The sequence below is a fragment of the Paenibacillus sp. GP183 genome (genome assembly GCF_900104695.1).
Taxonomy (GTDB): domain Bacteria; phylum Bacillota; class Bacilli; order Paenibacillales; family NBRC-103111; genus Paenibacillus_AI.
On the sequence record NZ_FNSW01000001.1, the window covers coordinates 5,207,713 to 5,323,055 of the forward strand.

The 115,343-nt window shown below is 46.5% G+C and carries 79 protein-coding genes, 4 pseudogenes and 2 riboswitches (1 of these 85 running past the window's edge); of the genes and pseudogenes, 76 read left to right on the top strand and 7 right to left on the bottom strand.

Going from position 1 to position 115,343, the window contains the following annotated elements:
* Positions 1-153 precede the first annotated feature (153 nt).
* On the bottom strand, positions 154-246 hold the full coding sequence (locus tag BLV33_RS30930) for a YjcZ family sporulation protein (protein ID WP_090798254.1): 93 nt from the start codon (positions 244-246) through the stop codon (positions 154-156).
* A 576-nt stretch (positions 247-822) separates the two neighbouring features.
* On the opposite strand from BLV33_RS30930, the gene hfq reads away from it, so the two are divergent.
* Positions 823-1,053 carry an RNA chaperone Hfq gene (hfq, locus tag BLV33_RS25750; RefSeq protein ID WP_090798256.1) on the top strand — a complete coding sequence of 77 codons (231 nt, stop codon included), beginning with the start codon at positions 823-825 and terminating at the stop codon, positions 1,051-1,053.
* A 95-nt stretch (positions 1,054-1,148) separates the two neighbouring features.
* On the opposite strand, the gene BLV33_RS25755 is transcribed toward hfq, so the two are convergent.
* Positions 1,149-1,373, bottom strand: coding sequence for a spore germination protein (locus BLV33_RS25755; RefSeq protein WP_090798258.1), 225 nt, complete (start codon positions 1,371-1,373; stop codon positions 1,149-1,151).
* Positions 1,374-2,870: 1,497 nt separating this feature from the next.
* On the opposite strand from BLV33_RS25755, the gene BLV33_RS25765 reads away from it, so the two are divergent.
* Together BLV33_RS25765 and BLV33_RS25770 are read left to right on the top strand one after the other, a co-directional pair.
* On the top strand, positions 2,871-3,938 hold the full coding sequence (locus tag BLV33_RS25765; protein ID WP_090798262.1) for a phosphotransferase: 1,068 nt from the start codon (positions 2,871-2,873) through the stop codon (positions 3,936-3,938).
* A gap of 199 nt (positions 3,939-4,137) precedes the next feature.
* Positions 4,138-4,608, top strand: coding sequence for a GNAT family N-acetyltransferase (locus tag BLV33_RS25770; RefSeq protein WP_090798264.1), 471 nt, complete (start codon positions 4,138-4,140; stop codon positions 4,606-4,608).
* Between the two features lie 34 nt (positions 4,609-4,642).
* Here BLV33_RS25770 and BLV33_RS25775 read toward each other — a convergent pair.
* Positions 4,643-5,348, bottom strand: a pseudogene (locus BLV33_RS25775) (IS6 family transposase).
* Between the two features lie 319 nt (positions 5,349-5,667).
* Here BLV33_RS25775 and BLV33_RS25780 point away from each other — a divergent pair.
* The 14 genes and pseudogenes from BLV33_RS25780 (at position 5,668) to BLV33_RS25845 (ending at position 24,586) form a co-directional block, all read left to right on the top strand.
* Positions 5,668-5,997 carry a hypothetical protein gene (locus BLV33_RS25780; RefSeq protein WP_090798267.1) on the top strand — a complete coding sequence of 110 codons (330 nt, stop codon included), beginning with the start codon at positions 5,668-5,670 and terminating at the stop codon, positions 5,995-5,997.
* A 239-nt stretch (positions 5,998-6,236) separates the two neighbouring features.
* Positions 6,237-6,477, top strand: a pseudogene (locus BLV33_RS25785) (IS6 family transposase); the annotation flags it as partial.
* Positions 6,478-7,062: 585 nt separating this feature from the next.
* Positions 7,063-8,808 carry a group II intron reverse transcriptase/maturase gene (ltrA, locus tag BLV33_RS25790; RefSeq protein WP_090798268.1) on the top strand — a complete coding sequence of 582 codons (1,746 nt, stop codon included), beginning with the start codon at positions 7,063-7,065 and terminating at the stop codon, positions 8,806-8,808.
* A 111-nt stretch (positions 8,809-8,919) separates the two neighbouring features.
* A pseudogene (locus BLV33_RS25795) lies at positions 8,920-9,390 on the top strand (IS6 family transposase); the annotation flags it as partial.
* Positions 9,391-9,569: 179 nt separating this feature from the next.
* Positions 9,570-11,489: an efflux RND transporter periplasmic adaptor subunit gene (locus BLV33_RS25800; protein WP_090798272.1), complete on the top strand. Its 1,920-nt coding sequence runs from the start codon at positions 9,570-9,572 to the stop codon at positions 11,487-11,489.
* Entirely contained in the window at positions 11,486-14,641 is a 3,156-nt protein-coding gene (locus BLV33_RS25805; RefSeq protein ID WP_090798274.1) for an efflux RND transporter permease subunit, read from the top strand. Before BLV33_RS25800 ends, BLV33_RS25805 begins: the two co-directional genes overlap by 4 nt.
* Before the next feature lie 17 nt (positions 14,642-14,658).
* Positions 14,659-17,538, top strand: a complete 2,880-nt coding sequence (locus BLV33_RS25810; protein ID WP_090798276.1) for an RCC1 domain-containing protein — start codon at positions 14,659-14,661, stop codon at positions 17,536-17,538.
* A 264-nt stretch (positions 17,539-17,802) separates the two neighbouring features.
* A complete protein-coding gene (gene sigK, locus BLV33_RS25815; protein WP_090798278.1) occupies positions 17,803-18,357 on the top strand; it encodes an RNA polymerase sporulation sigma factor SigK in 555 nt (184 codons plus the stop codon).
* Positions 18,358-18,418: 61 nt separating this feature from the next.
* Positions 18,419-19,096, top strand: a complete 678-nt coding sequence (locus BLV33_RS25820; RefSeq protein ID WP_090798280.1) for an ABC transporter ATP-binding protein — start codon at positions 18,419-18,421, stop codon at positions 19,094-19,096.
* Between the two features lie 751 nt (positions 19,097-19,847).
* Positions 19,848-20,231, top strand: coding sequence for a GNAT family N-acetyltransferase (locus BLV33_RS25825; protein WP_171909307.1), 384 nt, complete (start codon positions 19,848-19,850; stop codon positions 20,229-20,231).
* Positions 20,232-20,349: 118 nt separating this feature from the next.
* Positions 20,350-20,928 carry an IclR family transcriptional regulator gene (locus tag BLV33_RS25830; protein ID WP_090798284.1) on the top strand — a complete coding sequence of 193 codons (579 nt, stop codon included), beginning with the start codon at positions 20,350-20,352 and terminating at the stop codon, positions 20,926-20,928.
* A 122-nt stretch (positions 20,929-21,050) separates the two neighbouring features.
* Positions 21,051-21,950, top strand: a complete 900-nt coding sequence (locus BLV33_RS25835) for a fumarylacetoacetate hydrolase family protein (RefSeq protein ID WP_090798286.1) — start codon at positions 21,051-21,053, stop codon at positions 21,948-21,950.
* A gap of 109 nt (positions 21,951-22,059) precedes the next feature.
* A complete protein-coding gene (gene gucD, locus BLV33_RS25840) occupies positions 22,060-23,526 on the top strand; it encodes an alpha-ketoglutaric semialdehyde dehydrogenase GucD (protein ID WP_090798288.1) in 1,467 nt (488 codons plus the stop codon).
* A 46-nt stretch (positions 23,527-23,572) separates the two neighbouring features.
* Positions 23,573-24,586: an aldo/keto reductase gene (locus tag BLV33_RS25845; RefSeq protein ID WP_090798289.1), complete on the top strand. Its 1,014-nt coding sequence runs from the start codon at positions 23,573-23,575 to the stop codon at positions 24,584-24,586.
* A gap of 273 nt (positions 24,587-24,859) precedes the next feature.
* Here the strand turns inward: BLV33_RS25845 and BLV33_RS25850 are convergent, their stop codons facing one another.
* On the bottom strand, positions 24,860-26,089 hold the full coding sequence (locus BLV33_RS25850; protein WP_090798291.1) for an IS701 family transposase: 1,230 nt from the start codon (positions 26,087-26,089) through the stop codon (positions 24,860-24,862).
* Positions 26,090-26,749: 660 nt separating this feature from the next.
* Here BLV33_RS25850 and BLV33_RS25855 point away from each other — a divergent pair.
* The 27 genes and pseudogenes from BLV33_RS25855 to BLV33_RS25980 all read left to right on the top strand — a co-directional run bounded on the left by BLV33_RS25855 (position 26,750) and on the right by BLV33_RS25980 (position 61,807).
* Positions 26,750-29,455: a UxaA family hydrolase gene (locus BLV33_RS25855; protein WP_090798293.1), complete on the top strand. Its 2,706-nt coding sequence runs from the start codon at positions 26,750-26,752 to the stop codon at positions 29,453-29,455.
* Positions 29,456-29,781: 326 nt separating this feature from the next.
* Positions 29,782-30,741: an aldo/keto reductase gene (locus BLV33_RS25860; protein ID WP_090798295.1), complete on the top strand. Its 960-nt coding sequence runs from the start codon at positions 29,782-29,784 to the stop codon at positions 30,739-30,741.
* 788 nt (positions 30,742-31,529) lie between these two features.
* Positions 31,530-32,041 (top strand): annotated as a pseudogene (sigK, locus tag BLV33_RS25865) (RNA polymerase sporulation sigma factor SigK); the annotation flags it as partial.
* A gap of 245 nt (positions 32,042-32,286) precedes the next feature.
* Positions 32,287-32,871: a phospholipase D-like domain-containing protein gene (locus BLV33_RS25870; protein ID WP_090798297.1), complete on the top strand. Its 585-nt coding sequence runs from the start codon at positions 32,287-32,289 to the stop codon at positions 32,869-32,871.
* A gap of 354 nt (positions 32,872-33,225) precedes the next feature.
* On the top strand, positions 33,226-33,987 hold the full coding sequence (locus BLV33_RS25875; RefSeq protein ID WP_171909308.1) for a sugar phosphate isomerase/epimerase family protein: 762 nt from the start codon (positions 33,226-33,228) through the stop codon (positions 33,985-33,987).
* Between the two features lie 53 nt (positions 33,988-34,040).
* Positions 34,041-34,883: an MBL fold metallo-hydrolase gene (locus tag BLV33_RS25880; protein WP_090798301.1), complete on the top strand. Its 843-nt coding sequence runs from the start codon at positions 34,041-34,043 to the stop codon at positions 34,881-34,883.
* Between the two features lie 490 nt (positions 34,884-35,373).
* Positions 35,374-35,613 (top strand): hypothetical protein, encoded by a 240-nt coding sequence (locus BLV33_RS30935; protein ID WP_090798303.1) that lies wholly within the window; start codon positions 35,374-35,376, stop codon positions 35,611-35,613.
* Between the two features lie 62 nt (positions 35,614-35,675).
* Entirely contained in the window at positions 35,676-36,665 is a 990-nt protein-coding gene (locus BLV33_RS25890; RefSeq protein WP_090798305.1) for a Gfo/Idh/MocA family protein, read from the top strand.
* Positions 36,666-36,972: 307 nt separating this feature from the next.
* Positions 36,973-38,574, top strand: a complete 1,602-nt coding sequence (locus BLV33_RS25895; RefSeq protein WP_090798307.1) for a response regulator transcription factor — start codon at positions 36,973-36,975, stop codon at positions 38,572-38,574.
* 18 nt (positions 38,575-38,592) lie between these two features.
* Entirely contained in the window at positions 38,593-40,371 is a 1,779-nt protein-coding gene (locus tag BLV33_RS25900; RefSeq protein ID WP_171909309.1) for a cache domain-containing sensor histidine kinase, read from the top strand.
* 230 nt (positions 40,372-40,601) lie between these two features.
* Entirely contained in the window at positions 40,602-42,011 is a 1,410-nt protein-coding gene (locus BLV33_RS25905) for an ABC transporter substrate-binding protein (protein WP_090798311.1), read from the top strand.
* Positions 42,012-42,117: 106 nt separating this feature from the next.
* On the top strand, positions 42,118-43,065 hold the full coding sequence (locus tag BLV33_RS25910; protein WP_216234869.1) for a carbohydrate ABC transporter permease: 948 nt from the start codon (positions 42,118-42,120) through the stop codon (positions 43,063-43,065).
* A gap of 16 nt (positions 43,066-43,081) precedes the next feature.
* Entirely contained in the window at positions 43,082-43,918 is an 837-nt protein-coding gene (locus BLV33_RS25915) for a carbohydrate ABC transporter permease (RefSeq protein WP_090798313.1), read from the top strand.
* Positions 43,915-44,091 carry a hypothetical protein gene (locus tag BLV33_RS29035; RefSeq protein ID WP_253187182.1) on the top strand — a complete coding sequence of 59 codons (177 nt, stop codon included), beginning with the start codon at positions 43,915-43,917 and terminating at the stop codon, positions 44,089-44,091. Before BLV33_RS25915 ends, BLV33_RS29035 begins: the two co-directional genes overlap by 4 nt.
* 36 nt (positions 44,092-44,127) lie before the next feature.
* The gene (locus BLV33_RS25920; protein WP_090798315.1) at positions 44,128-44,997 is read left to right on the top strand and encodes a sugar phosphate isomerase/epimerase family protein; all 870 of its coding nucleotides are present in this window, start codon (positions 44,128-44,130) and stop codon (positions 44,995-44,997) included.
* A gap of 40 nt (positions 44,998-45,037) precedes the next feature.
* Entirely contained in the window at positions 45,038-47,992 is a 2,955-nt protein-coding gene (locus tag BLV33_RS25925; RefSeq protein ID WP_090798317.1) for an extracellular solute-binding protein, read from the top strand.
* A gap of 27 nt (positions 47,993-48,019) precedes the next feature.
* On the top strand, positions 48,020-48,976 hold the full coding sequence (locus BLV33_RS25930) for a carbohydrate ABC transporter permease (RefSeq protein ID WP_090798319.1): 957 nt from the start codon (positions 48,020-48,022) through the stop codon (positions 48,974-48,976).
* 14 nt (positions 48,977-48,990) lie between these two features.
* A complete protein-coding gene (locus BLV33_RS25935) occupies positions 48,991-49,854 on the top strand; it encodes a carbohydrate ABC transporter permease (protein ID WP_090798321.1) in 864 nt (287 codons plus the stop codon).
* An 11-nt stretch (positions 49,855-49,865) separates the two neighbouring features.
* The gene (locus BLV33_RS25940) at positions 49,866-51,293 is read left to right on the top strand and encodes a tetratricopeptide repeat protein (RefSeq protein ID WP_090798323.1); all 1,428 of its coding nucleotides are present in this window, start codon (positions 49,866-49,868) and stop codon (positions 51,291-51,293) included.
* Positions 51,290-51,937 carry a YIP1 family protein gene (locus BLV33_RS25945; RefSeq protein ID WP_171909310.1) on the top strand — a complete coding sequence of 216 codons (648 nt, stop codon included), beginning with the start codon at positions 51,290-51,292 and terminating at the stop codon, positions 51,935-51,937. Before BLV33_RS25940 ends, BLV33_RS25945 begins: the two co-directional genes overlap by 4 nt.
* A gap of 22 nt (positions 51,938-51,959) precedes the next feature.
* A complete protein-coding gene (locus BLV33_RS25950) occupies positions 51,960-54,185 on the top strand; it encodes a DUF5696 domain-containing protein (protein WP_090798327.1) in 2,226 nt (741 codons plus the stop codon).
* A gap of 2 nt (positions 54,186-54,187) precedes the next feature.
* A complete protein-coding gene (locus tag BLV33_RS25955) occupies positions 54,188-55,051 on the top strand; it encodes a carbohydrate ABC transporter permease (RefSeq protein WP_090798329.1) in 864 nt (287 codons plus the stop codon).
* Positions 55,052-55,069: 18 nt separating this feature from the next.
* On the top strand, positions 55,070-56,044 hold the full coding sequence (locus BLV33_RS25960) for a carbohydrate ABC transporter permease (RefSeq protein WP_090798331.1): 975 nt from the start codon (positions 55,070-55,072) through the stop codon (positions 56,042-56,044).
* Between the two features lie 156 nt (positions 56,045-56,200).
* On the top strand, positions 56,201-56,905 hold the full coding sequence (locus BLV33_RS25965) for an ABC transporter ATP-binding protein (protein ID WP_090798332.1): 705 nt from the start codon (positions 56,201-56,203) through the stop codon (positions 56,903-56,905).
* Positions 56,889-57,926 (top strand): efflux RND transporter periplasmic adaptor subunit, encoded by a 1,038-nt coding sequence (locus BLV33_RS25970; RefSeq protein WP_253187183.1) that lies wholly within the window; start codon positions 56,889-56,891, stop codon positions 57,924-57,926. The genes BLV33_RS25965 and BLV33_RS25970 overlap by 17 nt, the downstream gene beginning before the upstream one ends.
* A 94-nt stretch (positions 57,927-58,020) precedes the next feature.
* Entirely contained in the window at positions 58,021-60,924 is a 2,904-nt protein-coding gene (locus BLV33_RS25975; RefSeq protein WP_090798336.1) for an ABC transporter permease, read from the top strand.
* A 4-nt stretch (positions 60,925-60,928) separates the two neighbouring features.
* The gene (locus BLV33_RS25980) at positions 60,929-61,807 is read left to right on the top strand and encodes an ABC transporter ATP-binding protein (protein WP_090798338.1); all 879 of its coding nucleotides are present in this window, start codon (positions 60,929-60,931) and stop codon (positions 61,805-61,807) included.
* 23 nt (positions 61,808-61,830) lie between these two features.
* Here the strand turns inward: BLV33_RS25980 and BLV33_RS25985 are convergent, their stop codons facing one another.
* From BLV33_RS25985 to BLV33_RS25995, 3 genes are read right to left on the bottom strand one after another with little or no spacing between them, the layout of a single operon-like run.
* Positions 61,831-62,922 (bottom strand): GerAB/ArcD/ProY family transporter, encoded by a 1,092-nt coding sequence (locus BLV33_RS25985; RefSeq protein ID WP_090798340.1) that lies wholly within the window; start codon positions 62,920-62,922, stop codon positions 61,831-61,833.
* A gap of 12 nt (positions 62,923-62,934) precedes the next feature.
* Positions 62,935-64,131, bottom strand: a complete 1,197-nt coding sequence (locus tag BLV33_RS25990; RefSeq protein WP_090798342.1) for a Ger(x)C family spore germination protein — start codon at positions 64,129-64,131, stop codon at positions 62,935-62,937.
* Between the two features lies 1 nt (position 64,132).
* A complete protein-coding gene (locus BLV33_RS25995) occupies positions 64,133-65,656 on the bottom strand; it encodes a spore germination protein (RefSeq protein WP_171909311.1) in 1,524 nt (507 codons plus the stop codon).
* 351 nt (positions 65,657-66,007) lie between these two features.
* Here BLV33_RS25995 and BLV33_RS26000 point away from each other — a divergent pair, with 351 nt between their 5' ends.
* The 32 genes from BLV33_RS26000 to BLV33_RS26155 form a co-directional block, all read left to right on the top strand.
* Positions 66,008-66,661 (top strand): Bax inhibitor-1/YccA family protein, encoded by a 654-nt coding sequence (locus BLV33_RS26000; protein WP_090798346.1) that lies wholly within the window; start codon positions 66,008-66,010, stop codon positions 66,659-66,661.
* Positions 66,662-67,146: 485 nt separating this feature from the next.
* A complete protein-coding gene (locus tag BLV33_RS26005; RefSeq protein WP_090798348.1) occupies positions 67,147-68,202 on the top strand; it encodes a M42 family metallopeptidase in 1,056 nt (351 codons plus the stop codon).
* A 27-nt stretch (positions 68,203-68,229) separates the two neighbouring features.
* On the top strand, positions 68,230-68,877 hold the full coding sequence (gene pcp / locus BLV33_RS26010; RefSeq protein ID WP_090798350.1) for a pyroglutamyl-peptidase I: 648 nt from the start codon (positions 68,230-68,232) through the stop codon (positions 68,875-68,877).
* A 48-nt stretch (positions 68,878-68,925) separates the two neighbouring features.
* Entirely contained in the window at positions 68,926-70,467 is a 1,542-nt protein-coding gene (locus tag BLV33_RS26015; protein ID WP_090798352.1) for an ABC transporter substrate-binding protein, read from the top strand.
* Between the two features lie 65 nt (positions 70,468-70,532).
* Positions 70,533-71,468 (top strand): nickel ABC transporter permease, encoded by a 936-nt coding sequence (gene nikB / locus BLV33_RS26020; RefSeq protein WP_090798354.1) that lies wholly within the window; start codon positions 70,533-70,535, stop codon positions 71,466-71,468.
* Positions 71,465-72,385 (top strand): ABC transporter permease, encoded by a 921-nt coding sequence (locus BLV33_RS26025; protein ID WP_090798356.1) that lies wholly within the window; start codon positions 71,465-71,467, stop codon positions 72,383-72,385. Before nikB ends, BLV33_RS26025 begins: the two co-directional genes overlap by 4 nt.
* 2 nt (positions 72,386-72,387) lie before the next feature.
* Entirely contained in the window at positions 72,388-75,813 is a 3,426-nt protein-coding gene (locus tag BLV33_RS26030) for a M14 family metallopeptidase (RefSeq protein WP_090798358.1), read from the top strand.
* A gap of 18 nt (positions 75,814-75,831) precedes the next feature.
* Positions 75,832-76,815, top strand: a complete 984-nt coding sequence (locus BLV33_RS26035; RefSeq protein ID WP_253187184.1) for an ABC transporter ATP-binding protein — start codon at positions 75,832-75,834, stop codon at positions 76,813-76,815.
* Complete coding sequence (locus BLV33_RS26040) at positions 76,812-77,777, top strand: ABC transporter ATP-binding protein (RefSeq protein WP_090798362.1); 966 nt, start codon at positions 76,812-76,814, stop codon at positions 77,775-77,777. Before BLV33_RS26035 ends, BLV33_RS26040 begins: the two co-directional genes overlap by 4 nt.
* Before the next feature lie 315 nt (positions 77,778-78,092).
* The gene (locus BLV33_RS26045) at positions 78,093-84,131 is read left to right on the top strand and encodes an Ig-like domain-containing protein (protein ID WP_090798364.1); all 6,039 of its coding nucleotides are present in this window, start codon (positions 78,093-78,095) and stop codon (positions 84,129-84,131) included.
* Positions 84,132-84,328: 197 nt separating this feature from the next.
* Positions 84,329-85,825 carry an ethanolamine ammonia-lyase reactivating factor EutA gene (locus tag BLV33_RS26050; RefSeq protein ID WP_090798366.1) on the top strand — a complete coding sequence of 499 codons (1,497 nt, stop codon included), beginning with the start codon at positions 84,329-84,331 and terminating at the stop codon, positions 85,823-85,825.
* On the top strand, positions 85,822-87,189 hold the full coding sequence (locus BLV33_RS26055; RefSeq protein ID WP_090798370.1) for an ethanolamine ammonia-lyase subunit EutB: 1,368 nt from the start codon (positions 85,822-85,824) through the stop codon (positions 87,187-87,189). The genes BLV33_RS26050 and BLV33_RS26055 overlap by 4 nt, the downstream gene beginning before the upstream one ends.
* Positions 87,190-87,203: 14 nt before the next feature.
* A complete protein-coding gene (eutC, locus tag BLV33_RS26060) occupies positions 87,204-87,917 on the top strand; it encodes an ethanolamine ammonia-lyase subunit EutC (protein ID WP_090798372.1) in 714 nt (237 codons plus the stop codon).
* Between the two features lie 137 nt (positions 87,918-88,054).
* A complete protein-coding gene (gene pxpB, locus BLV33_RS26065; RefSeq protein WP_090798374.1) occupies positions 88,055-88,795 on the top strand; it encodes a 5-oxoprolinase subunit PxpB in 741 nt (246 codons plus the stop codon).
* The gene (locus tag BLV33_RS26070) at positions 88,777-89,739 is read left to right on the top strand and encodes a 5-oxoprolinase subunit C family protein (RefSeq protein ID WP_090798376.1); all 963 of its coding nucleotides are present in this window, start codon (positions 88,777-88,779) and stop codon (positions 89,737-89,739) included. Before pxpB ends, BLV33_RS26070 begins: the two co-directional genes overlap by 19 nt.
* Before the next feature lie 29 nt (positions 89,740-89,768).
* On the top strand, positions 89,769-90,542 hold the full coding sequence (locus BLV33_RS26075) for a LamB/YcsF family protein (RefSeq protein ID WP_090798378.1): 774 nt from the start codon (positions 89,769-89,771) through the stop codon (positions 90,540-90,542).
* Positions 90,543-90,654: 112 nt separating this feature from the next.
* Positions 90,655-90,753: riboswitch (guanidine-I (ykkC/yxkD leader) on the top strand.
* A gap of 70 nt (positions 90,754-90,823) precedes the next feature.
* Complete coding sequence (locus BLV33_RS26080; RefSeq protein ID WP_090798380.1) at positions 90,824-91,543, top strand: urea amidolyase associated protein UAAP1; 720 nt, start codon at positions 90,824-90,826, stop codon at positions 91,541-91,543.
* A gap of 27 nt (positions 91,544-91,570) precedes the next feature.
* Positions 91,571-92,221: an urea amidolyase associated protein UAAP2 gene (locus tag BLV33_RS26085; RefSeq protein ID WP_090798383.1), complete on the top strand. Its 651-nt coding sequence runs from the start codon at positions 91,571-91,573 to the stop codon at positions 92,219-92,221.
* A 97-nt stretch (positions 92,222-92,318) separates the two neighbouring features.
* The gene (gene uca, locus BLV33_RS26090) at positions 92,319-95,963 is read left to right on the top strand and encodes an urea carboxylase (protein ID WP_090798385.1); all 3,645 of its coding nucleotides are present in this window, start codon (positions 92,319-92,321) and stop codon (positions 95,961-95,963) included.
* A complete protein-coding gene (gene atzF / locus BLV33_RS26095) occupies positions 95,960-97,756 on the top strand; it encodes an allophanate hydrolase (protein ID WP_090798387.1) in 1,797 nt (598 codons plus the stop codon). Before uca ends, atzF begins: the two co-directional genes overlap by 4 nt.
* A 45-nt stretch (positions 97,757-97,801) precedes the next feature.
* Complete coding sequence (locus BLV33_RS26100) at positions 97,802-98,632, top strand: MBL fold metallo-hydrolase (RefSeq protein ID WP_090798389.1); 831 nt, start codon at positions 97,802-97,804, stop codon at positions 98,630-98,632.
* Between the two features lie 181 nt (positions 98,633-98,813).
* Positions 98,814-98,920, top strand: a riboswitch (guanidine-I (ykkC/yxkD leader).
* A gap of 113 nt (positions 98,921-99,033) precedes the next feature.
* Positions 99,034-99,618 carry a cysteine hydrolase family protein gene (locus BLV33_RS26105; RefSeq protein WP_090798391.1) on the top strand — a complete coding sequence of 195 codons (585 nt, stop codon included), beginning with the start codon at positions 99,034-99,036 and terminating at the stop codon, positions 99,616-99,618.
* Between the two features lie 65 nt (positions 99,619-99,683).
* Entirely contained in the window at positions 99,684-101,123 is a 1,440-nt protein-coding gene (locus BLV33_RS26110; RefSeq protein WP_090798393.1) for a purine-cytosine permease family protein, read from the top strand.
* Positions 101,124-101,185: 62 nt separating this feature from the next.
* Positions 101,186-101,590, top strand: coding sequence for a Rid family detoxifying hydrolase (locus BLV33_RS26115; protein WP_171909312.1), 405 nt, complete (start codon positions 101,186-101,188; stop codon positions 101,588-101,590).
* Positions 101,591-101,617: 27 nt separating this feature from the next.
* Positions 101,618-102,643: an acetamidase/formamidase family protein gene (locus BLV33_RS26120; RefSeq protein ID WP_090798395.1), complete on the top strand. Its 1,026-nt coding sequence runs from the start codon at positions 101,618-101,620 to the stop codon at positions 102,641-102,643.
* Between the two features lie 253 nt (positions 102,644-102,896).
* The gene (gene dgoD / locus BLV33_RS26125) at positions 102,897-104,045 is read left to right on the top strand and encodes a galactonate dehydratase (RefSeq protein ID WP_090798397.1); all 1,149 of its coding nucleotides are present in this window, start codon (positions 102,897-102,899) and stop codon (positions 104,043-104,045) included.
* Positions 104,046-104,081: 36 nt separating this feature from the next.
* Positions 104,082-107,096, top strand: coding sequence for a glycoside hydrolase family 2 TIM barrel-domain containing protein (locus BLV33_RS26130; protein ID WP_090798399.1), 3,015 nt, complete (start codon positions 104,082-104,084; stop codon positions 107,094-107,096).
* 174 nt (positions 107,097-107,270) lie between these two features.
* Positions 107,271-108,377 carry a glycoside hydrolase family 172 protein gene (locus BLV33_RS26135; protein WP_171909313.1) on the top strand — a complete coding sequence of 369 codons (1,107 nt, stop codon included), beginning with the start codon at positions 107,271-107,273 and terminating at the stop codon, positions 108,375-108,377.
* 91 nt (positions 108,378-108,468) lie between these two features.
* Positions 108,469-108,891 (top strand): SRPBCC family protein, encoded by a 423-nt coding sequence (locus BLV33_RS26140; RefSeq protein WP_090798401.1) that lies wholly within the window; start codon positions 108,469-108,471, stop codon positions 108,889-108,891.
* Between the two features lie 172 nt (positions 108,892-109,063).
* Complete coding sequence (locus tag BLV33_RS26145; RefSeq protein WP_090798403.1) at positions 109,064-111,367, top strand: glycoside hydrolase family 95 protein; 2,304 nt, start codon at positions 109,064-109,066, stop codon at positions 111,365-111,367.
* A 110-nt stretch (positions 111,368-111,477) separates the two neighbouring features.
* Positions 111,478-113,859: a glycosyl hydrolase family 95 catalytic domain-containing protein gene (locus BLV33_RS26150; protein WP_171909314.1), complete on the top strand. Its 2,382-nt coding sequence runs from the start codon at positions 111,478-111,480 to the stop codon at positions 113,857-113,859.
* Positions 113,860-113,915: 56 nt separating this feature from the next.
* Positions 113,916-115,343, top strand: partial view of a helix-turn-helix domain-containing protein gene (locus BLV33_RS26155; RefSeq protein WP_090798407.1) — the 5' portion only. The gene runs 876 nt beyond the window's last position; the window shows 1,428 of its 2,304 coding nt (coding positions 1-1,428); it begins with the start codon at positions 113,916-113,918; its stop codon lies beyond the right edge, outside the window.

Below are 115,343 nucleotides of genomic sequence, written 5' to 3' on the forward strand. Positions count from 1 at the left end.
TCTGTTTTATGTAGTCAATAATTTTACAAATGCAGGTTCCCTTCCGGAGAACAGAAAAAGAGCATGCATTAACGGGGGGGTCCGCCAATGCATGCCAATTCGAAGAACATTTTTATTAGTATGTGTATTGCTGCTATTTGTGCAGAGATCCTATTAAATTATGAAGGTGGAAAGAATTATGACTAACAAAATAAAGAGAACTAAGATAAAAGCGAAATGACGTCCAAATCCTCCAACAAAGCTCATTTGTATTCACTCCTTTCCACCAATATACAATACTATATTTTTTTATTTCGGAAATGCTTGGGGTAAATGCTATATCTAAAAGTCTAATTTAATGTCCAAACATAGAAAACTAGATTTCGGCCTTGGTTATACACCCTGTAAACAAAGGCGTTATAATTAAAGAAAGAAATATTTAAATAGAGGCACTTTATGAGCATAACCCAAATTGAAGCTGCTGCACTCATCGTCAAGCACCAAAAAGACGCATATGGATGGGATACCACAGTTAAGGAAATCTTCTCGAATCCGTGACATAAAGTAGTAGGCTATGGATGGATTGCAAAGACGTATTATAAGATGGATAACTTTTACGAGTCACTTGGAGAGGCTACGGAGCCATACTCAGGCATGAGCGTTAAGATACTGAAGACTGCGGAGAGCTATGATAACTACATCCGGAGTAATGGAAAATGGGTATTTAACAGCAAGGTCACGATAGATATGTATTGAATCCTAGAGATCCGCAGCAACTCGTAATCTGGACAAAAATAAAAGGCAGTGTTGCGGATCGGCGGCAGCTGCCCCAAAGGAGTGTATATGAATAAACAAATCGAAGTGCAAAATTTAATCCTTAACGGGGTACAGCAAAGCCAGACACCTGTAACTGTAATCCTGGTGAATGGCTTTCAGATCCGAGGCACGATTAAGCATCACGATAACTTCACTGTTGAGGTAGATTCCGAAGGCAAGCAACAGGTGATTTACAAGCATGCTATATCAACGATCATTCCGATCAACCCGGTGAACATTAGTGGGGCTGTTCATTAAGTGGAAATCCTTTTTCATCTGAGAATTGCTCTCTTCCAGGTCCCGTTTTTTTAATGTATTTCACAGTAAAATTTTTTGTATTTTGCATAGATTCATTAAGTCCCGGTTGCAACTTTATTAGTTCCTGTATCGACAAGATCTGAATCAACAACAGCAGTAATACTGAAAAAATTAGTGCTTATCTGAAAGTCGCCTACATTGGCACTGCCAGAGCCCTCATAAACTTTGGAGCTGGTGGTAGGTGATACTACCAAGTTATCTCCGTTAACAAAGCTTCCCACATTACTCACTATTTTAACAACTCCTGCAAAAGAGGGCACAGCTAAATCAACTCCTTATCCTAATTTGCTATAGTGTATGTCTAAAAGAGGGAAGGGTTTGGGTTTTGTAGGGATTCATTCCTCTTCTTGAGGTCTCTGGTGGTGTTTTGCATTAAGCAAAGTGTTCTTTTATATAGGCTTGTGGGTACTTTTTTTCTGTCTAACTTATCCCCAGCTAACAGCAGGTTTCTTCAAGTAGATTAGTAGGAAACCTATTGCGTTATCCCTATCCTGCGTCCTTTAAACGCGTCTAGTGACGTGTTCAATTTCAAGCCAGGTAAATCACAGACACAATCACTTGTTTTGAGACCTATCCGTAGACAGAAAGAGACCCACAGACCGGTTGGCGGTTGCTGTGGGTCTTAATGTTATATGAAAAAGGGGGTCGAGTTTTATTATAGGCTTGGTTCATTATCGCAGTGTAAAGGGCTTGCTTCATTTTGATTACATATTCATTTCCGGTTTGTGGGTAAGGTCTTCTCCATTATCTGCAATTGCCTCACACACTTAAGTTCCTTCTGATAGACCTATGAACAATATCCCCACTCTTCGTTATTGTTGCACTAAACAATGTAAACACCACGGTGTGGTCACCAGTAACGAAAGCGCCGGCGCCATTGATAGATTTCAAGTTTTGAGTTGGCGCGATGATATCCGAATTACCGTTGTTTATGGTCCCTATGTTAAGGACTACTTTTTGGGCGCCGCTTTTAGATGACATCTGCCTCAACCCCTTATCTTTGTGATATCCCCTATTATATGTGAGCTTGGCCTTATTGTGTGGGTTCGTCGTTCTTATGGACTTGTTAACCAAAGCTAGTGTTGTGTACTGATGTCCTTTGAGCTATCATTATCCGTCCCTCGGTTTTAAGGGTTTATCTCACGTATACTCACTCATTCGCAGGATTTCATTACCTTGGAAAACAGTAATCGTTCAGAAAGTAAGCTGATCAGAACCGGTGGTTTCTTTTCTAGGCATGCGGGAATAGAAGAAATGTCTGGAACATTTCTCCAAGTCCTATTCTACTGCACGCTTACTCCACAAATTCCTTGGAGGTTCACCCTCCCACGGCTCAACGGGTCTATGCCCTTACATTCCTTCGTTATACCTGTCCAAGGTGTGGAGACCGATAGCGTTTAGCGGATGGGTCTGTGCCCTTATGGATAACGAACTCGGTCCTCCATGCTTTCTTTGTGAAAATCCTGCGAATGAGTCAATTTACGTGATCGTTAATAAGTCTTAGGCAGCCTGAGCACAGCTTGGAGCAGCTTTTTCAGGAGAAAAGGATTCCCCGTTTTGAACAATGCCAACCAGGATTCGAGCCAATTTTCCAAGCAGTTTAAATACCGATTGTTGCTTGTTCATTTTCTTAACTTGAACATTGTTTTCATGCAACTGTCGAAAGACGGGATTCGTTTAAACATGTAATAGGAAGAAAACTTAGTGATATATTAAGAAAAGGTGAACTAAGCTATACAGCTTAAGGAGGGCATTACGTGAACATTCCCAAAAATGAAAGTGAATTAACTGTTCGATGGCTGCAGGAGATTTTTCGTAACTATGGGTCATTATCTGATTTTGCAGTTGAACCTGTTTCTGAGCACACTGGGATGACAGCTCCGCTTGTGCGACTGCGTCTGACTTTTGATTCGAATACCGAATCAGGAGCTCCGACGTCCGTGATTGTGAAATTCGCCTCGCAAAAGGTGCCTGATTTTATTCATCATTACTTTTATTCATCTGAGCATGGCTTTTATCAATCCCACCTTGCAGATCCAAGTCTAATTCCACTTGCAAAATGCTATTACAGTTACTGTAATCCGCAAGAGAAGTCCTTCATTCTCGTGTTGGAAGACCTAAAGGGCTACCACTCGGGAAGCATCAAACATGGATTCACCGAAAAACGCTTAATGAATACGGTAACTTTTCTGGCACGGCTTCACAGCAAGTGGTGGGAAAAGCCGATTTCCGATGCACATTGGCTGAAGGGACATGTGTTTCAATTGACTATCGCCACCAACGATTACTTCAAGCCCGCCATTCTGAAACTCTCTCAAACTTTGCAAGATGATTTCTTAGATTATATATCAGTAAATATCGACAAAATCATTGAAACGGCCAAGCGTCTGCAAAGGACCGCAACCGAACCACCTGTAACCTTTATCCATGGCGATTCCCAGTTTGGAAACTTGTTTTTTGATGATAACGATGCGTTGGCCGCTGTCATCGACTGGCAACTGCCAGCCAGGATCAAGGGTGTTTACGATTTGGCCTCTTTGATCGGTATATCAATTCCTTCTAAGGTCCGTCGGGAATACGAACATAACCTTTTAGATCAATATCTTAACCAATTGACAGATAGAGGCGTTTCTGGCTACGGCATGGACCAACTTCAACTTGATTATTCCATTGCACTCTTTTACTGCGGATTTAGGATGTTAGAGGCTTGCGGATTTACCATCAATGGATCGGAAGAACACATAATATGGGCCAAGGAATGCATAGACCGCGTACAATCCTTGTTTGAAGATTGGAAGATCTGGGAAACTGTCGGGATCGATTGAATTGTGGTGATATTTTATTTTATCGATAGATGGTTGTACGGAGTTGTTGTTTAACTAACGGAGAACGATAGCTCCATAACAAAGATCAAGCAGACTGCCGGTGATAAACTCGGTGGTCTGCTGTGTGAACAGGCAGAATATTACAATACAAAAAATATAATCTGTGTTAAAATATTGAAAATTGTAAGGAGGGGTTTGTTTGTTATCGATAAAAAGGGCTGGACAAAATGAAGCAGAAATACTCCAAAAGATTCAAAATGAAGCATTCCAAAAGGATTTAGATTCGTATCAAGACTTTGAAACTAACCCTGCATGTGAATCAATAGATCAAATGTTGTATAAGATCAATGCTTCCGATTATTACGCAATTTATTTCGAAGATCAAATAATAGGAGGAGTCGCTGTACAAAAGAAAGTTGACTTTGAGTACAGAATAAGCCCAATGTACCTTTCGCCTATTTATCAAAATAAAGGACTAGGAACTCAAATAATAAATTTAATATTTCCACTTTATTCTGACGCACGTTTATGGACACTTAGTACACCGAAGCAAAGCTTGCGAAATGGTCATTTTTATGAAAAGTTTGGGTTTTTCTCAGTTGGCGAGCATTATATAAATGAACGGTTAACACTTACACATTATCAAAAAGGGTTGTGGTGCAAGAATTAAAAAAGATAGCAATTACCTAATAGATTGTAATTAACTATGCCACAATACCAAATATTTTATTGAGCCATTCAACAGCAGAGAGGACAGACGAATTATTTTCGGCCTGCCCTTTCCTAATCATATGCATGGCTTCGATTCCCTTTAACGTCTGTTCTGCAGTTAGAAATGATTTGAAACCAAGCATCGGTTTTGTGATTTTTTATGAATCGATGATCTTGCTCTACAATGTTGTTTAGATACTTTGTCTGTCTAATCAAGGTTTCTTTTGGTAAGGCTTTTTCATGTATTAATTCTTGTATGGCTGGTGGATATGCCGGGTTTTTATCCAAAGTGATCACACGAGGTAATTGATGATGTGGAGAGGACAAAGCCTTTGTAAAGAAACGCTTAGCTGCCGGCATATCACGATATTCAGATAACATGAAATCAATTGTTTTCCCCATAGAATCAACTGCCCGATATAAATATTTCCATTGACCTTTGACTTTGATGTAGGTTTCGTCCGTTCGCCACGAATCGTTTGAGGGTTTCAAATAGCTGCGGATTCGTTTATCTATTTCGGGCCCAAACTCATGTACCCATCTCATGATCGTTGTATGGGATATCTTTAAACCCCGCTCGCTCATCATTTCTACGATGTCTCGATAGCTTAAACTATATTTTAAATACCATCTCACGGTTAATAAAATGATTGCTGATTCATATTGCTTCCATTTAAATAAATCCAATTGTGTTTCCAAAGTAAGTTGCTCCATCCTATGACTTTATTATCAATTACGTTATCATGAATTAGAACTTTGCACCACAACCTTAACGAAGTAGAATCCTGTGCGAAAAACAATTGTGCTGGCATCAACAGTACCGTGTAGCTGATTACATTTATAATCTTCAATAGCCAAGGTCAAGTGTTGATGCTTAAACGATCTGATAATAATTGTTGGGGCTTTCTTGGCATTCTGATTAATGGTTATAAGCGTATTAAGGTTATATGATCCAATTTAAAAATTAAGGGTGAATCATGAATATAGGACTATTTTATTTGGAAAGGATGAAAAGTAGTTGCAAAGAAAGAGAATATGGATATATATAGTTCTTACCGTTATTATAATGTTAATAGGAAGTTCTGTATTAGTTACGAACAAGTGGATACAAAAGATCTCTAACAATGGAACATTGGATGGTAATTTTGTAGTGATACTGCTTGATACAAATAACAAATCTACAAAATATTGGGTTCTTCAAAATGATACAATTGAACAGGATCATGGGACGATTTCGTTTGACGAAAAGGACGGACAAACGATTCATTTGCATGCCAATGTAATCATTAAAGAATTTGATGATGCCACACAGCTTGATGCGATTAAAAAGGAATATGAATTGAAGTAAAGGTTTAATAATTACTTTTATTTTATTAAATATTTTGGCAAGAATTTAATACTTTCCAACAGCTGTAGGGGAGGGCACAATGTCCTTCTTTCTTTATGTTGTGATATTCCGCAATTTTCCTTGAAAATTAGAATTTTTTCGCATTTTTAAATATTAAACAGATCAAACGGTTCTGATGCAAAAATGAAATCGTGTGGTAACATAGATAAAAACTATGTGGATGTAAAGGAAACATATAGATGAATTCAGTGTCAAATTTATTCAAATGGAAACATTTTAATGCGGAAATTATTATTACTAACGGTAAGATGGTATCTTCAATATCTTTTATCGGGATTTAGTAGAAATGATGTCAGAACGTGGCATTTCGATTTGTCATACAACGATCATGAGATGGGTACATCAATATGACCTGAAATAGCCAACAGAGTTCGACCCCTTCTCAAACATTTGAATGACTCATGGCGTTGTGACGAGAGTGCGCCACGAGGCGCTGTATGTTGAAGTTTCATCTTGAAATGTTTGGCTACCTCAAACCAAACAGGCTAGGATGGCATGCGTCAGATACGAGCATATCTGGGGTGTGAAGCCCATCTAACAATGTACCTGTGAGGGAAATCCATCTTCCCAAGACGCAGGGCTAGCCTCAATGACCTGCTATGGTTAGCGAAAGCAAAGTCACGTCCGAAGCGCGGTCACAGCGAACACCCGAAAACGAATGGATGATACGGGTGGGTCGGTATGAGCGATGGGCCCTTTTCGTTGGCTTGTTGACCCGATTCATTCTATGAATCGGTGGTTGCTAGGTACAGAGGTGAAACCTAGCAAATCATCCCCGCGTAGAGTGACAACCTAAGGCAGCGAGACAACATACAGTGAACGTGGGAACCCGACCATTCCACCCTTTTAAAGGGATGGACCGCTCGTTGATGTGAATGGTCGGGGGCGGAGGAGTCGTAGTAGTCTGAGATAGGGAAAGCCTATTACGTGGCGAAGGACTCCAGTCTAAAGTGAGTGCGTATTTGCAAAGTAGAGCCCCATTATGGATAGAAAGGGGCGATTGCGATGTCTACCTTCGCTCAATTCTCTTACGGAGAAAAGAGATTCGAAACCCAAACACGCCTAGCGCGGCGAGCAATTGAAAACCAAACATTTTCACGATTACATCAACTTCTTCGATGGAATGTACTGATTGATCTTTCCATCATCAAGGTATTACGCAATTCAGGCTCCAAAACTCCAGGGATGGATGGTAAAACAAGAAAAGATTATACAACCGATCGCCAGAAAATGGAGTTGAGAGAACAGGTTAAAGATATTCTCCGTCACTACACTTCATCGCCTGTTCGACGAATTTACATTCCTAAACCTCATAAAGTTCATGAAAAGAGACCTTTAGGAATACCCAATATCGCCGATCGAGCAGCCCAAGATGTAGTCCGAAGCATACTTGAACCGATTTACGAAAGTAAGCAACATCCACACAGCTATGGATTCCGTCCTTTCCGTTGCACGCATCATGCAATTGAAAGAATTAGATGGCTTATTGGACAGCAGAAATATGAATGGATTGTAGAAATGGATATTAAAGGTTTTTTTGATGCCGTGAATCATGATATCTTAATCAACATCTTATCCAAATATATCCGCGACAAAAAGCTATTGAAAGTCATCCGACATATGCTGGAAGCCGGACTCGTATACGATGGAGAATTTCACGAGACCGATTTGGGCGTCCCTCAAGGTGGTATTGTCAGTCCATTGCTTGGAAATATTTACTTGACTGAATTGGACAACTTTATCTCGGGTTTGTATGAGTGCCACACCAAATGGGGACGTAGCAAAGCCCAAATCCCCTGCTTTATTATCCGTTACGCAGATGATGCAGTTATCCTTTGCAAGTCTAAGGAAGATGCAGAGATACTCAAAGAAATGATTACACTTTTTCTGGGTGAATCGCTACAACTTGAGCTTTCTGTTGAAAAGACTTTGGTTACGCATGTGGATAAAGGATTCGACTTCTTAGGGTTCAACATCCGACGTTGGAAACGGCAGAACATGCGGAAGGTTCTTGTAAAACCAAGTCGTAAAGCCGTTCAGAAGTTCAAACAAACCGTGTCGCGCGACTCCAAAATGTTGCTATCCCTACCCGGTATAGAGGCGATCAAGGGCTTAAATGCCAAGATACGAGGATTCGCAGAATACTTCCGCAGAGGAAATTCGAAAGAAGTATTTCGAGATATCGATCATTATTTGTGGTGGCTGGTTCTTCATCGACTCACACAAAGAACGGGAAAATCCCGATCCTACGTGGCGAAAACACATTTATTCCGATACAACATGGACATCAATCACCCCCAGTATCGGAAATATATTTCGCGCAATTTCGGATTTAAAGATGAAGGCAACGGCGGGGTTCACATGCTGGACCAACTTCAATACTACAAGATTGAATATCCCAGTAAATGCTCTCAGAAACATCCGTATGTGAAAGAAGATCGGGAGCAGTTGGATAGCGACAGGAAGCTGAATGAACTTCTAAGGGTGCATCAAAAGCGATTCTTACATCGACTTTTTGGACGTGACAATTGGTTCTCATTCCGAACCGATGTTGTAAAACGACAAAAGGGCTACTGTGTAGGATGTAGGCGGAAACTAACAAAAGGTTATACACATGTTTACTTTCAAGATTCAAGTTCCCATCTCGAACATCCCGAAGACGAATGGAACGAATACCTGATTGCGCTATGTATCAGCTGCTATAAAAGGAAACAACGAAAAGAACGGCTTCAAAAGCAAATCGCGCTGTAATACCACTTTAGATGGAGAGCCGGATGCATCGAAAGGTGCAAGTCCGGTTCGGAGAAGGGCGTTACCGTCAAACTATTGATCGTTTGGTCAATGGGTCGGGTGACGCCTATTCAACCCTATATCAAAGTAAAAAGTCAATGGACTTATCTTTATCGTGCTGTGGATTCAAAGGGTAAAACCATTGATTTTATGTTAAGTGAGAAGCGGGATAGGAAAGCCGCACAACGGTTTTTTCGGAAAGCTCTTGCCTTGGATAATGTTCAAAATCCAAGAGTGATTACCGTAGATAAGAACCCAGCCTACCCGGTTGCAATCGAGAATCTGAAGAAGAATGATAAACTACCTCAGGAAACGCAGGTCAGACAGTTAAAATATCTCAATAACATCATAGAACAAGACCATCGATTCATTAAGAAACGAACAAACCGGATGCTTGGGTTTAAATCATTTCGAACTGCAGAGCAAACGATAACAGGAATTGAAACGATACATATGATCAAAAAGGGGCAAGTCGAATGTAATCATTCGTCGCCCCTTTTTGTCGTTCAACTCATCCATCAGTTGTTCGGTTTAATTGCATAAAATTTAGTTTGACCGAACAGATCGTCTGGACTTTTTTAATTCTTGCAACAGAACCGGATTTTCTGAGCCGAGGTTTTTACAGATTTTTCACATATGATTCACATTTCTATCATGAAAATAAATTAAAGTGGAAGAAACGATGTGCCTAATTGAAAAGAAGTAGACGGAGGTTTCAATCCATGAGGAAGTTTAGTTCACTCAAAAGCACTACAATCATCGCAGTCATCTCCGCGATAACCGTCGTCATTGCTGGATGCAACCCTGCAGCCAGCACAGCCAAACCAGGGGCAAGCGGTCGTTCGGGAACACGTCAAATGTCGGTAGTGACACAACCTGTCAAATTGTCCGACATTGGTGGTGGACAAGTATTTACAGGCTCGATTACAGCTGCATTCACTACAAATCTTTCTTCCAAAGTCAGCGGACGCATTGTGTCTATGGATGTGAATCTGGGCGATCATGTAAAAGTGGGGCAAGCTTTGGCCCATATCGACACTTACGCTCTGCAGCAATCTGTAGAGCAGTCGAAGAGCGATCTTGCCACTAGCCAAGCGCAATATAGCAAAACTGTTAATGATCAAGCCAATAGTGCAGCGATGGCTCAAAAGGCACTTGCCGTGCAGCAAGCGGCTTATGAGAAAACGATCAGTGACCAGAAAAATGCTGTGGCATTGGCACAAGCTCAGCTCAACAACGCCATATCAGCTCAGCAAAATTCCATTGAGAGCGCCAAACAAGGCATATCTAGCGCGCAAGCTAGTTTCAGTAAAGCGCAAGCAGATGCGGCTACCGCTGTGACAGTTGCCCAAACCAACCTGAACTCGCAACTCGATAGTTTACTAACTACGCAGAATAACAATATTGATACGTACCAGCTAAACGTGCAGCAAGCTGTTACTGCGTATAATAGTGCGGTAAGAAGTGGAGTAGGTGTGGATGCAGCTCTGGCTAAACTGCAAAGCACACAGCTTCAATTGCAGCAGTCACAGCAAGCTCAATATAAAGATACGCAGTCGGCACAACAATCGTTGACAAGCTTGCAAAATGCATTGTTAACGGCTCAGAGTTCGCAATCTGTACAGGTAGCCCAAGAGGCGTTGAATTCTGCATTGTTAACTCTCGCCAATACACAATCGATAGCCGCGGCACAGATCGATTTAGGGCGGACCCAGCTTGCGCAGGCACAGTCATCGCAGGATATTGCGAAGAACAGCGCACAAGCAGCGTTAGATCAATCGAAGCAATCGCTTCAGACTTCACAATCCACGGATGCCGTGCAGGTTAGTGCTGCTCAGGTGCAGCAAGCGCAAACGAAATTAAAGGTACTTAGCGAGCAGCTTCAAGATGGTGTGCTAACGAGTCCGGTAGACGGAGTTGTTTCTTCTATATTGACGCCAGTAGGACAGAACACAGGTCAATCCGCGATATTGGCCATCGCTGCATTGGATCCAGTTATCGCAACGGTGAACGTATCTGAAGCATCCATCGGCAAAATCAAAGTCGGTACACCGATGTCAGTTAGCGTGCCTACACTGAATAAGTCATTTGACGGAACTGTATATGTCGTTCATCCGACCATGGATGCTACTTCCAAATCGTATCTGGTTGACATTAAGCTCACTGACGATAAACATGAGTTATTGCCGGGGATGTTCGCAGAATCTTCTTTGAAAAGCGAAGGCAAACAATCCATTGTTGTTCCTGCCGATGCTGTTCTTAGCCAACCTAGCGGTAATGCTGTATTCATTGTTAAGGATGGAAAAGCCTCCAAGGTGTTAGTAAAAATTGGGGTGGTGACCAGCTCTTCTTTTGAAATTACAAGTGGGCTGAAGGTTGGTGACGTACTCGTGGTAAAAGGCCAAGAACTATTATCGGATAATGTTCCTGTTCAAGAAGCTCAACCAGGGCAAGACGCCGGAGGAAACGGGGCAACTAAAGGAAATGGTCAAGGCGGTCAAGGTCAAGGCGGTCAAGGCAAAACTGGCGGACAGGGAGGCCAAGGTAGGAACGGAAGTCAAGGCGGTCAGAGCCAAGGTAGTCCGAAGCCGAATGGCAACGGAGCTGACACAGGAGCTCCGAAGACAGGTGGTGGACAGTGAAAATAGCTAACTTTTCGGTCCATCGTCCCGTAACTATCTTTATGATTATGGTCGTACTGGTTCTCATTGGTGCAATTTCCCTGCCTTTGCTGCCAGTTGATCTATACCCGAACTTGGAAATTCCAACAGCTAACGTTTCCGTCACCTGGAGCGGTTCTTCCCCTGCTCAAGTGGAGGAGCAAATAACGAAGAAAGTCGAGTCGGCTATGGCTACCATATCGGGCGTAACCCAATTGGACTCGAATTCTCGGACAGGATCTAGTTCAGTCTCCGTAAATTTTAACTATGGTACTAACTTGGACCAAGCCATTTTATCCATGCGCGACAAGCTCGATCGCTTGAAGCGCTCGCTTCCGACAGATGCGGATGCGCCGATCGTATCTCGTGTGGACCCGAATAGTTCACCTATATTGACATTGGCTCTTTACGGAAATACAGATCTGATCACGCTTCGTGATCTCGCTGATAGTGTCGTGAGTCCGGATGTCCAGCAAGTCGATGGTGTTGCTTCAGTCGGGGTTACTGGCGGTCGGGTCCGTCAGGTGCAAATTCTGATTGATCCGTTAAAGCTTCAGCAATATAATGTTTCATTTAGTACAGTAACTGCAGCATTGGGCAATGATAATACGTCTACGGACGCTGGTCTTGTCAATAAAGGACAGCAGCTCGTGCCGCTGCATATTGACGCCCAATTTAAGTCTGTAGCCGATATTGGCAAAGTACAAGTACAGCTCGGCAAAGGGCAAACGCTCGCTCTCGGGGATCTCGGTCAAATTATCGATACGTATCAGGACGTATCGATGGAAGCTCGTAAGGATGGCCAACCGAGCGTCAGCCTTTCCATTCTTAAGCAAGCGGGCGGAAATACCGTTTCCGTTTCCGATAATATTCAAAAAACATTGAGTAAAATTCAAGCAAAGCTGCCTAACGGCGTTCATGTTTCCGCATTAAGCGATCAAGCAAAATTTATCCGTCAATCCATTAATACGGTTGTTGATCATACGTTGCTTGGCGGCGTGTTCTCCATCTTGATTTTGCTGTTCTTCTTGCGAAATGTTCGCGCAACTTTAATCATCGGGATTGTTATCCCCATATCGGTCATTTCCACATTCAGTATGATGTATTTCTCAGGGCAAACGATTAATACGATCACTCTTGGCGGACTAGCTTTAGGCTTAGGCTCGCTTGTTGACTTCGCAGTTGTCGTATTGGAAAGCATTTTCCGTAAGCGGCACGAAGGATTGGATCCGCAAGAGGCGGCCAAAGTGGGTACAAAAGAGGTCGGTACGGCTGTTATGGCTTCGGCGCTGGCGCAAATTGCCGTATTTGCTCCAACAGTTTTCATTAATGGCCTTTCACGCCAGTTTTTCTTGCCGATGGCTTTAACCGTCAGCTTCTCGCATATTGCAGCATGGTTTGCTGCAGTAACACTGGTTCCTATGCTTGCAGCGAAATTCTTAAAAGGAAAAGTGGACGAAGAAATTCCGAAAGGAAGGTCTTGGAATCCGCTTATATGGTTTGGCCGTGGCGTCAACCGCTTGACGAATGGTTATGCTCGATTATTAAAATGGTCGTTGCTGCATCGTTGGATCATTGTACTGACAACAGTCATACTATTTGCAACTAGTGTTTATTCAGCAAGATTTGTCGGTTCTGAACTTACTCCGAGAACAGACGCGGGTCAAGTCAATATTTCTATAAGCTTGGCGCAGGGAACGGCCTTTGATCTTACGAACCAATTGGCTGCGAAAATTGAAAGCAAAATCAAAGACGTTCCTGAGGTGGATACCGTATTCACATCTGTCGGTTCGCAAGGCGGGGGCTCGTTCCAAACGGCTTCAACCAACAACGCCAGCATACAAATTATGCTGAAGCCGCTAAGTCAGAGGAAACGAAGCACGGATCAAGTCGCCGAGCAGATTCGTACTTTGACGCAGGGAAATGTCGGAGCACAGATCGGAGTGAACGTACCGTCTGGTGTACGCTTGCCAGGATTAGGCGGCGGAGGCAATGGCGGCTCTGGCGGCTCTGATATTCAAGTGAGTCTTTCCGGTCCCGATTTGAATGTCTTGCAGAAGCTGGGCGATTTGGTTGTACAAGAGGTAAGTTCAGTGGATGGAACAAGGAACGTTCAAAATACGTTAGATCGAACGACACCGCAATTTAATTTGACGATTGACCGAGATGCTGCGGCCCATTACGGTGTTTCCGTCAAAGACGTCATGACGGCGCTTCGCACGGCTTACCAAGGAAATGTTGCGACTCAATTCAGCACTGCCAACTCGCAAATAGCTGTCTTGATTAAGTACCCGAACGATTTCTCGAACAAAATAGAGAATGTTAATAATATTTCAATCAATTCTTCTTCAGGCACGTTAGTGCCGCTCAATCAAATCGCGAAAGTCGAACCGGGCGAAGGGCCTGCGCAAATTCGCCGTTCGAATCAAAACCGTACGGCATCTGTTCAAGCTTCTATTTTCGGTGCTGCAGTCGGCGATATTCAAAATCAGGTCAAAGCGAAAATCGATGCGATTCAACCGCCTGACGGCTACCAAGTTACGATGGGTGGGCAAGCAACCCAACAAAATTCAGCGTTTAAAGATCTTTCTTACATGCTTATTTTGTCCGTCGTGCTTGTCTATATGGTTATGGCAAGCCAATTTGAATCGCTGTATGGACCGTTTATTATAATGTTTTCGCTGCCGCCGACTTTCGTCGGAGCTATTCTCGGCTTGCTAGTCACACACCGAACCATCAATATGAACTCCATCATCGGGATGATCATGCTGGTGGGGATCGTGGTGAATAACGCAATCGTTTTGATCGATTATACAAACCAATTGCGCAAAAAAGGAATGCCGCTATCGGAGGCATTGATCGAGGCAGGAAAAGTGAGGTTGCGTCCAATTCTCATGACAACGGCTACTACCGTGCTTGCGATGCTGCCGCTTGTCGTCGGATTTGGCGAAGGAGCGGAGACACAGGCATCGATGGCGACGGTCGTCGCCTTCGGATTAACTTTTTCAACCCTTGTAACCTTACTGTTGATTCCAGTTGTTTATACATTGTTCGACGGCTGGATGAACGGTATAAAAAAGAGATTCAAACGTATGCCGGCTGCTTCACTTGAGCCGGGTACGAAAGCTTTGTAGTGATAAGGAGAAGGGTTATGATAACAGTGAAACGTAACATTTCTTTCCTGCTGCTCTGCTTCTTGCTGTTAAGTGCCTTTACTACTTTCTCAGGCATTCCTGAGAAAGCATGGGCTGACGCGAGTGCGACACCAGCCGGAACGTCCGAGATAAAGCCTTCTTCCATCGTCCAGATCATGGGTGGGAAAGGGTTCACGGTCCTATTGAAGAAAGACGGTACGGTTTGGACATGGGGGGACAACCTCCGCGGTAAGCTGGGAGCGGGTTTGAACAACCGCAACCAGCCGACGCCGATTAGCGGATTATCAGGCATTACCGCGATTGCGGTAGGCCAATCTCATGCTTTAGCTTTGAAATCCGACGGAACCATATGGTCTTGGGGCGAAAACACCTTCGGCCAACTAGGTGACGGAACCACGGTTGATAGAGCATCACCAGTACAGGTTGCTGACTTGACCCATGTAACGGCGATCTCCGCAGGTAATTTCCACTCTGTAGCTATCAAAGACGACGGTACAGCTTGGAGTTGGGGCGACAATACGTATGGACAACTAGGTGACAGCACCAATAAAGCTCAAAACAAGCCGGTTCAAGTCAAGGGTAATATTGCCTCCGTGAAATCTATTGCTGCAGGCGCTTTTCATACACTTGCTATTGATCAAGACGGAGTAGTGTGGGCTTGGGGAGATAATTATTTTGGTGAACTAGGTTACGGCTACGACCAAAACCGTCTCAATACACCCATTATGGCTACAAGCTCGACTTGGCATATCACTCAGGTCGCAGCTGGCTTTGACTTCTCAATGGCGCTCAAAGATGATGGGACTGTATTGACCTGGGGGCTCATGACTCGGGATCAAAGCACGATATATAGTGCTGTCACATCAGGTTCACAAGAGCAGAAGTATCCTGTTCTTGTAACCGGGCTGGACAATGTTTCCCAAATCTCCACAGGCAATTCCCATGCCGTCGTATTAAAGAAAGACGGCAGCGTTTACGCTTGGGGGGACAATACCTCTGGGCAATTGGGAGTAGGGACAGCTTTCGATGGCAGGACATGGAACCAAACGTTTCCTAGCCAAGTCAATGGGCTTCCGAATATCGCTCGCATCGGGACGGGTACGAATTTTACATTTGCCGTTGGCAAAGATGACAGTTTGTGGGCTTGGGGAAACAACGGTTACAGCCAGCTTGGCGACATGACAGTCAATAACCAGCCTTCACCCGTTCAAACGCAAGTACCTGCTTGGCTCAACCCTCCATCCATCAAGCCTGGGGAAGGAGCGGTCATCATCAAGAGTCCAAAGGTATCACCGCTAACAGCCGGAGAGAGTGATTCGTTTTTTATCAAAAACAATCGACTGTTCGGTTGGGGAAGCAATACGTTTGGGCAACTAGGAAACGGAACGAATGCGTCAAAAATAGTGCCAGAGCAATTGGGTCTCGATCAAGCCGCAGCCGTTGATGCAGGAGACTTCCATACGGTGGCTGTCAAACAAGATGGAACCCTCTGGACATGGGGTCAAAATTTCTTTGGCCAATTGGGTGACGGAACAACAATAGCTCGGACAACACCTGCTGAGCTCCCTTCTTTAACTGGGGTTGTTTCAGCAGCCGCTGGAAGTAATCATACAGTTGTGCTACTCAATAACGGCTCCGTCTGGAGCTTTGGCGATAATACCTACGGTCAGCTGGGGCATGATCGAACTGCCCCGTCTAATCAAATTGTGCAGCTTTCCGATATCGTTGCTATAGCAGCAGGATCCAACTTCAATTTGGCGCTGCAAAATACAGGCAAGATCTGGGCCTGGGGAGATAACGCAAGCGGTCAACTGGGAGATGGCACTTATACCAGCAAGCAGCAGCCCGTTGAAATTGCCAGTGTAACCGGTGTTAAGGCGATTGCCGCAGGGAAAAATTACGCCCTCGCTCTTAAAGACGATGGAACTGTATGGGCTTGGGGGTATAATGCTTATGGGCAGTTAGGCAATGGAACAACGACGACACAGACCAAGCCGGTTCAAGTTGCAAACTTAACCAGTATTAATTCCATTCATGCAGGGACATATCACAGTATTGCGATTAAAAACGACGGCAGCGTATGGGTCTGGGGCCAAAACTTATTCGGTCAACTAGGTGATGGTTCGAAAACGAATCAGAACAAACCAGAGCTGGTAAAAGGTATAGGAGCTGCAGATTCTGCCGCCGCTGGCGGGTCACACACCATCGTGAAGCTGAAAGATGGCACAATCTGGACATGGGGCGGCAATTACACCGGTCAACTCGGTGATAATAGCTTAACGAATCGGTATGTGCCAACATTAATTTCCGTTTCCGGAATGAGTACTAATTTCAATGATATTGCTGGCCACTGGGGCAAAGATTCCATTCTTCAAGCGGCTGAAAAAGGTTACGTGGATGGCTGCAGCGACGGAAGCTTCCTTCCCGATCATGCTATCACTAAAGCTGAATTTCTAAAGATGGCTGTAACGGCTATGAATATTCCCGTTACTTCAGTGGGCGCAGGTCAATCATGGTATCAGCCTTATGTAGAGGCCTTGCAAAAAGCAGGGATCTTGCAAGCTGGCGATCTTCAAGAGGGCTGGGATCTTCCGATTACACGTCAGGAGATGGCGACCGTCGTCTTGCGTTCGGTGAGCGCTGAGCTGCAAAAGCCTAATACGGTTTTGGAGCCCAATTATGTCATGCTCGGAGCTGTAAACAAAGGTATTCTTCAAGGGTTAGAAGCAGGAAACCTTGCTCCAGCTGAGGCAACAACGAGGGTGCAATCGGTTATTGTCATTGAGCGAATGTTGAAAGTTCAGCAAGGCATCACCCTGCCAGTAGACCCATTAGCCTTGGAACAGGCTAATCTGAAGGTAACAGGTAGACAGTAGAGAATAAAACAGGGATTGATTTAGGAGACCAAAAGGAGCACGAGATTTGTGTATTCCTTTTGAGTTTCTTTGTTTATGTCCGTGCTGCCAAAGTGAATAGTTCGAGTAGTTTTAGCTCTTTTTATTACTCGATGATAATTTTTGAAATACTGTTGATTCTCAAAGATTTTTTCATTTTAGGAAGCATAAGTTTGCAGGTGCTAAATGGGAACCATAAGCATGTAAAAATGGCAAGCTTATGGTTAAGTTACACTTGCACATTGTATAAAGGTCGCTCATCACGGCAACATTACGTTGCTTTGTGTTCACATTGTCAAAAAATTCGACAACACAGGCGAAGATCTAGAGGATTTGATAAGCATTGGGACAATAGGACTGATAAAAGCGATCGAGTCGTTCTCGCCGAATAAAGGCACCAAATTGGCTACGTTTGCAGCGCGATGTATCGAGAATGAGATCCTAATGCACCTGAGATCATTGAAAAAAACTCGGAAGGATGTATCGCTTCACGATCCAATCGGGACGGACAAAGAAGGAAACGAGATCACCTTGATCGATATCCTTGGCACAGAGGCTGATGATGTTGTAGATAAGGTGCAGCTTAAGATCGAGAAGAGCAAAATATATAAAAATTTAGATATATTAGACGATCGGGAAAAAGAAGTTGTGATGGGGCGATTTGGGCTGGAGCTTGGCGGGGAAGAGCGGACGCAAAGGGAAATTGCGAAGGAGTTGGGAATTTCGCGCAGCTATGTGTCAAGGATAGAGAAAAGAGCGCTCATGAAGCTTTACCATGAGTTTTATAAGGCAAGGCGGTGAGGATAAGGGATAGCATATTTCATTTATTTGGGTTCATGTGCAAGTAATGGAGGCGAAGCTAATGACTTTAATCCATATCGAACATATTAGTAAATATTATTATTTGGGCGGGGAAACCATCAAAGCGTTAGATGACATTTCCTTAGATATTGAACATGGTGAATTCGTGGCCATTATGGGCCAGTCTGGTTCTGGGAAATCAACTCTCATGAACATTATCGGTTGTTTGGATGTTTCAGATAAAGGTGATTATAGCCTTGATTGTAAACCCATAAACTTACTTAAGGATTCTCAACTAGCTGAGATTCGCAACCAAAAAATTGGATTTGTCTTTCAAAGCTTCAACTTGCTTCCGCGACTAACGGCTTTCGAAAATGGAGAATTGCCGTTAATCTATCGGGGAATGACGAAAAAGGAAAGAGAGCCACTCGTTTTACAGGCACTGGAATCGGTGGACTTAATAGATCGTATGAAACACCTTCCTTCGGAATTATCCGGTGGGCAGCAGCAGCGTATCGCTATCGCCCGAGCTTTGGCAGGAGATCCGTCGATTATTCTTTCGGATGAACCTACAGGTGCGCTGGATTCGAAAACAGGTGTGGAGATTTTAGAGATATTGAAGAAATTAAATGCACAAGGTCGAACGATCATTTTGATTACGCATGACATTTTGATTGCGAAACAGGCAAAGCGCATTATTCGTTTTCGAGATGGGCGAATGCAGGAGGATGTATCGTAGTTATTGTAAGGTGAAGCGGTGATTTTCAAAAAAGGAACATAACGATCAGACATACTCGATCAGTGTAGTACTTGATTGAGTATGTTTTTTTATCTGATTTTTTGGGTCTGTCTAATCTTTTGTGTAAACTCTCTTAATGCTTCACCCCGAGGTTAGTGTCCAGACTTAGCCGCTGACGAATCTCCAATTGCATGAGGCGGTTTCAAAAGATAACACCGATTAAACTCGATGTACCTATGATAAGGGTAAACATACGTTTGTTGGAACACTTCACTTCTGGTATTTAGCATTATGTTGTCCACCGCTTACGTCCTCGGGATTTTGCTCCTGATTCACATGATGGGTTGGGCAGCCTGCGGGTTATATTATAACAGGGTGTTGTAACTATATCCGGATAACGAACGTTGATTGCTCTCCCCTTCACTCCGCTAACAGGCAGTATAACGCAACAGGAATTAGGAATTGACACTAATCATAAGGGAATATAGACGTGGTAAACAAGTTAAAAAGGTATAATATGGTCTCGATATGAATAGCTGGACTAATAAGGGTACCAAAACGCGGAATTCGTACGCTAAGTAATAAATAAATATTATACATTTGGTGTTTCGAAAGAAAAATTATTAGATTGTTGCCGTAACGGCGAATCCGGATGTTAGCCTACAAGGAGGTTTTTATCATTCTGCAAGTAAAAGAGGCAAGTTCCGAGCACATCCCAGCGATGTGCCAGTTATTAAAGGAGTTGTTCAGCTTGGAAAAGGATTTCATCGAAGTCAATCACAACGAAAGACAAAAGGCCGGCTTGGAACTGATATTAAACCACCCAGAAAGCGGCCAACTTCTTGTTCTATTGAATCATGAGTACGTCATTGGCATGGCGAACATGCTGTTCACCATTAGTACAGCCGAGGGCGGAAGAGCAATCATTCTTGAGGATTATATCTTGTCCGAATCAGAGAGGGGAAAAGGGAACGGTTCGTTCTTTATGCAGGAAATCATCAAGTTCGCCCGAAATAAAGGCATTTTACGAATATCGTTACTAGTCGATGCCGACAACGGAGCCGCGCAGAAATTTTATGAGGGTGCAGGTTATCAATTCTCCAATATGAAGTGTATGCGTTTAAATTTGTCTTAGTGGCTGACTGAATACGGGGTTTATACCCTAGTCGCGATAGTGAAGAAACTGAAATCACTGTATTCATTCATTTTAATGTGTGTCTCCTTGGGAAGAAGGGTCGATTAATAAGCTCGGTATGAAACTCTTTGAAAGAGGCAATTTTGTTATCCATGGTTTAGACATTCGGAAGGTTGCAAAAACCTATCTGATTGATCTATCGATGAAAACCGGCCAAACAACCAATCTAGTCATTCTAGATGGCAGAGAGGGCGTATATATTGATAAAGTGGAAGGTTCGCAAGCGACTATACTGTACTCCCGGATTGGTAGAAGAATTCCCGTTTACTGTAGTGCAGTGGGCAAAGTTCTTGTAGCCTTTAAGAACAGAGAAGAACTGGAAAAGTTGCTGCAGGGTCATATTTATAAAGCTCATACCCCGAAAACCATCACAAATGAGCGGGATTTCTTAGTTGAGCTTGAACAAGTTAGTACTCTTGGGTATGCCATAGATAATCAAGAGAATGAAGCTGGCGTTCGCTGTATAGCTGTACCCATATATGATCATACGGGGCAAGTCGTTGCAGCTGTAAGTATGTCTACCCTTGTTACTCGAATTAATGATGAAGAACTGGCAAGATTTACAGAGATGTTAAGGCAGGAAGCGATTGAAATGTCTCAGAAGATGGGCTATGGGATTCCTTTTCTGCAAAGATAATGTCATTGGAAAATGGATGCGTTAGGAGAGTCTCTTCTTCAAAAAGATTCTTCTGAAAACTCACTCTGATCATAGAACGTAGTTTTATAATGTAAAACAAAATAAAAAACGGAGGTTTCATTATGCGTATTATTCGATTTTTAAGCGAAGGTGCTGTTCCTACACTGGCAGCTTTAACAGATGGTTCCAAGATCTATGTTTTACCACAGCAGGATTTTATGGAGTTGGTTCATCATGCTGAGGAGCAAGGGACTACTACCTTGGCTTTAGTAGAAGGCATGATCGCAACATCCAATCCACTCGATAGAACAATAGGAGACCTGTCCTTACTTGTGCCGATTGTCGCACCTGAAGTTTGGGCAGCTGGTGTAACCTATGAAAAAAGCAGGGATGCTAGAAACTATGAAGCAACAGGTGGTAAGCTAGATGCCTCAACCTTCTATGATAAGGTTTACGATGCAGAGCGTCCAGAGATTTTCTTTAAATCGACAGCGGCAAGGACGGTTGGTCCGGATCAGGATGTATATTTGCGTACGGATTCCAACTGGCAGATTCCGGAGCCGGAGCTTGGCCTTGTCATTAGTAAAAGCGGAAAAATTGTTGGCTACACCATTGGGAACGATATGAGCTGCCGCGATATTGAAGGAGAGAATCCACTATATCTCCCTCAAGCCAAAATGTGGAAACATTCTTGTTCCATAGGTCCTGCTATTCGATTAGCGGATACAGTAGATGACCCTTACAAATTCCAAATTACTTGCCGTATTTATCGCAATGAAGAAAAGATAGTGGAAGGCACTGCGAGTACAGGACAATTAAAAAGGAAGTTGGATGAGCTCGTTTCTTATCTTACGCTGAATAATGAAATCTTCGATGGTACCGTTCTATTAACAGGAACTTGTATCGTTCCGTCCAATGAGTTTACTCTGCTGGACGGCGATCGAATTGAAATTGAGATTTCGGATATTGGAGTGTTGAATAATCCGGTTAAACTACATGCCAATAAAATAGCGGTTTCTTAAACACGTGGGCACTCCAACTGGCTCGCCAATTGCACCGGTAATTTTGGCGGATTGGTCCGACGTTTTAAGAAAATGATCATAAAAATAAAAGAATGGGTGGATGAAAAAGATGACTGTAATAACGGAACCAAAAACATATCTTAACTATATTAATGGAGAATGGTTACAAGCATCTACGGATCAGGTAGACGCCAGTATCAATCCCGGGAATAAATATGAAATTGTCGGATACGTACAGAAATCAGGTAAGGAAGATCTGGATCATGCGGTTGCAGCCGCAAAAAAGGCCCAGGTTCAATGGAAACAACTTTCTGGAGCGGCTAGAGGGGAGTATCTTTATAAAATCGCTAATGTGGTGGAAAAGCATATCGATGAAATTGCGGAAACCATGACCAAAGAAATGGGGAAAACCTTTCCTGAAGCGAAGGGTGAAACCGTCCGCGGCGTGGCCATTCTCCGATATTATGCAGGAGAAGGAATGCGTAAGATAGGAGATGTTATTCCTTCTTCCGACAGTGAAGCGCTTATGTTTACTACCCGTACTCCGCTAGGGGTGATTGGCGTGATTACTCCATGGAATTTCCCGGTTGCCATTCCCATTTGGAAATTGGCACCAGCCCTGATCTATGGGAATACCGTCGTATTGAAGCCTGCTCAAGAAACGGCTGTCACTGCTGCTAAAGTTGTGGAATGTATGCATGAAGCTGGACTTCCAGCAGGGGTTGTCAACCTGGTAACAGGGAATGGATCGGTGATCGGTCAAGGAATTATTGATCATCCGGGTATCAACGGAATTACATTCACAGGCTCCGATACGGTAGGTAAGTTAGTTGGCCAGGGGGCTCTTGCCCGTGGGGCTAAGTACCAACTTGAGATGGGAGGGAAGAATCCTGTCATTGTGGCAGCAGATGCTGATCTTGATTTAGCGGTTGATGCAACAATCAGCGGAGGCCTTCGTTCTACCGGTCAGAAATGTACGGCAACAAGCCGTGTGATTGTACAGAGTGCGGTATATGATGCATTTAAAGAAAAACTACTGGCTAAAGTGAAGGGATTAAAAGTTGGTTATGGAATGCATGAGGAAACATGGATGGGACCCTGTGCGAGTGAAAGTCAATTTAATACAGTTCTTTCTTATATCCAAAAGGGCCTTGAAGAAGGGGCAACCATTCTCTATGGCGGAAATAGACTTGAAAGCGAAGGTTTGGAACACGGGTTTTATATTGAACCTACCCTCTTTGATAATGTGAATACAAACATGACCATTGCTCAAGAAGAGATTTTTGGCCCTGTTCTTGCTTTGCTCAAAGTAGATACCTTTGAGGAGGCTTTGCATGTAGCAAACGATGTCCAATATGGATTGAGCGCTTCCATTTTCACAGGAAATATTGGGAATATGCTTACCTTTATTAACAATATGGATGCAGGACTTGTACGTGTTAATGCCGAATCGGCGGGAGTCGAATTACAAGCCCCATTTGGCGGGATGAAACAGTCCAGCTCTCATTCTCGCGAGCAAGGGCAAGCGGCAATTGAATTCTTTACATCCATCAAAACTGTATTTATAAAAGCATAAATGGATTATTTAGAAGGAATCCATAGTGAAATGGGAGGGATAACCGATGAATTACCGTTTAGTTGGCAGGACAGGACTAAAAGTCAGCGAACTGTGTCTCGGAACGATGACATTCGGTGCTGCGGCGGACCGCGAAGAAAGCTGCCGCATTATGGATCGCTTTACGGAAGTGGGTGGTAATTTTCTGGATACCGCCAACGTATATTCGACGGGTGTATCGGAAGAAATCGTCGGCCATTGGCTGAAACAAAAGAAGAGAGACGACTTCGTCATCGCCACCAAGGTTCGCTTTCCGATGGGAGATGGACCCAACGAAGCGGGCCTTAGCCGCAAACATATTTTCACATCGGTGGAAGACAGCTTGCGCCGACTCGGTACCGATTATATCGACTTGTACCAGGTGCATGCCTGGGACGCGTTGACTCCAATTGAAGAAACGCTTAGCGCGCTGAATGATCTGGTGCGCAAAGGGGTAGTCCGTTATATCGGGGCAAGCAATTTCAAGGCATGGCAGCTGCAAAAAGCGATTTATTTAGCCCGCCAACATGGTTGGGAATCTTTCGTTTGCCTGCAGCCGCAGTACAGCCTGCTGTGTCGCGCAACCGAGTACGAACTGCTGCCTTTATGCGAGCACGAGGGTGTCGGAGTTATTCCGTGGAGCCCGCTGCGCGGAGGTTTGTTAAGCGGCAAATTCAAAAGTGGAGAAAAACCCGAGGAGAATACGCGGGTGGGCGCGAACAAGGAAGTATGGGAACGGAACAACAATGAATTTACCTGGAATATTATACATGTATTGAACGAAATCGCCAAAGAAACGGATAAATCGGCCGCACAAGTCGCTCTGAACTGGGTGCTGAGCCGCCGCGTGATTACGGCTCCGATCATAGGGGCGCGGAATGTGGCGCAATTGAACGATAATTTAGGCGCCAGCGGATGGTCGTTGACAGAAGAACAGGTCCGTCGTTTGAACGAGGTAAGTGAGTTGCCGGTTAGCTATCCTTACGACCTCGCCGCGGAGACCCAACAACGTAGGGGCAGAGATCCCAAAGAGCTGAAATAACGGCAGGGGAAAAGGATCGAAAGTTATGTATAAAACAAAAAAAGGATTTTCCTGCTCTTCGGAAAATCCTTTTTTATAACGATTATCATGTTTTTTGTTACTGCTCACACTGAACATTGCTCGTCTCTTTTTAAAATAATCAGCATATTTTAAACCTACTTTTTATAAGGAAGTTTGAAATTATGATTATTAACTTAATCACTTTAATGTTGCGAATTCGCTCTCAAAGAACGAAAATGAGCAGACCTATAGCAGGAGTCAGGTAACAGCAGTTCAGGCAGGTATCTTGAGATGCTTAAGGATGTCGAATAACGGTTTCTTCTCCAGGGCTTGCTGATACACATAAACGATGATCTGCCCGAAAAACTCTTGCCGAATTCGATACACCACATCTCCAAGCGTGAGATGAATGTCGTTCTTCATCCAGTCCTGTCGCTGTGATTCTAAAAAGTTCTGCGTCAGAAACTGGATCGCCCAAAATCGCTGAATGCCTTCAAATGAGAGCAACTGATATTGGTCAAAACCTAGCAGTTCTTTGAAATAGCGATAGCCGGTTTCGATATTCCAGCGCACGTGATAATAGCGTTGGATCGTAACGAGATCCAAGCTTAAATCCGTGCACAGAAGACAAACCTGAGGTTTGCTCGAATCGGCGTATTCATCTTTCCAAGACAGCAATGCTTTGACATTTTCCATTTCGCTTAACGGACCTTCATATTCATAAATCCAGTACGTTCCCTGACTTTCCACCGTAACGGAGCGTAGGTCAGACTTGCGAAGGTACTGGGCAGCGAAATCAGCCATAGAAATTGTTACACCGCTGACGCAGATAAGCCGGTTCGTCTTTACAGCGGCGATGACATGAAATCCCTTGCGATTGCAGGCATTAATAACCTTTTCACTGGTATACCAGCTGTCCATGAGAACGTAAGCCTGCTCATCCTGTGTAGCTGGGAATGCTTCGATCATTTCAAGGGCAAGATCGTTCTTACTTTTGAATGACAGGCGATGTTCATCGCAATACTCTTCACGGTAATAAGGGCGGAAATCCCAGGCATAGGAATTGCCCTCGCTTACCACGTGAGAAGTGACAACGCAATGACACCAGACTGACTTTCCAGATTCGTGTGAGTATTGAAAGCTGAGAGCCTCCATTTTCTTCGTCGAGGTTTCCTTCTTACAGCAAGTGTCATCCACGATGAAGAATACAAGACGCCTTGCATCACCATTCTTCAAGCGCTTTGCCCGGATTTTCTCTATGACGAATTGCATACGCCTGCGCTGCATGCGATTGACGCACCAAGGTGCATGATTCAGAAAGTGGGTGACGCTGCTCAGGTGACAATCTTGTCTTGCAGCGTTTCGGATCTGCGTAATGTTCTTGCGTCCGGCACAAAGAATGATGCCATGAACGAGCGTAAACAAGTGATTCCGTTGGGGTTTAGAAAACTCCAATTTGAGAGCTAAAATGAACTTGACGATAGGCAAGTAGAGGGATACCATGGTAGTGGGACATCTCCTTTTTCTGGAAATTGTGGCGTCGTAACCAACAATTTCTTCTTTAAGGTCAGATGTCCTCCTTCCATTTAATCATTCGACGAAGCTTCTAAAATCCTGCCTTTAAATGGGATTTGTCGACAACAAGATTTTTGCAACACTCAAGTTAATCATTCCTGTAAGGCTTAAGAAATGGCCTTCGTCAAAAAATGAGCGCCTAGGTATGATGAATTTATCCACGGGTTCGAAACCCAAAACCATCAAGGAGGCGCTCTTATTATGAAGTTTAAGACAAAATCAACGTATTGAACGAATTTCCACCTCTCATCTTGTAGTTGGTATCGACATGGCGAAGGAAATTCAATTCATATAGCACAGGCCACTAACTTTATCTTTATTTTTGTGCTTATCTATAGGATAATTTTGAATTTGCAGTTGACCCCTAACACTGACACAAAGAACCTTCCCATGTGCTGCAAATATCAATCCAATTACCTCAATTTATGATACAATATGTGCATGAACTCGTGCTGAAGCCAGACTTCGTTTTCGACTTTCTGTAATCTGTCAGACCTCGATAGGTGATCAGCAAGCACTTCAAGGATCATCGCGGCTACGGATTTATATTTAACTCAAGCGAAATCTTAAATAAGGAGTTTGAAATCTATGAACGCATCTTATCACTTTGACGAAGTCGGAAGACTTCCTTTACCTGGAGATAATGTTGCCATTGCGACGTGCCAACTGGACGCTGGCACCATCATTACCTATCAAGGCCAAACCCTGACCTTGGATTACACTGTCATGGAAGGCCATCGCTTTGCAGTGAAAGCGATTGCTTCAGGAGAAGCCTTACTTTCGTGGGAATTACCCTTTGGTGTGGCTCTGCAATCCATTCAGCCCGGCGATTATGTGATTAACAAGGCTGTGCTGGAGGAGCTTAGTGTGCGTTCGTTGAAATTTGCGCTGCCGGCGACGCCAAATTTTGCTGATCAAGTTCTTCCTTATGTTCTCGACGAGGCGAAATTCCAACCGGCTCCAAATATGCCCGCTTACACGGAAACGCGCACCTTTCTTGGTTATCGGCGCAGCCAAGCTCGCGGCGTTGGCACCCGCAACACGATTGTTCTGTTGGGCACAACCTCACGCACGGGGAGCTATGTCAAGCAGCTTGCAGCTAGTCTGCAAGGCGAACTGAAGAACTATCACCATGTCGAGGCCATTGTTCCAGTGGCGCATACTGAGGGGGGCACGGAACAGCCTAATAACCTAGAGCTATTGTTGCGCACGTTGGCCGGATTTATCGTTAATCCCAACGTGGGTGCGGTCTTAATAGTAGACTATGGGATTGAATCCGTGACCAACCAGATGGTAGAAGCGTATTTACGCGAACACAATTATCCATTAGATGAAGTGGTGCATCGGTTCTTATCAATTAAAGGCGGCTTTCAAGATAATCTGACCATAGGGGAAGCTATTGTGCGTGATTGGTTACCAACGGTCAATGCCATGGAACGGACCCCGGAATCTATTAGCAATCTAAAGATTGGATTACAGTGTGGAGGCTCAGACGCCTTTTCCGGTATTTCCGCTAATCCGCTGCTGGGTTGGATTGCGCAGGAATTGATACGCTACGGCGGCGCTGCCAGTCTGGCTGAAACCGATGAATTAATTGGCGCTGAGCCTTATGTCTTGCAGAAGGTGCGCGACGTGGAAACCGCCCGCAAATTCTTAACGTTTGTAGAAGAATTCAGGGAGCGTACGGCTTGGCATGGCGCTAACGCTGAAGGAAATCCATCGGGTGGTAATAAATATCGCGGCCTTTATAACATTTACCTCAAATCCATTGGCGCTGCCCGCAAGAAAGACCCGGCAACCCGGCTTGACTATGCCATTGAATACGGTGGGCTCATGAAAGAACCCGGATATTATTTTATGGATAGCCCCGGTAATGACCTCGAGAGCATTGCAGGCCAGGTGGCTTCAGGCTGCAACCTGATATTCTTTACGACAGGTAATGGTTCGGTCACCAACTTTCCTTTTGTGCCGACGGTCAAGATGGTGACAACGACACGTCGCTTCCAATTGCTGGCCAATGATATGGATATCAACGCCGGTCAGTACCTGGAGGGCATATCCATGGATGAGTTGGGTAAGCACGCCTTCGAACATTCGATACAAATAGCCTCCGGTCAGCGCAGTGTCGGTGAAAAGGCTGGCCATTCACAGGTGCAGATCTGGCGCAACTGGCGGCAAACCGATGCGAGCCAACTGGATACCTTGCTCAATGTGTCCCTACCGACAGGGGGACCTATTGCGATTCGAGCGGATACAGACGCGGTCGCCGACCCAATCCGATTTACATTCACACGTCACCAAGACCGTCGGGCCAGTGATCACATCGGCTTAATCCTGCCCACGAGTCTATGTGCCGGTCAGGTGGCGAATATGATTGCACTGCGGTTAAACAAACAGGGACTGGGTCAACCCGGACAACTCTCGCGTTTTGTGGCTTTGGCTCACACGGAAGGATGCGGGACTTCTGGCGGTCAACCAGAGCAGTTGTATTCCCGCACAATGATTGGTTATGTCACCCATCCGCTAGTCAAGCATTGTCTGATGCTGGAACATGGCTGTGAGAAAACCCACAATGACTTTATGCGTCACGAGATGGAGGAGATGGGGGTTGATCCGAGTCGTCTTGGTTTTGCCAGTATTCAACTTGACGGCGGGATTAATAAGGTAACTCAGAAGGTGGAAGCGTGGTTTAATGATCAATTGTCTGCAACTGGTCCAATTACGAAAGAGACTGCCGGACTAGAAGCATTGCGTGTTGGGATCTTAAGTGATGGTTCCGTTACTGACGCTGCTGGTGAACAACTGGCGATGTTGACAAAAATGATTGTGAGCGCAGGCGGTATGGTGGTTGTTCCCGAGAACAGCGGGCTGCTTTCAACGCCGGTTTACAGTGAGAAATTATTGACTACATCCAATGTCAAGCCGTCATTGGCCTATGGGGAACATGCCCGCCACATGGGTTTCCACATCATGGAAACACCAACCGAGCATTGGGTAGAGACAGTCACGGGCTTAGCAGCCACGGGAGTAGAGTTAATTATAGCGCTGGTCCATCGTCGCCCAATGCAGACGCATCCGTTCGTACCTATGATGCAAATGGCATCGGACCCATTTATGCAGCAAACCTATACGAATGATTTGGATCTGTTGCTCAAAGGAAATCCCGCTGATTGGACCGATAAGATTCTAGAGAGATGTAAGCAAATCATTGAACATAGCTATACTCCACGTCTCTATCAACAGGGTAATGTTGATTTTCAATTAACACGCGGATTTCTGGGCGTTTCGTTGTGAACGGGATCGGAGGGATTATTTCTGCTCAATTCTTTTTTCTGTTTTGATCGATTGTAACAAGCCATGAAGCAGTAAACGTCGGAATCCCCGGTTGTTTTTCGACCCTTAATATAGTTCGATTGGATTACAGAATCCTTTTACTAAACTAACGGAAACGAGAGATCAATGCGCTTCAACCTCGAGGCTGCCGTGAGATGATCGGCGGACTCGCTGTGCTAACGGGTAGAATAGTTTAATTGTGATATACTGAAGTCTTTCTCAAATGATTTCACATATTTATTACTTTAAAGCAATACAAATTTTGAAATGAAAGCGAGGATCACTCTATGTCTGAACGTTTGCTATCTAATCGGCCATTTGGCAGAACTGGCCTGTTTGTCTCACCGCTTTGTGTTGGTGGTGCTCCACTCGGAGATATGCCGGAAACCTTTACCTATAGCGCACCAGAAGAAAACGCGCTAGCAACAATTCGTGCTGCCTTTGCGAGCCAGATCAACTTCCTCGATACAGCTGCGGCTTATGGTGAAGGTGAGAGCGAGCGCCGTATTGGCAAGGTAATTAAAGAGAATGGTGGACTCCCATCGGGCTTTGTGCTCGCCACCAAAGCTGACCGCTGCTTACAGACTGGTGACTTCAGCGGTGAACAAATCAAACGTTCCATCGAAGGAAGTCTCCACCGCTTGGGGCTAGATCGCCTGCAATATGTCTACATCCATGATCCGGAACACACAACCTTTGAAAATGTCATGGGACCGGGTGGTCCGCTAGAGATACTGAAAAACTTCAAGGATCAGGGAGTCATCGATCACATTGGCATATCCGGTGGGCCAATCCAAATGCTTATTCGTTATATAGAAACGGGGGAGTTTAGCGCCGTTGAGACTCATAACCGCTACACGCTACTCAATCGATCAGCTGAGCCTTTGCTTGATGTTGCCAGTCGATTGGGTGTTACAGTAATCAACGCAGCACCCTATGGTAGCGGCATATTGGCAAAAGGTCCAGATGCCTACGCCCGCTATGCTTATAGTGATGCACCGCCGTTGTTACTCGAACGCGTACGAATGTTTGTAAAAGTCTGCCAGGAATACGATGTACCTCTAGCCGCCGCGGCACTTCAATTCTCCATGCGTGATCCCCGTGTCACGAGTACTGTCGTTGGCATGACTAAGCCGGAAAGAGTCGCCCAGACGTTGGAGCTCGCAAGTTACCCCATTCCTTCCGAGCTTTGGCCTGCGCTAGACGCCATTGGATTTGATACTGACGATCCCGAAGTGAATAGATGATTTACATAAATGGATAGATAGACATTCATGAAGATTGATATATTCAAAAAGAGAACCGCAAACACTTCACAAAGCTTTGAACCTGGCAATGCTTGAAGTGAAGTGATTGCGAATATACATACTCAAGAAGGTGTTTTGCAGGGCTCTCTTATTTGGGCACCCATTCGAGATTGAAATCGAAAATGGGGTGGAAGCCCCCATTCCACCTCGAAATTTTATAAATTCTATTATGTTAAAATAACCCCTAGAAAAGGATCCTTGGTACTGTATCAGAGAATATAATATATGTCTAAAAAAGTACTTGAAGCGGTCTTGAGCTAACGGAAACGAGAGTTTAATTAAAAGGAGCAGTGTGCCACGGCAGCTGCTCCTTTTAATTTTATTAAGCTAACCTTCTAGCTTTGCATATTAGCGATTTAAAGGGTCTTAAAGAAAAACCCGTAGTCGATTACATCTAGTGGAACGGTCTCAATTTATTATCCAGGATATTGGGAGTTCGGGATCATCCGTATCATTAAGGATAAAGGTATCGAAGGAATTGCAGTGGCGCCGCATGCCGATAACGGTAGATTTGGAAACCGACGGCTAAGGCCACTCATAGGTAAGAATCCGTTTATGTATACTTCACTGATATAAATTATGTTGAAGCATATTCTGCCAAAAGTATTTTGAAGCATATTTTTGCCAAACCGGCAAAGATATGCTTCAAGTCACGTTTATGTATGTAAAAATATGAATTTATCAAGGTGGTCTATCATGGTAATAAAACGTTTACGTTGCTTCGTGTTCACATCGTCAAAAAATTCGACAACACCGGTGAGGACCTGGAGGACTTGATAAGCATTGGGACCATCGGGCTGATTAAATCGATTGAATCCTTTTCGCCAATAAAGGGACAAAATTGGCAACGTTTGCGGCGCGCTTTATCGAGAATGAGATCCTGATGCACCTAAGGTCATTGAAAAAAACACGGAAGGATGTATCGCTTCACGAACCGATTGGGACGGACAAAGAAGGAAACGAGATCACCTTGATCGATATTCTTGGAACAGAAGCCGATGATGTCTTAGATAAAGTGCAGCTTAAGATTGAGAAAAGCAAAATATATAAAAATTTAGATATATTGGATGATCGGGAAAAGGAAGTTGTCATGGGTCGCTTTGGCTTGGAACATGGCGGGGAGGAGCGCATGCAGCGGGAAATCGCGAAGGAGCTGGGGATTTCGCGCAGCTATGTGTCAAGGATAGAGAAGCGAGCGCTGATGAAGCTTTATCATGAGTTTTATAAGGCGAAGCGGTAGGGCATGCGAGTTCAAATCCCGTCGACGGTAACCAAGCAAAGGAACCTTGAAGCCACATTTACCCTAAATCAATATGCTTAAAAAAGTAAGTGCTCAAGCTGGAATAATGCTTGAGCCTTTGTGTTGGTTATATTATCGCTTATTGTGTGGGGTTCAGACCATCGAACCGCGGACCGAAAGCTTTTGTTTGCGCGAAAATATATACCCATGTCATACTGTTTACAAACCTACAGGAGAGATGCAACATGCGAAAATCAATTGGAATCATCATAGTAATGATCGCCTTTATTATTTCTGGCTGTGGTTCTACTTCAAAGTCTGGATTACAGGCAACGTCAGTTGTTAAGCAGCAAGTTGGAGATGAGTATTACTTTACCCAAGCTAACCAGCATCCGGAAAAAGCCCTTATCGACGTTATCAACTCATCAAAACAAACGCTTGATATTGCAATTTACAGCTTAACTTATCCGGATATCGTGGCCGCTATTAAAGAAGCAAAGAAGAGAGGCGTGGTCGTTCGTATAATCAGTGATAAGATTCAATCCGCTGGTAAAACTCAGGATGAGGCACTGAAACTTTTGGGTAGCGCGGGAATTCCAATGAAAGTAAATAAGCACAATGGACTCATGCATTTGAAGGTTACCATCGCGGATAAGAAGGTGGTCACTACTGGATCATATAATTACAGCCAGGCAGCCAGCACGTCCAACGATGAGGTTTTAATGGTCATACATGACGAGGCAGCAGCAAAAACCTTCTCGGATCAATTTGATAGAATGTGGAGTGATACGATGGGTTTTGAAACGTTACAAAAGAAAATTGCTCAATAATTTGAATTAAATTTAAATCATTTTTTAACTGTTGCACCAGAACCAGCAGCCTCGTTACTATCGGGCAGAAGAGTCGAATAAATAACATTAGCTAACCTCAAATTGTTGTGGTAAATTAAGGTAAAACCAAGCAAATTCGATGATCGTAAAGTTGGTATCTCTGATGGGGATTTTACGATGAAAAATACATTGTGAATTGATCGAACTGGGTATAAAGAGCAGCTATGAAGGAAGGACTGTTGAAGTTACGCCTTAACATGATCTTAGCGAGAGAAGGGGTATGCTGTGTTTCCATTTAAACCATCTCTTAATGCGTCAACCTTATTTCCTTTCAACTTAGGAGTTAAAGATCAGGTGAGAATTGCGGCTGGAGCCGGGTATGAGGGAATTGAACTGTGGGTCAAGGATATTGACGCCTACTTGGCCGGTGGGGGGACCGTCAAAGAATTGAAAAGGTACATCTCGGACACAGGGATAGCCGTCGTTAATGCAATTGCCTTTTTTAAATGGTCGGACGAGGGTGAAACGGAACGAGAGCAAGCATTCCTTCAAGCCGAGAAGGAAATGGCAAATCTTGCGGAGCTCGGATGCACTGCGGTAGCTGCGCCGCCTTTCGGCAATGTGGAGCATGTTTCCCTAGAAATGATGGCAGCGAATTTTGCAAGGCTCACCGGTCTGTCAAGCCGAATTGGAATCAAGCTGTATCTGGAGTTTTGGGGCAGGGCCAAGAAATTGTCCCGTCTCAGCGAGGCGGTATATGTAGCGATGGAAAGCGGCGTGCCGGATGCCCAAATTTTGCTCGATACGTTTCATATGTATACGGGTGGCAGCAGTATTGACAGCCTCGCTTATCTGAACGGAGATTTGATCGGCATCGTGCATGCGAACGATTATCCAGCCGCACCGGCAAGAGCTGTGATCGCCGATCGGGACCGCTTGTTTCCGGGCGAAGGGGTTGCGCCGTCACAGAAGCTGGCGCAACTTCTATACGTTATCGGTTATCGAGGGTACTTGTCTTTGGAATTGTTTATCGAACATTTCGGCACAAAGAGCGCTTTGGAGGTTGCCAAATCGGGCTTGGAATCATTGACTAAGACCTATCGGGTTAATGGTTGATGCACATTTGAAGGGAGTCGGTGGAATATGCACATCAATGGAGGTATTGGCTTATGACGATACGCATCGGTGAAGATTTGATTCGGGAAGTTGATGAAACCCGGGTGCCATACGGCATGCTTGCCATATGGTTTTTGGGACAAGTCAGCGTAATTATCAAAGGAGGAGACAAGGTCATCTATGTGGATCCGTACTTGTCCCCCTCTCCGCATCGGGCATTCGAGCCTCCGCTTAAGCCGGAGGAATTGACGAATGCCGATTATGTTTTGATCACGCATGACCATTCGGATCACCTGGATCCGGATACGATAGCAGTGATGGCGGCAACTCAGAGTGAAACGGTCTATATGGCTCCGGGATTTTGCCGAGAAACCATGCTGGAGCTGGGAGTTCAGCCTGACAAACTCCTATGGGCCAGAACGAACGAATGGCGGAAGGGACCAGGGTTCCGAGTGAAACCGATCCCTTCTGCGCATGAGGAGTTGGAATACGATCCTGGACTCGACCACCGTTTCGTAGGTTATGTGTTGGAATTGAACGGCGTAACCCTTTATCACGCTGGGGATACCACAGTATATCCAGGGCTGATCGAAACGCTGAAAGCCGAATCGATCGATCTGGGCATGCTGCCGATTAACGGACGCGATCCGTTTCGAAATGCGCGGAATATCGTCGGAAACATGAATTATAGGGAAGCAGCGGAGCTGGCAGTCGCTGCCGGATTCGATACCGTAATTCCTCTGCATTACGATATGTTTGAAGCTAATTCAGAAAGACCTGGATATTTTATCGATTATTTATACTCGCGGCATCCGATGCAGAAGAGCCATGTATTGGCGCGGTTCGAGCGGTACATCTATGTTTCCGGTTCGGCATTGAAGGAGGATATTCGTTGATGAATCCTTCAATTTTAAGGTCAATTCGCAGGGAGCTTACATCTGCTTGACCAGCCTTATTACCCATATCAACCCAATAGAATTAAAAAAGTTAGAATTAGACGCATTGAAAATTGCCCAGAAAAAAATCATTTACCCCTGTTCAATTATCCCCTATAGCACCTCTTGGCTCTTGTTCGATTGTGGCCACGGTAGATCACTACAAGATCATATCTCTTCCAGTCATTGTTTCAATCAGATATAAAGTATTACTTAGTGTTAGAAGAGGACATAAGAATTCCTAAGGCATCTTCAATAATATTGGAACATAAAATAGAGGAATGAATTATGATCGTTTAAATGAATATTGGAAGCGCTTCCATTGTACTACAATGATTATAAAATTAATAATTATTAAAGATCCACTGTCCAATTTGCAACGGGCGATCTAGCATCTACCGATTACGAAATCGGAGGTCAGAGAATCCGTCAGGGGCAGGCCGTGAGCGTTATGCTCGGGGCGGCAAACCGTGATCCCGCCAAGTTCGAACAGCCAAACCGGTTCGATATCGGGCGTTCGCCGAACCGCCATTTGGCATTCGCCACTGGCCCCATTTCTGTCCTGGCCGAATTGGCGTCCAAACTTTTGTTCCGGGATTTAGGGTCGATGTCCATACAATTATACGAAAACCTCTATCGAAGCATCTCGAAGTTAGGCGACTTACAAAGGGATGGTATCAACCAAAGTTGATGCAATAAATCGATTTTGGATTAAATATGGAAAATAACACAAAATTTATGGAGGTGCGGTACATGGAAAAGGTTCGTTTCTTAATTATTGGCGTTGGTGGAATGGGAAGAGAACACATTCGCAGGCTGCTGCAAGTACCGGAGGCGGAAATCATAGCGTTAGCGGATCCTTCGGCTACGGCGATCGAACAAGTGAAGGGGCGTTTTCCGGATTTGGCGAATGTCTCGGTATATTCGGACTATCGGGAGGCAATCTCACGGGTAAACGCCGATGCTGCCATTATTGTCTCGCCCCACAGCATGCATTTCGAGCAAGGAATGGCTTGCCTGGAGGGCGGCTTACACGTACTTATGGAGAAGCCGTTCGTCGACGGGTCAGAAAACGCAGCACATATCATCGCTCAAGCCGATACACTAAATAAGCATCTCGCAGTTGCTTACCAGCGCCATTTGCAGGGGCCTTATATTTATATCCGAGATTTGATACAGAGCGGGGAATTGGGCAATATCAATTACATTTGCGCGTATCAGGCGCAAAGCTGGCTGAAAGGAACGACAGGTACGTGGAGGCAAAATCCTGCATTATCGTGCGGCGGGCAGCTCAATGATTCCGGCAGCCATCTACTTGACGTCGTGTTGTGGGTGACCGGTCTCGAGCCGGAAAGCGTATCCGCTTTCATTGACAATCGCGGGTCGCAGGTCGATATCGACTCTTCCGTCACGGTCCGATTCCGGGAAGGCGCCATTGCGACTTTCAACGTAGTTGGAAGCGCTACCATTGGCTGGCATGAAGATGTGTCCATTCACGGCGATAAGGGAACGGTATTGTTCCGCAACGATCAAATATTCGTCGCTAAGGAAGGGCAGCGGGAATTAGTTGAAGTGAAGGATGAGCTTCCGGCTTCCAGCGATCCGAACCGCAATTTTGTCGATCTGATCCTCGGCAAAGTTAGCGAACCGGCTGCGCCTTCCAGCTGCGGCTTAAGAATAGCGCGTTTGACGGAAGCGGCCTGGAGAAGCGCGGCGAACGGAAGCCAAGTGATCCGTATTTAACCATGTAGGTATGATGACGGCTTTGTTCAGGAGGCTGACGTTCGCAATGTCGGTGGAGAGGACCGTCAGCCTCATCAACAAATGTATCATGTGACTTTGTCCGATCGGGATATCACGAGGTTTACGGCCTTTTGGATTCGATGTATACCTATGCTGCAATAGATGTCTTACTTAAGGTGATATTGAAATATCAAGGGAAATTTTCATCCACCCCTATTTTTTGTGGCGGAACGAAGTCGGGAGGCTAGAGCCTGTAAGGGAATTTGTATTCAGAGATGCTATTTATTAAACAATGAGGTGATCGCTAATGTATTCTTTACTAATCGTTGACGATGAAAGATGGGTTCGTCAAGGTTTGCGTTCCACCATCGATTGGCAAGCGGAAGGCGTCGAAGTGCTTGGTGAAGCGAGTGACGGGGAAGAAGCGTTAAAATTCATCCAAACCCGAACGCCGGATATTATCATCACGGATATCAAAATGCCGCGGATGGATGGTCTCGCTTTGATTGAAACGGTCAAGAAGCTCAATCTGCCATCGAAGTTTATTATTATTAGCGGCTATAGCGATTTCAGTTCCGCCCAAAAAGCTATCAAATATGGAGCATCCGACTACGTGCTTAAACCGATAGAGGAAACGTTGGTGCTGGATGTTGTTCGTAGATGCATCGCACAAATCAAGCGCGAGAATGAAGAACAACAACAAATCATTCAGATGTCGGAATGTATCCGAGAGTGCTTGCCTCTGGCCAGGCAGCGGTATGTAGAAACGCTTCTTACAAATGTAAGCGCTTTAAATAATGATTGGTTTACGTTGTGGGATCGGCTTAATATCCAGCTGAATCCGAATCGGCTGAAAGTAATATGCGTTCAAGTGTATGATTGGGGATCGAAGGCGGTTAAGTCCAAAGAGCAATACTTGCTCCGGTATGCTTTTGCCAATATCGCCGAAGAAATCGGTAAAGAGATGGGGAAGACGATGATCTGTCTTCTGGATCCTCAAGAAGATACGGATCTGGTCATCTTGCATTCCCCAATTCATGAGAATGACGATGGGACCGAATTCGGAATGGAATCCTTAATCCAGGCATGCCGCTGGTATCTGGGGATCGGGATCAACATCGGGATAAGCCGAATAAGCGAGGTTACCAACCTTCATGCATCATATCAAGAGGCTGTAAACGCCGGAGCTTATGCATTTTATGACGGTTACGGCAAGATTTACGATGCCAGGCGAATGGAGCAGCCTTATACTTTGCAGGTTCAGGATTATAAGGGGCCTAATGGCTGGGATACCCGGTTCGTGCATGCTCTGAAATTTAACAAGGAATCCGTGCTCACTGAATTGATTGACGAACTGATTTCACATTTACAATTGTGCTGCAGCAAATATTCTCCTCATCAACTGCGCAGCGGATTGACCGCTCTGTTCGGTGAGATTGAGAAGAAGCTGGAGTCAAGCCAATCATCGGAGCAAGCTTCCGGCAAAATACTCTCGATTCCTTACTGCACTTTGTCGGAGTTGAAAGGCGAGCTGCTGAAGGTTATCCGCGAATACCAACATACAGTACAGAAAAACTTCCGAAATAGAAAAAGGTTCATAGAGCTGGCCATCCGATATATGGAAGAGCACTATACGGAAGCGATCACCATGATCAGCGTTGCCGAACATCTTTATTTGAATCCGTCTTATTTCAGTAAAATATTTCATGAGGAAACAGGGGAAACATTCAGCAAATACGTAATTCGTCTCAGGATAGAAAAGACAAAAAATCTTCTTAAAGATTCCACGCTGAAAATATACGAGGTCGCCCAGCGGGTAGGTTACCAAGATTTTCGGCATTTTGTCAAGCTTTTCAAGGACCAAGAGGGGATCACCCCTACCCAATATAGGGATATAGGTGTGATGTAACCAGATAGGAGGATGTGCTTGAATCTTCATACGCATTTAAAATTGCGGTCTGTGGGGTACAAATTGTTTATCCTTTTTTTTATCAGCATGACTATTTCCATTATGATCATGGGTTATCTCTCTTATCAGAAGGCCAATGAAATCATCCGTTCCAAAGTATCACAGGTCGCATTGCAAACAGTGCAGCAGGCAAACAGACGTCTCGATTTGATCTTGAACGAGTACGCCAACCGGTCTTTAATCGTGTTCGGCTACAAGGAAATTCAAAGAGGCATTCTCGGAGAATACCGGGAAAGCTACGATCAATTTTTTAACAATCAGCAGATTGCCCGATTCTTATCCAATCTGGTCAACTCCAAGAACGACACGCTGAACATCTATATTTTGGGTGAAGGCAATGCTTCCTACCGATATTCCTCTAATGGCTTTGCAGAGCTTCCTTCGGCGGATAATGAAGATCAGGCTCAAGACTGGTATAAGCAAATTAAAGATGCGAACGGTCAGGTGGTATGGTATGGAATTCGGCCTTCTTTCATGAATCAAAATAACGGCGGAGACAATAAACCGGTCTTTGTACTCGGCAGAGCGCTCAAAAATTTCGATCATGTCAATGAGATCATCGGCGTGCTGATTATGGAGTTTGATCCGGAGCTGATTCAGCAGTTAATGTCCGAAGTCGATTTTCACGCACACGGCACTACGCTTCTCGTCGATCGAAGCAACACGGTTGTAGCTGATGCCAATGCTTCCCATCTCATGAAACCTTCCGGGCTGAAGCTTCCTTCCGGGCATAGCGGAGTTTTTACCGATGTGATGGATGGCAAGGAAATGATCGCTGTCTTCGATAATACGGAGATAAACGAGTGGAGGCTTGTCGGAATGGCACCGAACCAAGAGTTGGTCAGCGATTCGAGGGATATCGGTTACTATACTGTCTATCTCGTCATTGGATTTTCCGTTGTAGCCATCGCTCTTGCTTTTGCGGTCGCCAAATACATGCACGAGCCTGTGAGCAAGCTGCTCCGGTCTATGCGAAGAGCGAGAGATGGAGATTTCGACGTACGGATTATAGATAGGCGAAGCGACGAATTCGGCATGCTATTCCATAGCTTTAATACGATGGTTACCAGAATCAAAAACTTAATCGACGAAGTTTACATTCAGAAGCTGTTGAAGAAAGAAACCCAATTGAAGATGATGGCGTCGCAAATTAACGCTCATTTTTTGTACAATACGTTGGATTCGATTCATTGGATTTCCCGCATTTATAAGGTTGATGAGATCAGCACGATGATCTTCGGTTTGTCCAAATATCTTCGGATCAGCTTAAGCGAGGGCAAAGATTTTGTTACCGTACAGGAAAGCACCGAATTGCTGGAAAGTTATTTGTCCATCCAAAAGGTAAGGTATCAGGACAAATTCACGGTCAATATGCATATCGATCCGACGATTCTGCAGTATCGGGTATTGAAATTCGTGTTCCAGCCGCTGGTGGAGAACGCGATTTATCACGGGTTGGAAAATAAGCAAGGGAGAGGTCGATTGGACATCAGTTGGAGAAGCGAAGGTCAAATTCTTTATTTCGAAGTTGAGGACGACGGCGTTGGGATCGAATCCGATAAATTGGCGGAGCTGACGGGAGTGCTGGAAAACGAAGAGGTCGTCGGGGAACATAATTTTGCTCTCAGAAATATTAATACGCATATCAAGTTAGCTTATGGCCTTGAATACGGACTTTTCATTGACAGTGCTCCAGGTGCCGGTACGAAAGTCACGCTGGTCGTTCCGTTAAGATAACGCCGCATCCATTCGTCATGTTTCAAACGATCAAAACAGTGATTAAAGCCATACAGAATCCACTCAGACCGGGCGGTGGGTATCGATATCGAAATAATAAGTCTTTACCGGTAAAATGCACAAAAATACCACACTAAAAACAAAAGTCGCCTCCTTTCGTGATGCATATGTAAACGCATACAATGAAGTTGTGCTCGAAAACGAGCATATCAAAAAGAGGAGGTTAACCTATGAACAATGGAAAGGAACGAACAGGCGGGCATATTAAAAAGCTTCTTGCACTACCATTGGCTGCAACACTGGCGTTGGCTTTAACGGTCGCCGGCTGCGGCTCGTCGAACACCCCAGCACCCAGCAGCAAAGGTCCGGATGCCAAAAGTACGGATACCAAAAGTACGGACAGCCCTAAAGGCACTACTAGCTCGGGCGGACCTGTCACGATCGATTTTTGGTTCCCGTGGGGCGGTGACTATCAGAAAGATTTCAAAGCGAATGTCGTCGACGTATTCGAGAAGAAGTTTCCTAACATAAAAGTTAAAATGACTTTTGTTGAAACGACAGGCCAAACGCAGGCATCCGATAAACTGCTGACCGCCATCGCAGGCGGCAATCCTCCTGACATCGCTTTGTTCGACCGGTTCTTGATCGGTTCTTGGGCGGCGAAAGGTTCTCTGACGGATTTAACATCCTTTGTGAAGAGCAACGGCATCTCTCCGGATGATTATTATAAAGGGCTTTGGGCCGAAGCGGTTTATAAAGATAAGGTATACGCCTTGCCTTGGGGCACAGACAACCGTGCCATGTTCTACAACAAGACGCTCATGAATGAAGCGGGGCTTGATCCGAACAAACCGCCGAAAACCATTCAGGAATTGGATCAAATGGCGGAGAAAATTTACAAAAAAGGAAGCAACAACAAATATTCGCAAATCGGCTTTATTCCGTGGATGAACCAAGGCTTCCTCTATACGCAAGCGTGGAACTGGGGAGGCAAATGGGAGGATGGCAGCCATAAATTGACTCCAAATGATCCTCAAAATGTTAAATCGCTTGCTTGGATGGCCGACTACGCCAAGAAGTATGATATCGGCAACCTGACGAGCTTCTCCGACGCCATGGGACAAACCGGCATGAATCCGTTCTGGACGGGCAAAGTCGGCTTCGTGTTCGACGGAAACTGGATTTTGAACGATTTGGCGAAATACAAGCTTAACTTCGAATGGGGCGTTGCTCCGATGCCGGCAGCTGAAGGGTTTAAATCTGTCACATGGGCGGGTGGCTGGTCCTATGTCATCCCGAAGGGCTCGAAGCATGAGAAGGAAGCTGCGGAATTCCTTAAATTCGTAGCCCATACGGAAGGCACATTGCTCTGGGCGAAACGCCCTAATGCCGGTAACGATATTACAGCAATGCCGAAGGTAAACGATGAATTGAAGCTGGGCGACAATCCGAACCTGAAAGTGTTCCTGGATCTGATGCCGACAGCATTCACTCGACCCGTTACTCCGGTAGGCGCCTTACTCTGGAGCGAAACCATGCGCGTGCAAGATTTGGCGATTCACGGCAAGGGAGACGCACAGGCACTCCTTGATGAAGTGAAAAAGAATGTGGATGCGGAATTGGCGAAGCTGGGCAACTGATCCTTTCACGAACAGCAAGTCGAAATTAAGAGGGTAGGGCGGTGGGATCAGCCCTACCTCCCTCTTTTCCCAAACACAATTGTAAAAGGAGGTAATGGGATTGCCTATGATGGAAACTTCTTATGCCAAGAACGCAGCTTCAGTCGATATGGCCAGGAGAAAGAAAAACAGATTCGAGAAAAAGATCAACTTTTTCGGCATCGTTTTCGCTTTGCCGTGGATTGTCGGTCTGCTTCTTTTTCACGCATATCCGTTATTCATGTCGGCTTACTACAGCTTAACCACCTACAGCATTCTTGAGCCTGGCGAATTCGTAGGATTCAAAAACTACGCTACTCTATTCCAAGACAAGGTCTTCTGGATCAGTATTTATAATACCTTGTACTATACAGTGATATTTGTTCCTCTGAGCATTGTGATAGGCGTCGGACTGGCTCTATTTCTCAATTTGAAAATTCGCGGGCAGGGCTTTTACAGAACGCTGTTTTTTATCCCCAGCTTGGTTCCACCCGTTGCGACGACCATTATTTGGCTATGGCTGCTAAACCCGCAATTCGGGCTTGTGAATTTTTGGCTGGATAAGATCGGCATTTCCGGACCGCCATGGATCGGCAGCGAAGATTGGTCGAAGCCGTCGTTAATTCTCATGAGCTTATGGGGGACGGGGCAGGCGGTCGTCATTTATTTGGCGGGGCTGCAGGATATTCCTCAAGATTTCTACGATGCAGCCCAGGTGGATGGAGCGAGCGCATGGCAGCGCACGAAGACCATTACGCTTCCGCTGCTTACACCAGTCATCTTCTTCAACTTGATAATTGGCACAATCGGTGCACTGCAAAATTTCGTTCTGCCATATACACTCACGAACGGGCAAGGCACGCCGGCCAACTCCATGATGTTTTACGTGATGTATTTATACACAAACGGCTTTGGCTATTTAAAGATGGGATATGCCTCCGCCATGGCATGGATTTTGTTCTTGATCGTTGTCGTTTTAACGGCGTTGATCTTCGTCTCACAGAAACGCTGGGTCCATTATCAAGGAAAAGAATAAGGGAGGCGGAGTTGCCATGGGAAACAGCAGCGGACTTCGACCCGTTCAAAGGGTACTTGTCCATGCCTTATTAATTGTGGTCGGCGCATTTTTTCTATCGCCGTTTCTATGGATGGTGTCCACATCTTTAAAGGCAAACAACGAATTGTTTCTATGGCCGCCTGTGTGGATTCCAAGGGTTAAGGTGTGGAGCAATTATCCCGACGCTCTCAACTATATTCCCTTTTTCAAATATTTATGGAACACTCTTACCATTGCGGGTCTTTCGACCTTTGCCGTTTTATGTTCCTGCCCTCTTGTCGCTTATAGCTTAGCCAGAATTCATTGGAAGGGGGCAAAGCCGCTTTTTGCCATTACGCTCCTCGTCATGATGCTGCCCTACCAGGTGACGATGATTCCAATTTTTATCGCTTTCAAAAATTTCGGTTGGGTCGGGACCAATATTCCGCTGTGGCTGCCAGCTTTTTTCGGCGCTCCGTTCTTTATCTTTCTGCTCCGACAGTTTTTTATGGGATTACCGAAGGAGCTTGAAGATGCTGCACGGATCGACGGCGCTTCGGAGCTCCGGATTTATTGGCAAATCATGCTGCCGCTCTGCCGTCCCGCATTGCTTACGATTGCCCTTTTCCAGTTCATGGGCAGCTGGACGGACTATCAGGGGCCGCTCATTTACTTGTCGGATGAGAACAGGTACACGCTGATGCTCGGCATTCAAGGGTTTAAATCACAACACGGTGCTGAATGGCAGATGATGATGGCGACGCTGGTCATGATTACATTCCCGGTTATCGTGCTCTACTTCCTCGTACAAAAAGCTTTTATCCGCGGAATCACTTTCTCGGGCATTAAATGACACTGCATCTGCAGGCACAGGTGGAAATCGACTCCTTCACTTCGAATCAGGACAAGAGCCTTATCAATGGGAACCTCGGGCGCCATGAAGTGAAGGTGCCGGGTTCGTTTGCTTTGAAAGTCGTGAAGTTCACGGAAATGATTTATCAAGCGGCTGGGTATAAACCTTATTAGGCCGAGAGACAATCCGACAAAAAGGGAGAGAAAAGCATGAAGGTGCAAATTGGAATGCGCATTCCACCGAAGATCGGCGCTGAAGGACTAGAGCAAGTAGCCGCATGGGCGGCAGGAGCAGGCTTGGATGTGCTGGACATCCCGAAGCTGAATCCGGAAATCAAACAAGTTCTCGATGCGGCGGGAATCGGCATCGGCTCCGTCGATGCGGCACAGACCGGTGCGCTGCTGAGCAAAGATGAAGCGCGCCGGGTAAATGCAGCGGAAGCGGTCAAGCAGCAGATGACCGACATGGCTGCGCTCGGAGCAAAGGTCATGTTCATGTGTCTTGTGCCCGAGGATCATACGACACCGCGTCAAGAGAGCTTTGAGATTTGGAAGGACACCTTCCCGGAGCTTGCCCGTCACGCCGAAAGCCAAGGGGTTTACATGGCCATTGAGGGCTGGCCGGGACCGGCTCCCCACTACCCGACGATCGGATGTACGCCGGAGATGTGGCGTGCGATGTTCGAAGCGATTCCTTCCAAGCATTTCGGTCTCAATTATGATCCTTCCCATCTGGTGCGGCTCGGGATCGATTATTTGCGGGCATTGACGGAATTCGGCGAGCGAATCAATCATTGTCACGGGAAAGATACGGAGATTTTGACAGACGAGTTGTACGAATGCGGCGTTTTGCCGGCTACCTTCGGAGCGAAGTACGGATTTTCCGAAGGCTCGTGGCGGTATACGATTCCCGGACACGGCGCGGTGGAATGGAGTAAAGTCGCCGTGAGGCTTGACCGTCTGGGCTATCAAGGAGCCGTCAGCATCGAGCTCGAGGATCACCGTTTCTGGGGAACTCAGGAGAAAGAGCGGGAAGGTATCGTGAAAGCGGCGGAGCATTTGGCTTTGTATTTCAGATAACGGGCTGGGGAAATCATGAATTTAGGCGGGGTGAACATGATTGATAACCATTATCCCCAAGGATTTAGGTTGGAAGAAACTGGCAAGTACATTGATTACGCTCTTGCTGTTTAGCGTGACGGTTGGCGGCGCAGTCCAGCCTACGGAAGCTGCGGAGAGGCTTCGAGACCGCAATCGCAGTAAGAGCACAGCCGGCTCCGAGCAATTGAATGCGGATTCCGTCTTAAAACCGAGTTATCGGCAAGTTTCCGGGCAGTATAAAGGGGCGTCCAGTCCGGCAGCCACGAAAGATATCTCGTTCCCGGCCGATTCCTATTCGGCTTATGGTGGAGCCAAGCCTTCTTCGCAAGTTGTAGGAGGCGGTTCAAAGCCGACACTCGTGTGGGAGAAAGGTATGGATTGGATCGAATGGACCGTTGATGTGCCGGTAAGCGGACTTTATAACATGATTGCCGATTATTATCCAATGCCCGGAAAACGGCTGCCCATCCAGCGATCGTTGACCATTGACGGCGATTTCCCTTTCCGCGAAGCTCAACGCCTATACTTTTACCGAATCTGGGCTGATCAAGGGGAGCCTACGCAAAACAATCAAGGCGACGACATTCGGCCGAGCCAAGTCGAGAAGGAAGCTTGGGTCAGCAGTCCGCTGACGGACGGCAACGGATTGTACGCGGAGCCTTTCCGGTTTTCTTTAAGCGAAGGCAAACATGTCCTGCGGATGAGTTACATCCAGGAGCCGATTTCCTTCGGTCAAATCCGTCTTGCTCCGGCCGTGGAAACACCGGAATATGCCGCGGTAAAGAGCGGTTACGACGCCGCAGGGCTCAAACCGGTCAGCAAGGCGGATATCAAGGTTCAAGCAGAAAACAATCCGGTCAAATCCGACCCGACGATCCGCCGCGAATCGAATGGGGATCCGCTGGCAGAGCCTGCAAGCAAGCTGAGATTCCGGCTCAACGTGTTCGGCGATTGGCGCTGGCGTAAAGGCGGACAATCGGCGAGCTGGTCTTTCACTGTACCCGAGGACGGCCTCTACAAAATCGGCCTCAAAGTAGGTCAATGGTGGGGCAACGGACTCTCGTCCTACCGGCAAATTCAGATCGACGGCAAATCGCCGTATAAGGAACTGGAGCTGTACTCGTTTACTTATTCCCGTGATTGGCGTATGGAAACGCTTGGCAAAAGCGCCGATGAGCCGTACCTCGTGCATTTGACAAAGGGAGAGCACAAGCTCACGATGGTGGCGGAGATCGGACCATTCCAGCCGATCGTCGAATCGCTGACTGCGGACTCCAAGAAGCTTTCCGACATCGTCCGCCGGATCATCATGGTAACCGGACCTACGCCCGACCCGAATTACGTATATGAGCTCGATAAGCGCGTACCGGGATTGCTGGAAGACATTCAGGCGTTAGCCGGCGATCTGGGCAAGCAAATCGACGCGCTGCGCGGCATTTCGCAGAAAGATACGAGCATCGCGAACAGCTTGCTGATGATGAAGAACATGTTCGACCGCATGGTCGCGAAACCGGATGCTATTCCGCGCCAGCTGGAGGATATGAACAACAGCCTGACGAATTTGGGCACATGGCTCATCGAACTGCAGAATCAACCGCTCGTCATGGATTATTTCCAAGTCAGCGCCCCCGATGTGAAATGGTCCGGCACCAAGTCAGACTTATGGCAAAAGATGAGCAGCACGATGATGAACTTCTTCGCTTCGTTCCGCAAAGATTACACCGGCATCGGCAGCATCTATAAAGGCGGAGATGGGTCCCTCGACGTTTGGGTCGGCCGCGGCCGGGAATGGGCGGAAATCATGAAGGAAATGATCGAATCGGATTTCACGAAGAAGACGGGAATCCAAGTGAACATTAACACGCTTCCCGCCGGCCAATTGAACTCTGGGGCGGTCAATACGCTGCTTTTGGCTGCCAGCTCAGGCAGAGCGCCGGATGTCGCCACAGGCGTCGGCGAACAGCTGCCGCTCGAGTTCGCGATTCGGGATGCAGCCGTCGACCTGTCGAAGCTGCCGGGCTATGACAGCGTTGAGAAGCAGTTTCTTTCCGGAGCCATGGTGCCCTTCCAATATAACAATGGGGTGTATGCCTTACCAGAGACGCAGGACTTCAACATTCTCATCTACCGCAAAGACATTCTCAAGGAGCTTGGGTTGTCTGTCCCGCAAACATGGGATCAGGTGGCCGAGATGATTCCCGTGCTGCAGCAGAACGGCATGCAGTTTTATTACCCGCCGAGCAATCCGCAGGATCGTTCGCCGCTTGGCTTTGCCACTTTTTTGTACCAAAATAAAGGTGAATTTTACACCAAAGACGGCCGAAGCTCCGGACTCAATTCTCCCGAAGCCTACAAAGCTTTTAAAGAATGGACAGAGCTGTACACCAACTATAAATTTCCGGTTTACGCGGACCTTTTTAACCGCTTCCGAACCGGGGAAATGCCCATCGGCGTATCAGGCTACTGGACGTACGTCCTCTTATCGACAGCGGCGCCGGAATTGGCGGGACGCTGGGGAATCGCTGCTGCCCCCGGACACGTTCAACCGGACGGTACGAATGACCGAACTGCGGGAGGCCAGGTTCAGTCGGTCGTGATCTTTAAGCAGTCGAAAAAGCAGCAGCAAGCGTGGGAATTTTTGAAATGGTGGTCCAGCAAGGAAGTGCAGGCGCAGTTCGGCCGGGAGCTGGAGGCGCTGCTCGGCGTAGAGGCTCGCTGGAACACGGCGAACATGGAGGCGTTCTCGCAGCTTCCATGGCCCGAGGAGGATCAAAAGGCGCTGAACGAAGGCTGGAAATATTTCAAGGAGCAGCCGTTCGTCCCCGGCGGATATTTCACGGCAAGGCATATCGCCAATGCATGGAACCGGGTTGTGCTGAGCGGCGACAACGTGAGGGAGTCGCTGGAGCAAGCAGTCAAAGATATCGACAAAGAACTGGAAGCGAAACAGAAAGAATTCGGGAATTCTCCCTAATATGCCGCAGGAGAGGAGAGAACCGCTATGCAGTCCGGCATTTCTACTGCACAACCGGCGCGACGGGCGCTCCAGCGCCCGGTACGAAGCATCTTGAAGCTGTCGCCACGTTGGAAAAAAGTGTTGACCGGCTATTTATTCCTTAGTCCGTTCCTGGTCCTGTTCATCATGTTTACGGTCGTTCCCGTATTCGATTCCATTCGGCTGAGCTTTACTTACTATAATATGCTTCAGCCCGCTCGCTGGATCGGACTGACCAATTATAAGATTTTGTTTTTGGACGACGACATCTTTATCAAGGCGATTCAAAATACGTTCATCTTCTCCTTCATTACCGGCCCGGTCAGCTATATGCTATCCTTCATTCTCGCTTGGGTGATCAACATGCTGCGAGGACGATCCGTCTTCGCGTTCGCCTTTTATGTGCCGTCCATCACGAGCTCCATCGCGCTTTCGGTCGTCTGGCTGTACATTTTCTCAGGCGACCGCTATGGAATGCTGAACCACTGGCTGATCAACTGGGGCATTATCAGCGAGCCGGTGCTCTGGGTAGACAATGCGAAAACGATCCTTCCGGTCGTCATTATCGTATCGCTTTGGATGAGTATGGGAACCGGCTTTCTCGTCTTCCTCGCCGGTCTGCAAAACGTCCCCAATGAGCTGTACGAGGCTGGGGCGATTGACGGAATCCGCAATAAGTTTCAGGAGCTGTGGTACATTACCGTTCCGTACATGAAACCGCAAATGCTGTTCGGAGCGGTTAATGCAATCGTGGCTTCGTTCGGCGTCTTCGATATCGCCGTGGCGATGTCCGGTATGCCGAGCCCTAACTATGCCGGACACACGATCATCAGCCATTTGTACGATTACGCATTCATTCGCTTTGAGCTAGGATACGCTTCCTCCATCGCCGTCGTGCTGTTTATCGTGACCTTCGGTCTCGGCAGATTGGCAATGAAACTGTTTTCGTCCAAAGACGAGTGAGGAGGAGTACGAGTATGCCGACCATTCGAACCGGAAAGCTGGCGTCGTTGAAACGCATTCTATTGTATTTGAGCATCCTGGTACTCGTCTCGTTCACTGCTCTGCCGATCGTCTACATGGTTTCCACTGCATTCAAACCGCTTGACGAGCTGTTTCTCTATCCGCCGAGGTTCTTCGTGCAGAAGCCAACTCTGCGCAACTTTTTCGACCTGCTGACGGCGACGGACACTTCGATCGTGCCTTTCACAAGGTACATTTTCAACAGCGTGTTCGTGTCCGCCGCCATCGTCGCAGGAACGCTCGTGATCTGCTGTTTAGGCGCTTACGTATTGTCCAAATACCGTCTGCCCGGGGCAAACGCCATATTCGCGGTCATTATTTCCGCGCTCATGTTCACGCCTCAGGTGACGCAAATCCCGACCTATACGGTCATTTCCAACTTAGGGATGCTGGATACGTATTGGTCGCTCGTGCTGCCGAAGCTGGCAGTGGCCTATAACATTTTTTTGATGAAGCAGTTCATCGATCAGATTCCGGATGCGCTTCTTGAAGCGGCTCATATCGACGGGGCTTCGGATTGGCGCATCTTTTGGCGGGTCGTCATGCCCGTATGCCGCCCGGCTTGGGCCACGCTGATCATCTTTTCATTCATTGGCAACTGGAACGATTATTTTACGCCGCTTGTATTCACGACGAGCGAATCGATGAAGACGCTCCCGCTTGCGCTGCAGACACTGGCCGGCGGCCCCGGCGTCGTTGCCCGGTCCGGAGCGGTGGCGGCGGGCACGCTGCTCGTGACGCTGCCGCCGATCTTGATTTTCCTAGCCTTTCAGAAAATGGTGATCAATACGATGGCGTATTCCGGCATTAAATCGTAGGAGATGAGACGATGATACGACGCGCCTCAGCATGTTTCTTGTGCCTGGTCCTGCTGCTACTGCAGGCCGGCGAACCTGTTCGCGCGATGCCGGACATGTCCTATACGCGCGATCCGCTTCACGGTTACCGGATTCCGATCCCGCTCGCGTATACGGTCGGAGAGGTGATCATTGATGTCGGCAAGAAATCGTTAAATAAAGCGAGCGACTTGTTTATCGATTCGAACGGACTCTTGTACGTGGCCGATACGGGCAACAATCGGATCGTGAAGCTGGACCCGAACGGCCGCGTGCTTGGGACATTTGGGGAAGAACAGGGGCTGAAATTCAACAAGCCCGAGGGTATTTATGTGGACGATACGGGCGACATGTTCGTAGCAGATACGGGAAACGGCAAAATCGTCCACCTCGATCCGAAGGGCGCCAAAGTCGAGGAGTTCATTCGACCAAAGACGTCCCTCATGAAGGCAAATGCGAACTTCTCGCCGAGCAAAGTCCTGATCGATAAGCGAGGATATTTGAACGTATTGGACCGCAACGACCCGAATGGTTTCATTATGATCGACGCCAATAATCAGTTTCGCGGTTATATCGCTGCGAATCACGTTCCATTCAGCTGGCAGCAGCTGCTCATCAGGCTTCTTGCAACTCCAGAGCAGAAAGAACAGCTGAGCAAGGCGGTACCGCCCCAGCACGCGAATTTGACGATGGATGAGGAGGGCTACATTTATTCTCCGACGGTGCTCATCGACAAGGATCAAATTAAAAAATTAAACGCGCTGGGGACCAACATTTTTAAGAAAGACACGTTTTACGGAGAAAAGTCGATCGAATCCGGCTCGCTCGCGCTGCCGTATTTCGTCGACATCACAGTGGATCAATACGGGATCATCAATGCACTCGACGCCACTTCGAGAAAAATTTACCAATACAACCAGGAGGGCCAACTGCTCGCCGTATTCGGCGGACACGGGAATGTGAAAGGTGCGTTCGAATATCCTTCAAGCATCGGGGTCGACCGGCAAGGGCGAATCTTCGTGCTCGACCGGGACCGCAATAACATCCAAGTGTTCGAACCGACGCACTTCTCGGAATTGATCCACCAGGCCAGTGCATTGTACTTCAACGGACGGTACGAAGAAGCGTTGAAGCCATGGCATGAAGTGCTGCAGATCGATGAAAATTATCCACTCGCGCACCGCGGAGTGGCGAAAGCGCTCTATAAGCAGGAGCGTTGGGAGGAATCGATGGCCGAATTCAAGCTGGCCGGGGATCAAGAGGGATATTCCGACGCCTTCGGGCAATACCGCCGAGCGTATATGAAGAGCCATTTCGGATGGGTTGTGCTGATCTTCGCGATTATGCTCTATGTGCTCTATTTCATTGTCAAGAGGCTCCGCGGATTTGCCCATATGATCGTAAGGAGGTTAGGCTATTGAGCGGGTATACTTCCGTACTGCCGCGCGTCCGGCGGCCGCTTGAGATCGCCTTGGCTGTCTTATTCCACCCGGCCGACGCATTTCGCGAGCTGCGCGGTTTTCGAAGCTTCACGTCCGCCTGCATTCTGCTGCTGCTGACGTTCGCCGTGCGGGTCGTCTCTATCCTGATCACATCGTTTCATATGACCAACCTGCAGCCCGAGGATGCCAACATCGTACTGGAATTCATTCGGTTCATTTTTCCGCTTCTATCTTGGGCTGTATGCTGTTATTTGATCACTTCGATTATGGACGGCGAGTCTTTTTTCAGCAACGTCTTTCTCGCTGTATCGTACTCCATGGTCCCTTACATCTTGTTTACTCTGCCGATCGCGGCGCTCACGCTGCTGCTGACGCGCGACGAATTGTATGTATACATCACGCTGAACTCTATCGTCTGGCTGTGGGTCGGGGTGCTGCTCGTCATCAATATAGCTGTTATGAACGATTATTCGTTCAAGAAAACGATTGGCGTCACGTTGCTGAGCCTGTTTGCGCTCATTATTTTCTGGGCGACGATCGGCTTGACCTTTGCGCTCACCAATCACGTCATCATGTTCGTGAAGGATGTTTATAACGAAGTGCGTTATTTAATGTCCAACTGAGGGGAGGAGGACATCCTCACTAATGAAGAAATATTGGATCAAATGGAGCTTATGGATAGCTGTGCTTGCCGTTGTCGCCATCATCGTCTTGCAGATTCGCGAGCACTTTCCCGCTCTGTCAGACGGGGGAACCGAAGTGAAGGCGGCTAAGCAAGAAGCGGCGGTTGCAGCCTCGGTTACCGTTCTGGCGCCTGAGGAAGGATTTGTTAAAGCTGCGGGGACGGACCGGCTTGAGCTGTATTTCCGTTCCTTGGATTCGGCCATTCAGCTAAAGGATAAGCGAAACGGGTTCGTTTGGCGTTCTGCCTATCCGCTCAGGGACGCTAAAGTGGACGGCAATGATTTATGGAAGGCGGACAGCCAATCGATATTTCATATCAGCTATACGAACCCGAACACGCCTACATTGGAAGTGCTGGAATCGAACTCCGTCGCACTGCAGCCGAAGATGGAGTCCAAGCCGATCGAGAACGGGATATCGATACATTATGAAATGGAGCAGCTCAAGATAAGCTTCACTATGGAGTTTCAGCTGAAGAACGACGGTTTGGAAGTTCGCGTGCCTGCGGAATCGGTTCAAGAATCGGATAAGTACGCGATCATGAGACTTTCTCCGCTGCCGTTCTTCGGTTCGGCAGGCGATGAGATCGAAGGCTACGCTTTTTACCCTGACGGGCCTGGGGCGTTATCTTATTTTAAACCGAATCATCCTCAATATATGGAGCCTTATCGGACTGGCGTTTACAGCCCGGATCAGATTCTGTTCAATGACTACAATAGGCCGGAGAATGCGTTTTTCCCAGTATTCGGCATGAAGGTAAAGGACAATGCTTTCATGGGAATCATTACGGATGGTGAATTCGATTCATCCGTCGTTTACGCTCCCAGTGGCTACTTAATCAACTTGAATCGAACATCGGCGGAATTCACCTATCGCAGATCCTACGAAGCCGTAAAACAGAACGGAAACTTGGCGATGCGGGCGGAAAAAAAATTGCTGCGCATGGACCACAAGGTCCGCTATTTGTTCTATGGCGGCAATGAGGCTAATTACAGCCATATGGCCGTTTCGTACCGCAGTTACTTAATGAAAGAAAAAGGTCTCATACCGCGAATGAAGAAAGGCGATCCGATTCCGCTCGGCATCGACCTGCTGACGGGGATTAAGCAGCAGCGCATCGTATCCGACCGGTTTTTGCCGGCAACCACGTTCGAGCAAGCCGCCCAAATCATAAAGGATCTGCACGACAAGGGAATCGAATCGTTATCCGCAAATTTGCTCGGCTGGACTAAGCAGGGATTCGGCTTCCTGCCATCTGAGCTGCCTGCTGCGTCTCAATTAGGAGGCATGAAGGGACTGGAGGCGCTCTCCCGCTCGGCTAAAGAGAACGGTAGCAGTCTGTATTTGACGGATGATTTCGTGTTCGCGTACAAGGGCGGCTCTAACGGCAGCTTCTCGGTACGCGACGACGTCATCAAGGGAGCGAATCATTTTCCAGTGACAGACCCCTTTAACCAAACGTTCTTCCTGAACGCCCGCAAGCGGAATTTGATCTTCCAAAGCGGTTATCTCGATAGCTTGAAGCCGCTGCAGGTTACCGGCATTCAATTCGATTCGTTCGGGTTTATGGATTACTTTGATTACAACGACAGCTTTCCGCTGACCCGCGAAGGGACTGCTGGCGAATGGATGGAGATGATGCGCAAATCCCGTGCCCAGTTCGGCGGAGCGGCAGCCTCGGGAGGGAACGCATACGTGCTTCCGTACACAGACCGGATTTTCAGCTTGGGGACGAAGGACAGCGGGTACTTCTTCACTGACGAAACGGTACCGTTCTACCAAATGGTCGTCCATGGCTTAATCCCTTACTCCGGGAGACCGCAAAATTTGTTTCACGACCCGCAGGTGCAGTTTTTGAAAATGGTGGAGTACGGCTATATGCCGTTTTATCAGCTTACTTATCAGCACTCGGAGGAACTGAAGGACACGTTCTTCGCCGATCTGTTCAGCTCCCGCTACAGCAGCTGGTCCGACGCCATTGTGAGCAAGTATAAGGAAATGAACGATAAGCTCCGCGGTACCTGGTCGCAAACGATGGTCGACCACCGCAGGCTGAAGGACAATGTGATTCAAACGACATACGAGGACGGGACGCGCATTATCGTGAACTACGACAATGACGCCTTCCAGATTGACGGACATACCGTTCCCGGACAAAATTACTTCGTGCTTCCGAAGGAGGGGTAAATATGAAGCGTATCGGTTTGGAGAGAAGAAAGATGCTTGCCGGCTACGTTTACATTTCCCCGTGGCTGATCGGATTTCTGTTATTTATGGGATATCCGTTCGTTTACTCGCTATGGTTAAGCTTCCACGATGTACAGGGGATAGGGAGCTTCCAGTTTAAGTCGGTCGGCTGGTTAAACTTCCAGAATGCATTCGTTCTGGATCCGCAGTTCGTGCCTCTGTTCGTCTCCGTCATTCAGGATACGATCATCAACACGCCTTTAATCATCGTATTCTCATTGTTTATTTCCATCTTGCTGAATCATAAGATCAGAGGCCGAGCTTTGTTCCGGGCTGCGTTCTTCCTCCCGGTTCTGATCGGTTCCGGCATGGTGCTGCAGCAGCTGTTATACGCGGGAGTAGGACAGAAAACACTGGTCAACGGAATCGGCTTGCCGGCGTCCGCGTTCATTTACATGGGGCCGACTTTCTCACAGTTCGTGTTCGACATGCTCAGCCGTTTGACACTGATCTTTTGGAAAACTGGAGTGCAAATCTTGTTGTTTTTGGCAGGGCTGCAGGGCATTTCACCGTCATTGTACGAATCGTCCAAATGCGACGGCGCAACCGAATGGGAGATGTTCTGGAAAATCACGCTGCCGCTCATATCGCCCGTTATTTTGCTCAATTTGGTCTATACGCTGGTGGATTCCTTTACGGACGTGACGAATCGGATGATGCTGTATATTCGTGATATCGGATTCGTCAAAATTCAGCTCGGCTATGCGGCGGCTCTTGGATGGATCTATTTTGCGCTCATCTTCGTGATCATCTCCATCATATTTGCCGCATCCAGACGCTTCATTTATTATTCCGGGGAACGGTGAAAGGAGAGATGACACCCTATGAACAACGATGGAGGAATATCAGCAAGGAAGCGACCGCTAACGGCATTTGACAGGATGCCTCTTTTCATGCGGCTAGCCGCAAGCCGGTTGACGAGCAAAAGCCGCTGGTTCGGAATCGTGTACCGGATCTTCGTATACTGCCTGCTGATCGACTTGTCGTTCGTATTTCTTTACCCGTTCATCTATATGATTACGACTTCCTTAAAAACGCCGCCCGACCTGCTCAACTTCACGATCAAGTGGATTCCGACGAGCATGGCTTGGCAAAACTACGCTTACGGTCTCGTCGGCCTCAAGTACTGGGAACATTTTTACAATTCGGCGGTATCGACGCTGTTCAGCGTTTTCGGACAAGTGCTCGCCTGCTCCTTCGTCGCGTACGGCTTTGCCCGGATCAAATTTCCGGGGCGCGAAGCGCTGTTTATGCTGGCCATGTTCTCGCTTCTCGTGCCTCCGCAGACGGTGATCATTCCACTGTTTATCCAGTATAAGGCATTGGGCTGGATGGATACGTTCGCGCCTATCATCGTCCCGGCATTTTTTGCTAATGGTTTGCGCGGGGCGCTGTTTATTTTTATTTTCCGCCAGCTGTTCCGAAATTTGCCATGGGAGCTGGAGGATGCGGCTCGCGTCGACGGCTGTGGCAGTTTCCGCGTGTATTGGAAAATTATTTTGCCGCTAACGACGCCGGCCATCGTCGTGACGGTGCTGTTGTCGCTCGTATGGCACTGGAACGACTTCTTCGAGCCTAACATCTACTTGACGTCACAAGAAAAATATACGCTGCCGATGATGCTTCCGCGACTGTACCAATCGCTGAACGAAACTGCCGCTACGCATGGGATGGAGACGTTCGGTCTGCCGACCGTCATGGCTGCCACGTTCCTGGTCATCGTTCCGCTGCTGCTCGTCTATCTGTTCCTGCAAAAGTATTTCATCCAGGGCGTGGAGCGTACTGGACTGGTGGAATGATGCATGATGCATTCAAACGAATCATCGGTTGCGCGCCTACCAAGTATGAAATAACAAATAGACACCTTTTCGAACAAAGAAGTGTCTATTTTTTTGCCATGTAAAGGGTTACATTTAGAGTATGCGCTTTTTTATCTAAAGGGGTGAAGCAGGTTGATGGAAGCAAAGCTTTACGAAAGCGATCAAGCTCCCATAATTCAAGCCAAAGGAATAGTGCGAACATTTGGCAAAGGGGCTGGAGCGGTCCATGCTCTGCGTGGAGCCCATCTCTCGATCCCGCGAGGAAGGTTAGTCGCTTTAAGAGGCAGATCGGGATCGGGAAAAACGACCCTGTTGAATTTGCTTGGAGCGTTAGATCGTCCAACAGCAGGGACTATTTATGTGGATGGCCTTGAGATCACCGAACTTCCGGAAAAGCAACGCGATAATCTGCGGCGAAAGAAAATGGGGCTTATCTTTCAATCCCTTGCTCTTGTTCCTTATATGTCAGCCTATGAAAATGTTGAGTTCGCATTAAGGATAGCAGGTGCAGCTTCTCATGAGTATCGCCGATTAGCGGAAGAAGCCCTTGATTTCGTGGGCTTGAAAGCCCGTATGAAGCATCGTCCCTTCGAAATGTCCGGCGGCGAGCAGCAACGGGTAGCCATCGCACGGGCCATTGCCCATAAACCGAGTGTCATACTTGCCGATGAGCCAACGGCTGAATTGGACAGCAAAATGGGCCTGCAGGTGCTGAAAGTATTCAAGGATTTGGTGCAGCAAGGAATGACAATAATCTTGACTACGCATGATCCCGCTATTATGGAAATTGTGGATCAAGTGTATGCATTGGAGGATGGTATCATTGTCGACGAAGGTTAGTTGGATAAAACGGATAGGGTTGCTGGCGGCATTCATCCTTGCCTTTGCTGTCTCAGGCTGTTCCTTGCTTCCTAAAGAAGAGACCGCCTTGAAGCCGCCCTTAGTTAAGCCCGTGAAAGAGAATTTCGAGCTTTATGAAGTAAAGCGGGGGAGCATTATTAAGAAGTTGACCTTTATGGCAACATTTGCCTCAAGCAAAACACAGAACTTGTATTTCAAAGAGTCGGGCCAGCGGCTGTTGTCGATCAATGTGAAGCTTGGCGATACGGTTAAACCAGGTGATATCCTAGCTCAGCTGGATACAGGCGACTTGGAAACACGGGTGCGCATGCAGCGGTTAAATGTAGAGAAGGCACAGATCTCCCTCATTCAAGCCAAGACGGATAAGCCAGACGATGCAGCGGCCATCCGCCTAAAAATGATCGATATGGAATCGACCCAAATTCAGCTTGAGCTTTTGCAGACCCAACTGGAGAAATCAAAGCTGAAGTCTGACCTAGGTGGAGTTGTGACTTATATATCTGATATTAATCAAGGTGACCTTGTAGCAGCATACTCCAATTTAATCTCTATTGCTGATCCGAAGCAAGTTCAGCTTGTCTATCAAGCAACGAATAGTATCGATATTTCAGCTGTTCAAGTAGGTATGGAAGCGGAAGTTAAGCTCAAGAATAGCACAGTGAAAGGTAAAGTGCTGCAAACTCCATCTAGTGCTCCGCTATCAACTAATAAAACACAAGCTGAGAAGAATGCCAAAACCTTGATTATCGGAATAGATAAGGCGCAAGAAGGAACCGAAATCGGAAGCTACGGGGATATTACGATAATTACCGAGCATAGAGATGACGTACTTATCATTCCTCCTGCAGGATTGCGTGCTTATATAGGCCGGGAATATGTGCAAATACTTGAAGGTGAAAGTCGTAAAGAGATTGACGTTGAGAAGGGACTTGTAACTCCAACTGAAGTAGAGATCCGCAGGGGCTTGAAGGAAGGCCAAAAGGTGATTATCAATAATTAAGCTTATGCTTACGATGCCAGTTTTCCTTACGGAAAACTCAGCACATGCTTACGAAGTCAGTTTTTCTTATGGAAAACTCTAAGGAGGAGCCCAAATGGCCTTATTCATAATGATTCTTCGCAAAATGGCCAAAAACCGCTGGCTGGAGCTTTGCCTGTTAACAGGGCTTGTCGTCTCTGTTGCTCTGAGCAGTTCAATGCCCATCTATACCCATGCCATTCTGCAGCGGCTTCTAATCAAGGATTTGGAGAACCTTCAGCTCCAAACGCAGAAATTTCCAGGGGCGGTAAATTCATTCACTTATACCGGAGATGTAGAAGATCCTTCTGTTAAAACCCAGAGGCTGCTTCAAGCGGATGTGTATCTTGAAGAGCAAAGCAAGCAATTTGGCCTTCCGGTATTGCTTTTCTCTAAGGCACGCAGCACTTCATCCTATATGATAGTTCCATCAGGTCCCGCTGCAGCAGATCCTAATGTTAAGCGTAATGCGGAAATTGCTGCTAGCAGCAATTTGGAAGAGCATGTCCGGCTGGTAGACGGAAGGATGCCTGCCAAACAACAGGTGAACGGCGTGTATGAAGCAATGGTTACGGAACAGGTACTAACGGAGCTTAAACTTGTCCTTGGCAACGAGTTCACGATTGAAGACGAGGCTCTCAAGGAGCCTGTGCGCATCAAGCCAGTCGCTGTCATAGATCGCAAGGATTATAGCGATGTTTATTGGTATAATCCGATAAGTAATTACAAATCGTCTTTTCTCATAGATTACGATTTATTCGAACAGGATATCGTCAAAGGAAATAAGCTGAATGCGGCTTCAAATACTTGGTTCTATGCTTTGGATTATTCCCAAATGAAACTCGAAACCATTCCCGTCTTTACAGCAACAACAGAAGTAATAAAAGACTATATTCAAAACCATATTGGCTCAAGTTGGAGTAATCCTGTAAATGCTCCGGCATTACAGACGCTTGCTGCCTATTATGATAAGGAAAAAAAGCTTAAGCTGATGCTATGGTCGCTTCACGTACCAGTCATGATTCTTCTTGCCTTTTATTTGTTCATGGTCGCGAATTTGATTACAGAGAGGCAGAAAACAGAGATCGCAGTATTGCGCAGCCGCGGTGCAAGCCGCTTGCAAATTTTGATGAGTTATTTGCTGGAAGGAGTTCTGCTCGGACTTGTTGCTCTAGCGCTCGGACCTCTTCTGGGGCTTCAATTAACTCGAATTTTGGGAGCCTCTAACGGCTTTTTAGAATTCGTGCAGAGGGCTTCAGTGGATGTTAAGTTGAATCGTGAGGCATACAAATATGCTTGGGTAGCAGTGGGGGCTTCGGTCATCATGATCTTAATTCCTGTTTTTCATGCAACCCGTGTATCCATTGTTGGGCATAAACAAGCCATGGCGCGGCAGCAGCGAATGACTTTTTTGCATAAAAGCTTTATCGACGTGATTCTTCTAGGAATTTCCCTTTATTTACTGCAATCCTTCCATCGCAGAATGAGTGATTTAGTGGCATTAGGATTGGATTCCGCTGACCTCAAGATCGATCCGTTGCTTTTTGTTGTTCCAGCTCTATTCATGCTCTCCATGGGGTTATTGATCCTACGCGTGTATCCGGTGTTGATTCAACTTGTTTATCGATTAGGCCGCCGATGGTGGCCGCCTTACTTATACTCTGCTCTTCTGCAGGTTGGCCGCTCGGCTAATCAATACCAGTTCATTATGCTATTTCTTGCTCTTACATTAGCAACAGGGATATTTAGTGCCAGCGCCGCAAGAACCATGAATCAGAATATCAGCGACAAGATTCAATATAAAACAGGAGCAGATATTGTCTTGCAAAGTAGTTGGGAAAATGATGCGCCACCGCCGGATATGGGTATGGGAGGTGGATCACCTGGGGAAAGCGAGGCTTCTTTAAAGCCTAAAAAAAAGGTTCAATATAAAGAGCCGCCTTTCCTGCCTTTCGCCCAGCTTCCTGGTGTAGAGTCAACAGCTAGGGTTTTTACGAAACCGGATGCCGGCGTTAATTTTGGCAAAGAAGGTGCTGTTGTTCAGCTTATGGGGATTGACACAGACGATTTCGGCCGAACGGCTTGGCTGCGGGAAGGGCTGTTGGATCACCATTTTAATGAATACCTGAACTTATTAGCATCCAATCCAAAGGCAGTGTTAATTTCGAAAAGTGCTTCAGAGAAGCTAGGCGCAAAAATCGGAGATGTCGTTCAAATCGGTTGGAAAGATGCGCAATCAGCGCAATTCCATGTTTATGGAATTATTGATTATTGGCCCAGCTGGAACCCTAACCCTGTATCATTGAGCAAAACTAAGATTGCTCCTGCGGACAACAAGAATGCAAAAGCAGCCTACCCTATGCTTGTCATCGGACACCTGCCTTATATACAAAATAATATCGGACTGGAGCCTTACGATGTGTGGCTAAAGCTTCAACCCCATGCATCCATTCAAACCCTATATGATGCCATGGAGCAAAAAAAATTGAAAATCACCAAGCTAACCGATAGGAAGCTGGAATTAATCAATTCCCAGAATGATCCATTCCAATTAGCGATAAATGGCGTCATGACATTAGGTTTCCTAATTGGCATACTGATCAGCTTCATTGGCTTCCTAATCTACTGGACATTGTCATTGTCGGGAAGAATATTGCAGTTTGGGGTGCTAAGGGCGATGGGGATATCCTTCAAACAAATCATCGGCATGCTGATAACAGAGCAATTGCTGACTTCGGGAGCGGCTGTCCTGATAGGCGTTCTGTCCGGTCAGATAACGAGCAATTTGTTCGTGCCTTTCTTCCAGCTTTCCTTCGATCCATCGACGCAGGTACCGCCTTTCCAAATAATCTTTGATCCATCGGACCGAATCAAGCTGTATGTTATTGTCAGCCTTATGATCATAGTTGGACTTATGATATTAGGGACGATGCTGTCACGGATCAAAATTCATCAAGCCGTTAAGCTTGGGGAGGACTAACCTTATGATTCATTGTGACAATTTAGTCAAAATTTATAAGGCCGCCGATCTCGAGGTTGTAGCACTGCAAGGGCTGGATCTGAATGTCGAGAAGGGCGAACTTATGGCTATTATCGGCAATAGCGGAAGCGGCAAATCAACCTTGCTTAACATGCTGGGTGGTCTAGATCGGCCTTCTGCCGGAAAATTGCTGGTCGACGGCAAGAACCTTCTCAATTTCAACGAACGGGATCTAGTGAAATATAAGCGCGAAACCGTAGGCTTTGTATGGCAAAATAATGCTCGCAATTTGATTCCCTATCTGACCGCTTTGGAAAACGTGGAGCTTCCTGTCCTGCTTCAAGGCCGGCGCAAGCGCGATCGTGCATTGGAGCTGCTGGAAGCCGTAGGGCTTGGGCATCGCTCCGGGAACAAGCTGAACCAGCTCTCTGGCGGTGAGCAGCAACGTGTGGCAATTGCCATCGCACTAGCCAATCAACCGAAGCTGCTGCTCGCCGACGAACCGACGGGTTCCGTTGACTCGAAGATGGCAAACCAGATTCTGGATTTGTTCCGTGAGCTCAACCGAAGCATGGGTCTGACTGTTGTTATTGTCACGCACGACCCTTTGCTAGCGAAGAAGGTTGACCGTGTTGTTGCTATCCGTGATGGTAAGACCTCGTCGGAAATGATTCGACGGAAGTCTTACGCCGAGGAGCTGGAAGAGCTTGCTAATGGATTGAACAGCGAAGAAGAGGAGTCGCACGTTGAATATGCCGTCATGGACAAATCGGGCCGATTGCAGATACCTTCCAGCTATCTGGAATCTATTGGCGCTTCTAATGCACAACGTATCCGCGTTACCGTTGAGAATGGCAGGATCGTGCTGCTGCCTCCGGAATAATGCCCAGCAATTATGACCTAAGCCTACGCTTGCTTCATTCTTTGCCGAACGGCACCGACGATCAGCATCAGCAGTGGCAGGCCAATCATATTGGCCGTCAGGACAACCGGAATCCAATAATGCTCCATATAATTAGACGTCGCTTGCACGATGTTTTTAGGAAATAGCGCATATATGGCGGAAATGGGGGCTATGAACCAGATGAAGCCCTTCCAATTTCCGATTTGGAAAAATTGAGCCGTACCGTAGCAGGCAACAAACATGTAGACCGCCAATTTGATGAATACGCTAAACAACCAAATAACCACGACTAACGCGTCCAGATTCTCGATAAACGTGAACAGATAAATTTTTTTCGTCATCTCAAAGAATGGGTACCACATCTTAGAAGCAAGATTAGCCCCCAATGTCAAAATAATCATAACCGTAGAGATCCAAACACAGATTGTTGCGATTAGAATGGCCTTATAAGCGTATGGAGCGCCTTTAGGCGGTTCATACAAGAAGGATGCCAGCATTGCGTATTCAACAGTATGTCCGAGATAAGACGCAGAGGGAAGTGCCCCTTTCATGATCTCTTTGATTCCGCTGTCCGCATAAACGGGCATGAGATGCTCCCACCTGACGTTATTCAAGCTGGCGACGAGCACGACCAGCACCATCAATATAACCAGCGGTCCCAGGATTTCGCTGTAACGGCCGATTCCGTCGATTCCGCCCGAATAGGTCGCATATACGACGACCAGAAGCATAATTGAAATAATCACGATCCTCGGCGTTGTCGGCAGAAGCATCATTTGGATGACATCGGCGAATTGGTGGAGAACGATCGGGATAATCGTGTACCATTCCACTAAATATACGATGCAAACGATTTTTCCAAGCCATGTTCCGAGTATCGTCTGGCTGAATTGTATCAACGTTTGATCGGGATGAAGCCGAGCCAGCTTCGTCGACAACAAGGCTACCAGAGCAGCAATTCCTCCGGCAACCAGTATGCTCATCCATGTATCCTGCTTCGCAGCCTGGAAGCCGGATGTCAATGTCATCATTATCGTCATGCCTAAATTCATAGTCATGATCATCCAGAACATTTGGTTGCCGGTTATTTTCATAGCTCACAATCCTCATTTTGTTGGTGGCATATCCTTCTTTTCCAGATGAGCGGGCACTTGACTCCGACCTAAGTGAATCACGTTGACTTCAACCTCAATGGCAATCGGAACGTCTGGAAACAAAGTTTCCCAATCGTTTTCTATCGTTTTCCAATAATACGGGTGCTGGGTGTGAATTTTCTCCCCGATGCCGAAAATATCGGATTTCATCTCTTTTTGTACATGACTGACCATCGTTGAGACCTCTTTATGCATTTCATCCTTTAACAGGCGATTCAAGAGATTCATTTGTTTGGTCAAATCCAGTTTTGTATCGTTCTCCAGCACGTTGGCGGTAACTTTATATTTGACCGTTACTTCGGGCTTTCCATTCAATATTTTAGTTTTCACCTTAACGGCGGCTCTTTCAACCTTGAACCCGATCGTTCCCTTGTATTTCTGCTTCTTAGGTTGGGCCTGAACTGTTATATTTATTCTTGCGCCATTTCCCTTCCAAAACTGCAGCATTCTCATTTCATGTTCCGGTAAAAAGCCTACGAGTTTGTTCTTCTCATAGACGGCCGCTTCATCGATCCTGAAGGTGAGCTCACCATTTTCATCCTTAACGAGCCTAATCGCACCGGTTGCGGGCATGGTTCCGCTTTTCGATATTTCGTCCAGATATTCGCTAATTTTGATGGAAACGCCAGTGTCATGGGCTTGTATTTTTGTCATTCCGATAGAAGGTATTAGCTCCAACGAATATTTCGCTTTCAAGATTTCTTTTGCGCTCGCTCCATGCGTCGTCAATACGATGCTGTTGTACCTGGAGATAGGCATACGCAGATGCTCGTCCAGAACTCGATCGACGCCACGCTTGGCATATTTTTCGCCGATAATGGTAACCCCTCTGTGACCTAGGAAGATCTTACGGGACATTTGTTCTTGCATCTTATTCAAAATGTCTAGGGCATCTTTGCCTTTTTGTGAAATGAGCAGGACAGGCTTTTTGCCCTGGGCGCCCCCACCGCTTTGCTGCATTTTTGAAATTCCAGAAGCAAGCGCGACCTGCACGGTGCATTCTATTTGATCGTCCTCCGCTATATCGAACCCGCTGGCCATAACAATAGCAAGATCGTTGATCTCGGTCCGGTCCCAGCACCCCATCAGGAAAACGAAACAGGTGACAAGCAATGCGGCTTTAAGGAATAGAACAGAAATCCGAACCATGTTATTCCGACTCCATGTTTTGTATGATATTGTCCTTGCGCTTGCTGAGCAATCCCCACGGGGCTCTGATGAACGTATCCAGCAAACCAGGCCGGTAGAACGGCGTCAAGGGAGACAAATAGGGAATGCCGAAGGAACGCAAGTTGGCTAGATGAATGAGCAGCACCATCAGAGCCATGCCGATTCCATACAACCCGAACATTCCGGCAAAGATGACCATCGGAAAACGCAAAATCGTGATAGCCTGACTCATCTTTGGAAGCGGAATGAGAAAAGACGCGATTCCCGTCAAGGAAACGATCATCACGATAGGGGCCGATATGATTCCTGCTTGAACGGCGGCTTGTCCGATGACCAGCGCTCCGACGATGCTGATTGTCTCGCCGACAGGGCGCGGAAGACGGACCCCCGCCTCGCGAAGAGCATCGAAAATAACCTCCATCATCAACGCTTCAAGCACTGTCGGAAAAGGAATGACTTCCCTCGAGGCGGCTACGGTTAGAGCCAGAGCTGTAGGGATCATTTCCTGGTGAAAGGTGCTAATTGCTACATAGAAAGACGGGAGGGTTAGCGCCATGAAAGCGAACATCAATCTCAGCCAACGAAGGTGCGTCGCGATAATGAAATGCATATAATAGTCCTCGACGACTTGAAACCCGGACCAGAAAACAATCGGCGCGATCAGTGCCAGCGAGGATCCTTCAACCATGATCGCAAATTTTCCTTCAATCAGAGCGGCTGTAACTGCATCCGGCCTTTGGGTAAGTTTCATAAGAGGAAACACCGAATTAGGCTTGTCGCAAATTAATTCTTCGATATACCCGACATCCACCACACTGTCCATATTGATGCTTGAAATTCGCTGTTGTACTTCCTTGATTACTTGCTGCGAGACCCTGCCTTCCAAATAAGCTAAAGCAATCGGAGTCTGAGTCAGCTTGCCTTTGCTCATCATCTCAATTTTAAGCAAAGGGGTTCTGAGCCGGTTGCGTACCAACCCCAGATTGACCTCCATATTTTCAATAAACCCCAGCTGCGGACCGTTAATAACCGTTTCAATATTAGGCTCCGTCAGCTCGCGCTGCAGCTTCTTGGGGCTGGTTACAGCCATCGCTTTGTTTGCGGATTCGGCGAATACGACAGCTTCCCCTTGAACGATGCGCTGAACGGCGTCTTTCAGATTGTCAATAACAACGGTTCGCGCCTTTGGAATTAATTCCTGTTCAAGCCGTTCCATCATCCCATTAGCGGATTCACTCTTCAAAGACTCTATGTTCATTAAGTGCTTCATCAAGCCGTCTTCAAGCATTTGGTCATCGACCAATACTTTGAGGTAAACAAGCAGAATCTGCGTAGAATCGGCAAGCGTAATTTTGCGAATTATCAAATCGGAGCAATTCTCAAATATTTGCCGTATCTGCTCTTCAATATCATTCAGACTATCGGACAGTTCCGCTTCATTCCGATATTCGAACGGTTCCAGCAGCATTACGGGCAGCCCGTATTTCTTTTTCCTAAAGAACATTTGCAAAATCACCTTCTTGTTTTCATGAATAATGGATATTATTTCTAAGATTTCCATTACCCCCGAAAATTAATATGGTATTTTATTCCTCTGGATTGCGCATTCTACTTAATTAAAGGCAAGAACTACAGAAAGGCGGTCTAGCGATGACATTTTGGAAAGCGGTAGGTTTTGCATTAATTGTTCTATTGTCAGGCCTAGTGCTCTATTACTCCGTATCTACCGATTGAAAACCTTCCAGAGGATTCGTTATTTATATGAAAGCAATATGAATCGGTAGTCATTTTACATGAAATATGGATATAATACATAGTATAGATTGTACTTTTTATTAAAGGGGATGAAATATTCATGGAAAGATCGGTGACGATTTCACACACAGGCAGTTTTGCTCATGTGCTTCAGACGTTTGCAATTTCACTTTTAGTTTCTTTCATAGGCATGTTGATCGGTGCCATGGTTGTCCCGCCGTCCATGATCATGCTTTTCGTTGTGGCTGAAGTGATTATGTTGATAGCGGCTATCGTCATTCGGATTCGCGGTAAAAACATTGGTTATGGTTTTTTGTATGCTTTTACAGCGATTTCGGGAGTAACGTTATATCCGGTTATTATGGCTTATGGTGGCTTGCTTGGCGCCAACGTTGTATCGGGTGCTTTCTTTGCGACAGCAGCGATCTTTGGCGGACTTGCCTTCTACGCTCACCGCTCCAAACGGGACTTTAGCTTCCTTGGCGGCTTCTTGTTCGCTGGTACAATAGGACTCGTGCTAATGAGCGTGATCTCCATGTTCGTCTCGTTTGGTTCCGTGATGAACTTGGTTTGGTCGATGGTCGGCATTCTTATTTTCAGCGGATGGGTTCTCTACGATGTAGCTCAATATCGTGACGGTGTTGCTTCAGAAGAAGTGCCGCTCGCCGCACTAAACATCTATCTGGATTTCATCAATTTGTTTTTGTACATTCTCCGTTTCTTGGCTTCCATAGTTGGTCTCAATAGGGATTAGGAATCCAAGTCATTTAAGGGAGCTGCCTCGGCAGCTCCTTTACTTTTGAACAAAATAAAGGTTGGATCGGATATTTCATATGTAATTATCAATGATATATTGCATAAATTTATAAAAACAACCTCCCAACGTAACTGCCCCATCCCACGAGTTCATTTTTAACAAGATATCATGGATTACCAGTTCTATTATGTGAACAAACATAACACAGTTGTATTGTTTTTCCTTTTAATAAGTGATATATATTAAAGTGAAGCTAAAAAATAACATCAAAATGGAAGATTTACTAACAAAATGAATCGCTCTCCAAGATGCACATCCCACATCCGAGAAAGGTCCGGCATTTGGCAACAGCCGAGATTATTTTTCACATCCTCCTCTGTTCTCATCATGTCATGCGCGTTGAAATTGTTTTAGTTGATACTCCGTGTTCATCCGTTATCTTTTTTCATAAAATTTGAAAAAGAGAAAGGAAGATTGAAACAATGGCTTCTTTGAAAGATTCTATGATAGAATTGGACCCGATTTTTGGAGTTTCCGGAGATGAAGAGAAGGTAGCCGGCTATATAAGAGAAGCGTTGGCCGGCAAGTATGATGAATATTATGCAGATCCGCTTGGAAATCAATTTTTCATCAAAAAAGGAATCAATTCCAACCTGAAAGTTATGCTTGCCGCACATATGGATGAAATCGGGTTCGTCGTCATCCATATTGATGAAAAGGGATTTGTTTATTTCGTGCCGGTTGGTATGCATGACAGCCGTGTAGTCATTAGTCAAATATTGGTTATTAATACATCAAAAGGCTTTGTCAAAGGCATAACCGGCAGCAGGCCTGCTCATATCGTTACTGCCGAGGAGGAAAAGAAGGGTGTTCCCATTGAACAACTGCATTTGGACGTCGGAACATCCAGTAAAGACGAAACCTTAGAGCTTGGAGTCAAAGTAGGGGATTACATAGCTTTTGATCGCAAGGGAGAATATTTGAATGGCGGCAAGGTGTTTACCGGAAAAGCGGTAGATAACCGGGCCGGTTGTGCTGTGCTTATCGAAGTGATGAAGCGGCTGCACACTAAAAATATTATGCCGACAGTATACGGAGTAGCCACCGTTCAAGAGGAAGTGGGTCTCAGAGGCGCCGGACCTGTGGGGTTTCAAGTTCAACCAGATGTCGCTTTAGCGATTGACGTAACGCCTGCAGGTGGAACGCCGGGAATAAATGACCGCGAGCTGCCGATTGAATTCGGAGCGGGAACTGCAATTAAATGTTATGATGCCGGTTTGACTGTTCCCAAAAAATTAGTCAATCGCCTTGTTGAAGTGGCGGAAAAGAACCAAATCCCATACCAAAGGGAAGTATTGCTTAAAGGATCTACGGATGGTAAAGCAATCAGCTTAAGCGGAAATGGCGTATTGACAGGTTGTATTTCCATTCCTTCACGTTATATCCATTCAGCCGTAGGAAGTATCCATCTGGATGACCTGGAGCATTCTGTTCAACTCATTGTCGCGTTTATCGAAGGTTTTACAGAAAAAATATAATCCCCAATAAGAGGAGGAGTGTGTCTTATGCAAAAGGTATTGATAACCGGTTTTGAACCTTTTGGCGGAGAACCTGTGAATCCGTCCCTTGAAGCGGTAAAGCTACTTGCAACCAAAACATTCACTAATGTGGAGGTCATAACGAAAAAGCTTCCAGCAGTTTTCCACACATCGATCAGAATTTTAAGAGCAACGATGGATGAAGTCAAGCCGGACATCGTGATTTGTGTCGGGCAAGCGGGAGGACGAAGCGATATTACGGTTGAACGTGTGGCGATTAATGTTGATGATGCCAAAATTCCGGATAATGAAGGCAACCGGCCGATTGATGTCAGTATCATAGAAAATGGTCCCGCTGCCTATTGGTCGGGACTGCCTATCAAAGCAATCGTAGAGAAGATGAGAGAAGCGGGAGTACCTGCTTCCGTTTCGCAAACGGCAGGTACATTCGTATGCAATCATACTTTCTACGGACTGTCCCACCTGATCGCTACTGAATATCCGGGCATTAGAGGAGGCTTCATCCACATTCCGTACCTTCCGGAACAAGCGGCTCGCCATCCTGGCGCACCGAGCATGAGTTTGGAGATGATCGTCCGTTCAATTGAAATTGCGATACAAACAGCAACTGCGCAGAAGGACGATATCATCGCCGTAGGCGGGGAAATCAGTTAAGAGTCAGAATCAGCTCCGAAACGAGTCGATAAATCAGGAGGTCAAAAGATGAAAAAGAAGCTTTTACTCGGAATAACAGTTATGTTAATCGGAGCGGCAGCATTGACAGGGTGTTCGGGCAGCAAACAAGCGGCCAGTAACGTGCAAGAAAAAGAGCTTGTCGTAGCGATCCCGCAAGATCCTCGTGGAACGTGGGACCCTATCGACACCTTTACGATCCCTTGGGGAACGGTGGCATCCAACATTTTTGACGGACTTGTCGAGCGGAGCGAGGATCTCCAATTGAAGCCGGGTCTGGCAGAATCCTGGAATTACAAAGATCCCAAGACGCTTGAGTTTAAACTTCGCAAAGGAGTCACGTTTCAGAATGGCGAGCCTTTTAACGCCGATGCCGTTAAATTTACTTTCGACCGGCTGCTGGGTCCGGAAGGGGAAAAGAGTCCACAGCGCTCCAACTACGATTCTATCGACAAGGTGGAGGTTGTAGACGAAAATACGGTTGTTTTCAAACTGAAAGCAGTGGATCCCGTGTTGGTCACCAAGATGGCCGGTTACGGTGCGATGATTGTTCCTCCCAAATACTTCAAAGAAGTAGGGGACGCGAAGTTCGATGTTATGCCGATTGGAACGGGTCCATTCAAAGTGACCGAATACGTGAAGGATGACCATGTATCTATGGAAGCCAACCTTAAGTATTGGGGAGGGGCACCCAAATTAAAAAAGGTTAAGTATCGTTATATTCCGGAGGCTACTACTCGAATAGCCGAACTTCAGACGGGTGCGGTTGACATCGCGTCCACTATTCCGCCAAGTCAGGTGGCAACCATTGAGTCAAACAAACAGCTGACGATTCAGAAAGCGGGCAGCCCGACCGTAAACATGATCAGATTTGATGTATCGCAGAAGCCGATGGATAACGTGAAGGTTCGGCAGGCCATTAATTATGCCATTGATAAGCAGAAAATTATTGATACGATTCTGAATGGGTATGCCAAACCTATCGCTTCCCTGCAAGGGGATATCTCCTTTGGGAATGATCCGGAGCTCAAGCCTTATCCGTTCGATCCGGCAAAGGCCAAACAATTGCTGCAGGAAGCCGGGATACAGTCTGGCACGAAACTGACTTTCTCGATCAATGGCGCGGATTCGGTATATAAAGAGGTAGCGCAGGCTGTTGCGACATATCTTAGTGAAGTAGGCTTGACTTTGGAGATCAAGCCGCAGGATTCCCAAACGTTGAATAATGACCTGATTCCGAAAGCCAAAGCCGGCCATATGTACCAGTTCGGATGGGGCGGATGGACACTTGACTTTGACAACACGGCGTATCTGCTTTATAAAAAGGGCCAATTTTATAACCCAAGCTATGGAAATCCGGATGTGGATAAGCTGTTAGATGCAGAACGAAACTCCGTCGTACAAGACGAACGGAAGAAAGCTTTCTTCCAATTGGACAAAATACTCAAGGAGGAAGCAGTCGAGGTTCCTCTTTACCAGTCAATGACCGTTTGGAGTGTCAACAAAAAGGTTAAAGGCTTTGTCATTCCCCCGGATGAGCGTCTTCGCTTAAAAGACGTCAGCTTTCAATAAAGATGAACAAGCCGATGGTATTCCGTCGGCTTTATCCATTCTTGTCAGAGGGGAGTAGGAGAGCCATGCTGAAATTTGTCATTCGCCGTCTTTTCCATACTTTAATCGTATTATTTGGAATCTCTCTAATTGTATTTTTTTGCATTCGTCTGACCGGTGATCCGGCTGTAGCAATGTTCCAAGGATCGGGAGAGCCTTCGAAAGAGGCACTGGATCTGATTCGCAAAGCATTGGGATTAGACAAACCTTTATGGTTGCAATACCTGATTTTTTTAGGGGACATGCTGAGTGGCCATATGGGAAACTCCTTCCGCAACAACCAACCGGTTTTTCACCTGATTACGGAACGGATGGGAGCAACCTTACTATTAGCTTTTGGAGGAATTGCCGTAGCGCTGCTGCTTGCCTTTCCGGTTGGAATACTTTCAGCGGTGAAGCGGGGCGGGTTTATGGATATGTTTGGACGCATGTTTTCCTTACTGGGAATTTCATTTCCAAACTTTTGGTTAGCCATCATGTTGATTCTGATTTTTGCGGTTAATTTGCATTGGCTTCCCGCATCCGGATATAACGGACTGGAATATTTGATACTTCCTTCGATTTCCTTAGGTTTGATTCTGGCAGGAGTGTTGGCGCGGTTGATCCGGTCCAGCATGCTGGATGTTCTTCATCAGCATTACATCCGTACTGCAAGAGCCAAGGGAGTTGCAGAATGGGCAATTATCATACAGCATGCGTTACAAAATGCGCTGATCCCGACTATCACATTTTTAGGTCTTCAGCTAGGTGCTTTACTGGGGGGAATTGTTATTCTGGAGCAAGTATTCTCCTGGCCTGGAGTCGGTCGTCTTGTTCTCGATGCTATAAACGATCGTGACTATCCCGTTGTGCAGGGCTCCGTCATGATCTTGTCATTCTTGTTAATGCTTGTGAACCTGCTGGTTGATTTGAGTTACGGCTTCATTGATCCGCGTATCAAATTGGGGAGGGGACGATCATGAAGACTGAGGCACAGTTGTCGTTAAACAATTTTGATCAGGCTGCGGAAAATAAGCGAGAGATCAAAGAATGGCATCGCATCGCTCGGCGTTTCTTCCGTAATCCCGGGGCGGTTATCGGCGCAATTTTAGTTCTGATCACGGTTCTCTGTGCTGTGGCATCCCCAATGTTGGCTCCCCTGGATCCTATCAAGGGCGGATTATCTGAACGTCTGGCACATCCCACCTTCAGCGGTGGAGCAGCAGGGCATCATTGGCTTGGTGCTGACGCAGTTGGACGAGACCTGCTCAGCAGAATCATCTATGGTGCGAGGATTTCATTATTTGTAGGAATTGCATCTGCTGCCGTTTCAGCCGTTATTGGAGTGTTGTTCGGATTGTTATCGGGCTATTTCGGAGGATGGGTCGACGATCTATTGATGCGCATCGGTGACATTAAGCTGGCTTTTCCATTTATTCTGCTCGCGATTCTGGTCATGGCTACATTCGGAACAGGACTAGGCAAATTAATTTTCATTCTGGGGATTACCGGTTGGGTGGGATTTGCCCGAGTCGTCCGTGGTCAGGTGCTAACCATTAAAGAACTTGAATACGTACAAGCTGCGCGTTCCGTCGGAGGGACACATCTGCGCATTCTTTGGAAGCATATCCTGCCCAATGTCATGTCGCCCGTCATTGTTCTGGTTACATTAAATATTGCCAACAATATTTTATTGGAAGCAGGACTGACATTTTTAGGGCTTGGCGTTGACCCGACGATTCCTTCCTGGGGTGGAATGCTGGCGGATGGACGGCTGTATGTTTCATCTGCATGGTGGGTTGCCACGTTCCCGGGAGTCGCTATTATGCTTACCGTATTAGGGTTTAATTTGCTTGGAGACTGGCTTCGTGATGAGCTTGACCCTAATTTGAGGGTGTAAGGATGATGAGAAGCTTAAGAGAGTTATGGACTATGAATGGCTGGCTGGCTGATCGAAATGGTGATGAGGTTCCAGACGGCGTTAAGGCACGGTTTGTGCTGGGCCGTGATAATCCTTCGGGAGTGAAACGCGGATGGATTGAGCTGGCAGGCCGTCTTGGCCTTGAAACCACGGGTTTATCGTTTCCTCTTATGCATTGGGATGATGCTGCGGATCTTTTGCAGCCCGATTCGGTATTTATCGGAATCAATCATAAGGGATTTAGCAATAGGGTGATCGTAGATTGGGATAAGTACCTGGCAAAGCGAAACGCTCTGCAGGAAGGCCAGGGACTCATTGCAATCGTAAAACTGCAAAGCGGGGAAGACGCCATCATCGTTACCGGAAAAGATCAAGAAGGAGTTTACTGCGCTTGCTTGCATCTTGCAACCTATATTGAGGAGGATTCAACCAACGAAAACGGGACACCAGCCAGTGAATGGATTGTTGATGCACCTGAAAACCGTGATGATCGGAACAATGGTACTTTGCAAACAGCCAATGGCTTTTGCTCGCCTGCATTGCCCGAACAAATCGGGCTAGATTCCCTTTTTACGGAACAAGGTCTTTTTCGGCGGAACGAGCATGACCTGTCCAATGTGTTGCAGCTTCGTTTCCTGTCAGAAGATTGGCAGGATGATGAAATTACAGCTGCCGCAGATTTGGCTACCCGTATCGGATTGGAAGCAACAGGATTACAATTTCCGATAACAAGAGGAACGGCCGAATGGCGTCCGGGAGATGCATTCTCTATCTTTCTTAAAGGGACTTATTGGTCTCCAAGCATTCATTTGGAACAGCAAGATCGGCAGATCCGGTTGGTCATCCAGGGTACAGATATAAATAACACGGTCCGTTGGATGACAACAGAACTTTTTGGCACAAATGATCAGCCTCTTGAAAGGACATGGAGGCAAGCCGCCTTTTTGCTTCGCAATCCCTCTCACCCGATGCGTCAACGGCTTCTGCATGAAATGGCTTTGGAACGAAGCCTGCAGAATCTGCGTGGCGTAAAGGCGGAAATTGAGCTTGCTGAAAGTATAGCCACTCCAATCGATTTGTGGCAAAAAACGGTTGACAGAGCCGGGGCAGACGCTGAGATTCGCGTTATTCGCCAAGAACCGGCATTCTCTTTGAGGTGGGAAGAGGCAGGAGAATTTGCAAGGATCACAGATCTTTTTCAGCAATCACTCTCGGCAATAGCATCAGGCGGCAAGGTTCGGGTGGAAGCAGGTGTTACCCTTAGTCCGGCGTCCCGCGAGAAGTTGGCTTTGGAGCTTCATATGATGGGTTCGGAACGGGGTATCGAAGTGGAAACCCGCATTTGCAGCGCATGGAAGCAAGGCTATTCATGGATTGAGCAGGAAGTGCTGCCTGAACTTAAGCAGGCGGGTGATGTTGGGTCTCTTGTCATTCGTTTTAGCCCTTTTGTTGCACCTGAAGGAAAGCCCTGTAAAGAATTGCCGATTCGTTGGCTGCAGGAATTGTATCCAATTGACGAAGTGATCGGCAGCGAACTGGGTATTCGTGCTGAACAGGTCACGTTTGTAATGGATGACATGCAGCAGAGCACTTATGTGTTGGTTGCCATAGATAACATGGGAACAGAGATCAAGACCTACGAATTCCAGGCTCGGACGGGGGAATACCTGTTTCTTGCCGGAATGGAAGAGGAAGGCTCTGTTTATCCGCCTACCGGATGGATGCGAATGACAGTAGGAAATTCAATTATATTTGATCAAAACGTGGCAACGGACCTGGAACATTTTTGGGACTGGTACCAAAACTCATTTCTAAGTCAATTGACCGCGTGGCTGGAACAGACCGGCAAACAGCAAGCGCCGCTTTTCGGGAAATTAGAGTGTCACGTTAAGATGGACACGGAAGAGCGATTGTTGAACATAAGGGAAGAGACTTTCTCCATATTGGAAGCGCTGCATGAGGACATTTACTTTAACACACTTGATTATGTGACTGCGCTTGGGAAACGAAAGGGATTGGATTGGGAGGCATCCGGGCAAATACTGCCTTGGATGGAATCGGTCTTTGGAATAGCTCCGAATGCGCAAATCCTTTTTTATGATCTTCCGCCGTCGCTTCAGCAAGTTCGTTTGAACGACCTGACAATTGATCCGGTTCATTGTTTTGATATGCGTATTGTCGGAGTGCGCTGGGAGGAAGAAGAGCTCCGGTTTTTAACCGAAGGGGAGAACCCGGAGGCATCGGAAGTGGAGACCTGGTTGCGAAACTTATATAAATCAGAACGGGTTCCGCAAGCTGATAAGCCGCTTCCGCTAACCTCCATTCCATTGGACCAAGTGATTGACGATCAACGCTTGAAAAGCCTTTATAGAGCCATCTCACAACTCGATGGTGTTCAGGTTCACCCGATGGAGTTATCGTATCAGGGAAGGGAAATTTCGGTTGTTGAACTCACCCTCCCTGTTGATGCCGAGGTTGTGTCCAAAATGAAGCTTTCCCTCTGGAAACCGACGCTCTTCATTAACGCCCGGCATCACGCCAATGAAGTCTCAAGCACCAATGCCGCTCTTAAGCTTATTGAAGATTTGGCAAAAGAACAGAGTGATCTGTTAAAGCGATGCAATGTGATTGTAAGTCCAATGGCGAACCCGGACGGTGTTGCCGCACATTACGCCATGTACCTGGTGAATCCGCAGTGGAAGCTGCATGCCGCCCGGTACAATGCTGCAGGGTTTGAATTTGCAAAGCATCGCTTTCGTGAGGATACGCCTTACGGGGAAAGCCGTATTTATGAGAAGGTATGGAGACGCTGGGCACCTGATATTGTATTAGATGATCATGGCGTTCCGTCTCATGAGTGGGTGCAGCCGTTCAGCGGATATAATAGCCCCCCGCGGTTCCCGGTCTCCTATTGGTTACCCCATGCGTTGATTTACACAATCGCCTTGGCTTTGGATAATTCCATGTTTCCGCAGCATGCCGGCATCAGGGAAGCGATTCTGCGAATTCTTGCAGGCAGCATGAAAGAAATAGACAGCATTCGCATTGGAAACGAGTATTGGTTGGGCCGATATCAAAAGTGGGGAAATCAGTGGCTGCCGGAACCATTTCCATTGGAAATAGAGAATGGTTTGATCACATACAGAAGGAAGGGAAACCCTGATTCTCAAAGTAGAAATCTAGGTGAACGCTACGCGCATCTGGTTAGTCTTGATCTTATTACCGAGGTGGCTGATGAAACCGCTGACGGCATGTACTTATCCGAATGCGTCCAGGCGCATTATGAATTAGACCTTGCTGTTGTGGAATGGCTGTCTGCTAACCTTCAGCAAGTTCACAGGGAACGGGTGGATACCGATTCGGGCACGATAGTGCGATTATTCCGCCCTAGGCCTTTGCAAGTATAAAAAATGGAGGTGAGCCCTGTGGCCCGGATCTTGGAAGTAAAGCATTTAACAACCAGTTTTCAAACGGATAAAGGACGTTACCGTGTAGTTGACCGAGTAAACCTGCATGTTGATGCAGGTGAGACCGTTGGCATAGTGGGTGAGTCGGGATGCGGCAAGAGTGTGACTTCGTTATCCATTATGAGGTTGGTTTCCCATCCCGGACATATCGACCCGGAGAGTCAAATTTTATTAAACGGGACGGATTTGAACCGACTTTCGGACCGAAATATGCGCAAAATTCGCGGCAACGACATCTCGATGATTTTTCAGGAGCCCATGACATCTCTTAATCCCGTTCATTCCATCGGCAGGCAAATTGGCGAATCGCTCAGGATTCATCAGCGGCTAAGCCATGCGGAGGCGCGTCAACGGGCAGTCGAAATATTGACCCAAGTGGGGATATCCCGTGCGGAGCAGTTGGTTGACTCTTATCCGCATCACTTGTCCGGGGGGATGCGGCAGCGGGTAATGATTGCCATAGCCATGTCCTGTACACCTAAATTAATGATTGCAGATGAACCCACAACCGCTCTGGATGTGACGATTCAGGCGCAAATCCTTGAATTAATGAAAAGGCTGCAGATGGAGACTAATATGGCCATCCTGATGATCACCCATGATCTCGGGGTGGTTGCGGAAACCTGTGACCGTGTGATGGTCATGTATGCCGGAAAAGTTGTGGAAGAAGGGTCGGTTCGATCTATTTTTAATCATCCCAGCCATCCTTATACAAAGGGACTGCTCGCCTCAGTCCCGGCTTTGGATGTTAAGAAACAGCGCCTTTATTCAATCCCCGGCAGTGTTCCCGGATTTCATGAAATGCCGGGCGGTTGCCGGTTTGCGCCTCGCTGCGCCGTGGTCATGGACATATGCCGGAGTAAGGAACCTGAATTGGAGCTGATTGGAACGGGGCATTCCTGCAGCTGTTTCGCTGCCCGTAAAGGAGGAGAGCCGGCGTGACTGAATTGCTGAAAGTGACGGGATTAAAAAAACATTTTCTGGTTGAAAGTGATATATTGGGCCGACCCAAAAGTTATGTAAGGGCCGTCGACGGTGTTGACTTCACCATTCGATCCGGTCAAACACTTGGAATTGTGGGAGAAAGCGGCTGCGGTAAATCCACCACTGGCCGAGCTATCTTACGTTTGATTGAACCTTCTTCCGGCGAAGTCCAGTTTGACGGAGTTGAGTTGACAAAGCTTTCAGCCGGAGAAATGCGTAAAATGAGACGCCATCTGGCCATTGTATTTCAGGATCCATTTGCGTCGCTCAATCCTCGAATGACAGTCAAGGAAATTCTTGCAGAACCGCTTGAAATTTTTAAATTAGGAACGCCCAAAGAACGCATGAAGCAGATTGAGGAGCTTTTGGAAATCGTAGGTCTCAATCGAAGTCATCTTAAAAGATATCCTCACGAATTCAGCGGCGGGCAGCGGCAGCGTATCGGCATCGCCCGTGCATTGACAACGAAACCTAAACTTGTCATAGCTGATGAGCCAGTATCCGCGTTGGATGTTTCCATTCAATCACAGGTGCTGAATCTGATGCAGGAGCTGCAGCAGCAATTCGGACTGACCTACCTGTTCATATCGCACGACCTGAGTGTCGTCAAGCACATTAGCGATCAAGTAGGGGTTATGTACCTGGGGAAAATGCTTGAGCTTGCTGATAAGGATGACTTATATGAACAGCCATTGCATCCTTATACGCAGGCGCTTCTATCGGCTGTCCCGCAACCGCACCCTGATCAAAAACGGGAAAGGATTATCCTCCACGGAGATCTCCCGAGCCCGGCCAACCCGCCTAATGGCTGCACATTCCACCCTCGCTGCAGGGATTGTATGGATATATGCAGGACAAAAGCTCCAGAATGGAAAGAAGCGAAACCGGGTCATTTTGTTGCGTGCCATTTGTTCAATTAAGCATTGAATAATAAGGCTTTTTTCTAATATTAAAGCTGTGTATTTTGCATCATGCAAAGAACATAGCTTTTTTATTGTATGGAAAATAATTCAGAACCCATTCAAGATAATAATGCACTTGATTGCAATAATATTGCACATCGTAATCTTATGAGACGGGTTATATAATTCAATATAATACTGTTTTATTCTAAGGGGAGGTAGGGCAAATGGTGTAATAGAGGGCGTGCGTATGTAATATGTACAATTGTTTTATACTCTTCTTTTGTAAGCGTTAACAATACTAAAATAGAATTGGGAGGTATTCCTATTTTTATGAAACGTATTAAGCATATTATTGCCATATGGATGTCAGTTCTTTTATTGTCACCCTTATCTGTTAATGCTCAAGTTGCCAGCAGCAATATCACTCCAATTCAAACGAGTACTGTTACCAGTGTAGTCTATGATGGCGTTACTGGTGCCGCCTTTGATACCGTTACGGAATCAACCTATATTCGCATCAAGAATAAGTGGCAAAGCAATTATTTATATGAAGGATCCGATGGAACGGTAAGATACGGTTTTACCGGTATTACGGATCAAACTTCGGATTGGATCCTAGAGACATCCGGTAGTTATCAACGAATCAAAAACCGCGCAACCGGTCATTATATTACCTCGGCTAAAGTAGTTGCGGCTCAAGTCGATTCGAGAAAGGTCGCATTGACGAGCGAAGCCATCTCCGTCAGCACAGCTCAAGATCAATGGATTATCGAAGATGCAAGCAGAGCGGGATATAAAACAATCAGAAGCGCCGCAACACCAACCGCCAATAATTATATTCATGAAGAAGATCAGCTTGGCTATGCCCAAATGAGTCTTGGCATCGGGCCGACTTTTGAAAGTCCGCAGTGGAAGTTTGAACCGGCTTCGGATATGACCCCCGTACGAATTTTGTCCAAAGCGGGTACTGGCCATTATCTCTTTGAAGATAATGATGGATTAGTTAAAAGCTGGAATGTGCCTGTGAATGATGCGAGGTCGCACTGGTATCTGATATCGGATGACGGAACTTCGACCGTTCGCCTCAAAAATCGGGTCAGCGGCCACTATATTACGCAAAATGCTGCTGCTGTTGAAGCACTGCAAAGTCTACCGCTTAATAATGCAGCACAGACAACCCAGAAATGGAAAATGACTACAAACGCCGCAGATCCGGGATGGCTTAATTTTTCCAATGTAGACCATTTATCTCCAGCATATTTTCTGATTGCTCCTGCTGATTTTGCCGATCATACAACTCGATCGATTGGTATGGATTGGGGTAGAGACGGCAATGGGGATGATCAAAAATGGAAATTTGAGCTAGCCGCAGATGTGAACCCGACGCGCATAGTCAACTTCACCGATGCTGCGACTGTTACGTCTTATCTTTTCGAAGATAATGTGGGTATAGTCAAAATCGGAGCATTAGGTACAACAAATGCATACTTATGGCTAGTCGAAGAAAAGGACGGTAAAAAACGGCTGAAGAACCTTTTGACGGGTCATTATATTTCGTCGCAAAATGGATCGCAAATGACAGACCCTTTACAAAGTTTAAATATTCCAATAAGTTTGTCAACAGATCAATGGAAAATTGATAACTCTACTATTTACGATGATTATAAAACTATTAAGAGCGCTGCAAATCCATCCAATTATATCAACGTGGCACAAGCCACTCATGCTGTAGTTTCCAGCGCTGTTGCACCTGATACCAACCCCGCTCAATGGTTGTTTGAAGATCCCTCAGTCGTGGCAGGGGTAGATCAATATGTGCGCATTCAAAGCTCCTGGGATGCAAATTCGCTTTACTTATACGAAGACAGCGAAGGAAATTTAAAATATGGAAATGCCTCAACAACCGATCAAAAAGCGCAATGGCTTGTTGCGAAATACGAAGGACGGAAAACGATTCGAAATCGCGCATCGGGACATTATATCAATATGGAAGATATGTCCACGGGTCATATCCGAGTAACCGCTTTAGATTTCACAAACATGACCATAGATCAAAAGAACAAAGCGAAATGGGTTGTTGAAGACCTTGGGGGCGGAGTCAAACTTGTTCACAGCGTCAACGATACAAACAGCAACCCGGACCATCAGAAATTTATTCATGTGCAAAATCTGATCAAATATGCCGAGTACGGTGAAATTAACCGCAACTGGACAAGCGCGCATTGGAATTTTCTCCCTGTAGTAGATGCAGTGAAAACGAATTTCCGCATAAAAAACAAAATCACAGGAGCTTATCTTTATGAAGATACGGCTACCGGTATTGTGAAAAACGGTGCACTTTCCGCAACGGACGCATTATCGCAATGGTTTTTTGAGAGCTCCTCAGGTAATACGGTTCGCTTGAAAAATATGTCCACGGGTCACTATATGAATTTGCATACCGCTAACCCTAATACGGATCCAGTATTTTCAGAAACTATCGGTGTTGCTAATACAAACCAATGGAGAATATCGGACGCGGATGCCGGTTCTAAGTATATTGTGAGCGCTTGGACAAATGCACATTTATATGCAACGGATGCAACCGGTAATCTATACATTGATTATGCACATTTTGATAATCCGGCTACCCAGGAACAAACGAAGTGGATTTTTGAGGATGCCCCGGATACTACAGCTAATTACCGCATAAAAAACAAAATAACGGGAGCCTATCTTTATGAAGATACGACGACCGGTATTGTGAAAAATGGTTCACCGGCTGCAGAAAGCACATTATCACAATGGTTTTTTGAAGATTCTACCGATAATACGGTTCGCTTGAAAAATATGTCCACGGGTCACTATATGAACTTGCATACCGCTAACCCTAATACGGATCCAGTATTTTCAGAAACTATTGGTGTAGCTAATACAAACCAATGGAGAATATCGGACGCGGATGCTGGCTCTAAGTATTTTGTGAGTGCTTGGACAAATGCACATTTATATGCAACGGATGCAACCGGTAATCTGTACATTGATTATGCGCATTTTGATAATCTGGCTACCCGGGACCAGACGAAGTGGGTTCTTGAAAAGGCGCCTTCTCCTCCGCCTGTGCCTGCCGGATATATTCGGATTGCCAATAATGGGAAATATCTTTACGAATCCAATAGCGGTGTTGTTTTATACGGAGATGCAGCTGCTGACAATGGGTACTCGAATTGGATTGCAGAATACGATTCGAATACAGGAGCTGCGCGTATTAAAAATCGCGAGACCGGCCATTATATGGCGATGAATACGGATTACCGTTATATTGAAAGCATCCCATCAGCTAGTGTCAATGACTTAAAGACGCAGTGGATTATTGAAGCTAATGGACCGAGCTTCTTGATTCGCAGTAACAACGGCAGTTATAACGATGAATATATTAACGTTAAAAATGCGGAAGGATATGCGGAGCGGGGACTTTATTCCAACACACTTCCATCACTTCAGTGGACTGCAGAAGCTGCACCGAGTGTTACTCACACACCGGCAGTTAGTGTTGATTTAAATAGAAACACAGCGACGAAAGTTTTTGATGATTCAAATTATGTAACCATCCGTAATAAATCGACAGGCAAATATCTTTATGAAGATGACGGCATAGTTAAATACAGAGATCTAAAATCGCAAAATGATTTAAACTCACAAAAAGATGAATTAAACTCACAAAAAGATGAATTAAACTCACAAAATGATGATTTAACCTCACAATGGCTGGTGTCAGACTTTAACGGTCATAAGCTGATCAAAAACCGTGCCACGGGTCACCTAATGGCGATTGAGGGAGATCAACCGAATTTAACAGCTTCCAGCATCGATAAGAGTGTTTTAGGAACTCAATGGATGATTAATGATTTCTTAGGTTATAAAAATATCTCAAGCGCACTTCCATCCCATGATTATATGTTTCAAAATAGTACAAAACCTTATGCCCAGCATGGCACTGTGAACAGCAATCAGTTAGATACTGAACTCTGGATGTTTACAGAAGTTCCCCGCGATATCAGCTATGAAGCAGAAAATGCATTTATTAGCGGTTCTGTGCAAAAAACAAGCAATGGTTACGTGAATCACTTCACCAATACGGGAGATAAAGTAATTTTTGCCGTAAATGCGCAAGCTGATGATCGTTACGATGCAAAAATTCGCTATGCGAATCCAACAGGCACCCCTCAAACTTTAAGCCTGTATGTAAATGGTTTAAAGTTGAAGCAGCTGATCTTTGCGCCTACAAAAAATGGGAACGCAAATGCGGTTGTGCCGGTTAAACTTCCATTGAGATCAGGCTTCAATTCTGTTTCATTAGAGTTAGACAGCATGGACAGCGGTCAAGTGGGTATTGACTCGCTTACGATTCTTGATGATGTGAATCTCGCATATAGAGGTGCCAATCAATCTTATATCACGTATGAGGCAGAGGATAGCGACACGAATGGTACAATTATAGGTCCAACTCGAGCTTACCATGAGTTTGCTTCAGAAGCTTCCGGTAGAAGGGCTGTGAAGTTAACCGAAACTACCCAGCACGTTAATTTTACATTAGCAAAACCGGCAAACTCTCTTGTACTTCGTTACTCGATTCCAGACGGATCCACGAATGCAAGTATCGGTTTATATGTGAATGATGCATTTGTCAAGAATATCAATTTAACTTCCAAGTTTGCTTGGGAATACGGAAACTATCCTTGGTCTAAAGATCCGGCTCAAGGCAGCCCGCATCGTTTCTTTGACGAAACGCATGTACTCATTGGTCAAAATATTCCAGCGGGTGCTGCAATAAGTCTAAGAAAAACGAATGCAAATCCTTCCTACGTTATTATCGATTTTGCCGATATGGAGCAGGCTCCAACCTCTGCATATACCATGCCTGCCGGTTTTATCTCGATAACCGAGCATGGAGCGACAGCGAATGACGGATCAGATGATACGGCAGCTATAAGAGCAACTATAATTGACGCTAAAGCACAACATAAAGGAGTTTGGATCCCAGCGGGCACATTTATAGTTAAGGATGAGGGTGCGGCAAATCCATTAATCTTCCTGGATGATGTAACTATTAGAGGAGCGGGTATGTGGTACACGACCTTGATAGGAGCAAAATTTTATGGAAACGGCAGCAACATCCGCGTGTTTGATCTGGCGATTGACGGCGATCTCAACATTCGCGATGACAATGCGCATACCAATGGATTCGAGGGTGCCTTTGGACCTGGTTCAACGATTCAAAATGTATGGATTGAACACACCAAAACAGGGATGTGGATTACCCGTCCTCAGTCAGAACCTGGCTTCAATGGCGATGCATATACCGATGGATTCTATGTTGCCGGTTTGAGAATTCGCGATACAATGGCGGATGGAATCAACTTCAGCATCAATACAAAAAACAGTATGGTAGAGCAAACCAATGTGCGGTACCCGGGTGACGATGGATTGGCTATGTGGTCCACTTTAAGAAGCGGGCATCCGGACGATTATACGGATAACAACACATTCCGTTTTGATACGGTACAGTTGCCTTGGTTAGCCGACAATATGGTAGTGTTTGGCGGTAAAGATAATAAGATGACAGATAATGTGTTAACGGATACGATCTATGCAGGTGGCGGCATCGCGGTATCGACTCGGTTTGATCCAACACCACTCGCCGGTACAACAGTGGTTGAACGCAATACTATGATTCGTACCGGAAGCCGCGATAATGGCTTGGGATTAAATTTTGGCGCGATTTGGGTATACGCGGATTCTCTCCCAATTAACAGCGATATCCAAATCAAAGACAATATCGCTTTGAACAGCACGTACCAAGGTTTGTCCATTCAAGGTTCAAAATCGATTAACCATGTTTCGGTTGAAAGTCTAGTCATAGATGGTGCAGGGTTAACTGGTATTGAGGCAGCTAGTACTATATCTGGCAGCATAACTATGAATCATTTCACAATCAGGAATATCAAATTAGGCGGTATATCCAACAAAGCTGGATCTAACCTGGCTATTATCGATCAGGATACCCTCGTTACGAATATTAGTTTAACTGCAGCTGGAAATAGAACTATGCTACGGAATGGAAGCACGCTGCAGTTTAAAGCAACGGTCTTACCTGGAAATGCCAGTAACAATGCAGTAACATGGAGTGTTGTTCCAGGCACAGGCGTTGCGATCATAAGCGAAAAAGGTCTCTTAACAGCAATAAAGGACGGCACAGTTACTGTGAAAGCTACTGCGCAGGATGGATCAGGAATCATTGGTGAGAAGACAATTACTATCTTAGCAAAATCTGATACAGCAACAGGTTCAGATGCAGACAGTTCTTCAAACGATGAATTTAATCAATAAATAGTAAGCTTCATAATAGTTACAAGATCGCCTTACCCCATCCAAATAAGGATGGGGTAAGGCGATTATTCTTTATTAAATGAAAATAAATTGTGCCACATTTGCAAACAAATGCTTTTCTGCGCTTCTTAAAGTTATGATGTATTATAGATAATAGTTATGAATCCCCTTGGTAATTCAGGCTAGGAGGGTATGGATTGAAGGAGCAATGGATTACAAGTGTGGGCATTGATCTTGGAACAAGCACGACTAAATGGATTGTATCCCGATTAAAGCTTATACAAACATCAGGAGACTATTCGTTGCCTCGTTATGAGATTACTGAACGAAGGCTGGCTTATGTGAGCCCGATCTTTACGACTCCATTAGCAAGTGAGAAGGAGATCGATGTGGTGGCCTTGTCCCAATTACTGGAGAAGGAATACGATCGAGCTGGAGTTAGCTCGGACATTATTCAATCAGGTGCGATCATCATTACGGGGGAGACGGCTACCAAGCATAATGCGGAACAAATTGTGCATGCGCTAGCCAGAACTGCAGGACAATTTGTCGTTGCGGCCGCTGGGGCGGATCTTGAATCGCTACTCGCTGGTAAAGGCTCAGGTGCAGAGGCTTACTCACGTACTCAACGGGGAATTATTACCAATGTTGATATCGGTGGAGGGACGGCGAATGCCGCTTATTTCAGAGATGGAGACATGATTGCTACGGTAACTATGCATGTTGGAGGACGTCTTGTTCGTTTGGATGAGACAGGACGAATCGAATATATAGCTGGGCAGCTTAAGCAGTGGGATGAGAATCATCCTGACAAGTCCCTTCTAGTTGAAGGGGAGGTAACCTCTTTCTCAGTGTTACAGGCGTTTTGCCGCCGACTGGTGAAGGTGCTCATTAATTGTATGCTTGGAAAAGAAGAACTGGACAACGGTTCGTATATAGAATCACTACTCATTTCAAGGCCGGTAAGAGCGTTACCCTTCCCTGATGAAATTTGGATTTCTGGAGGTGTTGGCGGTTTAATGGCAGCACCAGCGCCGACTACGTTGCAAGAGGTAGCCCAATATGGTGATATAGGTCCATTGCTCGCAGCTACGCTCTGCGAGGAAGCGACAAACAGCACAGTGAGATTGAGGCAAGCCGAGGAATCTGAACGGGCGACGGTTATCGGGGTCGGAACACAGACGATGGAAATTAGCGGTGCGACTCTTTATTATGACGAGGAGGCGCTGCCGCTTCTTAATATACCTGTTGCTGTCTGTTGTTTACCGGATGATGAAGAGGACGATTTGAATAAGCTCGAAGAGGCAATTCTGATTGCTTTGGACAAGGCTTCTTCTCTGTATTCTGCCTCACAGACTAATCCACCCTTCGCTCTCGCTTTCAGGGGTGGAGGCTACTATTCATATCGTCGCTTGCAGAAGATTGCCGACACGATAATTTGGAGATATGCGGCGGCGGAAGCGCCATTGGATACTACGCTGCTTATCATTTGTGAGAACGATATGGCGAAAGCATTGGGGCACGCCTTGGTGAAACGACTTGCTGTTGGAATGAAACTTATTTGCGTGGATCAAATCAAAGCCTCCGAGGGAGATTATATCGATGTAGGGAAGCCTCTAAAGGAAGATATCATACCTGTTGTTATCAAAACACTTATGTTTCAGAGGAAAGAATATGGAGGTGGGAGACCATGAAATTACAAATAACTTTGAGAGGAAAGAATTACACTTTTCAAAGCCTGAAAGAGGTATATGCCAAAGCGAATGAAGAGAAATCGGGAGATCAACTGGCTGGCATTGCTGCGCTGGATATGTCGGAACGAATTGCTGCTAAATATGTGCTGGCGGGATTAACGATGTCTGAAATTCGTGACAATCCATTGCTGCCTCCCGAAGCTGATGAAATATCGAGAGTCATTGAAGAAGATGTGAACGAGGAGGTCTATGCTTCTATAAAAGGTTGGACAGTTGCTGAGATTCGAGAATATTTACTTCGCTCTGAGATTGTCGGCAGCGACATGTTTCGGATATCCAAAGGGATGAACAGTGAAATGATTGCAGCGGTATGTAAGCTGATGTCCAATCTTGATTTAATACAAGCTTCTGCCAAGATGGAGGTTCTTACAACCTGCCGAACAACCATTGGATTCACGGGGACGCTAGCTTCGAGGGCGCAGCCGAATCATCCATCGGACCATCTACGGGGGATAAAGGCAGCCTTGTTTGAAGCGCTCAGCTATGGAGTAGGAGATGCGGTTATTGGCATTAATCCTGTAATTGACACGACAGACAACATAAAAGCACTGTTGAACGCATCTCAGGAAGTGATTGATCAATGGTCGATTCCGACGCAAAATTGTGTTCTCGCCCATGTCACAACGCAAATGCGTGCGGTCCTTGATGGCGCGCGTGCAGATATGCTGTTCCAGAGCTTGGCTGGAACAGAGGAGGGGAATCGGGGGTTTGGAATTAGTTTGCAGCTGCTTGAAGAGGCCGATGCAATTATTCATGAATATGGGACGAGTCAAGGTCCGAACCAATGGTATTTTGAAACCGGACAAGGGTCTGAATTGTCATCAGAGTCACACTTCGGGATCGATCAGGTTACGCTTGAAGCCAGGTGCTATGGTTTGGCTAAACGATTTAGGCCATTTATCGTCAACACGGTTGTCGGCTTTATCGGACCTGAATATTTATATGACAGCAAGCAGGTGATTAGAGCTGGTTTAGAGGATCATTTTATGGGTAAGCTGCATGGACTTCCGATGGGATGCGACATTTGCTATACGAATCATATGAAAGCTGATCAGAATGATATGGAAAATCTGGGTATTTTGCTGGCATCCGCAGGTGTCAACTTTGTTATTGGAGTCCCAATGGCTGACGACTGCATGCTCAATTATCAATCCATGAGCTTCCACGATATTGCTGCAATCAGGGAGACATTGCACAAACGACCCGCACCGCAGTTTGAAGCATGGCTTGAGGATCAGGGTATTATGCGGGATGGACGGTTAACTGCTGCGAAGGCGGGCGATGCGACTCGTTTCGTGTACTGAGGGGAGGACATAGGATGGAGAGAGAGCATCAAATTCGGGTATTTACCGAGATGGCCAGTCACACGCCTGCACGTATCGGAGTGGGGAGAACGGGAACACGGCCGCTTACAGAAGAGATGCTGAAGTTGAGATTGGATCACGCCGAGGCTGTAGATGCTGTATATGGAGTCGTTTCTCCAGCTACTTTGGAAGCCTTCCAATTGTTTACGGTTGACACGCGATTCGGCGATAAAGATTTATTTTTAAAACGTCCTGATAACGGGAGATTGTTGACTGAGGAGGCTGCCAGTCTGCTGCTTCAGCGTTGTGTGCTTAAGCCTCAGGTACAAATCGTCATCTCGGATGGACTCAGTGCCAGGGCAGTAGACGATAATTTGGCTGATATTTTGCCGGCTCTGATGGATTCTCTGGAAGTGAATCATTTAACCTCGGGCACGCCTTTCTTTGTACGCGGTGGACGTGTTGGATGTATGGATGATATTGGCCGATTGTTGGAGCCTGAAGTGTTAGTCATGTTAATTGGCGAACGGCCAGGACTTCTGGCGGCTTCCTCGATGAGTGCTTATATGTGCTATAAACCTCGTCCAGGGAGGAGAGATTCCGAACGAACGGTTATCTCTAACATTCATCGGAGAGGAACCTTGCCAGTGGAAGCGGGGGCTCATATCGGTTCATTGCTTCTTAAGATGATCGAGCAGCAGATGAGCGGTGTGAATTTGGTCTTGTGAACAGATTCAGATTCATAAATCGAAAAAACTTCTATGTGAATAAACATAACATAGGTATATTGTTTTTCCTCTATAATAGTGATATATATTAAAGTGTCTATTTTTGCTTAAATTTTTCAATTTGGAGGTGAGGGTATTTGACCGCCCATATTACGAACAAAATTATCAATTATGTTCCATTGGGAGATCAAACTTTGGTAGTGCAGTTTGAGAATATATTGTCCATCCAGGTTAGTAGATCTGTCAAATCCTTCGCCCATATAATCGAGCAGCAAGGAATTCCGGGAGTTACAGAAATTATTATCACGTTCAATACTCTAGCCGTTTGTTACGATCCCATTAAGATCACCTACGATAAACTATTAGGAAAACTTCAAGCTTTACAAGAATACACTTTGCAAAGTGAGGATATCGCAAGTAAAAAAGTGTATGTACCAGTCGTTTTCGGCGGAGAATATGGCCCTGATTTGGAAGACTTGTCCAAGCAGGTTGGTCTAACGCCGGAAGAAGTCATACAAAGTCTGTACTCCAAGCCTTACTATGTTTATATGGTCGGCTTTATAGCAGGATCACCTTATGGCGGTGAAATTGACGAGCGGTTGATCTTGCCCAGGCGTTCCAGCCCCCGGGTCAAAGTGAAAAAGGGTTCAGTCGCTATTGCTAATAAGCAAACGACCATTTATACGATTGATGCTCCAGGAGGGTGGCATCTGCTTGGATGGACACCGATGGAAATTTTTAATCCTTATCGTGAAGCCCCAGGCTTGCTGCTTTCGGGAGATTATCTTCAGTACATACCTATAACTGCTGATGAAGCGGAAAGATGGGATAACCATAGACAAAGAGAGTGGGATCAGGAATGGAATTCGTTCACGTAGTTAAACCCGGATTCTTCACAACTGTCCAAGATTTGGGGCGCCGTGCCTACCAGAAGTTTGGCGTATCGGCTTCCGGAGCCATGGATCCTTTGTCTCTTCGTTTAGCCAATCTTTTAGTAGGAAATAACGAAGATGAAGCCGCTTTAGAAGCAACATTAATTGGTCCCAAATTAAGATTTGGCGCAGATGGCGTGATTGCGATTACAGGCGGAAATCTGTCTCCTTCGATTAACGGAAACTCTGTCGGTATGTGGAAATCTTTGCGTATTTACAAAGATGATGAATTGAGCTTCGGTGGTTGTAAAAGCGGATGCAGAACCTACATTTCTTTTGCCGGCGGTATAGGTGTGCCCAAAGTTATTGGAAGCCGTTCCACCTTTATACGGGGTAATTATGGCGGGATTGAAGGCAGAGCGCTTGCAACAGGTGATGAGATACCGATTGGCAGCTCGCCTTTCAACTACTCTCAAATAGCGGGAAGAACATTACGGTATGAGCACACTCCCGATTATTCACAGGATCGGACGATCAGATTTATTCCAGGACCTCAAATCAACGCATTCACAAGCGAATCGGTTGAAACGTTTACCTCAAATCCTTATACAGTAACGAATGAATCGGATCGAATGGGATATCGATTACAAGGAGAGCAGCTAATGCATATCGCCGGAGCCGATATCATTTCCGATTTTATCGCCATGGGTTCCATCCAGGTTCCTGCCATAGGCCAACCGATTATTTTGATGGCTGATTGCCAGGTCTCAGGCGGTTATACCAAAATAGGAGTTATTATCAGTGTCGATATCCCTTTTACGGCTCAAAAAAAGCCAGGAGATCAAATTCGGTTCCAAGCGATGGAAGTATCGGATGCTCAAGAGCTCTGGAAAGAACAAGAGAGATTGATAGCAGAGCTCCGTTTAATCAATCGAATGATCATTCGTTGATAAAAGAAAATGTTAGAGGAGTGTATGTTATGAAAAACATTGATTTGAACTGTGATATGGGAGAGAGCTTTGGTATTTATAAATTAGGCATGGATGAGGAAGCTATGCCATATATCACTTCGGCTAATATTGCATGCGGATTTCATGCCGGCGATCCTAATGTAATGGATCAAACGGTAACTCTTGCTAAAAAATACGGTGTCGGCATTGGCGTTCATGTTGGATTTCCAGACTTATTAGGATTTGGGCGTCGGAACATTGAAGTTTCTCGAGAAGAATTAATCAATTATAACATTTATCAAATAGGTGCTTTGCAAGCATTTGCCAGTAAACATGATCTTGAGATCCAACATATTAAACCCCATGGAAGCATGAGTAATATGGCTGATACGGACCCGTATATTGCTGAAGCAATAGTTGATTCTGTCCTGAGCCTGTTTCCTGATATGAAATTGTTTATTAGAGAAGGTACGGAAATCCATAAAATTGCAGTGAAGAAAGGTCTTCCCGTTGTATTAGAATTTTATGCAGATCGTGCCTACACGCGTGAAAAGACTCTTGTTTCCCGAAAAATTCCAGGTGCGGTAATTAAAGATCCGGAAATCATTGCTGAAAATGTATTGCGCATGGTTGTAGAGGGGAAAACGAAAACTTTGGATGGGGAAAATATTGATATCAAGGGCGAGAGTATTTGCGTACATGGTGACACGACTGGAGCTGTTGAAATTATTAAGCGTATTAGGGAAAAGTTGAATGGTGCTGGTGTACAAGTTGCGCCTGTAGGTAAATGGCATTCTGTATAAACGGGCGATTTGGATTTAAAGATAACATTGTTTTTGATTACCTTCGCAAACCCAAATATATTGACGAAAATCATACTTGATGTTATGTTAATTAACATAACCACATACGATTGTTTTTGTTTACTAGGGTTCCGTCGGAAGGTTCCGGGCTGGTCCGAGAGTAAACCGCTTGTTGTGACGAGCGACACGGAAGGATAAAAACCTGGGAGATATCATCAAGACGCTGGCGTCTTGTGATGTCTCCCTTTTTGTTTCATTACGCTGAAAAGGAGATTGTGAACATGAACAGCATTTGGAGCATAACAATTCGTCCCGGCGGGAAATGGTCAGGCACGATCGGTAAAGGGAAATTAATTCGTTTCACTGCGTTAGAAGCAGCTGCGAATGTCTCCGTGCAATTGTTTCACGCGAAGGATCTGACTGAGCGTTACAACATGCCGGATACGCTGAAAGCACAGCATACTTCACATCTGACAAGAGGTAATGTGCTGATGAGCGATAATGGCCGCGCTATGGCGAGCATCGTCGAAGACAGTCTGGGCTGGCACGACCCGCTCAGCGGATATACGAGCCGAGCTGCCACAGATGCCAAGTATGGCGCAACGAATTATCAGGAACTGCGCAACGATTGGCTGCGAAGCGGTCAAGAGAACTTCGCCGTAGAGCTGGTGAGAAATGGTTTAAGCATGCGCGATATGATGCCCGTCGTGAATTTGTTCTCTAAAGTGTTTTGCGATGAGCAGGGCGACATGCACTTTAGCGAGGATCATTGCCCAGCGGGTGCAACCGTGACAATACGCACAGAGCTCGACGTTTTGCTCGTGCTTTCAAATACGCCAAATCCGCTGGATCCTGACACCTCTTTTCCGTCCGTACCGGTAAAAGTTGAAGTTTTCACTGCTTTACCTGTGGATGCGCAAGATTACTGCGTCAATTACCGCCCGGAAAATCGCCGGGCTTTTGAGAATACATGGGAATACCACACTTTGCTTGGACTGTAAAAAAACAATTGCGAAGGAGGAACCGACATGGCTGTATTTAATCGAGTGGAAAGTCACCGCAAGGTCGAAGACGCTGTCTATAGCGAAATAATCCTGGCCGGAGACGGGTGGATGCATGAGTTGAAGACGGGGCAAGTGTTGCGCATTGTGGATTTGGAAGGAAATCAGGCGGCTGATACGCTGTTCTATGATGCCCAGAATCCCGATGATCATTATAGTGCCGTAGCAACCATCGCAGGCCAAAGAAACATTTACCTGAGCACGGGCTCCGTGCTGCGATCCGAATCGGGCAAAGAGCTGCTGAAGATCGTCGCTGATACTTGCGGACGCCATGATACGGTTGGCGGCTCGTGTTCCGCTCAAAGCAACACAGTTCGCTATGCACACGAGAAGCTGTCGATGCATAATTGCCGCGATACGTTTATGCTCCAGCTTGCAAAGCGCGATGGCGCGTTTGGGAAGCGGGACTTGGCCCCGAACATTAACTTCTTTATGAACGTTCCAGTTACACCGGATGGCGGTTTGAAATTCGACGATGGCGTATCCGGTCCTGGCGCTTATGTGGAAGTCCAATCCCTATGCGGTACCATGGTGCTCATCAGCAACTGCCCGCAGCTGAATAATCCTTGTAACGCTTATAATCCGACGCCGATTCAGGTTCTCATCTGGGAAAGCTGAGTAAACCTTATCTGAGACGAAGCCAGTTTTGCCAAGTAAAACTCAGCGTTTACTTCCATTGCCAGTTTTCAGGAAAAAACGCTAAGGAGGGGTCACGATGTTTAGTAAAGTGCTTATTGCTAACAGGGGCGCCATCGCTGTACGTATAGAACGTACGCTTCGCAAGCTGGGTGTCGCTTCCGTGGCTGTATATACACAGGCAGACCAGGACAGTCTTCATGTGGATCAGGCTGATGAAGCGGTTCTCATAGGAAAAGGTCCTGCCAAAGAAAGTTATTTAAATACGGAGCTGATTTTGCGGACGGCGCTTGAAAAAGGCGCTCAAGCGATTCATCCGGGTTACGGCTTTTTGAGCGAAAATGCCGACTTTGCCCGGGCTTGCCGTGAGCATGGGATTGTGTTTATAGGTCCTGCGCCGGAGCAGATGGAAATGTTCGGTCTGAAGCACTCCGCCAGAGAGATTGCGGAGCGCACCGGTGTTCCGCTGCTGCCGGGGACGCCTCTTATCACGGAGCTGGAAGAGGCGCTCAGCGAAGCGTCTCGCATCGGTTATCCGGTGATTTTAAAAAGCACCGCCGGCGGCGGAGGCATCGGAATGCGTGTTTGCGCCGATGAATCGGCCCTGCGATCCGCTTACGACAGCGTGCGTCATCTCGCTGAAACGAATTTCAAAAACGGCGGCATGTTCTTGGAGAAATATATCGCTAGAGCACGCCACATCGAGGTGCAAATCTTCGGCAACGGCTTTGGCGAAGTGGTCACGCTCGGAGAGCGCGACTGTTCCATTCAGCGCCGCAACCAGAAGGTGATAGAGGAAAGTCCTGCGCCGAACCTGACGGACGAAGTCCGCAATGCGATGTTTGCTTCGGCCATACGTCTGGCTGCCGAATTGGGCTACCGCAGTGCGGGTACGGTTGAGTTTCTGTACGATCCGGAAACGTCTGAGTACTACTTCCTGGAAGTCAATACGAGACTTCAAGTGGAGCACGGCGTAACGGAAGAAGTGCTCGGTATTGACCTCGTCGAATGGATGGTGCGCGAAGCTGCGGACGAACTGCGCGATCTGAAGTCGCTGATCCGCAAGCCGCAAGGGCACAGCATCCAAGCCCGGATCTACGCGGAAGATTGCCTTCAGCAATTCCGCCCGAGCGCGGGGCAGCTGGATCAAGCGGTTTTCTCGGTAAACGCGAGAAATGAAACATGGGTGAGAGACGGTCTTACTGTGACTACGCTTTACGACCCGTTGCTGGCGAAAATCATCGTTCACGGCACGGATCGTGACGATGCCATTCGGAAGCTGATTGCGGCGCTTGAAGAGACGCGTATGTACGGCATTACAACCAACCTGCAGTATTTGCAGGCTCTGCTTCAAGAAAAGGACTGTGTTGACGGGAACGTCTACACGCAATTACTAAACAGCTTTGAGCCATCGGAACGGGCGCTTGAAGTGCTGGACGGCGGTATCCAAACGACCGTGCAAGATTTCCCTGGCCGCATCCGTCACTGGGATGTAGGTGTGCCGCCATGCGGACCGATGGACCCGCTGTCCTTCAGGATCGGGAACAAGATGCTTGGCAATTCGGACAGTGCCAGCGGGCTTGAAATGACACTGCGCGGAGGCTCATACAAGTTCCGCAGTGACATGTGGTTCTGCGTGACCGGAGCAGATATGCAAGCAGAGCTGGATGGTACGGCAATTCCAATGTATAAGCCGATGTTTGCCGGTCGCGGGCAAGTGCTTAGCTTCGGCGAAGTGAAGGAAGGTATGCGCACATATCTGCTGATCGCCGGCGGGTTTGATATGCCGCAAATTCTCGGCAGTTCCTCGACCTTCACCCTGGGCGGCTTCGGGGGGCATGGCGGACGCGCGCTGCGCGCGGGCGATGTGCTGGCCGTGAACAAAGGCGGCCGGCCGGGGTCTCTCATAGCGGAACTAGAAGCTGAGCATAGGCCATCGATGACGCACGAGTGGACGATTGGCGTCATTCCTGGACCGCATTGTACGGGTGAATTTCTGCATAATGATTATTTGAAGCAGCTGATCCAAACAAGCTGGGAAGTTCATTTCAACAGTTCAAGAACGGGAGTTCGACTCATCGGTCCCGCGCCGCTCTGGACACGTGAAGATGGCGGGGAAGCAGGCCTGCACCCCTCCAATATCCATGACAATGCTTACGCGATTGGTACGCTTGATCTGACAGGCGACATGCCGATTCTGCTTGGACCGGACGGTCCCAGTCTTGGCGGTTTCGTCTGTCCCGTCACGACAGCATCGGCGGAGTTTTGGAAAATCGGGCAGCTGCACCCCGGCGATTTCGTCCGATTCCACCTGCTTGCACTGCCGGATGCAGAAGCATTGCGAGACCTGCAAGAAAGCTATTTGCAAGCGATAGGTGAAGGCGACACGGCGGGGTTGAAAGCGGTGAAGCTCCCTGACTTGAACGAAGCCATTACACCGGAATATCCGCGTCTCGTCCACGAAATAGAAAATCGCAGATTTCCGATTACAATCCGCTGCTGCGGCGATCAAAATTTACTGGTCGAATATGGCGACATGGAGCTGGATATGCTGCTGCGTTTTCAAGTCCAGGCTTTGATGCAGGCGATCATGGATAGCGGGAATATTCCTGTTATGGATTTAACGCCAGGCATTCGCTCTTTGCAAATTCACATTGATCCAGCGCAAATAACAATCCATGAAGCATGCCGCAAAGTAGCTGAAATCGACTCGGCGCTGCCGCCGCTCGAATCGTTCCGAGTGCCTTCGCGAATCGTGCGTTTGCCGCTTTCATGGGATGATCCGGCGACACAGCTGGCCATTCAGCGTTATCAGCAGGGGGTGCGGCCAGACGCACCGTGGTGTCCGAGCAACTTGGAATTTATTAGACGCATCAATGGTTTTGACCATATAGAGGATGTCCGGAAGATCGTTTTTGACGCTAACTATCTGGTTCTTGGCTTGGGAGATGTTTATTTGGGTGCTCCTGTGGCCACTCCGATCGATCCGCGCCATCGCCTTGTGACGACGAAATACAATCCCGCACGTACTTGGACGCCTGAGAATGCCGTTGGAATCGGCGGCGCTTATATGTGCGTATACGGGATGGAAGGTCCGGGCGGCTATCAATTCGTTGGCCGCACGATACAGATGTGGAATCGTCTCAGATCGACGGAATGCTTCAAGCCGGGTAAGCCTTGGCTGCTCAGGTTTTTTGATCAAATTCAGTTCTTTCCCGTAGAGGCGGATGAGCTGCTCCAACTGCGTGAAGATTTCTTGCGCGGGCGATATGAGGCGGATATTACCGAAACGACATTTGATTTAGGCGAGTATTTGCAGTTTCTTGGATCAATTGAAGAGAGTGCGGCGGCATTCCGCAAGCAGCAGCAGGATGCTTTCAAAGCAGAGCGCGAAAGCTGGAAGGCGCAAGGGCTTGCCGAATATGTCACCGAGCAGGAGTCAGCGAAAAAAACGGAGGAAGATGAACTGCCGGAGGGTACTATTCCCGTCCGCGGTATGATGCCGGGCAGTGTGTGGAAGGTGTTGGTTGCACGTGGTGAGCAGGTGAAGAAGGGCGATAAGCTGGCTATTTTGGAAAGTATGAAAATGGAGTTCTCGCAGCATGCGCCATGCGACGGCTTCGTTTCATCCGTGCATGTTAATCCCGGAGACCAAGTACATACCGGACAACTTATTCTCGGTATTAACCCGATAATCGAAGGAAGAGAGGTTATATCCACATGAAAAAGGCAGAAATCCCGCGTGAGTTAAGTATCTCTTGGTTGCGAGACAAATACAGTAATCAAGAACTTACTCCTCAAGAACTTATTATTGAAATTATTCAACGATCTAAAGAAGATGCAGACATGAATATTTGGATTACCCCTCCTGACATGGAGATGATTCAACCCTACTTGGATCGACTGACAACGCTCAATCCTGCGGAAGCACCGTTATGGGGAATTCCTTTCGCTATCAAGGACAATATCGACTTGGCAGGCGTGCCGACGACAGCGGCTTGTGCGGAATATGCCTATACACCGATCGAAAATGCGGGTGTGGTGGAGCGGTTGATTGCCGCAGGAGCCATTCCGCTCGGCAAAACGAACTTAGACCAATTCGCGACGGGGTTGGTCGGTACGAGAAGTCCTTACGGCGAAACGCACAACGCGCTTCGACCCGAAATGATCAGCGGCGGCTCCAGCTCCGGCCCCGCTGTTGCGGTCGCAGGCGGCCAAGCGGCTTTCGCGCTTGGCACGGACACTGCAGGCTCCGGACGGGTGCCTGCTGCGCTCAATCGATTGGTCGGCTTTAAGCCGAGTCTCGGCGCTTGGCCAACCAAAGGGGTAGTGCCCGCCTGTGCGAGTCTGGACTGCGTCACGGTGTTTGCACACAGCATAGCTGATGTACTCGCCGTAGACGGTGCAGCTCGCGGCGTTCACGATGATGACCCTTGGTCACGCAAAGTGCCGATGCCGCAGGCGAAGCTGCCCGCCAAGATCTGCTTGCCCAAAGACCCGCTAGGATTCTATGGAACCTACGCGGACGAGTACAGCAGCGCTTGGGACGCTGCAGTCGCGCAATTACAAAACCTGAACATTCCCATTGAATATGTGGATGCTCAGTTATTCGCCCAAGCGGGCGCCATTCTGTACGAAGGCCCATGGGTAGCCGAACGGTGGGCAGCCTTGGGCGGATTCATCGATGCTCATCCGGGCGCCAGTTTTCCGGTGACCGAGAAAATTCTCCGCTCTGGCTCAGCGGCTGAATACGATGCTGCATCAGTATTCGCTGCGATGCATAAGCTTCAACAGTTTAAGCTGGAAGCGCGTAAACTGCTCAAAGACTCGGTGCTCGTAATGCCAACCTGCGGGGGGACGTGGACTCGCGAGCAAGTTCGATTGGACCCGATCAGCACCAACCGGGATATGGGCCGCTACACGAATCATTGCAACTTGCTCGATTTGTGCGCTTTGGCAGTGCCTGCGGGTGATGCGGCTCCGTCAACGCCGTTCGGCATCACACTCTTCGCACTCGCCGAAGATGAGGGCTTGATCTGTGGCGCCGCCGAGCTATTCGCCGCAGGGAGTCCAGCTTCCGCTGAGACGGCGGGTGGTTCCAGCTCGAAGCAAGCAGCGGCTTCTGCAGCGGCTCCGGCGACAACGCTGGTTGCCGTCTGCGGCCTGCACATGCGCGGCTACCCGCTGGAGAAGCAGATGCAGAGTTGCGGAGCGCGCTTCATTCGCGAGGATGAGACGGCGGCGAAGTACCGCCTGGTGAAGCTGGCCACGACGCCGGCGAAGCCTGGCTTGATCAAACAGCAGGAGGGCGGAGCGCCTATCCAGCTGGAGGTTTGGGAAATGCCGCTCGAGGCATTTGGCGGTTTTGCCGCAGCGATCCCGGCGCCGCTCGGGATCGGGAAGGTGGAGCTGCGGGACGGCAGCGAAGTCCCGGGCTTTGTTTGTGAGGCTTACGCGGCGGCAGATGCGGAAGATGTGACTTCTTCCGGCGGCTGGCGCCATGTGATGCCGCTATAGATGTATTACCCATAATATCCGTGTCCAAAGAGAGGAGTGTTCTATATGATTAACGAATTACTTCCAGGTGTTTATGTGCATACAAGTCACATACAAAAGCTGCAAAGTGTTGTGTTGGTGGATGAAAAGGCTGTATATGTGTTCGATCCGTGCTATTTCCCCGATGAAATCAACGAAATCCGGGAGCTGGCACGAAGCTTCGAGACACCAAACAGAGAGAAGTATCTGGTTCTCACCCATTCCGACTTTGATCACATCGCCGGTGTGCATGAATTCCCGGAATACAAAGTGATTGCATCGAGTGCTTGGGATGAATCCAATGAAGTCCATTCCATTGAGAAGATAGAGCAGTTCGACAGCGAGTTCTATGTTGACAGGGAATGGACCGGGAAAATGCCGCGTGTGCCGATGGGTGACAAAGTCAATCACGGACAGCAGAAGGGTGAGATGACTTTTTACCACGCCAAGGGGCACACATGGGATGGGCTGGTCACGATCTATGGTCAAACAGCCATTGTCGGTGACTATCTATCGGCTGTTGAGTTTCCCTTTGTATATACGTCTTATCGTGCCTATATGGACACTCTGACTATGTTTAGTCAGATATTCGAAACGCATTCCATTGATACGGTGATCACTCAGCATGGTCCGGCAGCCTTGGATAAAACGGAGATTCAAAGGCGTATTGATCTATCCAGAGATTATCTGAAACGAGCCGTCGAACTCGTTGGCGAAGGAATGGAACGAGGATTATCCACAGAAAAAATTATTGAAATGGGTGCTGATTTCCAGTATGAAGCCCAACCCATTGCGATTGGAATTCTAAATTTTCATATTAAAAATATTAAATTGATCCACCAGGAGCTGACTCAATAAGAGACTTAGTCATCGAGTAGAAATTCCGATTGAGGATGATCTAGGAGATTCAATTTTATGTTAGTTATTATTACATGAAACTGAATTAATTCGATTTTTTAAATAGTGTGTAATATATATTGACACGTTTACGCATATAGAATAAGATAAAAACAAGTTTTACTCAAAAAAATATTTATTCATGTTAGTTTTCTAGGGTTCCGCGTCTCTTTTAGGAAGAGTCGGCTGGTCCGAGAGAAAACGCGCGTCCCACTGACGCGTACACGGAGGGGGAAAAGCCCGGGAGATATCGATAAGATATCCTCGGGCTTATTTTATTTTCATGGGAGGATTGGGAGCAGCATTATTGTTACTTTTGGGAGCTAAATTCTTCACTATTGAAATGACAGGAGGAAGCCGGAATGAGTGATTGGATTCATTGCAACGCTGCTCTATTAATTATCGATGCGCAGAAAGGGTTTGTGGACGCTGTCTTTGACGCTTCTGCAGCTATCGACAATATCAGACGCCTGCTGGAAGCCGCTCGCGACGCCAATCTGCCCGTTATTCAAACCCAAGAAATGCACCGTCGAAGTCAGGTGGACTTTGGGAGGGAGCTGGACGGTTCCGAAGGGATTCACTGTCTCGAGGGTTCGGATGAAGTCGATATCATCGACGATCTTCGTCCGTTGGACGGCGAGTATGTCATTGTGAAACGAAGATACAGCGCCTTCTTCGCCACGGATCTGGAGCTTTTGCTTAAAGGGCTGAATGTGCAAACATTGATCGTTTGCGGCTTCTTGACGGACGTCTGCGTACATTACACGTGTGCGGACGCGCATCAGCATAATTATTTTGTTAAAGTGGTCGCAGATGCAGTCAGCGGCTCTACTAGAGAAGCGCATGAAGCGTCACTCCGTGCCATTCGTTACTTGCAAAGAGAGGCAGTGACGGATACGGTGCAAACGATAGGGCAACTTGCTGCGATCTCGAAGTTGAATCCTTGAAAATGTTTTACATTAAAACAATATCTACAGTAATCTGTGACATTTCATTAGTGAGGTGAAGGTAAATGAGCTTGGAGACAGGGGAAACTAAGGCATTTCAAATGGAGAAGCACGGGATCGATATTGTGCCTGAACAATATAGGTACGGATCTCCGCGGTCCTTGTTCTGGGTGTGGATGGCTGGACAATTGACCATTAGCGGAATTATCATGGGGCAGTTGTTTACCACATTAGGGCTTAGTTTGTATATGGCACTGGGTGTATGTTTATTCTGCGGTCTTACCTATATTGTGGTAGGTCTATCCGGCACGCCGGGCCCACGCGCTGGGACAGCCACGCTAGCTATCTCTCGGGCATCTTTCGGAGTAAAGGGAAATGCGTTGCCTTCCTTCTTAAGTTGGCTGAATCTTGTAGGTTGGGAAAGTGTTACGATAGTGCTTACCGTCGAAGCGGTTCTGGCATTGGGAGCCAAATTTGGAATTCCATCGACCGGAGTAGGACCAACACTCATTGGCGTCGTGGTGGCTGTCGTTCTCACGTTTAGTGTACCTATTCTCGGCCATGCTACTGTAATCGTCATGCAACGGTATCTGTCTTATGCCGTTGGAGTTCTGGCCATTCTCATGACGATCCTGTTGCTGCCAAAAGTTGACTTTGGATTTCATCCAGCCGCCTCCAGCTTGGCTGCCTCCGGAATTGTGCCGACATTGGTTCTGGCTGCCGCTATCGGCGTAATGGGGTCTTCCATGACGTGGACCAACTACGCAGCGGACTATTCACGGTACCTGCATACAAAGACGAGTTCGAAAGCAATCATTTGGTACACTACACTTGGTGGAGGGATCGCTGGATTCCTTTTCCAGGCAATCGGGGTTCTGTTAGGTACTTTTATCAACCCTGCAGCATTCAGTGACAATCCAGTCTCTGCGATGGGTGATGTTTTACCTGCATGGTATGCAATCCCATTTTTGCTGGTGGTCATTCTCGGTCAGGTAGCAAACAACTATCTTAATTCGTATAGCTCTGCTATGAGCTTTCTCGCCATAGGCATTCGGATGAAACGTTATATTTCTGTTATTGTAGACGCCACCCTTGCTGTGATTGTCGGCTGCTATGCGCTCTTCTTCAGTCCGGGCTTTATTGGCTTTTTTATACAATTTCTCAGCCTTTCCATTGTCTTTATCGGTCCCTGGACCGGCATATATTTGGTCCATCACTGGATAAATAAAGGGCAGTATTACAGTGAGGATCTGGTCGTCCTGGATAAATCAAGCCGTTACTGGTATTCCTCGGGTGTTAACTACAAGGCTTATATCGCACTTATTCTTGGTGCAGCCGCTGCATTCATGTGTGTCAACTCCACACTGTGGGTGAGTCCATTCTCCACTCAGGTATTGTTTGGGATGGATCTCAGCCCGTTTGTCGGTCCTTTGGTGGCTGGTATTATTTACGCTGTGTTACCTGTCTCGGTCAGCGCGAATAAGAAACTTCCTACAAGTGCCTGACTAGAGAGACAATACTTGAGGAGCAAGCAAAAACCAATAAAGCACTTGGAGGAAAATGTTAAATGGCTCAATCACGAGATATTGAACGCATCCAAGTCACGACAGCCCCGAGTGCAGTGGCGCCATACGCTCACGCGGTACGGGCAGGGGACTTTTACTTCATCACCGGACAAATGCCAATCGATCCTCAAACGAACGAGTATGTGACAGGGGATGCAGCAGCGCAAACGGCGCGTGTCCTGGAGAATTTAAAAATTGTTTTGGCTTCATGTAATTTAACCTTATCTGATGTCGTTTCTGCCCGAGTGTTTTTAACTGATATGCGAGATTTTGAAGCAGTCAACAACGTCTATCAGTCCTACTTCGCTTCGGCGCTTCCGGCAAGAACCTGTGTTGCCGTCACTGGACTTGCGGGTGGTGCCGATGTTGAAATCGATCTCATTGCGTACAGCCCAGGCGCGTATTAATTCTTTCTTCCAAGGAGGTTGATCCCGATGCTCCACCGTCTTCCTGCTGACTCGAACAATGTGTGCTGGGGTTTTTTCGATCACTCTGTTCCACCCGCCATTCGTATCCAGTCAGGAGATATGGTACTCGTCGAGACGGTGACACCTCACGTCGGGGATGCCCCCGAATTGATGATGGACAATGCCATCCGCAATATTTTCCAATCCATTCCTCTACATGAGCGCGGGCCTGGTCCGCACATTCTGACCGGACCCATTTACGTAGAATATGCCCGACCAGGTGATGTCCTGCAAGTGAAAATTCTGGACTTGAAGCCTAGAACCCCCTACGGATCGAATTTATTGGCATCCTGGGGTTACCTGTTTGAGGAGTATGGAAAACGGGAACGCATTACGATTTACAAGTTAGACGATTCGGGGCAGTGGCTGACGGCAGAGTTTGCCTATAATTTGGAACAGCCTTATGAAATGCTGGGAAGTATAACTGACACAGATATAGTGGAGAAGATGCCTGCATTGGAAAACGTTCAGATCCCTGTGCGTCTGCACATTGGAAATATGGGTGTTGCCATGGCCGATGTTGGTCATTTTAGCACTGTGCCTCCTGGAGTACATGGAGGTAATCTTGACAATTGGAAAATCGGAGTCGGTGCCACTATGTACTATGAGGTCCAAGTAGAAGGGGGATTGCTTTCACTTGGGGACTGCCATCTGGCGCAAGGTGATAGCGAGCTTTCTGGTACCGGTGTCGAGGCATCGATGAACTGCCTGATTCAGGTCAATGTGCTGAAGAATATTTGCATCCCAAGTCCCATGCTCGAGACATCTACCCATTGGATTACGCATGGCTTCAGTCCTGACCTGAATACAGCCACAAGACAGGCAGCCATGCAAATGCTACGCTTTCTCATTGACCATTGCGGTTTGACAGCGGAAGATGCTTACTCATTTATGAGTCTGGCCGGTGACTTTGCCATCACACAAGTCGTGGATCAGCAATTAGGCGTTCATGTATCCGTTCCGAAATCATCGAGGATATCTCCTCACTTTTGAAAATGGAAGACTGACTTAATAAATTACATTTACTGCATTAATATGATATTGAAAAATATATTTAAGGAACTACACATACTCAGTCTTATCCGGGCTGAGTTTTTTTGTGTTCATTAAATGTTTTAATAGATAATCTTTGGGGGATGATTCTTCCTATATAGATTGTCTTGTTAATTTTCCAAAAACAATTGAGATCCGGCTTGACTGAAAGATCGGTTAAAGGCTAACTTAATAAGGGAGAGGAGTTACCGCTATGAAGATAACAAGCTATGAGCTGTTTAAGGTTCCACCGCGTTGGCTGTTTTTAAAAATCGATACGGATGAAGGTATTGCGGGCTGGGGAGAGCCGGTCATTGAAGGAAAGGCAGATACCGTTGCCGCAGCCGTCAAGGAACTGATGGAACATTTAATAGGAAAAGATTCGATGCGGATTGAAGATCATTGGCAGGCCATGTATCGGGGAGGATTTTATCGCGGCGGTCCGATCCTTATGAGCGCTATTGCCGGTATAGACCAAGCGTTATGGGACATTAAAGGGAAATATTATGATGCACCCGTTCATCAATTATTAGGCGGCGCTTGCCGAGATTCGATTCGCGTTTATTCATGGATTGGAGGAGACCGGCCAAGTGATGTTGGGAAAGCGGCTAAGGATATTGCAGACAGCGGTTTTACAGCGGTAAAAATGAATGCAACCGAGGAGCTTCAGTATGTCGATAGCTTTGAAAAAATTGACCAGGTTATTGAAAGGGTAGCGGCCATTAGGGAAGCTGCAGGCAAATATATTGGAATTGGCGTCGATTTTCATGGGCGTGTCCATAAACCGATGGCCAAGATTCTTGCCAAAGAGCTCGAGCCTTTTCGGTTGATGTTCATTGAAGAGCCGGTATTGCCTGAAAATAATGAAGCTTTAAGGGAGATAGCGAAATATACATCCACTCCAATTGCTGCAGGGGAAAGAATGTTCTCGAGATGGGATTTCAAATCTCTGCTTTCTGATGGTTACGTGGATATTATTCAGCCAGATCTTTCTCATGCAGGCGGAATTACGGAATGTAAAAAAATTGCCTCTATGGCTGAGGCCTATGATGTGGCACTCGCTCCTCATTGTCCCCTTGGGCCAATTGCATTAGCAGCGTGCTTGCAGGTAGATGCAACGGCGCATAATGCTTTTATTCAGGAGCAAAGCCTGGGAATTCATTATAATCAGGGGAATGATCTGCTTGATTATATCGATGATGCTTCTGTTTTTGAATATAAGGACGGGTTCGTAAATATTCCTCAAGGCCCAGGATTAGGTATTGAGGTTAATGAAAACTATGTGAGAAAGATGGCCGCCATTGGACATAATTGGAGAAATCCTGTATGGCGGCACCGTGATGGAAGCATAGCGGAATGGTAAGCGTTTCAAAACAATCCACATAGGGGGAATTTCACAATGATTCAGGTTGAAAAATATTGGGAGAATCTCAACGTTCTCCAGGTAAACAGGGAAGCACCCAGAGCCTATTACCTTCCATATCGTGATGCAGAATCAGCATTAACCAAGAAAAGGGGACGTTCTCCTTTTTATCAGACGCTGAACGGAAGCTGGAAATTTAAATACCATAGCAGCATCAAGAATGTTGAGGATGGATTTTATGAAGAGTCCGCTGAGGTCAGCGGCTGGGATGACTTGATCGTCCCGTCATGCTGGCAGGTCAACGGATATGACCAACTCCATTATACCAATGTCAATTATCCTTTCCCTTGCGATCCGCCTTTTGTGCCGAATGAGAATCCAACCGGCCTATACGTAAGGGATTTTAACATTTCTGAAAATTGGGATGGCAAAGAGAAATATATCGTTTTTGAAGGAGTTAATTCCTGTTTTTATCTATGGATCAACGGTAAGTTTGTCGGGTATAGTCAAGGCAGCAGAGTACCCGCTGAATTTAACATTTCCCGGTTTATTCGCAGCGGCCAGAACAGACTGGCTGTCATGGTTCTAAAATGGTGTGACGGGACTTACTTGGAAGATCAGGATTTGTGGAGATTCTCCGGTATATTCAGAGATGTTTATATGTTGGCACGCAGCCGGAATCATATCAGGGATGTGTTTAACAAGCAGGAGCTATCCGGCAATTATCAAAAGGCCTTGCTTCGGTGCGAAGTGGAGACTACAGGATCTCTTGAAGCTAGGGCTGAATTAAGGGATGCGCAGAATCAAATTGTAAGCCAAGGACAAGCCGTGATAGACGGAAGCGGCATCCTAAACTTGGAAATCGTGGCACCCGTGCTTTGGAATGCTGAAAAACCGTATTTGTACAGCCTTTATGTATTCTGCGGCGAGGAAGTCCTGCTTTTCCAGGTTGGTTTTCGCAAAGTAGAAATCAATGATGGTGTATTTATGATCAACAGCCAGCCCGTAAAATTAAAAGGAGTCAATCGCCATGACTCTCATCCCGAGCTTGGGCAAACGATACCGCTCAATCATATGATCAAAGATTTGATCTTGATGAAACGACATAATGTGAATACGATCCGAACTTCCCATTATCCCAACGATCCTCGGTTTCTTGAGCTTTGCAATCAGTACGGATTTTATCTGATCGATGAAGCCGATTTGGAATGCCACGGGTTGTCCCCTGCTGGAGATTCTCATATACTTTCCAAAAATCCCGAATGGCAGTCCGCATTCCTCGAGCGTGCAGTCCGGATGGTGGAAAGAGACAAAAATCATCCATGTATCGTTATGTGGTCGATGGGGAACGAATCCGGATACGATGTCAATCATATAGCGATGGCAAAATGGATGAAAGGCAGAGATGCGTCGAGACCGGTGCATTATGAGGGAATTGATCAGAGGTATAATGGCAGTTCCAATACAGAAGTCATCGATGTGGAAAGCAGGATGTATTCATCTGTTGAATATATCGAGAATTATGCGAAAGATGCGAACAGCGCCAAACCGATGTTTTTATGCGAGTACAGCCATGCTATGGGGAACGGTCCGGGGGATCTGAAGGATTACTGGGATGTGATTTACAAGTACCCGAAGCTGATGGGCGCCTGTGTTTGGGAATGGTCCGATCATGGAATCAAGACAAAGACAGAGGATGGAATCGAATATTTTGCTTACGGGGGAGACTTCGGAGACCAGCCTAATGACGGTAATTTTTGCATTGATGGTCTGGTTAGCCCGGACAGAATACCTCATAAAGGGCTTCTTGAGCTTAAGAAAGTGATCGCGCCTGTAAAATTGGAAGCTGAGGATTTGAAAAGGGGTACAATCAGAGTCACTAATCTTTACGATTTTATAGATCTGTCTCATTTAGTTCTGGCCTGGAAAATGGAAAAAGACGGGATGGTAGTCGAACAAGGAGAAATCAGCGATTTAATCGTAGCCCCCCATACGTCTCAAACCATAACTGTTCCGTACACATGGAGGGAAGTGTCTGATAGCCGTTACTATCTCACCTTAACATGCAGGTCCAAGCGGGACAGCCTGTGGGCGGAATCCGGGTATGAGATTACATTTGAACAGTTCGAGCTTCCTGTTACACTCGTCCAAAAAGAGCTGCTTATGGAGATGCCGGGTATTGAATTGCAGCAGCAGGGAAATCGCTTGACCATTAACGGCTTTGATTTCAGATACGTGTTTGACTTGTATGACGGAACCTTTGTGAAGATATCCAAGCATGGAGTGGATATGCTGCAATCCCCGCCGAAGTTCACTATTTGGCGGGCTCCGACAGACAATGACCGGAATATCAAGCATCAATGGCTTGAGGAAGGCTACGAACGGGCCCAAATGCATGTGTACCGTTCAGAAATCATAGAACAAACGAAAAATACAGTGGGAATTGTAGTGGATTTTTCGTTGGGTGGCTATATAAAGATTCCATTTCTCAGAGGAAATGCACTTTGGAGGGTGAATGGTGCGGGGGAAATTTCTCTGCAGGTAAAAGTCAATATTAGAGAGAATTTGGTCTTTCTGCCTCGTTTCGGCCTTCAGCTATCTATGCCTCAAGGGACGGAAGAAGTTGAATATTTCGGATTAGGGCCGCATGAAAGTTATATAGACAAGCGTCAAAGCGTCAAAAAGGGAAAATATTTATTGAAAGTTGATGAGATGCTTGAGAATTATATCATGCCGCAGGAAACTGGATCGAGATCGGGTACAGAATGGGCTATCGTTTCAAATGAACAGGGAATGGGCCTGAAGTTTAACTCCCCTAACGAATTTTCTTTTAACGCTCTTCATTTTACAGCGGAGGATTTAACATCAGCGACGCACAACTATGAGCTGCCAGCGCTGAAACGTAAAGAAACCATTGTACACCTTGATTACAAGATGAGCGGAGTAGGCTCTAATTCATGCGGTCCGGAGTTGTTGGAAGCATATCGGCTGGATGAAAAGGAGTTTCAATTTGATATCAGTATAATTCCCGTTTTTAAAGAGGATGAATAAAAGATCGCCGTAGATGAATGAAGAGGTTATCCAGAGTTTCTGGGTAACCTTTTTTTGTTTAGCGAAAATGCCCTTGACAGCTCTGATTAGCCGTACTAAGATACACTCAAACCATATTGTAACCGTTTACAAAACCAAACGAATTCCAATCCAATCAAACCAGGAGGTAATCATATGTTGCAAAATCACGGTTTAGGCTTTGGTTTATCCACGGCACCGCTTATGACGAGTGGCAAGAGCCGCTCCATCTCTGCAGAAAATCCGAAGGGAGAGGTCGGCTCAGGCGGCAAAGAAGCGAGCAACCTGGGTGTTGCGCGCAAAGGACGACCTTGCATCACTTTGAATCAAGGCGACACCGTTACTCTCGCGGACATCGATGGACCTGGCGTCCTGCAGCACTTCTGGATTACCGTGACAGACCGCACGGATAAAGGTAATTTCGTCCTCCGTGATTTGGTGCTGCGGATGTATTGGGACGACGAAGAAAAGCCTTCCGTGGAAGTGCCGCTTGGCGATTTTTTCTGCAATGGCTTCGGGACAAGATGCAATGTGAATTCGCTGCCGATCGTCGTCAATCCGACAGGCGGCATGAACTGCTACTTTCCCATGCCGTTTCGCAAGTCCGCGAAGATTACGATTGAGAATCAGCATGCCGCCGATATTAACGGCTTCTTCTATCAATTTAACTACACGCTCGTCGACGAGCTTCTGGAGGAAGCGGGCTACTTCCATGCGCAGTGGCGCAGAGAAAATATTACGACGGAAGCGCAGGACTTCACGATACTGGACGGAGTAAAAGGCAAAGGGCAGTACGTCGGCACTTATTTGGCCTGGGCGGCGCTCGAGCGCTACTGGTGGGGAGAAGGCGAGATCAAGTTTTTCATGGACGGCGATGAGGAATGGCCAACGATTTGCGGAACCGGCACGGAAGACTATTTCGGCGGAGCTTGGTGCTTCTATGAGCAGCGGGATGGCAAAATCGTCGAAACACCATACAACACGCCATATTTAGGTTATCCGTTCTACTCCAAGGCGGATAACACGCGCAGCGACATATTCGGTGAAGACAGCGTGCCGATGCACGGTCTGTATCGCTGGCATCTGATGGACCCGATCCGGTTCGAGCAGGAGCTGCGATTCACGATTCAGCAAATGGGCCATAACAGCCGCGCATTGTTCGAGCGAACCGACGATGTGTCCTCCGTCGCTTACTGGTACCAAGCGGAACCGCACATGCCATTCCCGTCGCTGTTGCCTGTAGAAAGACGTTGGCCGCGATAGCCGAATACAGTTGTTAGAATTTGAAGATAATTCTTTAAACATTTATAATTAATTATGAAACCAAATCTATTAAGTGAGGCGGTAATTAATAATGGAAACAGGTAATTTAATAACAGTAGAAACAACAGTTCATGCACCCGTTGAAAAAGTGTGGAAATCTTGGACAGAGCCGAATCATATAATAAAATGGAATAGTCCTTCAGATGACTGGCACACGCCATTTGCTGAAAATGATTTAAGGGCTGGCGGGAAGTTTCTTTCAAGAATGGAAGCTAAAGATGGCAGTTTTGGATTTGATTTCAGCGGGGTTTATGATGAAGTAAGAATGAATGAGGTTATTTCTTATACTTTGGATGATGGAAGAAAAGTTAATATCAATTTTATTGATCAAGGAAACGAAACTAAGATAATTGAAGTTTTTGAAGCGGAAAACAGTAATCCAATGGAGATGCAAGAAAAAGGATGGCAGGCTATTTTAGACAATTTTAAAAAATATACTGAATCTGACATGTAGGTTAATTCACCTACACATATCACTTGAGCTTGATAAAGCCAATTGACAAGTTTGTTCAACTTGCCAATTGGCTTTATGAACTTACTTATCTTCTTTACACGGTTCATAGCGAATGCTAAAATCAGATCATACATGATATATAGTATATGATGATTTGATGGGGGAATCACAAATGAATAATTTGAAGCTTTGGTATTCCAGCCCCGCCCAGGACTGGTCACAAGGGCTTCCCATTGGAAACGGGAGATTGGGCGCTGTTATTTATGGGGGAAGCGAGAAGGAAATCTGGAGTCTGACTGAAGTTACCTATTGGTCGGGAAAATCGGAATTAATAGAAAGCCATTCAAATGGTAAGGCTGATCTTGACCAGATGCGGCAGCATTTCTTCGCAGGCGATTACAAGCGCGGAGAGGATTTAGCCCAGCGTTCGCTGCAGCCTAAAAAGCAAAACTTTGGAACAAACTTGCCGATGTGTCGTTTGATTTTACATAACGAACATCAAGGGGAGGATTTCCATCGTGAATTGAATCTGGACAGCGCTATCATAAATATATCATATAAGGTAAAAGAGAACACTTTTAAACGGGAAATGTTCGCCTCGCATGTTGACGACATCGTGGTTTCCCGATTATGGAGTGAACAAATGGGGGGAATTTCATTTTCGCTTGAAGTGGAAGGGCTGACGGATAACTTTACAAGTTGGCCAGAGCAAAACGATACGATTGTCTTTAAGGGACAAGCGACGGAAACAATGCATAGCGATGGTGAATGCGGAGTTTTCTGTCAAGGAATGATTAAAGTGGTTACCCAAGGCGGGGCTGTTTTTGCTGTAGGAGATCAAATTGTGATAAGAAACGCTGATGAAGCCTGCATTTACTTTGCTGTAAATACGGATTATGGCAAAACCGATGAGGATTGGCTTCATGAATCTGCGCGTCAGTTGGAACAATCAATAGCCCAAGGATACGCACGCCTCAAAGAAAATCACATTTCCGATTATCGCCGTTTGTATGCCCGAGTGGATATGGACTTAGGGCATTCAAGCGCTGCATACCTTCCAACGGACGAAAGAGTAAGGCTCCTTCAGAACGGACAAGATGATGATCCGCAATTGTTTGCACTGTTTTATCAATATGGGCGATATTTGATGATTTCAGGTTCACGGGCGGACTCCCCATTGCCGTTGAATTTGCAGGGCATCTGGAATGATGGCGAAGCCAACCGTATGCAGTGGAGCTGCGACTACCATCTGGATATCAATACGCAAATGAATTATTACCCAACGGAAGCCAGCAATCTGGCAGAATGCCATCTCCCTTTGATGCGTTTTATTGAGAGTCTGTCGGCTGCAGGTAAAACGTCCGCACAACAGTTTTATGGATGCGAGGGTTGGGTGGCGCATGTATTTTCTAATGCATGGGGTTTCGCCGCTCCTGGATGGGAAACTTCCTGGGGACTTAATGTTACAGGTGGCTTATGGATTGCAACCCATCTGCGGGAGCACTATGAATTCAGCTTAAATCGGGAGTTCTTAGCGCAGCGAGCTTATCCTGTGATGAAGGAATCCGCCGCCTTCTTTCTGGACTACATGACCTTGCATCCGAAATATGGATGGCTCGTAACAGGTCCATCCAATTCACCGGAAAATAGCTTCTATATAGAGGACAGCACTCACCAGTTGTCGATGGGAACAACCATCGATCAAGTGTTAGTACGGGACTTATTCGTTTTTTGTCTGGAAGCTGCCGAACTGCTGCAAGTCGATCTGGAATGGCAGCAAAGGCTTAAACAGGCCATTGCCAAGCTGCCGCCTTTTCTTGTAGGAAAGCGGGGACAATTGCAGGAATGGCTGGAAGATTATGAGGAAGCTCAGCCTGATCACCGCCATTTGTCCCATTTGGTAAACTTATATCCGGGTAACCGGATCACAGTAAGAGGAACGCCGGAACTGAGTACCGCTGCAAGAACCACATTAGAAAATCGCATGTCTCGCGAAGAGTTGGAGGATGTTGAGTTTACTGTTGCCTTATTTGCCGCAAGCTTCGCCAGATTAGAGGACGGCAATCAAGCATACAAGCATTTAACATATTTGATCGGCCAATTGTGCTTTGACAACTTGCTAACGTATTCGAAACCGGGTATTGCCGGAGCGGAGAAAAAAATATTTGTCGTGGACGGTAATTTTGGGGGCACGGCAGCCATAGCGGAAATGCTGGTGCAAAGTCATGCCGGAGAAATCAACTTGCTTCCCGCCCTGCCCAAGAAATGGCAGACAGGTAAAGTTTCAGGCCTGCGGGGTAAAGGAAATATAGAGGTGGATATTGTCTGGGAGAACGGTGAATTGATAGAGGCCACTATTCATGCATTCTCTGCGGGACAAACCTATCTGCGCTACCGTGATCAAAGTGTTCCTCTCATTCTGGCGTCGGGTTATGTTTATAGAATCGACAAGAAATTGAAAACAATCCAATTATAACCTTTGCCGTAATGAACAACAATTTATATAATCGTAGTATAGTAAGCGTTATCATAAAGATAAAGATAAGGTAAAGGCTTTTCATGGATTCAATCCGGGAGGCAGGACTGTTGAATACACTAGAACAAGCACACAAACACAAGATTATTTACGATCGTCCGGCAGCAACCTTTTTTGAAGGGGCATTATTGGGAAATGGAGGGCTGGGCGCTGTCGTAACGACTCGGCCCGATTCAGTTCTTATTCATTTCGGACATAACAACGTTTGGGATATTCGGATCGCAGAAAATAATCAAGACCGAATAGGAACCTTTGACAGCTTGTTCGCCAAACTGAAGGAAATCCCGGATACGTATACATCTCTAAGCGATGAAGGGTGGTACCGTGATTATGTAACAATGACAAGCGAGAACTACAGCTTTCCCTATCCGCGACCGATGCCGTGCGGTTCCCTGCTGCTTGGCTTCGACCCACGGAGTACGGAAGTGCTGGGGCACTCCTTACAAATCGATAATGGCGTATGCGAAATCCATTTCCTGAATGAAGGAACTCCTGCTACCCTTCAGGTATTTGTCGACCAGCATACAGATCGTCTTTGGGTTGCAATGAAGGATTCTGATCTGCCAGGGAAGACTGTTTCTTTCTTCGACCGTTTGAAGCTCATTCCGGATCCTTCTACACCCAAGGAAATTCCTGCGTTCCGGGCTTCAATCAATGCTTCGAACAAGCAATTGGCGTTTTACCAGACAATGCCATTCTCTTGCCAGGCAGAAGAGACGCATTACGGTCATCCTCAAGATCGGGCATTCCGACTATCCGCACGGATCTCACAATCGATTCCGATTCATGAGAGCGGCAATGAACTTGAAGTGAGGTTGGGGGCAGAAGCTGGTTTCGTCGTGTGTGTCCAATTGGAAGAAGGACTTGATTCTGTCATCAGCAAAGAAGCAATAATACTTATAGAACCGCCGACAAACGTATCATTTGTCCATGCTTTATCATATTCTTTGGACATTTGGCATGAATATTGGTCACGTTCGGGCGTTGCTTTGGAGGATGAATTTTTGGAGCGAATCTGGTACCGGAATTTGTATTTCTTCCATTGTTCTGTGAAGCCTGAAGCCATTTGCCCGGGATTGTTTGCGAACTGGAGCTATGGCATGATCGGTGCGGATTGGCATGGTGATTACCATATGAATTACAACACACAGCAGCCATTTTGGGTAGCATTCTCAAGCAATCATGTGGACAAACATTTGGCTTATGTGAACATGGTCGATCATGTCCTCCCAATCAGCCGAAAGTGGGCAAAAGAATACTACCGCCTGCGCGGCGCTTATTACCCGCATTCCGCTTACCCAGTGGATATGAACGTGATGCCATACCCGGTGCCGCACTGGGGCTGGGAAATTTGTGAAACGCCATGGACCGTGCAAAGTCTCTGGTGGCATTATTTGTATACGATGGACAAATCGTTTCTGGCCGAACGTGCCTTCACGCCAATGAAAGAAGCCGTAATGTTTATGGTCGATTATATGAAACGGCCGGAGGCGCATGGAGACGCATGGGGCGATGATCGCTATCATATTTTCCCAACCGTGGTGCCGGAATTGTATGAATTAACGCCCGGCTTCAAGAAAAACAGCGATTGTATCGTCGATTTGACGTTAACGAAGTTTCTTTTCAACGCTTTCACCAAGGCATGCGATGAGCTTGAGCGAAATGATGAAGAAGCCGAATTACTCGCTGAGGTCAACGAGGTTTTGCACAAATTTCCTGACTATCCGACCGCGGAATCACAGGGGGGTAAAGTATTCGTTTCCGTTCCAAACGAAGATCCGGAAGTGGTATATAATGTTCCGAACGGGGTTTCAACCATTTTTCCTGGAGAAGACCATGGTTTGCATAGTTCGCCTGAGGAATACGAGATCGCAGTTAATTCTTATAAGAATCACCGTAATGAGGGTGGTAACGATCTTGTTTTCTATCATCTCGCTGGGGCGCGATTAGGTCAGCTCGACCTGGAACGCTTTAAGCGTCAAATCCAATACTGTTTGCTTCCAAACGGAACTTGTACGGACAAAGTACTGCAATCCGGTGGACGATATTCGGACACAACTGCCTTTGATTTCATGGGAGCCATGGGCATATGGTTTGAAAACTTTGCCTTGCCCGCCGTTATCAATGAATGCTTGATGCAAAGCTATAACGGCATCCTTCGCTTTTTCCCTAACTGGTCCACAGAGAAATATACCGAGTTTTCAACGCTTCGCGCGGTTGGAGGATTTCTTGTAAGCGCTGCTGCCTATCAGGGTGATGTGCTATGGATAGACATATTTAGCGAGGCAGGCTCCCGGCTTCAGATCTACAGTCCTTGGGAGAATGACGTCAAATGTATACACAGTAGCGGGGAAGAATTGCTGCGGGGGAACATCATTATGGTGGATACAGTGAAAGGGGAAAATATTCGTTTACTAAGGGCTCAGGTATAAGCTTTTTACGTAAATGAACGAATTCCGAAACTTCCAAAATGGAAGGGAGAATTGCCGTGCCTAAATATTCCAGGTTATTCCGAAGGTTTCTGTTCTCGTATATCGTTATTTTGGCCATTCCCAGCATAGCCGGCTATATGTCGTACCGTACTTCAATTGCCGTCACTGAGTCCATTTCCATTGAGAATAATGTGACTCAGCTTCAAAAGAGCCAAGAGATTCTGGAGCGCAGGATGGTCGAAGTTGAAAGCTTTACGAGACAGTTGGCTTTAAACCAGGACTTGAGTGTACTTCTAAACGAAAAGTTGGTAGATGAAAAGACAAATGTGTATGGGATCTGGAGAATATCGAGAGATATTATGGCTTACAGTCAAACCAATGACTTTTTGAAGAATTTTTATATTTATTTGAATAATTTCAACGTCATTATAATGCCAGGCAATACTTATTTTCGCCCTGAACATTATTATCAGACGTCATACTACAGCAATCTTTCATTGGACGAATGGAAACGGACCGTGTTGGAAAAAACACACAGAAGCGAAATCATGCCGCTCAGCCCATTTGTCAATAACGGAACGCAAAGCTCGGTCATCACCTTTATGCAATCTCTCCCCCTGGATAGCTTCAGTGACTCCTCACCGGCTACGATTGTTACGATTATTGATGAACAAACCATCAACAGTGTTTTATCCGGCTTAAGAACCCCCAATGGCGGCTGGACGTATATTAGCGACGCGCAAGGACATACCATTAGTTTACAAGGTATTAGTCAAGAAGAGATTGATCAATTATCCGCAGATAGCCGCTTCGCTAAAGACAAGGTCAGTCAATTTTATAAAGATGATCTCGTGATCAAGATTCGTTCTCAATCAACGGGTTGGGTATACAGTACTGGTATTCCAAGACAAGTTTTAATGGAGAATGCGAATAAAATCAAGTACATCACTTGGTCCGTGACCGGTGTTGCTCTGCTTATCGGGCTTTTTGTCGGTTTTATGCTTTCTTCCAGAAATACGGCCCCGATCAATAGGCTGATCAGTGTGGTGAAAGAGCAATTTGACAAGGAAGCCATGGAGCGCAATGAATATGACTTCTTGCAGGGGAATATTTCCAAAATGATTACGAACAACAAGCGCCTTGAATCCGAGTTGAATCGGCAGCTTCCATTGATTCGGGATACCTTCTACAAGCGACTGATTGCGGGAGAGTATCAATCGAGGGAAGAAATGATTTCTGCCGCCGCGCAGGCTGACACAGAGTTAAATCTGAATGCTGGATATACGGGGATTTTGCAAATTAATGGATACTCCGGCATGGATAGCGTTGAAATTCTCAACGAGCTTTATGCGGCCAGACTCATCCTGAAGCAAATATTAATCGATGCAGGCAGTCACATGCATGTCCATCTGACCGATTTGGGTTCAGATCGCATTGTAACCATATTTACGCCCAAAGAAAAGGAAGAAGCTGAGGCGCTTGGC

What these genes read in the sequence shown, in the direction of transcription:
- BLV33_RS26140 (WP_090798401.1), top strand. Translation starts at nt 108,469, where the DNA reads ATGGAAACAGGTAATTTAATAACAGTAGAAACAACAGTTCATGCACCC.
- BLV33_RS26145 (WP_090798403.1), top strand. Translation starts at nt 109,064, where the DNA reads ATGAATAATTTGAAGCTTTGGTATTCCAGCCCCGCCCAGGACTGGTCA.
- gucD (WP_090798288.1), top strand. Translation starts at nt 22,060, where the DNA reads ATGACTGTAATAACGGAACCAAAAACATATCTTAACTATATTAATGGA.
- BLV33_RS25960 (WP_090798331.1), top strand. Translation starts at nt 55,070, where the DNA reads ATGAACAACGATGGAGGAATATCAGCAAGGAAGCGACCGCTAACGGCA.
- BLV33_RS25845 (WP_090798289.1), top strand. Translation starts at nt 23,573, where the DNA reads ATGAATTACCGTTTAGTTGGCAGGACAGGACTAAAAGTCAGCGAACTG.
- BLV33_RS25800 (WP_090798272.1), top strand. Translation starts at nt 9,570, where the DNA reads ATGAGGAAGTTTAGTTCACTCAAAAGCACTACAATCATCGCAGTCATC.
- pcp (WP_090798350.1), top strand. Translation starts at nt 68,230, where the DNA reads ATGCAAAAGGTATTGATAACCGGTTTTGAACCTTTTGGCGGAGAACCT.
- BLV33_RS26075 (WP_090798378.1), top strand. Translation starts at nt 89,769, where the DNA reads ATGAAAAACATTGATTTGAACTGTGATATGGGAGAGAGCTTTGGTATT.
- BLV33_RS25830 (WP_090798284.1), top strand. Translation starts at nt 20,350, where the DNA reads ATGAAACTCTTTGAAAGAGGCAATTTTGTTATCCATGGTTTAGACATT.
- BLV33_RS25810 (WP_090798276.1), top strand. Translation starts at nt 14,659, where the DNA reads ATGATAACAGTGAAACGTAACATTTCTTTCCTGCTGCTCTGCTTCTTG.
- BLV33_RS25850 (WP_090798291.1), bottom strand. Translation starts at nt 26,089, where the DNA reads ATGGTATCCCTCTACTTGCCTATCGTCAAGTTCATTTTAGCTCTCAAA.
- BLV33_RS25975 (WP_090798336.1), top strand. Translation starts at nt 58,021, where the DNA reads ATGGCCTTATTCATAATGATTCTTCGCAAAATGGCCAAAAACCGCTGG.
- BLV33_RS26100 (WP_090798389.1), top strand. Translation starts at nt 97,802, where the DNA reads ATGATTAACGAATTACTTCCAGGTGTTTATGTGCATACAAGTCACATA.
- BLV33_RS26070 (WP_090798376.1), top strand. Translation starts at nt 88,777, where the DNA reads ATGGAATTCGTTCACGTAGTTAAACCCGGATTCTTCACAACTGTCCAA.
- BLV33_RS25955 (WP_090798329.1), top strand. Translation starts at nt 54,188, where the DNA reads ATGAAGCGTATCGGTTTGGAGAGAAGAAAGATGCTTGCCGGCTACGTT.
- BLV33_RS25860 (WP_090798295.1), top strand. Translation starts at nt 29,782, where the DNA reads ATGTCTGAACGTTTGCTATCTAATCGGCCATTTGGCAGAACTGGCCTG.
- BLV33_RS25990 (WP_090798342.1), bottom strand. Translation starts at nt 64,131, where the DNA reads ATGGTTCGGATTTCTGTTCTATTCCTTAAAGCCGCATTGCTTGTCACC.
- BLV33_RS26000 (WP_090798346.1), top strand. Translation starts at nt 66,008, where the DNA reads ATGGAAAGATCGGTGACGATTTCACACACAGGCAGTTTTGCTCATGTG.
- BLV33_RS26135 (WP_171909313.1), top strand. Translation starts at nt 107,271, where the DNA reads ATGTTGCAAAATCACGGTTTAGGCTTTGGTTTATCCACGGCACCGCTT.
- BLV33_RS26120 (WP_090798395.1), top strand. Translation starts at nt 101,618, where the DNA reads ATGCTCCACCGTCTTCCTGCTGACTCGAACAATGTGTGCTGGGGTTTT.
- BLV33_RS30930 (WP_090798254.1), bottom strand. Translation starts at nt 246, where the DNA reads ATGAGCTTTGTTGGAGGATTTGGACGTCATTTCGCTTTTATCTTAGTT.
- BLV33_RS25880 (WP_090798301.1), top strand. Translation starts at nt 34,041, where the DNA reads ATGACGATACGCATCGGTGAAGATTTGATTCGGGAAGTTGATGAAACC.
- BLV33_RS25855 (WP_090798293.1), top strand. Translation starts at nt 26,750, where the DNA reads ATGAACGCATCTTATCACTTTGACGAAGTCGGAAGACTTCCTTTACCT.
- BLV33_RS25890 (WP_090798305.1), top strand. Translation starts at nt 35,676, where the DNA reads ATGGAAAAGGTTCGTTTCTTAATTATTGGCGTTGGTGGAATGGGAAGA.
- BLV33_RS25870 (WP_090798297.1), top strand. Translation starts at nt 32,287, where the DNA reads ATGCGAAAATCAATTGGAATCATCATAGTAATGATCGCCTTTATTATT.
- BLV33_RS25920 (WP_090798315.1), top strand. Translation starts at nt 44,128, where the DNA reads ATGAAGGTGCAAATTGGAATGCGCATTCCACCGAAGATCGGCGCTGAA.
- BLV33_RS25950 (WP_090798327.1), top strand. Translation starts at nt 51,960, where the DNA reads ATGAAGAAATATTGGATCAAATGGAGCTTATGGATAGCTGTGCTTGCC.
- BLV33_RS26055 (WP_090798370.1), top strand. Translation starts at nt 85,822, where the DNA reads ATGAAATTACAAATAACTTTGAGAGGAAAGAATTACACTTTTCAAAGC.
- BLV33_RS25820 (WP_090798280.1), top strand. Translation starts at nt 18,419, where the DNA reads ATGACTTTAATCCATATCGAACATATTAGTAAATATTATTATTTGGGC.
- BLV33_RS29035 (WP_253187182.1), top strand. Translation starts at nt 43,915, where the DNA reads ATGACACTGCATCTGCAGGCACAGGTGGAAATCGACTCCTTCACTTCG.
- BLV33_RS26015 (WP_090798352.1), top strand. Translation starts at nt 68,926, where the DNA reads ATGAAAAAGAAGCTTTTACTCGGAATAACAGTTATGTTAATCGGAGCG.
- BLV33_RS25930 (WP_090798319.1), top strand. Translation starts at nt 48,020, where the DNA reads ATGCAGTCCGGCATTTCTACTGCACAACCGGCGCGACGGGCGCTCCAG.
- BLV33_RS26005 (WP_090798348.1), top strand. Translation starts at nt 67,147, where the DNA reads ATGGCTTCTTTGAAAGATTCTATGATAGAATTGGACCCGATTTTTGGA.
- BLV33_RS25910 (WP_216234869.1), top strand. Translation starts at nt 42,118, where the DNA reads ATGATGGAAACTTCTTATGCCAAGAACGCAGCTTCAGTCGATATGGCC.
- BLV33_RS26130 (WP_090798399.1), top strand. Translation starts at nt 104,082, where the DNA reads ATGATTCAGGTTGAAAAATATTGGGAGAATCTCAACGTTCTCCAGGTA.
- BLV33_RS25835 (WP_090798286.1), top strand. Translation starts at nt 21,051, where the DNA reads ATGCGTATTATTCGATTTTTAAGCGAAGGTGCTGTTCCTACACTGGCA.
- BLV33_RS30935 (WP_090798303.1), top strand. Translation starts at nt 35,374, where the DNA reads ATGCTCGGGGCGGCAAACCGTGATCCCGCCAAGTTCGAACAGCCAAAC.
- BLV33_RS26045 (WP_090798364.1), top strand. Translation starts at nt 78,093, where the DNA reads ATGAAACGTATTAAGCATATTATTGCCATATGGATGTCAGTTCTTTTA.
- dgoD (WP_090798397.1), top strand. Translation starts at nt 102,897, where the DNA reads ATGAAGATAACAAGCTATGAGCTGTTTAAGGTTCCACCGCGTTGGCTG.
- BLV33_RS25980 (WP_090798338.1), top strand. Translation starts at nt 60,929, where the DNA reads ATGATTCATTGTGACAATTTAGTCAAAATTTATAAGGCCGCCGATCTC.
- atzF (WP_090798387.1), top strand. Translation starts at nt 95,960, where the DNA reads ATGAAAAAGGCAGAAATCCCGCGTGAGTTAAGTATCTCTTGGTTGCGA.
- BLV33_RS26085 (WP_090798383.1), top strand. Translation starts at nt 91,571, where the DNA reads ATGGCTGTATTTAATCGAGTGGAAAGTCACCGCAAGGTCGAAGACGCT.
- BLV33_RS26105 (WP_090798391.1), top strand. Translation starts at nt 99,034, where the DNA reads ATGAGTGATTGGATTCATTGCAACGCTGCTCTATTAATTATCGATGCG.
- uca (WP_090798385.1), top strand. Translation starts at nt 92,319, where the DNA reads ATGTTTAGTAAAGTGCTTATTGCTAACAGGGGCGCCATCGCTGTACGT.
- BLV33_RS25935 (WP_090798321.1), top strand. Translation starts at nt 48,991, where the DNA reads ATGCCGACCATTCGAACCGGAAAGCTGGCGTCGTTGAAACGCATTCTA.
- BLV33_RS25985 (WP_090798340.1), bottom strand. Translation starts at nt 62,922, where the DNA reads ATGAAAATAACCGGCAACCAAATGTTCTGGATGATCATGACTATGAAT.
- BLV33_RS26115 (WP_171909312.1), top strand. Translation starts at nt 101,186, where the DNA reads ATGGCTCAATCACGAGATATTGAACGCATCCAAGTCACGACAGCCCCG.
- BLV33_RS26080 (WP_090798380.1), top strand. Translation starts at nt 90,824, where the DNA reads ATGAACAGCATTTGGAGCATAACAATTCGTCCCGGCGGGAAATGGTCA.
- BLV33_RS25940 (WP_090798323.1), top strand. Translation starts at nt 49,866, where the DNA reads ATGATACGACGCGCCTCAGCATGTTTCTTGTGCCTGGTCCTGCTGCTA.
- BLV33_RS25915 (WP_090798313.1), top strand. Translation starts at nt 43,082, where the DNA reads ATGGGAAACAGCAGCGGACTTCGACCCGTTCAAAGGGTACTTGTCCAT.
- ltrA (WP_090798268.1), top strand. Translation starts at nt 7,063, where the DNA reads ATGTCTACCTTCGCTCAATTCTCTTACGGAGAAAAGAGATTCGAAACC.
- hfq (WP_090798256.1), top strand. Translation starts at nt 823, where the DNA reads ATGAATAAACAAATCGAAGTGCAAAATTTAATCCTTAACGGGGTACAG.
- eutC (WP_090798372.1), top strand. Translation starts at nt 87,204, where the DNA reads ATGGAGAGAGAGCATCAAATTCGGGTATTTACCGAGATGGCCAGTCAC.
- nikB (WP_090798354.1), top strand. Translation starts at nt 70,533, where the DNA reads ATGCTGAAATTTGTCATTCGCCGTCTTTTCCATACTTTAATCGTATTA.
- BLV33_RS25965 (WP_090798332.1), top strand. Translation starts at nt 56,201, where the DNA reads ATGGAAGCAAAGCTTTACGAAAGCGATCAAGCTCCCATAATTCAAGCC.
- BLV33_RS26110 (WP_090798393.1), top strand. Translation starts at nt 99,684, where the DNA reads ATGAGCTTGGAGACAGGGGAAACTAAGGCATTTCAAATGGAGAAGCAC.
- BLV33_RS26030 (WP_090798358.1), top strand. Translation starts at nt 72,388, where the DNA reads ATGATGAGAAGCTTAAGAGAGTTATGGACTATGAATGGCTGGCTGGCT.
- BLV33_RS25905 (WP_090798311.1), top strand. Translation starts at nt 40,602, where the DNA reads ATGAACAATGGAAAGGAACGAACAGGCGGGCATATTAAAAAGCTTCTT.
- BLV33_RS25895 (WP_090798307.1), top strand. Translation starts at nt 36,973, where the DNA reads ATGTATTCTTTACTAATCGTTGACGATGAAAGATGGGTTCGTCAAGGT.
- BLV33_RS25995 (WP_171909311.1), bottom strand. Translation starts at nt 65,656, where the DNA reads ATGTTCTTTAGGAAAAAGAAATACGGGCTGCCCGTAATGCTGCTGGAA.
- BLV33_RS26025 (WP_090798356.1), top strand. Translation starts at nt 71,465, where the DNA reads ATGAAGACTGAGGCACAGTTGTCGTTAAACAATTTTGATCAGGCTGCG.